99 protein-coding genes, 1 tRNA gene and 8 pseudogenes (2 of these 108 only partly in view) are annotated in these 113,966 nt (G+C 64.3%); 61 read left to right on the top strand and 47 right to left on the bottom strand.

All coding sequences use genetic code 11. The annotated features are described in order from the left end of the window. A protein-coding gene (locus FOM02_RS01945; RefSeq protein ID WP_027563290.1) for a nuclear transport factor 2 family protein crosses the window boundary here: on the top strand, positions 1–140 show its 3' end. 229 nt of this gene lie to the left of the window's left edge; the window shows 140 of its 369 coding nt (coding positions 230–369); the start codon falls outside the window, past its left edge; the stop codon is at positions 138–140. Positions 141–222: 82 nt separating this feature from the next. On the opposite strand, the gene FOM02_RS01940 is transcribed toward FOM02_RS01945, so the two are convergent. After that, a complete protein-coding gene (locus tag FOM02_RS01940; protein ID WP_027563291.1) occupies positions 223–753 on the bottom strand; it encodes a methylated-DNA--[protein]-cysteine S-methyltransferase in 531 nt (176 codons plus the stop codon). A 98-nt stretch (positions 754–851) separates the two neighbouring features. Here FOM02_RS01940 and FOM02_RS01935 point away from each other — a divergent pair, with 98 nt between their 5' ends. The 3 genes from FOM02_RS01935 to FOM02_RS01925 all read left to right on the top strand — a co-directional run bounded on the left by FOM02_RS01935 (position 852) and on the right by FOM02_RS01925 (position 4,060). Next, positions 852–1,208 (top strand): DUF1304 domain-containing protein, encoded by a 357-nt coding sequence (locus FOM02_RS01935; RefSeq protein WP_181411744.1) that lies wholly within the window; start codon positions 852–854, stop codon positions 1,206–1,208. 150 nt (positions 1,209–1,358) lie between these two features. Continuing rightward, a complete protein-coding gene (locus tag FOM02_RS01930; RefSeq protein WP_027563293.1) occupies positions 1,359–2,585 on the top strand; it encodes an ABC transporter substrate-binding protein in 1,227 nt (408 codons plus the stop codon). Positions 2,586–2,833: 248 nt separating this feature from the next. Continuing rightward, entirely contained in the window at positions 2,834–4,060 is a 1,227-nt protein-coding gene (locus tag FOM02_RS01925; RefSeq protein ID WP_027563294.1) for an ABC transporter substrate-binding protein, read from the top strand. Positions 4,061–4,221: 161 nt separating this feature from the next. Here the strand turns inward: FOM02_RS01925 and FOM02_RS01920 are convergent, their stop codons facing one another. Further along, positions 4,222–4,647, bottom strand: coding sequence for a DUF1330 domain-containing protein (locus FOM02_RS01920; protein WP_027563295.1), 426 nt, complete (start codon positions 4,645–4,647; stop codon positions 4,222–4,224). Between the two features lie 167 nt (positions 4,648–4,814). On the opposite strand from FOM02_RS01920, the pseudogene FOM02_RS01915 reads away from it, so the two are divergent. Next, positions 4,815–7,036, top strand: a pseudogene (locus FOM02_RS01915) (transglycosylase domain-containing protein). A gap of 479 nt (positions 7,037–7,515) precedes the next feature. Next, positions 7,516–8,175 carry a hypothetical protein gene (locus FOM02_RS01910; RefSeq protein ID WP_027563297.1) on the top strand — a complete coding sequence of 220 codons (660 nt, stop codon included), beginning with the start codon at positions 7,516–7,518 and terminating at the stop codon, positions 8,173–8,175. 157 nt (positions 8,176–8,332) lie between these two features. Here the strand turns inward: FOM02_RS01910 and FOM02_RS01905 are convergent, their stop codons facing one another. From FOM02_RS01905 to FOM02_RS01890, 4 genes are all read right to left on the bottom strand, one after another. After that, the gene (locus FOM02_RS01905; RefSeq protein WP_027563298.1) at positions 8,333–9,172 is read right to left on the bottom strand and encodes a M48 family metallopeptidase; all 840 of its coding nucleotides are present in this window, start codon (positions 9,170–9,172) and stop codon (positions 8,333–8,335) included. 311 nt (positions 9,173–9,483) lie between these two features. Next, a complete protein-coding gene (locus FOM02_RS01900) occupies positions 9,484–10,812 on the bottom strand; it encodes a polyhydroxyalkanoate depolymerase (protein ID WP_027563299.1) in 1,329 nt (442 codons plus the stop codon). 121 nt (positions 10,813–10,933) lie between these two features. Beyond that, positions 10,934–11,752: an ABC transporter permease gene (locus FOM02_RS01895; RefSeq protein WP_027563300.1), complete on the bottom strand. Its 819-nt coding sequence runs from the start codon at positions 11,750–11,752 to the stop codon at positions 10,934–10,936. A gap of 217 nt (positions 11,753–11,969) precedes the next feature. Continuing rightward, positions 11,970–12,770, bottom strand: coding sequence for an ABC transporter ATP-binding protein (locus tag FOM02_RS01890; protein WP_027563301.1), 801 nt, complete (start codon positions 12,768–12,770; stop codon positions 11,970–11,972). Between the two features lie 105 nt (positions 12,771–12,875). On the opposite strand from FOM02_RS01890, the pseudogene FOM02_RS01885 reads away from it, so the two are divergent. Together FOM02_RS01885 and FOM02_RS01880 are read left to right on the top strand one after the other, a co-directional pair. Next, positions 12,876–14,197 (top strand): annotated as a pseudogene (locus FOM02_RS01885) (ActS/PrrB/RegB family redox-sensitive histidine kinase). 103 nt (positions 14,198–14,300) lie between these two features. After that, positions 14,301–14,855 (top strand): ActR/PrrA/RegA family redox response regulator transcription factor, encoded by a 555-nt coding sequence (locus FOM02_RS01880; RefSeq protein WP_027563303.1) that lies wholly within the window; start codon positions 14,301–14,303, stop codon positions 14,853–14,855. 251 nt (positions 14,856–15,106) lie between these two features. On the opposite strand, the gene FOM02_RS01875 is transcribed toward FOM02_RS01880, so the two are convergent. Further along, positions 15,107–15,598 (bottom strand): MmcB family DNA repair protein, encoded by a 492-nt coding sequence (locus FOM02_RS01875; protein ID WP_027563304.1) that lies wholly within the window; start codon positions 15,596–15,598, stop codon positions 15,107–15,109. A 271-nt stretch (positions 15,599–15,869) separates the two neighbouring features. On the opposite strand from FOM02_RS01875, the gene FOM02_RS01870 reads away from it, so the two are divergent. Then, the gene (locus FOM02_RS01870; protein WP_265441422.1) at positions 15,870–17,570 is read left to right on the top strand and encodes an alpha-amylase family protein; all 1,701 of its coding nucleotides are present in this window, start codon (positions 15,870–15,872) and stop codon (positions 17,568–17,570) included. A 172-nt stretch (positions 17,571–17,742) separates the two neighbouring features. Here FOM02_RS01870 and FOM02_RS01865 read toward each other — a convergent pair whose 3' ends face one another. Beyond that, positions 17,743–19,341: an alpha-amylase family glycosyl hydrolase gene (locus FOM02_RS01865; protein WP_027563306.1), complete on the bottom strand. Its 1,599-nt coding sequence runs from the start codon at positions 19,339–19,341 to the stop codon at positions 17,743–17,745. A 172-nt stretch (positions 19,342–19,513) separates the two neighbouring features. Here FOM02_RS01865 and FOM02_RS01860 point away from each other — a divergent pair, with 172 nt between their 5' ends. Next, on the top strand, positions 19,514–20,194 hold the full coding sequence (locus tag FOM02_RS01860) for an MBL fold metallo-hydrolase (protein WP_027563307.1): 681 nt from the start codon (positions 19,514–19,516) through the stop codon (positions 20,192–20,194). A gap of 3 nt (positions 20,195–20,197) precedes the next feature. Here the strand turns inward: FOM02_RS01860 and FOM02_RS01855 are convergent, their stop codons facing one another. Then, a complete protein-coding gene (locus tag FOM02_RS01855; protein ID WP_027563308.1) occupies positions 20,198–20,566 on the bottom strand; it encodes a winged helix-turn-helix transcriptional regulator in 369 nt (122 codons plus the stop codon). Between the two features lie 138 nt (positions 20,567–20,704). Between FOM02_RS01855 and FOM02_RS01850 the strand changes: the two genes are divergently transcribed. Then, the gene (locus FOM02_RS01850) at positions 20,705–21,007 is read left to right on the top strand and encodes a hypothetical protein (protein WP_231164169.1); all 303 of its coding nucleotides are present in this window, start codon (positions 20,705–20,707) and stop codon (positions 21,005–21,007) included. 189 nt (positions 21,008–21,196) lie between these two features. Here the strand turns inward: FOM02_RS01850 and FOM02_RS01845 are convergent, their stop codons facing one another. Both FOM02_RS01845 and FOM02_RS01840 read right to left on the bottom strand, forming a co-directional pair. Then, entirely contained in the window at positions 21,197–22,369 is a 1,173-nt protein-coding gene (locus FOM02_RS01845) for a PHB depolymerase family esterase (RefSeq protein ID WP_027563310.1), read from the bottom strand. Positions 22,370–22,509: 140 nt separating this feature from the next. Continuing rightward, positions 22,510–23,922 carry an MFS transporter gene (locus tag FOM02_RS01840; protein WP_027563311.1) on the bottom strand — a complete coding sequence of 471 codons (1,413 nt, stop codon included), beginning with the start codon at positions 23,920–23,922 and terminating at the stop codon, positions 22,510–22,512. 160 nt (positions 23,923–24,082) lie between these two features. On the opposite strand from FOM02_RS01840, the gene sthA reads away from it, so the two are divergent. After that, entirely contained in the window at positions 24,083–25,474 is a 1,392-nt protein-coding gene (sthA, locus tag FOM02_RS01835) for a Si-specific NAD(P)(+) transhydrogenase (RefSeq protein WP_092211884.1), read from the top strand. Between the two features lie 152 nt (positions 25,475–25,626). On the opposite strand, the gene FOM02_RS01830 is transcribed toward sthA, so the two are convergent. Further along, complete coding sequence (locus FOM02_RS01830; protein WP_167336474.1) at positions 25,627–25,794, bottom strand: hypothetical protein; 168 nt, start codon at positions 25,792–25,794, stop codon at positions 25,627–25,629. On the opposite strand from FOM02_RS01830, the gene FOM02_RS01825 reads away from it, so the two are divergent. Together FOM02_RS01825 and FOM02_RS01820 are read left to right on the top strand one after the other, a co-directional pair. Then, positions 25,738–26,973 (top strand): LLM class flavin-dependent oxidoreductase, encoded by a 1,236-nt coding sequence (locus FOM02_RS01825; RefSeq protein WP_027563312.1) that lies wholly within the window; start codon positions 25,738–25,740, stop codon positions 26,971–26,973. The two genes, FOM02_RS01830 and FOM02_RS01825, sit on opposite strands and share 57 nt — an antisense overlap. 143 nt (positions 26,974–27,116) lie before the next feature. Then, entirely contained in the window at positions 27,117–28,493 is a 1,377-nt protein-coding gene (locus tag FOM02_RS01820) for a cytochrome P450 (RefSeq protein ID WP_027563313.1), read from the top strand. Between the two features lie 255 nt (positions 28,494–28,748). Here FOM02_RS01820 and FOM02_RS01815 read toward each other — a convergent pair whose 3' ends face one another. After that, a complete protein-coding gene (locus tag FOM02_RS01815) occupies positions 28,749–29,588 on the bottom strand; it encodes an SDR family NAD(P)-dependent oxidoreductase (protein ID WP_027563314.1) in 840 nt (279 codons plus the stop codon). 163 nt (positions 29,589–29,751) lie between these two features. Between FOM02_RS01815 and FOM02_RS01810 the strand changes: the two genes are divergently transcribed. From FOM02_RS01810 to FOM02_RS01750, 13 genes and pseudogenes are all read left to right on the top strand, one after another. After that, positions 29,752–30,717 carry a sensor histidine kinase gene (locus tag FOM02_RS01810; RefSeq protein ID WP_027563315.1) on the top strand — a complete coding sequence of 322 codons (966 nt, stop codon included), beginning with the start codon at positions 29,752–29,754 and terminating at the stop codon, positions 30,715–30,717. A 349-nt stretch (positions 30,718–31,066) separates the two neighbouring features. Continuing rightward, a pseudogene (locus tag FOM02_RS01805) lies at positions 31,067–32,802 on the top strand (putative bifunctional diguanylate cyclase/phosphodiesterase). A gap of 353 nt (positions 32,803–33,155) precedes the next feature. Then, positions 33,156–34,670, top strand: a complete 1,515-nt coding sequence (locus FOM02_RS01800; protein ID WP_265441421.1) for a sigma-54 interaction domain-containing protein — start codon at positions 33,156–33,158, stop codon at positions 34,668–34,670. A 120-nt stretch (positions 34,671–34,790) separates the two neighbouring features. After that, positions 34,791–36,101, top strand: a complete 1,311-nt coding sequence (locus tag FOM02_RS01795; RefSeq protein ID WP_027564002.1) for an MFS transporter — start codon at positions 34,791–34,793, stop codon at positions 36,099–36,101. 114 nt (positions 36,102–36,215) lie between these two features. Further along, complete coding sequence (locus FOM02_RS01790) at positions 36,216–38,261, top strand: acyl CoA:acetate/3-ketoacid CoA transferase (RefSeq protein ID WP_027564001.1); 2,046 nt, start codon at positions 36,216–36,218, stop codon at positions 38,259–38,261. A gap of 105 nt (positions 38,262–38,366) precedes the next feature. Continuing rightward, complete coding sequence (locus FOM02_RS01785; RefSeq protein WP_027564000.1) at positions 38,367–39,551, top strand: substrate-binding domain-containing protein; 1,185 nt, start codon at positions 38,367–38,369, stop codon at positions 39,549–39,551. Positions 39,552–39,717: 166 nt separating this feature from the next. Further along, positions 39,718–40,481: pseudogene (locus tag FOM02_RS01780) on the top strand (ABC transporter ATP-binding protein). After that, a complete protein-coding gene (locus FOM02_RS01775; RefSeq protein WP_027563998.1) occupies positions 40,478–41,200 on the top strand; it encodes an ABC transporter ATP-binding protein in 723 nt (240 codons plus the stop codon). Before FOM02_RS01780 ends, FOM02_RS01775 begins: the two are co-directional and overlap by 4 nt. Continuing rightward, positions 41,197–42,207 (top strand): branched-chain amino acid ABC transporter permease, encoded by a 1,011-nt coding sequence (locus tag FOM02_RS01770; protein ID WP_027563997.1) that lies wholly within the window; start codon positions 41,197–41,199, stop codon positions 42,205–42,207. Before FOM02_RS01775 ends, FOM02_RS01770 begins: the two co-directional genes overlap by 4 nt. Beyond that, on the top strand, positions 42,204–43,289 hold the full coding sequence (locus FOM02_RS01765; protein WP_027563996.1) for a branched-chain amino acid ABC transporter permease: 1,086 nt from the start codon (positions 42,204–42,206) through the stop codon (positions 43,287–43,289). Before FOM02_RS01770 ends, FOM02_RS01765 begins: the two co-directional genes overlap by 4 nt. A 174-nt stretch (positions 43,290–43,463) precedes the next feature. Further along, entirely contained in the window at positions 43,464–46,577 is a 3,114-nt protein-coding gene (locus FOM02_RS01760; protein ID WP_027563995.1) for an EAL domain-containing protein, read from the top strand. After that, positions 46,577–47,620, top strand: coding sequence for a diguanylate cyclase (locus FOM02_RS01755; protein WP_027563994.1), 1,044 nt, complete (start codon positions 46,577–46,579; stop codon positions 47,618–47,620). Before FOM02_RS01760 ends, FOM02_RS01755 begins: the two co-directional genes overlap by 1 nt. Before the next feature lie 61 nt (positions 47,621–47,681). After that, positions 47,682–47,758, top strand: a tRNA-Arg gene (locus tag FOM02_RS01750). Between the two features lie 152 nt (positions 47,759–47,910). Here the strand turns inward: FOM02_RS01750 and FOM02_RS01745 are convergent. Then, positions 47,911–48,480, bottom strand: a complete 570-nt coding sequence (locus FOM02_RS01745) for a hypothetical protein (protein WP_265441420.1) — start codon at positions 48,478–48,480, stop codon at positions 47,911–47,913. 204 nt (positions 48,481–48,684) lie between these two features. Here FOM02_RS01745 and FOM02_RS01740 point away from each other — a divergent pair, with 204 nt between their 5' ends. After that, positions 48,685–49,200: a Spy/CpxP family protein refolding chaperone gene (locus FOM02_RS01740; protein WP_027563992.1), complete on the top strand. Its 516-nt coding sequence runs from the start codon at positions 48,685–48,687 to the stop codon at positions 49,198–49,200. A gap of 140 nt (positions 49,201–49,340) precedes the next feature. Here the strand turns inward: FOM02_RS01740 and FOM02_RS01735 are convergent, their stop codons facing one another. Further along, the gene (locus tag FOM02_RS01735; RefSeq protein ID WP_265441419.1) at positions 49,341–50,240 is read right to left on the bottom strand and encodes a transglutaminase family protein; all 900 of its coding nucleotides are present in this window, start codon (positions 50,238–50,240) and stop codon (positions 49,341–49,343) included. A gap of 194 nt (positions 50,241–50,434) precedes the next feature. Further along, entirely contained in the window at positions 50,435–50,704 is a 270-nt protein-coding gene (locus tag FOM02_RS01730) for a hypothetical protein (protein WP_035731982.1), read from the bottom strand. A 286-nt stretch (positions 50,705–50,990) separates the two neighbouring features. On the opposite strand from FOM02_RS01730, the gene FOM02_RS01725 reads away from it, so the two are divergent. Beyond that, entirely contained in the window at positions 50,991–51,188 is a 198-nt protein-coding gene (locus FOM02_RS01725; protein WP_027563990.1) for a hypothetical protein, read from the top strand. Positions 51,189–52,853: 1,665 nt separating this feature from the next. Here the strand turns inward: FOM02_RS01725 and FOM02_RS01715 are convergent. The 3 genes from FOM02_RS01715 to FOM02_RS01705 all read right to left on the bottom strand — a co-directional run bounded on the left by FOM02_RS01715 (position 52,854) and on the right by FOM02_RS01705 (position 54,862). Beyond that, a complete protein-coding gene (locus tag FOM02_RS01715) occupies positions 52,854–53,264 on the bottom strand; it encodes a hypothetical protein (protein WP_027563989.1) in 411 nt (136 codons plus the stop codon). Between the two features lie 406 nt (positions 53,265–53,670). Then, positions 53,671–53,964 carry a hypothetical protein gene (locus FOM02_RS01710; protein WP_027563988.1) on the bottom strand — a complete coding sequence of 98 codons (294 nt, stop codon included), beginning with the start codon at positions 53,962–53,964 and terminating at the stop codon, positions 53,671–53,673. A gap of 211 nt (positions 53,965–54,175) precedes the next feature. Beyond that, positions 54,176–54,862 carry a DNA-3-methyladenine glycosylase I gene (locus FOM02_RS01705; RefSeq protein ID WP_027563987.1) on the bottom strand — a complete coding sequence of 229 codons (687 nt, stop codon included), beginning with the start codon at positions 54,860–54,862 and terminating at the stop codon, positions 54,176–54,178. A gap of 145 nt (positions 54,863–55,007) precedes the next feature. On the opposite strand from FOM02_RS01705, the gene FOM02_RS01700 reads away from it, so the two are divergent. Then, positions 55,008–55,835, top strand: a complete 828-nt coding sequence (locus tag FOM02_RS01700; protein WP_265441418.1) for a metallophosphoesterase family protein — start codon at positions 55,008–55,010, stop codon at positions 55,833–55,835. On the opposite strand, the gene FOM02_RS01695 is transcribed toward FOM02_RS01700, so the two are convergent. The 6 genes from FOM02_RS01695 to FOM02_RS01670 form a co-directional block, all read right to left on the bottom strand. Then, on the bottom strand, positions 55,774–56,259 hold the full coding sequence (locus tag FOM02_RS01695; RefSeq protein ID WP_027563985.1) for a Crp/Fnr family transcriptional regulator: 486 nt from the start codon (positions 56,257–56,259) through the stop codon (positions 55,774–55,776). The genes FOM02_RS01700 and FOM02_RS01695 overlap by 62 nt on opposite strands. Before the next feature lie 130 nt (positions 56,260–56,389). Continuing rightward, positions 56,390–56,926 (bottom strand): GNAT family N-acetyltransferase, encoded by a 537-nt coding sequence (locus FOM02_RS01690; protein ID WP_027563984.1) that lies wholly within the window; start codon positions 56,924–56,926, stop codon positions 56,390–56,392. A gap of 152 nt (positions 56,927–57,078) precedes the next feature. Further along, positions 57,079–58,605 carry a magnesium-protoporphyrin IX monomethyl ester anaerobic oxidative cyclase gene (bchE, locus tag FOM02_RS01685; RefSeq protein ID WP_027563983.1) on the bottom strand — a complete coding sequence of 509 codons (1,527 nt, stop codon included), beginning with the start codon at positions 58,603–58,605 and terminating at the stop codon, positions 57,079–57,081. Between the two features lie 133 nt (positions 58,606–58,738). Then, positions 58,739–59,467: a di-trans,poly-cis-decaprenylcistransferase gene (locus tag FOM02_RS01680; RefSeq protein ID WP_027563982.1), complete on the bottom strand. Its 729-nt coding sequence runs from the start codon at positions 59,465–59,467 to the stop codon at positions 58,739–58,741. 72 nt (positions 59,468–59,539) lie between these two features. Then, on the bottom strand, positions 59,540–59,914 hold the full coding sequence (locus FOM02_RS01675) for a winged helix-turn-helix domain-containing protein (protein WP_027563981.1): 375 nt from the start codon (positions 59,912–59,914) through the stop codon (positions 59,540–59,542). Further along, entirely contained in the window at positions 59,901–60,518 is a 618-nt protein-coding gene (locus FOM02_RS01670; protein ID WP_027563980.1) for a hypothetical protein, read from the bottom strand. The genes FOM02_RS01675 and FOM02_RS01670 overlap by 14 nt, the downstream gene beginning before the upstream one ends. A gap of 198 nt (positions 60,519–60,716) precedes the next feature. Here FOM02_RS01670 and FOM02_RS01665 point away from each other — a divergent pair, with 198 nt between their 5' ends. Next, positions 60,717–61,961, top strand: coding sequence for a S1C family serine protease (locus FOM02_RS01665; RefSeq protein ID WP_027563979.1), 1,245 nt, complete (start codon positions 60,717–60,719; stop codon positions 61,959–61,961). A gap of 176 nt (positions 61,962–62,137) precedes the next feature. Here the strand turns inward: FOM02_RS01665 and FOM02_RS01660 are convergent, their stop codons facing one another. The 6 genes and pseudogenes from FOM02_RS01660 to FOM02_RS01635 all read right to left on the bottom strand — a co-directional run bounded on the left by FOM02_RS01660 (position 62,138) and on the right by FOM02_RS01635 (position 65,579). Beyond that, positions 62,138–62,875, bottom strand: coding sequence for a DUF899 domain-containing protein (locus tag FOM02_RS01660; RefSeq protein ID WP_027563978.1), 738 nt, complete (start codon positions 62,873–62,875; stop codon positions 62,138–62,140). 22 nt (positions 62,876–62,897) lie between these two features. Beyond that, positions 62,898–63,230: pseudogene (locus FOM02_RS01655) on the bottom strand (SRPBCC family protein); the annotation flags it as partial. A gap of 11 nt (positions 63,231–63,241) precedes the next feature. Beyond that, positions 63,242–63,706 carry an ArsR/SmtB family transcription factor gene (locus FOM02_RS01650; protein WP_035730588.1) on the bottom strand — a complete coding sequence of 155 codons (465 nt, stop codon included), beginning with the start codon at positions 63,704–63,706 and terminating at the stop codon, positions 63,242–63,244. A 99-nt stretch (positions 63,707–63,805) separates the two neighbouring features. Beyond that, positions 63,806–64,060: a DUF3551 domain-containing protein gene (locus FOM02_RS01645; protein ID WP_027563975.1), complete on the bottom strand. Its 255-nt coding sequence runs from the start codon at positions 64,058–64,060 to the stop codon at positions 63,806–63,808. 129 nt (positions 64,061–64,189) lie between these two features. After that, positions 64,190–64,456, bottom strand: coding sequence for a DUF3551 domain-containing protein (locus tag FOM02_RS01640; RefSeq protein ID WP_027563974.1), 267 nt, complete (start codon positions 64,454–64,456; stop codon positions 64,190–64,192). A 148-nt stretch (positions 64,457–64,604) separates the two neighbouring features. Next, on the bottom strand, positions 64,605–65,579 hold the full coding sequence (locus FOM02_RS01635) for a Bug family tripartite tricarboxylate transporter substrate binding protein (protein WP_027563973.1): 975 nt from the start codon (positions 65,577–65,579) through the stop codon (positions 64,605–64,607). A gap of 159 nt (positions 65,580–65,738) precedes the next feature. Between FOM02_RS01635 and FOM02_RS01630 the strand changes: the two genes are divergently transcribed. Further along, positions 65,739–66,149, top strand: coding sequence for a VOC family protein (locus FOM02_RS01630; protein ID WP_027563972.1), 411 nt, complete (start codon positions 65,739–65,741; stop codon positions 66,147–66,149). Positions 66,150–66,236: 87 nt separating this feature from the next. Here FOM02_RS01630 and FOM02_RS01625 read toward each other — a convergent pair whose 3' ends face one another. Continuing rightward, positions 66,237–67,331, bottom strand: coding sequence for an HD-GYP domain-containing protein (locus FOM02_RS01625; protein ID WP_027563971.1), 1,095 nt, complete (start codon positions 67,329–67,331; stop codon positions 66,237–66,239). 281 nt (positions 67,332–67,612) lie between these two features. Here FOM02_RS01625 and FOM02_RS01620 point away from each other — a divergent pair, with 281 nt between their 5' ends. The 4 genes from FOM02_RS01620 (at position 67,613) to FOM02_RS01605 (ending at position 70,262) form a co-directional block, all read left to right on the top strand. Further along, positions 67,613–68,377 (top strand): alpha/beta fold hydrolase, encoded by a 765-nt coding sequence (locus tag FOM02_RS01620; protein WP_027563970.1) that lies wholly within the window; start codon positions 67,613–67,615, stop codon positions 68,375–68,377. A 24-nt stretch (positions 68,378–68,401) separates the two neighbouring features. Further along, the gene (locus FOM02_RS01615) at positions 68,402–68,731 is read left to right on the top strand and encodes a hypothetical protein (RefSeq protein WP_027563969.1); all 330 of its coding nucleotides are present in this window, start codon (positions 68,402–68,404) and stop codon (positions 68,729–68,731) included. Between the two features lie 159 nt (positions 68,732–68,890). After that, positions 68,891–69,565, top strand: coding sequence for a dienelactone hydrolase family protein (locus FOM02_RS01610; RefSeq protein ID WP_027563968.1), 675 nt, complete (start codon positions 68,891–68,893; stop codon positions 69,563–69,565). A 217-nt stretch (positions 69,566–69,782) separates the two neighbouring features. Then, complete coding sequence (locus FOM02_RS01605; protein WP_027563967.1) at positions 69,783–70,262, top strand: hypothetical protein; 480 nt, start codon at positions 69,783–69,785, stop codon at positions 70,260–70,262. 124 nt (positions 70,263–70,386) lie between these two features. Here FOM02_RS01605 and FOM02_RS01600 read toward each other — a convergent pair whose 3' ends face one another. The 3 genes from FOM02_RS01600 to FOM02_RS01590 form a co-directional block, all read right to left on the bottom strand. Then, positions 70,387–71,124, bottom strand: coding sequence for a polysaccharide biosynthesis/export family protein (locus FOM02_RS01600; protein ID WP_027563966.1), 738 nt, complete (start codon positions 71,122–71,124; stop codon positions 70,387–70,389). 204 nt (positions 71,125–71,328) lie between these two features. Further along, positions 71,329–71,985, bottom strand: coding sequence for a peptide-methionine (S)-S-oxide reductase MsrA (msrA, locus tag FOM02_RS01595; protein ID WP_027563965.1), 657 nt, complete (start codon positions 71,983–71,985; stop codon positions 71,329–71,331). A gap of 148 nt (positions 71,986–72,133) precedes the next feature. After that, the gene (locus tag FOM02_RS01590) at positions 72,134–72,451 is read right to left on the bottom strand and encodes a hypothetical protein (RefSeq protein WP_027563964.1); all 318 of its coding nucleotides are present in this window, start codon (positions 72,449–72,451) and stop codon (positions 72,134–72,136) included. 361 nt (positions 72,452–72,812) lie between these two features. Here FOM02_RS01590 and rpsT point away from each other — a divergent pair, with 361 nt between their 5' ends. The 8 genes and pseudogenes from rpsT (at position 72,813) to gyrB (ending at position 81,912) form a co-directional block, all read left to right on the top strand. Next, positions 72,813–73,079 carry a 30S ribosomal protein S20 gene (gene rpsT, locus FOM02_RS01585; protein ID WP_027563963.1) on the top strand — a complete coding sequence of 89 codons (267 nt, stop codon included), beginning with the start codon at positions 72,813–72,815 and terminating at the stop codon, positions 73,077–73,079. Positions 73,080–74,379: 1,300 nt separating this feature from the next. Next, positions 74,380–75,792, top strand: a complete 1,413-nt coding sequence (gene dnaA / locus FOM02_RS01580; RefSeq protein WP_027563962.1) for a chromosomal replication initiator protein DnaA — start codon at positions 74,380–74,382, stop codon at positions 75,790–75,792. Positions 75,793–75,867: 75 nt separating this feature from the next. Beyond that, a complete protein-coding gene (locus FOM02_RS01575; protein WP_265441417.1) occupies positions 75,868–76,065 on the top strand; it encodes a hypothetical protein in 198 nt (65 codons plus the stop codon). After that, positions 76,062–77,179 (top strand): annotated as a pseudogene (dnaN, locus tag FOM02_RS01570) (DNA polymerase III subunit beta). Before FOM02_RS01575 ends, dnaN begins: the two are co-directional and overlap by 4 nt. 54 nt (positions 77,180–77,233) lie before the next feature. Beyond that, positions 77,234–77,521, top strand: coding sequence for a GIY-YIG nuclease family protein (locus FOM02_RS01565; protein ID WP_027563960.1), 288 nt, complete (start codon positions 77,234–77,236; stop codon positions 77,519–77,521). Positions 77,522–77,567: 46 nt separating this feature from the next. After that, positions 77,568–78,300: pseudogene (locus FOM02_RS01560) on the top strand (AAA family ATPase). Between the two features lie 128 nt (positions 78,301–78,428). Then, positions 78,429–79,187, top strand: a complete 759-nt coding sequence (locus FOM02_RS01555) for a hypothetical protein (RefSeq protein ID WP_027563958.1) — start codon at positions 78,429–78,431, stop codon at positions 79,185–79,187. Between the two features lie 289 nt (positions 79,188–79,476). Further along, positions 79,477–81,912: a DNA topoisomerase (ATP-hydrolyzing) subunit B gene (gene gyrB, locus FOM02_RS01550; protein ID WP_027563957.1), complete on the top strand. Its 2,436-nt coding sequence runs from the start codon at positions 79,477–79,479 to the stop codon at positions 81,910–81,912. A 13-nt stretch (positions 81,913–81,925) separates the two neighbouring features. On the opposite strand, the gene FOM02_RS01545 is transcribed toward gyrB, so the two are convergent. Continuing rightward, positions 81,926–82,081 carry a hypothetical protein gene (locus tag FOM02_RS01545; protein WP_156950905.1) on the bottom strand — a complete coding sequence of 52 codons (156 nt, stop codon included), beginning with the start codon at positions 82,079–82,081 and terminating at the stop codon, positions 81,926–81,928. Positions 82,082–82,111: 30 nt separating this feature from the next. On the opposite strand from FOM02_RS01545, the gene FOM02_RS01540 reads away from it, so the two are divergent. The 6 genes from FOM02_RS01540 to FOM02_RS01515 all read left to right on the top strand — a co-directional run bounded on the left by FOM02_RS01540 (position 82,112) and on the right by FOM02_RS01515 (position 88,408). Beyond that, positions 82,112–82,579 carry a hypothetical protein gene (locus FOM02_RS01540; RefSeq protein WP_027563956.1) on the top strand — a complete coding sequence of 156 codons (468 nt, stop codon included), beginning with the start codon at positions 82,112–82,114 and terminating at the stop codon, positions 82,577–82,579. Between the two features lie 177 nt (positions 82,580–82,756). Continuing rightward, positions 82,757–84,052 carry a UDP-N-acetylglucosamine 1-carboxyvinyltransferase gene (gene murA, locus FOM02_RS01535; RefSeq protein ID WP_027563955.1) on the top strand — a complete coding sequence of 432 codons (1,296 nt, stop codon included), beginning with the start codon at positions 82,757–82,759 and terminating at the stop codon, positions 84,050–84,052. Between the two features lie 426 nt (positions 84,053–84,478). Then, positions 84,479–85,873, top strand: coding sequence for an MATE family efflux transporter (locus FOM02_RS01530; RefSeq protein ID WP_027563954.1), 1,395 nt, complete (start codon positions 84,479–84,481; stop codon positions 85,871–85,873). Then, positions 85,870–86,358 carry a DUF2867 domain-containing protein gene (locus FOM02_RS01525; protein ID WP_027563953.1) on the top strand — a complete coding sequence of 163 codons (489 nt, stop codon included), beginning with the start codon at positions 85,870–85,872 and terminating at the stop codon, positions 86,356–86,358. Before FOM02_RS01530 ends, FOM02_RS01525 begins: the two co-directional genes overlap by 4 nt. Then, entirely contained in the window at positions 86,355–87,011 is a 657-nt protein-coding gene (locus FOM02_RS01520) for a 2-hydroxychromene-2-carboxylate isomerase (RefSeq protein WP_027563952.1), read from the top strand. The genes FOM02_RS01525 and FOM02_RS01520 overlap by 4 nt, the downstream gene beginning before the upstream one ends. A gap of 74 nt (positions 87,012–87,085) precedes the next feature. Beyond that, positions 87,086–88,408 carry an SMI1/KNR4 family protein gene (locus FOM02_RS01515; RefSeq protein ID WP_027563951.1) on the top strand — a complete coding sequence of 441 codons (1,323 nt, stop codon included), beginning with the start codon at positions 87,086–87,088 and terminating at the stop codon, positions 88,406–88,408. Positions 88,409–88,619: 211 nt separating this feature from the next. Here FOM02_RS01515 and FOM02_RS01510 read toward each other — a convergent pair whose 3' ends face one another. Continuing rightward, positions 88,620–89,438, bottom strand: coding sequence for an FUSC family protein (locus tag FOM02_RS01510; RefSeq protein ID WP_265441416.1), 819 nt, complete (start codon positions 89,436–89,438; stop codon positions 88,620–88,622). Between the two features lie 119 nt (positions 89,439–89,557). Here FOM02_RS01510 and FOM02_RS01505 point away from each other — a divergent pair, with 119 nt between their 5' ends. Further along, positions 89,558–90,925, top strand: coding sequence for an MmgE/PrpD family protein (locus tag FOM02_RS01505; RefSeq protein ID WP_265441415.1), 1,368 nt, complete (start codon positions 89,558–89,560; stop codon positions 90,923–90,925). 96 nt (positions 90,926–91,021) lie between these two features. Here FOM02_RS01505 and FOM02_RS01500 read toward each other — a convergent pair whose 3' ends face one another. From FOM02_RS01500 to FOM02_RS01490, 3 genes are all read right to left on the bottom strand, one after another. Then, complete coding sequence (locus tag FOM02_RS01500) at positions 91,022–92,491, bottom strand: serine hydrolase domain-containing protein (RefSeq protein WP_035730584.1); 1,470 nt, start codon at positions 92,489–92,491, stop codon at positions 91,022–91,024. Between the two features lie 324 nt (positions 92,492–92,815). Then, a complete protein-coding gene (locus FOM02_RS01495; protein ID WP_265441414.1) occupies positions 92,816–93,871 on the bottom strand; it encodes a helix-turn-helix domain-containing protein in 1,056 nt (351 codons plus the stop codon). 53 nt (positions 93,872–93,924) lie between these two features. After that, complete coding sequence (locus FOM02_RS01490) at positions 93,925–94,494, bottom strand: GNAT family N-acetyltransferase (RefSeq protein ID WP_027563948.1); 570 nt, start codon at positions 94,492–94,494, stop codon at positions 93,925–93,927. A 64-nt stretch (positions 94,495–94,558) separates the two neighbouring features. Between FOM02_RS01490 and FOM02_RS01485 the strand changes: the two genes are divergently transcribed. The 3 genes from FOM02_RS01485 to FOM02_RS01475 all read left to right on the top strand — a co-directional run bounded on the left by FOM02_RS01485 (position 94,559) and on the right by FOM02_RS01475 (position 99,052). Continuing rightward, complete coding sequence (locus tag FOM02_RS01485) at positions 94,559–95,476, top strand: pirin family protein (RefSeq protein WP_027563947.1); 918 nt, start codon at positions 94,559–94,561, stop codon at positions 95,474–95,476. Positions 95,477–95,539: 63 nt separating this feature from the next. Further along, on the top strand, positions 95,540–96,454 hold the full coding sequence (locus FOM02_RS01480) for a phosphoribosylaminoimidazolesuccinocarboxamide synthase (protein ID WP_027563946.1): 915 nt from the start codon (positions 95,540–95,542) through the stop codon (positions 96,452–96,454). 381 nt (positions 96,455–96,835) lie between these two features. Then, on the top strand, positions 96,836–99,052 hold the full coding sequence (locus tag FOM02_RS01475; protein WP_265441413.1) for a SulP family inorganic anion transporter: 2,217 nt from the start codon (positions 96,836–96,838) through the stop codon (positions 99,050–99,052). Positions 99,053–99,276: 224 nt separating this feature from the next. Here FOM02_RS01475 and FOM02_RS01470 read toward each other — a convergent pair whose 3' ends face one another. After that, positions 99,277–100,197, bottom strand: coding sequence for an NAD(P)H-binding protein (locus FOM02_RS01470; RefSeq protein ID WP_035730580.1), 921 nt, complete (start codon positions 100,195–100,197; stop codon positions 99,277–99,279). Between the two features lie 39 nt (positions 100,198–100,236). On the opposite strand from FOM02_RS01470, the gene FOM02_RS01465 reads away from it, so the two are divergent. Then, entirely contained in the window at positions 100,237–101,136 is a 900-nt protein-coding gene (locus tag FOM02_RS01465) for a helix-turn-helix transcriptional regulator (protein ID WP_265441412.1), read from the top strand. 98 nt (positions 101,137–101,234) lie between these two features. Here FOM02_RS01465 and FOM02_RS01460 read toward each other — a convergent pair whose 3' ends face one another. After that, on the bottom strand, positions 101,235–102,113 hold the full coding sequence (locus FOM02_RS01460; RefSeq protein ID WP_035730578.1) for an MBL fold metallo-hydrolase: 879 nt from the start codon (positions 102,111–102,113) through the stop codon (positions 101,235–101,237). Between the two features lie 28 nt (positions 102,114–102,141). Further along, positions 102,142–103,131 (bottom strand): zinc-dependent alcohol dehydrogenase family protein, encoded by a 990-nt coding sequence (locus tag FOM02_RS01455; protein WP_027563942.1) that lies wholly within the window; start codon positions 103,129–103,131, stop codon positions 102,142–102,144. Between the two features lie 153 nt (positions 103,132–103,284). Here FOM02_RS01455 and FOM02_RS01450 point away from each other — a divergent pair, with 153 nt between their 5' ends. Then, positions 103,285–104,202, top strand: a complete 918-nt coding sequence (locus FOM02_RS01450; protein WP_027563941.1) for a LysR family transcriptional regulator — start codon at positions 103,285–103,287, stop codon at positions 104,200–104,202. A gap of 101 nt (positions 104,203–104,303) precedes the next feature. Here the strand turns inward: FOM02_RS01450 and FOM02_RS01445 are convergent, their stop codons facing one another. Next, entirely contained in the window at positions 104,304–105,797 is a 1,494-nt protein-coding gene (locus FOM02_RS01445; RefSeq protein WP_027563940.1) for an NAD-dependent succinate-semialdehyde dehydrogenase, read from the bottom strand. Positions 105,798–105,902: 105 nt separating this feature from the next. Continuing rightward, the gene (locus FOM02_RS01440; RefSeq protein ID WP_027563939.1) at positions 105,903–106,223 is read right to left on the bottom strand and encodes a hypothetical protein; all 321 of its coding nucleotides are present in this window, start codon (positions 106,221–106,223) and stop codon (positions 105,903–105,905) included. Between the two features lie 344 nt (positions 106,224–106,567). Here FOM02_RS01440 and FOM02_RS01435 point away from each other — a divergent pair, with 344 nt between their 5' ends. Continuing rightward, on the top strand, positions 106,568–107,761 hold the full coding sequence (locus FOM02_RS01435) for a serine hydrolase domain-containing protein (RefSeq protein WP_027563938.1): 1,194 nt from the start codon (positions 106,568–106,570) through the stop codon (positions 107,759–107,761). Between the two features lie 160 nt (positions 107,762–107,921). Here the strand turns inward: FOM02_RS01435 and FOM02_RS01430 are convergent, their stop codons facing one another. Next, on the bottom strand, positions 107,922–108,923 hold the full coding sequence (locus tag FOM02_RS01430) for an adenosine kinase (protein ID WP_027563937.1): 1,002 nt from the start codon (positions 108,921–108,923) through the stop codon (positions 107,922–107,924). A 124-nt stretch (positions 108,924–109,047) separates the two neighbouring features. Here FOM02_RS01430 and murJ point away from each other — a divergent pair. The 4 genes and pseudogenes from murJ to FOM02_RS01410 all read left to right on the top strand — a co-directional run bounded on the left by murJ (position 109,048) and on the right by FOM02_RS01410 (position 113,047). After that, positions 109,048–110,581: pseudogene (gene murJ / locus FOM02_RS01425) on the top strand (murein biosynthesis integral membrane protein MurJ). Between the two features lie 74 nt (positions 110,582–110,655). Continuing rightward, on the top strand, positions 110,656–111,708 hold the full coding sequence (gene trpS / locus FOM02_RS01420) for a tryptophan--tRNA ligase (RefSeq protein WP_027563935.1): 1,053 nt from the start codon (positions 110,656–110,658) through the stop codon (positions 111,706–111,708). A 107-nt stretch (positions 111,709–111,815) separates the two neighbouring features. Next, entirely contained in the window at positions 111,816–112,310 is a 495-nt protein-coding gene (locus tag FOM02_RS01415; RefSeq protein ID WP_027563934.1) for a universal stress protein, read from the top strand. A gap of 167 nt (positions 112,311–112,477) precedes the next feature. Further along, positions 112,478–113,047: a NifU family protein gene (locus tag FOM02_RS01410; RefSeq protein WP_027563933.1), complete on the top strand. Its 570-nt coding sequence runs from the start codon at positions 112,478–112,480 to the stop codon at positions 113,045–113,047. Between the two features lie 133 nt (positions 113,048–113,180). On the opposite strand, the gene FOM02_RS01405 is transcribed toward FOM02_RS01410, so the two are convergent. Next, a protein-coding gene (locus tag FOM02_RS01405; RefSeq protein ID WP_035730573.1) for a PAS domain-containing methyl-accepting chemotaxis protein crosses the window boundary here: on the bottom strand, positions 113,181–113,966 show its final stretch. Its footprint extends 861 nt past the window's final position; only the last 786 of its 1,647 coding nucleotides appear in the window; its start codon lies off the right edge, out of view; the stop codon is at positions 113,181–113,183.

The raw sequence follows: 113,966 nt of genomic DNA, 5'->3' as shown, positions 1-113,966 counted from the left end.
CAATAGACGTTGAAAGAGAGCTTGCGCTTTTGAAAATCAGATTGCGCATTCCGCCGCGTTCCTTCACGGACCTGTTGTCATGCTTGAAGGTGAACGGGACCTGGAAAATAGTGCAGAAAGTGATGACCTCAAAAGTCTGACGGATTCGGGTACGGCGGGCTGTGTCCACGATGCCGGTGCGGTCGTAGGCACGGTTCACTCAACACATTCTGAAACGGGCTCTCAGACCTCCACCCCTTCATGCCGCAGCAGCCACCTCTTCCGCTCCAGCCCGCCGCCATATTTCACCAGTGAACCATCCGCGCCGATCAGGCGGTGGCACGGCAGAACCACGCTGATCGGGTTGGAGCCGTTGGCGTGGCCGACAGCGCGAATGGCCTTCGGCATCTCGATCCTGGCGGCCATCGCGCCGTAGCTCATCGTCGTGCCGGCCGGGATCTTTGCCAGCGCGGTCCAGACCTTCTGCTGGAACGACGTGCCGGCGATCCGCCACGCGATGCCCAAGAGCTGGGCAAGATCGCCTTCGAAATAGCGCGACAGCGCTGTCCGAATCGGTGCGGGCGCAGGCTGATCGGTCAGATCCACCGCGCCGTAATGCAGGCGCAACAGCTCGCGCATGCGGTGCTCGTAATCCTCCCAATCGAGCGCACGAAGATTGCCCTCGGCATCGGTGACGAGTAGCGCGATCCCAATCGGTGTCGGCAGGCGATCGAGGCGGAAGCTTACAGACGGTCTGGTTGATCGAGCGGGCATTGCGGCACCATGGCGTCGAAACACAGCGTCGCGTTTGCCATGGCGGCCGTGCTAACGTCCACCCGAAAGCTGACGCTTTGGGGGAGCTCACCTTGATTCTGATCGCCAATGTCCTGGTGGCGCTGGTCGCCGCACTGCACGCTTATTTCCTGGTCCTGGAGATGTTCCTCTGGACCAAGCCGACGGGTCTGAAGGTGTTTCGCAATACGCCTGAGAAGGCCGAGATCACGAAGGTGCTCGCTGCCAACCAGGGGCTCTATAACGGTTTCCTCGTCGCCGGCCTGATCTGGGGTCTGGTCCACGGCAATCCCGCGTTCGCGTTCCAGATCAAGGTGTTCTTCCTGCTCTGCGTGGTCGTGGCGGGCGCCTATGGTGCGGCGACCGTCAGCACGCGCATCCTGATCGTGCAGGCGCTGCCGGCGGCGATCGCGCTGGCTGCATTGTTCCTGGCTTAATAGTCCTGACCTGAGACGCTACAACGCAGCGCCGCGATCCTTGCGCGGCACCTCGCGTTCCTCCACACTCTCCGGCAGCGATGGCGACCGTTGCAATCAACGGGAAAAAGACCGTCGGCCGGAAAATTCCGTCAGGAGGAACATCCCAACATGAAGACTCGCAGAGCCTATCTAGCTGCCACGGCGGCGCTCGCCTTCGCGTTCTCCGCCACCCAAGCTCTCGCCCAGAAGAAATATGACACCGGTGCGAGCGACACCGAGATCAAGATCGGCCAGACCGTGCCGTTCTCCGGCCCCTACTCCGTCTACGCCAACATCGGCAAGACGCAGGCCGCCTACTTCAAGATGATCAACGATCAGGGCGGCATCAACGGCCGCAAGATCAATCTCATCCAGTATGACGACGCCTATTCGCCGCCGAAGACCGTCGAGCAGGTGCGCAAGCTCGTCGAAGGCGACGAGGTGTTGTTCACCTTCCAGATCATCGGCACGGCCGCCAATGCCGCCGTGCAGAAATATCTCAACGGCAAGAAGATCCCGCAGCTGCTCGCCTCGACCGGCGCTGCCCGCTTCAACGACCCGCAGAACTATCCCTGGACCATCGCCTATAACCCCAACTACGTGTCCGAGGGACGCATCTACGCCAAGTACATTCTCAAGGAGCATCCCAACGCCAAGATCGGCGTGCTCTACCAGAACGACGACATGGGCCGCGATTATCTCGCGGGGCTCAAGAGCGGCCTCGGCGACAAGGCCGCCAGCATGATCGTCGGCGAGGTGTCCTACGAGGTCACCGATCCGACGGTGGACTCGCAGGTAGTGAAACTGAAGTCGATGGGCGCCGACCTTTTCTACGATGCCTCGACACCGAAGTTCGCGGCGCAAGCCATCAAGAAGGTGGCCGAGCTCGGCTGGAACCCCGTGCATATCCTCGACATCAATGCGAGCCCGATCTCAGCGACCCTCAAGCCGGCCGGCCTCGACATCTCCAAGGGCATCATCTCCACCCAGTATGGCAAGGAGCCCAGCGATCCCCAGTGGAAGGACGATCCGGGCGTGAAAGCGTTCTTCGCCTTCATGGACAAGTATTTCCCTGAGGGTGACAAGCTCAACACGGTCAACACCTATGCCTATTCGGTCGCCGAGCTACTGACCCAGGTGCTGAAGCAATGCGGCGACGACCTGTCGCGCGAGAACGTGATGAAGCAGGTCGCCAACATCAAGGACTTCACTCCGAGCTTCGCGCTGCCCGGCATCAAGATCAACACCGGGCCGAACGACTACCGCGTCAACAAGCAGATGCAGATGATGAAGTTCAACGGCGAACGCTGGGAGCTGTTCGGACCGATCATCGAGGACACCGGACCGTCGGGTTAGCGATGACGTAGGGTGGGTTAGCGAAGCGTAACCCACCCTATTTCGATCTGCGGAAGCAGAAGTGGTGGGTTACGCCCAGCGGACTGCGCTTCGCGCAGCCGCAAGGCTAACCCACCCTACGAACTGCGTGCCCTCCCCCACCTTGCGTCGCAACAACGCCTCCTCCACACTCGCCCTCAGCGGTGACGTCCGACGCGCGAGTGCACGCCGGTCAGATCACCTGCAATAACAAACTGAGGAAATTGCGAATGAGGAATGGAGTACTGCATCTGGCCACGGCAACGGCGCTGACCCTCGCGCTGTCGATCTCTGCGGCCAATGCCCAGAAGAAATATGATCCGGGCGCCAGCGACACCGAGATCAAGGTCGGGCAGACCATGCCGTTTTCGGGACCGGCGTCGGCCTATTCGTCGATCGGCAAGACCCAGGCCGCCTATTTCAAGATGATCAACGACCAGGGCGGCATCAACGGCCGCAAGATCAACCTGATTCAATACGACGACGCCTATTCGCCGCCGAAAGCCGTGGAGCAGATCCGCAAGCTGGTCGAGAGCGACGAGGTGCTGCTGACCTTCCAGATCATCGGCACGCCCGTGAACGCGGCGGTGCAGAAATATCTCAATGCCAAGAAGGTGCCGCAGTTGTTCGCGGCGACCGGCGCCTCCAGGTTCACCGATCCGAAGAACTTTCCGTGGACCATGGGCTTCAATCCGAACTACTTCGTCGAAGGCCGCATCTACGGCCAGTACATTCTCAAGGAGCATCCGAACGCCAAGATCGGTGTGCTCTATCAGAACGACGACCTCGGCAAGGATTATCTGAACGGCCTCAAGGCCGGCCTCGGCGACAAGGCCGCCAAGATGATCGTGACCGAAGCCTCCTACGAGGTCTCCGATCCGACCGTCGATTCGCAGATCCTCAAGATCAAGGACGCCGGCGCCGATCTGTTCTTCAGCGCGACCACGCCGAAGCAGGCCGCGCAGGCGATCAAGAAGATCGCCGAAATGGGCTGGCATCCAGTGCAGATCGTCGACATCAACGCGACCTCCGTCGGCGCGGTGCTGAAGCCGGCCGGCCTCGAGGCAGCCAAGGGCCTCATCAGCGTCAACTACGGCAAGGAACCGCTCGATCCGACCTGGAAGGATGATCCCGGCCTGAAGAGGTATTTCGACTTCATGGCGAAGTACTATCCCGACGGCGACAAGGACTCGAACTTCAACACCTACGGCTACAGCACGGCGCAGCTGCTGGTGCATGTGCTGAAGCAGTGTGGTGACGATCTGACGCGTGAGAACGTCATGAAGCAGGCGGCCTCGCTGAAGGACGTCACGAGCGACACCGCGCTGCCCGGCATCAAGGCCAACACCTCGCCGACCGACTACCGCGTCAACAAGCAGCTTCAGATGATGAAGTTCAGCGGCGAGCGCTGGGAGCTGTTCGGCCCGATCCTGGAGGATGCGGGTCCGGCGGGTTAGTTCTCTCGCTGTCATTCCGGGGCGATGCGACAGCATCGAACCCGGAATCTCGAGATTCCGGGTTCTGCTCTCCGAGCCGCCCCGGAATGATTGAACACGAAGGCGTGGATGGCCGGGTCAAGCCCGGCCATGACGGTGGAGAGAGATTCGCTCCACCGCAATCAAGTCGGTATCTCCCCAAAATTCTTCCCGACCGGCAGCACGGCGTGCCGGATCAGCCGCGAGTCCTCCACCGCCGCCTGCCTGTGCTTCACCGCCTCGCGATAGACGGGATCGCGGATCATCTCGACGAAGGCGGCGACGCTCGGATATTCCGCGATGAAGCAATGGTCCCAGCGTTCCTCCTGCGGGCCGATCAGCATCAGCTCGAACCGGCCCTGCCAGACGATGCGGCCGCCGAGGCGTTCGAACACCGGGCCGCTCTCGCGGCCATAGGCGGCATAGGCCTCCGCGCCGCTCGCCTTGCGGCCGTCGGGATAGGCGGCTTCTTTGCGCAGGCGCACCAGGTTGAGCATGTGGATCGGGCCCGAGCGGTCGTTGTCCCGGAACTGCGCAAAGATCTCCTTGGTCGGATCGATGTGGCCCATGCGAACTCCCTCTTCTTTATGCATTCGATCCTAACTCCCACGCCTCGGAAGCGGAACTGCGGCGGGCGAATGCCGCATCTCCTAATCGCGCGTTAACGCCGGGGTAACCGGGCCTTAAACAGCGACCGCTAGCGTGCGGCGGGGCGGTCTGACCGGGCGTTTTGCGTATGGCGTGGGGAAAGAAGAAGGGTGGGCGGAAGGAGCCGTTGTTCGGCTTGCCCGCGGCGCTCGCCGATCTGCGCCTGACCGCCGCGGACCGCATCCCCGGCGGCGACGACACGCCGAAGAAGTCCACGAAATCATCCGCCAAGCGCAAAGCCGACGAGCCCGACGAGGAGCCGCCGCGCGAGCGGAAGGCTCAGCCAAGCCGCAGCGGCGCCAAGCGAAGGTCGAAGTCGCGCGGCGGGTTCGGCCTCAGCCGTCTCATCTATTGGGGCGCGGTGCTGAGCCTGTGGGGCGTGATCGCCGTGATCGGCGTCGTGGTCTATGTCGGCGCCCATCTGCCGCCGATCCAGTCGCTGGAAATCCCCAAGCGCCCGCCGACGATCCAGATCGTCGGCATCGACGGCAGCATGCTGGCGCAGCGCGGCGAGATGGCCGGCGCCAATGTCGCGCTGAAGGATCTGCCGCCTTATCTGCCGAAGGCGTTCATCGCCATCGAGGACCGCCGCTTCTATTCGCATTTCGGCATCGACCCGATCGGCATCCTGCGCGCCCTCGTCACCAACGTGCTCCATCGCGGCGTGTCGCAGGGCGGCTCGACCCTGACGCAGCAGCTGGCGAAAAACCTGTTCCTGACCCAGGAGCGCACCATGCAGCGCAAGCTGCAGGAGGCGGAGCTGGCGATCTGGCTGGAGCGCAAGCACTCCAAGAACGAGATCCTGGAACTTTATCTGAACCGCGTCTATTTCGGCTCCGGCGCCTACGGCGTCGAAGCTGCCGCGCAGAAATATTTCGGCAAGTCGGCGAAGAACGTCACGGTCGCGGAAGCCGCGATGCTGGCCGGTCTCGTCAAATCGCCCTCGCGCCTCGCCCCGAACCGCAACCCCGAAGGGGCCGAAGCGCGCGCGCAAATCGTGCTCGCGGCGATGGCGGATGCGAAGTTCATCACCGACGCACAGGCGCAGGCCTCGATCGGCCACCCCTCCTACAATGTGAAGCCGGCCGGCGCCGGCACGGTCAATTACGTCGCCGACTGGATCGGCGAGGTGCTGGACGATCTGGTCGGGCAGATCGACGAGAGCATCAAGGTCGAGACCACGATCGATCCGAAGCTGCAGAGCGTTGCGGAAGCCGCCATCATCGACGAGCTTGCGGCCAAGAGCGTGAAGTTCAATGTCAGCCAGGGCGCGCTGGTGGCGATGACGCCCGATGGCGCGGTGCGCGCCATGGTCGGCGGGCGGAACTATTCCGAGAGCCAGTACAACCGCGCGGTCACGGCGAAGCGCCAGCCGGGCTCCTCGTTCAAGCCGTTCGTGTATCTGACCGCGCTCGAGCAGGGCCTGACGCCCGACACCGTCCGCCAGGACGCGCCGATCGAGGTCAAGGGCTGGAAGCCCGAGAACTACACCCATGAATATTTCGGCGCGGTGACGCTGACCCAGGCGCTGGCGATGTCGCTCAACACGGTCGCGATCCGCCTCGGCCTCGAGGTCGGGCCGAAGAACGTGGTGCGCACCGCGCACCGGCTCGGCATCTCCTCCAAGCTCGAGCCCAACGCCTCGATCGCCCTCGGCACGTCCGAAGTCTCGGTGGTCGAGCTGGTCGGCGCCTATGCGCCGTTCGCCAATGGCGGCTTGGCCGTCACCCCGCATGTGGTGACGCGGATCAGGACGCTGAGCGGCAAGCTGCTCTACATGCGCCAGCCGGACGAGCGCAATCAGGTGATCGATCCCCGCTATGTCGGCATGATGAACGCGATGATGCGGGAGACGCTGATATCAGGCACCGCCAAGAAGGCGGAGATCCCGGGCTGGCCGGCCGCCGGCAAGACCGGCACCAGCCAGGATTACCGCGACGCCTGGTTCATCGGTTACACCGCGAGCCTCGTCACCGGCGTCTGGCTCGGCAATGACGACAACTCGCCGACCAAGAAGGCGACCGGCGGCGGCCTGCCGGTGGAGGTCTGGTCGCGCTTCATGAAGACGGCGCATGAGGGCGTGCCGGTGGCGGCCTTGCCAAACTCGCAAGCTAGCTGGGGCCTCTCGAACCTTGCGCAAGCGGCCTCGCAGATCTCGCCGCCGACACCGGCCGCGCCTGGACCTGCACCGGCGCCAGTCAGCAATGGCGGCTATCGCCCGCCACGCCGACGCGCGCCAATGTGCGGCCGGAGGCCGCCGCGGGCCTGGATGGCTGGCTGATGGACCGGCTGTTCGGCGGGAATCGGTAGCTTCGGCCTGGGGTCATCGAGGCCTCGAAACCGAACTGCGAAAACAACCCCATGCACAGTAGGTGGTGATATCAGGCGCTGTGCGCGGTGGATGGTGCGAAGCGCTTGAAGCGACGGGGCAAATGACGCGTCTCGCGCAAGCGTCGCGGAGTGTGGCGAGAATCGAGCAAGGCGCGCGGACGTCACCTCGTCCTCTGCTGTCATTCCCCGCGCAGGCGGGGAATCCAGTACGCCGCGGCTCCTCGATTCAATCACTGCCGTCGCGGAATACTGGATCGCCCGCTTTCGCGGGCGATGACCTTGTTTGCTGGGCTGGCAGCCCGCGCCTCCCCGCTGCCGCTTCGGCAAGTCCTGCCTAGCGCGGCAAGATTCTCCGCGGGGCCGCAGCTCCCTAAAAGCAAAAACACCAATCTCTTCAAGCGCCCGTCAGCGGCCCGGGATTTGCTCTCACAGGTTGTGCGAGTACAGGAGAGCGTTCCATGATTTCAGGTGTATCCAACGGCGCGTTGCCTCAGCTGCGGCCTGCGTCAACGTCCACGTCGAGCGCGACATCGGGTCTCCAGCCGGTGGTACCGGATGCGAGTGACGCTGCGACCGGGGGCTTCCGGATCGACGTCTCGCAGGTCAAGCCGCTGACAGGTGCCAAGCCGATCTCGGCGGCGGATGATCCGTTCCTGCGCGACCTCATGGCAACGCACTGGCTGATCTCCCACGAGACCAGTGCGCCTGAATCGTCCGTCCCCGACAATGCACCGGAGAACGTTTATGCGCAGGTCAAGGTCGACGGCAAAGTGGTCGCCACGCTGTACAATGCCGGGTCTTCGGCGATGACAAACCAGGCGGCCGCCAAGATCGGCAAGCTCGAGGATCCTCCCGGTTTGAGCGGGCCGGATCTGGCGCAATGGAGGGCCGACCAATACGCCGAGCGGCTTGGCGGCACCGTCGAAAAGGCGCCCACCGCCATCACGCAATCGCAGTGGACGCCGCGTGAAAGCAAGTCCACGACCTATAGCCGCGAGCAACTCGACGCCGCGTTCCAGGCGATGCTGGCGGAGGGGCAGAAGGCGACAGCGCAGCAGCAATCGTCGTATGCGGCGTCACGCGCGCAGGCGGGGACGAGTGCGGATTTCAGTGCGTGAAGGTTGCTTGATGCCGCCGCACTCTTCGCTGTCATTCCCCGCGAAAGCGGGGAATCCAGTACGCTGCGGCGTCTGGGCTTAACAAGAACGGCCTCTGGAATACTGGATCGCCCGCTTTCGCGGGCGATGACACCTTCCAAGACGCTGGCGGCGAGCCCTAATCCTCGGCCCCGTACCGGTGCAGGTCGTTGCCGTGCGTATCGAGCCACTTCTTGGCGCGCTCCATTGACGGGCAGATCCTGCCGCAGACCCGCCAGAACCGCGCCGAGTGGTTCATCTCGACGAGATGGGCGACCTCGTGGGCGGCGAGATAGTCGAGCACGAAGGGCGGCGCGAGGATCAGGCGCCAGGAGAACGACAGCGAACCCGCCGAGGTGCAGGAGCCCCAACGGCTGGACTGATCGCGGATCGAAAGCCGCTTCACCCTGACGCCGAGTTCGTCGGCATAGGTTTCCGCCGAGCGCTGCAGATCGCGGCGCGCCTCGCGCTTGAGGAAGTCGCCGACGCGGCGATCGACATGGTCGAGCCCGCCGGCGACGCAGAGAATGCGTTCACCGCTGTCGCGCATCTCGGTCCACACCGTGCCGCGCTGACCGGCGCGATGAACGATGCGATGGGGCGTGCCGCGAAGCGGTATCACTGTGCCAGGTTGGAACGGCGCAGCCTTCGGCAGACGGCCGAGACGTGCCGCGATCCACGCGCCGTGACGCGACGCAAAGTCCTTCGCTTCAGCGAGTGTGCCGCGCGGCGGCATGGTGAGGATGGCTTCGCGGTCGCTCGGATGAATTCTGAGCGTGTAACGGCGCGCTCGGCGATGTCTGCGCAGGCGAATCGCAAAGAATTGCGATCCATGGGTGATGACGAGGGTCTTTGGTTCGTGGGGCCGCCGATAGAGGAGCGCGCGTGTGGCCATGTCTGTGAGTCCGGGGAGCAGGAGTTCGCCCGGATTCTGCCATAACCGCCGCCAGGGAAAGCGCTCGGCGCAAAAACAAATCATTTGCCCAATATACAGGGGTCTGACGTCCGGGAGACCCTACAGACTGGGGTTGGAACCCGTTTTTTTCGCCCCCTCTGGACGCATGCGGCACCCCCAAGGGGTGAGGCCGGACTCACTCCTACAGCGCTACCTAAATACCTCGAATCTGGCGGGAACCAAGCCCTCCCGAAGCCTCCGGGAGGACCTGAAATTTCGACGGGAAAGCCGAAATCGCGCCTAGAGCCGCCCCGATGTAATCGGAACGGCTCTAGATTCTTCTTTTGACGCGTTTTCTTTACGCGAACCGGTCGCCACTTCGCTCGAAAACGCTGTTACTCAGCCGCGAGAGCCTGCAACGAGGTCGGATTCGCCGCCGAGACCATGAAATCATGGATGCGCGGAACGATTTCCGACTTGAATCGCGATCCGTTGAACACGCCGTAATGTCCAACACCCTTCTGGACGTAATGAACACGGCGATGATCGGGGATCGAGCTGCACAAAGTGTGCGTCGCTTCGGTCTGACCGAGCCCGGAGATGTCGTCGTTCTCGCCTTCGACCGTCATCAACGCGACGCGGGTGACCTTGGAGGGATCGACGCGCGTTCCACGATGGGTCATCTCGCCCTTCGGCAGCGAGTGCTTCACGAACACGGTGTCGACGGTCTGGAGGTAATACTCGGCGGAGAGATCCATCACCGCGAGATATTCGTCGTAGAAGTCGCGGTGCTTGTCGACGAGGTCGCCGTCGCCCTTCACGAGGTTGGCGAACAGACGCTTGTGGGCGTCCATGTGCCGGTCGAGGTTCATGCTGATGAACCCGTTGAGCTGGAGGAAGCCCGGATAGACGTCGCGCATCATGCCCGGATGCGGGAACGGCACCTTGGTGATGACGGTGTTGCGGAACCAGTCGATGCCGCGCTCCTGCGCGAGCTTGTTCACCGAGGTCGGATTGCGGCGGGTGTCGATCGGGCCGCCCATCAGCGTCATCGAGGTCGGCACGAAGGGATCGCGCCGCGCTTCCATGATCGAGACGGCCGCGACAACAGGCACGGAGGGCTGGCACACCGCCATCACATGGGTGTTGCCGCCGAGGACGTGCAGCATCTCGATGACATAGTCGATGTAATCGTCGAGATCGAAGCGGCCTTCGCTGAGCGGCACCATGCGTGCATCGGCCCAATCGGTGATGTAGACTTCATGCGCCGGCAGGAAGGCCTCGACCGTGCCGCGAAGCAGGGTCGCATAGTGGCCGGACATCGGCGCGACGATCAGCACGCGCGGCTGCGGGCTGCGCAGCGGACGGGCGAACTTGCGATCGAAGTAGAGCAGCTTGCAGAACGGCTTTTCCCAGACCGAGCGGACCTCGACGGGGACGCGGATGCCGTTGACCTCGGTGTCGTCGAGGCCCCATTCCGGCTTGCCGTAGCGGCGCGTGGTGCGTTCGAACAATTCGCAGGCGGCGGCAACGGACTTGCCGACCTCGGTGCGCGCCCAGGGATTGAGGGGATTCTGAAACAGCAGCTTGGTCGCATCGGTGACCGCACGCGCCGGATTGAGAGAGGCCTGTGCCATCTCGTACATCCAGTACATCGGCGTCGTCAGGACCGGACTGCCTTCTGCAGCCAGGGGCGGCGCGCCGCCGAACTCACCAATAGGCATCGTCATATTCCTCTTCGCATCGCAGCATACTGCCGAATGCGTAATATTGCGTCAATGCATGCTTCCGTACATCTACGGAGCCGCCAGCGCTAAATCAGCCTGAATCCACGAGAAAGTGACGTTATTCACCGGCCGAGAGCAGCGAGCCGTGCTTTTTGGCGCTGCGCAAAAGGGCAAGGAATGCCCCAAAAGAAGCGACCAGAAGCACCGCGTTGATGAGCAACGCATCCAGCATCAGATCGCTCCTAAAGGTGTTCTCGATCAGCAGCGCGCGCATCCCTTCGAACACGTAGGTCGGCGGCAGCGCCCAGGCGACATATTGCAGCCAGACCGGCAGCACGCTGACGGGATAGTAGACGCAGGCCAGCGGCATGATCGCGAACATCAAGGTCCAGACGATGCTCTCCGCGCCGAGGCCGTTTCGTACGACCAGGCCGGAAACGAAGATGCCGACCGACCAGCTGGTGAAGATCAGATTGCAGAAGAAGGCGATCAGCGGCAGGCCGAGGGCGTAGACGTTGAAGTGAAATAGGAACAGCGCCAGCAGCGTCATCGGAATGACGCCGATGGCGAGCCGGATCAGGCTCATGATCATCAGCGACAGCAGAAACTCGATTGGTTTCAGCGGGCTCATCATGAGGTTGCCGAGATTGCGCGCCCACATCTCCTCCAGGAAGGAGATGGAGAAGCCGAGCTGGCCGCGGAACAGGATGTCCCAGAGGATCACGGCGCCGATCAGCGTGCCGCCGGCGCGGGCGAAGAAGCTGGCGTTTTCCGCGATGTAATACTGGATGAAGCCCCAGGTGATGACCTGGAGCGCCGGCCAGTACAGCAGCTCGAGCAGCCGCGGCCAGGACGACAGCAGCAGGTACCAGTAGCGCAGGATCATCGCGCCGATGCGGTGGGCGGAGATGCCGCGGTGGAGGGAGAGCTCGGTCATAACGGCACCGTGTAGCCCGGATGAAATCTGTCATCCCGGGGCGCGACGTAGTCGCGAACTATGATGCGCAATTGCGCATCTGAGGATCCATAACCACAGGATTGAATTTGGCGAAGACTCGGAGTTGCCAATCTCGCCCCACAACGATCGCCTGTGGTTATGGATTCCGGGCTCGCGCTCCGCGCGCCCCGGAATGACAAACGAATACGGCTACCCCTCACCTCGCTGCCTCCTTCGCGCCGTTCACGCGGCCGCGCGCGACGTCCAGAAACACCTCCTCCAGCGTGGTGCGGTTGTAGCGGGCCATGATGGCCTCCGGCGTGTCGTCGTCCTCGATGCGGCCGCGCTTCATGATGATGACGCGGTCGCAGAGTCGTTCGACCTCGAGCATGTTGTGCGAGGCCAAAAGGATGGTGGCGTTGTTTTCCTTGCGATAGCTCATAAGATGCGCCCGCACCCAGTCGGCGGTATCGGGATCGAGCGAGGCGGTCGGCTCGTCCAGCAGCAGCAATTCGGGCTGGTTGATCAGCGCCTTTGCCAGCGCGACGCGGGTCTTCTGCCCGGCGGAGAGTTTGCCGTTGGCGCGATCGATGAAATCGGTGAGGTCGAGATCGTCGGCGAGTTTTGCGATGCGATCCGAGAGATACTTGACTGCGTACAGCTTGCCGAAAACTGTCAGGTTCTGGCGTACCGTGAGCCGCATAGGCATGTCGACATAGGGGCTCTCGAAATTCATCCGCCCCAGCACGGCCGCGCTCTCCTCGGGCATCTCATGACCGAGCACCTGCACGCGGCCGGAGGTCGGCAGCACCAGGCCCATGATCATCGCGATGGTCGTGGTCTTGCCGGCGCCGTTGCCGCCGAGCAGCCCGGTGATGCTGCCGCGCGGCAGCGAAAAGGAGATGTCGTCGACGGCGCGGGTCTGCTTGTAGACCTTGACCAGATGATCGACCGCAATCGCCGGGGAGCTGTGCTCCGCGACAGTCGGCCGACTTGAAGCCTTGCCATTCTCGGTCATGCTGGCCGTTCTTCTGCTATTGCAGCGGATAGCGCAAGGCTTGTAATCCGGTGGTTCCGCCAGCCCTGCGCTTGTGATCGAGAAGGCACCGCCACATTGGCCGATATGACCGAAATCGCCGCTTCCGGCTTCCGCCCCGCGCAGCGCATATCCGGCTCGACACGATCCTGCGGCTGCGCTGGCTCGCCGTGCTCGGCCAGCTCGCCGCGATCTTTATCGTGGCGCAGGGGCTGGAGTTCAACGTCGAGATCGTCCCCTGCGTCAGCATCATCGCCCTGTCGGCGGCGCTCAATCTGGGACTCCAGACCGCGGCCAATCCGATGCAGCGGCTGGAGCCGATGCAGGCGGCCGGGCTGCTCGCGCTGAACATCGTGGAGCTGGCCGGGCTATTGTTCTTCACCGGCGGACTGCAGAACCCGTTCTCGTTCCTTTTCCTCGCGCCGGTGCTGATCTCGGCGACCGCGCTGCCGGCCCGCTTCACCTTCGGCCTCGGCCTCCTGGCCGTTGCCTGCGCATCGATCCTGTTCTTCTTCCATTTTCCGCTGCCCTGGGATTCCGACGATCCCCTGGTGCTGCCGCCGATCTATCTCGTCGGCGTCTGGCTCTCGATCGTGCTCGCGATCGGCGTCACCAGCCTCTATTCGTTCCAGGTGACCGAGGAGGCGCGCAAGCTTGCGGACGCGCTGGCCGCGACCGAGCTGGTGCTGACGCGCGAGCAGCATCTGACCCAGCTCGATGGCCTTGCCGCCGCCGCCGCGCACGAGCTCGGCACGCCGCTCGCGACCATCTTCCTGATCTCGCGCGAATTGGAAAAGACCGTGAAGGATCCGGTCTTTGCCGCCGATTTGAAGACGCTGCGCGAGCAGACCCAGCGCTGCCGCGACATATTGAGCAAGATCACCCAGCTCTCCTCCACCGGCGCGCCGTTCGACCGCATGAAGCTGTCCGAGCTGATCGAGGAGGTGGTGGCCCCGCACCGCGATTTCGGTGTCGAGATCAAGGTGCGGATCGCGGTGACGGCCGCCGCCGAGCCGGTCGGCTCGCGCAATCCGGCGATCCTCTACGGCGTCGGCAACATCGTCGAGAACGCGGTCGATTTCGCCCACACCACCGTCGAGGTCAATGCCTGGTGGAACAAGGACGCGATCGAGCTCGTGATCTCCGACGACGGCCCCGGCATTCCCCCCGATATCCTTAACAGGATCGGCGAGCCCTATCTGTCGCGGCGGCGCACCGTCGATGACGTCGGCGGCGAGCGGCGCGGCCTCGGGCTTGGCGTGTTCATCGCGCGCACGCTGCTGGAACGTACCGGCGCCAAGGTCTCGTTTACCAACCGGACCTTCCCGGAACACGGTGCAGTGGTGCAAGTCACGTGGCCGCGAGAGCGTTTTGAGGCTATCGAGACGCTCGAAGAAACAATAGGATAGACCGCGACCTAGGGTCGCACAGCAGGGCCGATCGACTATAGGCGGCCTTGGCACCGCCCGATTGCGACGCCATATGTAGACGCGCTGGAGAGAGGACAACACCTTGAACGCCATCGCCGAACTGAACGAACAGGCCGACCGCTCGCTGCTCATCGTGGAAGACGACAAGCCGTTCCTGGAGCGGTTGTCGCGCGCGATGGAGACCCGCGGCTTTGCTGTGACGTCGTGCGACACCGTCTCCGACGGTCTTGCGCAGATCGGCAAGGCGGCGCCGGCATTCGCCGTCGTCGACTTGCGGCTCGGTGACGGCAACGGCCTCGACGTGGTCTCGGCGCTGAAGAAGAAGCGTCCCGACGCGCGCGCGATCGTGCTGACCGGCTATGGCAACATCGCCACCGCCGTGACTGCGGTGAAGATGGGCGCGATCGATTATCTGTCCAAGCCCGCGGATGCCGACGACGTCGTCGCCGCGCTGCTTTCGACCAGCGCGGAGAAGTCCGAGCTGCCGACCAACCCGATGTCGGCTGACCGCGTCCGCTGGGAGCACATCCAGCGCATCTACGAGATGTGCAACCGCAACGTCTCGGAAACCGCGCGACGGCTCAACATGCACCGCCGCACGCTGCAGCGAATTCTCGCAAAGCGCGCGCCGCGGTAGTTTTCCGCAACTACCGATCGCTCACCGTCACCCTGAGGTGCTCGTCTTGCAACGCAAGGCGAGCCTCGAAGGGCGACGGCCCGGCTGCATCGGGGCCGAGCATCCTTCGAGGCTCGCTACGCTCGCACCTCAGGATGACGGATCGACAGGTATCGTAGGGTGGGCAAAGGCGCGAAGCGCCGTGCCCACCATCTCTAATTGGTGGGCACGCTTCGCTTTGCCACCCTACGGCACCTTTGTTCGCGGCGCCGCTATTCCCAGAAATCCGCGTGGCCTTGCGGATCGACCAGGCGGTTGATCCGTAACGCTGCCGCCATCGCGAAACGCACCGTCATCTGCTTGCGCGTCGGCGCGGGCAGCTTGTGCTCGGGCGCCTCGCACTGCATGTGCGCGCCATAGGCGTCCGCGACGATCAGGCCGGTATCTCCAGGAAAGATCTCGCACGGCAGATCCTGCGTGAAGGCGAAGAACAGCCGGTCGCAATGGGCGCGGTATTCGTGCCATTTCTGGTCGGCGCGCAGATCCTCGACTGACGATTTGATCTCGACGATCCAGATCTCGCCGCGCTCGTTCAGCGCGACGAGATCGGCGCGCCGGCCCGAGGGCAGCGGCAATTCGCTGATGCAGGAGAAGCCGAGCGAGCGCAGCAGCCGCGCGGTGCCGCGCGCGATGGCGAGCGCGGTCTCGGACTGGCGACGGTCCGGCGGCGGAACAAGGTCGATGTTGCGCGCGGTGTTGTCCATGGCGGGAGATTAGCCGATTCCGTTCTGCCCGTCATTCCGGGGCGCGACGAAGTCGCGAGCCCGGAATCCATAACCACAGGGAGGAGTTGTGGAGCGAAGTGGATCACTCCTGATCTTCGCAACACGACTTCCTGTGGTTATGGGTCCCGGGCTCGCGCTACGCGCGCCCCGGGACGACAGAGAGTGTGAGGCGACGCGCGGAACCTCCCCTCCCCCACGTACTTATCACGCAGCCGCCACACCTCGGCGGGGACATCGAGGCTGCCCGCGCATGATCGACGATCTCTGGTACAAGAACGGCGTGATCTATTGCCTGTCCGTCGGCACCTATATGGATGCGAACGGAGACGGCGTCGGCGATTTCAAGGGCCTGCTCCGCCGGCTCGACTATCTGCACGGGCTCGGCATCACCACGATCTGGCTGATGCCGTTCCAGACCTCGCCGGGCCGCGACGACGGCTACGACATCGCCGACTATTACAGCGTCGATTCCCGCTACGGCACGCTGGGCGATTTCGTCGAGTTCACCCATGGCTGCCAGCAGCGCGGCATCCGCGTCATCATCGACCTCGTCGTCAACCACACCTCCGACCAGCATCACTGGTTCAAGGAGGCGCGGCGCGACAAGAGCTCGCCCTATCGCGACTGGTATGTGTGGTCCGACAAGAAGCCGGCCGGCGCCAACAAGGGCATGGTGTTTCCCGGCGTGCAGAAATCGACCTGGACGCGCGACAAGGACTCCGGCGCCTACTACTTCCACCGCTTCTACGATTTCCAGCCCGATCTCAACACCTCGAACCCGCATGTGCAGGCCGAGATCCTGAAGATCATGGGCTTCTGGATCCAGCTCGGCGTCTCCGGCTTCCGCATGGATGCCGTGCCCTTCGTGATCTCCACCAAGGGCGCCAAGGTGAAGAAGCCGGTCGAGCAGTACGACATGCTGCGCGCGTTCCGCGAATTCCTGCAATGGCGCCAGGGCGACGCCATCATCCTTGCCGAAGCCAATGTGCTGCCGGAAACCGACCTCGACTATTTCGGCCGCGATGCCGACCGCATGCACATGATGTTCAACTTCCAGGTCAACCAGCACCTGTTCTATGCGCTGGCCTCCGCCGATTCCCGCCCGCTGGCCAAGGCGCTGAAAGCAACGAAACCGCGGCCGGCCTCGGCGCAATGGGGCCTGTTCCTGCGCAATCACGACGAGCTCCATCTCGGACGGCTGACGAAAACGCAGCGCGAGGTGGTGTTCAAAAGCTTTGGTCCCGACAAGGACATGCAGCTCTACGACCGCGGCATCCGCCGCCGCCTTGCTCCGATGCTGGGCGGCGATCGCAGGCGGCTCGAGCTCGCATACAGCCTGATGTGCACGCTGCCGGGAACGCCCGTGATCCGCTACGGCGACGAGATCGCGATGGGCGATGATCTCTCGCTGCCCGAGCGCAATTGCGCGCGCACGCCGATGCAATGGTCGACCGAGCCGCATGGCGGCTTCACCAAGAGCGACAAGCCGGCCTGCCCCGTGATCGACCAGGGGCCCTACGGCTACCCGCACGTCAATGTCGCCAAGCAGCGGCGCGATCCCAACTCGATGCTGAACTGGACCGAGCGCATCGTGCGCATGCGGAAAGAAGTGCCGGAGATCGGCTGGGGCGATTTCGCTGTCATCCCTCTACGCGATCCCGCCGTGTTCATCATCCGCTACGACTGGCGCAACAATTCGGTGCTGTTCGTGCATAATCTCGACGAGAAGCCGCGCGAGATCGCGTTCTCGGCGGGGCTGCCGGATGATGCCGGCGCGCACCTGATCAATCTGCTCGCGGAAGATCACAGCCACGCCGACAAGCGCGGCCAGCACCGCGTCGTGCTGGAGCCCTATGGCTATCGCTGGTATCGCGTCGGCGGGCTGGATTATCTGTTGAAGCGGGATGATATCGACGAGCATACGGTGCGAGGGAAGAAGCATCCGGGGTAGATGCGGCCGCCTGCGTCATTCCGGGGCGCGCCACTCGGCGCGAGCCCGGAATCCATAACCACGGGCAGGAGTGTGGCGCGAGCAGGTCACTCCGAGTCTTCGCCAAACTGCTCCCTGTGGTTATGGGTCCCGGATCGGCGCGCCGCTTCGCTGCGCTTGTCCGGGACGACGGCTAGCGCGGCGCGACGATCACCCCTTCATTCCCGCGCAAATCGAGCACGCCTTCGAGCCGCTCGCCCTCGCGATCCAGGAACGTCGACAGCACAATCTCGCTGCCGAACCGGATCGCGCTCGTCGTCACCGCGATCGGCTCGCGGCCGAGATTGAGCGCCACGATGATCGCCTTGCCCTCGGCGGCGCGGCGGTAGATCAGGAGATCGCCTTGCGCGGCGATCGGGTGATAGTCGCCCGACACCAATGGCTGACATGTCCGCCGGAAGGCGATCAGGCGCCGGTACAGGCTGAGGATCGAACGCGGATCGGCCTCGAGATCGACGACGTTCTCGCGGATGTGATCCTCGGGCAGCGGCAGCCATGGCCTTGCTTCCGAGAAGCCGGCGTAGTTCGACGAGTCCCATTGCATCGGCGTGCGGCAGCCGTCGCGCCCGACGCCCAGGCCAGGCACGTTCTTCTCGAAGGGATCCTGCACGTCCTCCGGCGCGATCGCGAGCTGATGCATGCCGATCTCGTCGCCGTAATAGAGCGTCGGCGTGCCGCGCAGGGTCAGGAGCAGCATGGCGGCGACGCGGGCCTGCTCAGGCCCGACGCGGCTTGCGACACGCGGACGGTCGTGATTGCCGAGCACCCAGTTCGGCCAGGCGCGCTTCGGCAGCGCCTTCTCGTAATCCTCGACGATCGTCTCGATCGAGCGCGCGCTCCAGAAGGTCGAGAGCAGCGCGAAATTGAACGGCATCTGCGCGCCGGTGAGGTCGTTGCCGTAATAGGCCATCAGGCGATGCAGCGGCAGGTAGATCTCGCCGATCAGCACGCGCGCCGCATACGCATCGGTGACGCGCCGCATCTGCGCGATCACCTCATGCACCTCGTCCTGGTCGGTGGAATATTGGGTGAGGATCTTCTCGTTCGGCGGCCGGCCCTCGACGTAATGCGGGTTCGGCGGATTGTCGCGGAACTCAGAATCCTTGATCAGGTGCCAGATCACGTCGACGCGAAAGCCGTCGACGCCCTTCTCCAGCCAGAACCGCATCACGTCGTAGATCGCGGTGCGCACCTCGGGATTGCGCCAGTTGAGGTCCGGCTGCTGGGCCAGGAAGGCGTGGTAGTAGTACTGACCTGTGGTCTCGTCGAGGGCCCACGCGCTGCCGCCGAACTCGGACAGCCAGTTGTTCGGCACGCCGCCGTCCGGCTTCGGGTCGCGCCAGATGTACCAGTCACGTTTGGGATTGTCGCGCGAGGACCGGCTCTCGATGAACCACGGATGCTGGTCCGAGGTATGGTTCGGTACGAGATCGAGGATCAGCTTCAAGCCGTTGTCATGCGCGGCCGCGAGCAACGTATCGAAATCCGCCATCGTGCCGAACAGCGGCTCGATGCCGGTATAGTCGGAGATGTCGTAGCCGAAATCGGCCATCGGCGAAGGAAAGATCGGCGACAGCCAGATCGCGTCGACGCCGAGCGATTTCACGTAAGGCAGCCGGCGCAGGATGCCGGCGAGGTCGCCGACGCCGTCGCCGTTGCTGTCCTGAAACGAGCGCGGGTAGATCTGATAGAAGATGCCGTCGCGCCACCAATTGTCGCCGCCCTGTGCCATGCCGGAGGTACCACCCGATATTCTGCCCTGCGCGAGAGAACGCGGCAGGAACGCCCCGGTTCAAACTGGCAAGGCAATTGGGACGGCCGTGTGACGTTTGGTGCGGCTGTTCCCCCGCCGCTCGCACGAATCTTTTGCTTGGCGGCATGGCAAAAATCGGCATTGTGGCGCCATGACCGAGCAAAATGACACCCAAGACTCCTCGCAAGCCAAGGCGGGCGCGATCATCGTTCCTGTGACGCTGTTCGAGCAGAACTGCACCATCATCTGGGACGAGCCCGGCAAGAAGGCCGTGGTGATCGATCCCGGCGGCGACGTGCCGAAGATCCTGGACGCGATCAAGCAGACCGGCGTCACCGTCGAGAAGATCTGGCTGACCCACGGCCATATCGACCATGTCGGCGGCGCGGCGGAGCTGCGCGATGCGCTGAAGGTGCCGATCGAGGGCCCGCATCAGGCCGACAAGTTCCTGCTCGACAATGTCGTCGAGAGCGGTGCACGCTTCGGCATGACCGGGGTCCGCAACTTCGCGCCGGACCGCTGGCTCGACGAGGGCGACACCGTCTCGATCGGCGGCCTCTCCTTCGACATCTTCCACTGCCCCGGCCATTCGCCCGGCAGCGTGGTGTTCTTCAACAAGGAATTGCGGTTCGCCCATGTCGGTGACGTCTTGTTCGCGGGCTCGGTCGGACGCACCGATCTGCCCGGCGGCAGTCACCCCACGCTGATCGATTCGATCAAGACCAAGCTGCTGCCGCTCGGCGACGATGTCGGCTTCATCTGCGGCCATGGCGCCGGCTCGAGCATCGGCCAGGAGCGGATGACCAATCCGTTCGTCACCGGCGAAATGTAGGTTTTACTCGGCGGCGTCCGCGAGCGCCGCCGTCTCACTCAGGTTACGCTCGCCCCATTCGCGAATGGCCGCCACGACGGGCACGAAACTCTTGCCCTTGCGCGTGAGGCGATACTCGACCTTGGGCGGCACCTCGCCAAAATCCTTGCGGTCAATGAGACCACTCTCGGTGAGCGCCTTCAATTCGCGGCTGAGCACGCGCGGGGTGATCTCGGCGCTGCCGCTGGCGCCGCGCAGCAGGCCGCTCCTGATCTCGCCATAGCGGCGCGGGCCGTCCTTGAGGTCCCAGACGATGCGCAGCTTGTACTTGCCGCTGATCATTTTTTGAAACGCCGCAACCGGACAGGTGCGCGCCGGATTGGCCTTTGCCATGTCGTCTCCTCCATGCCAGCCAGCTTGCGGCAGGATAGGAGCGACGGCGAAAAAGTCCATACTATCAATTTTGTCCATACTTGCGGGATCGCTCCCAGGGCGCAGATGATGACGCACAGGACGAACAGGGAGCGTCACATGAAGCACTTCATGATCAAGTACCAGTTCAGGAACGGCACGACGGAGGAATGGCACCGCGAGATCGGCCGCTTCATCAAGGCGATCGACGGCGATCCGGAGCTGAAAGGGCGGATCGGCTATCGCGTCCTCAAGAACCGCGACGACGGCCAGTATTTTCACCTCGCCAGCGTCACCGACGATGCCGCGCAAAAGACGCTGCAATCGCGGGAGTTCTTCAGGGCCTATCAGGAGATGACAAGGAAGGTCGCCGGCGGCGAGGTGACGGCGACGCCGATCGAGATGATCGACGCGACGAAGTAGCTTCGTCATTCCGGGGCGCGATAGCGTCGCCACAAATCCCGCTGTCGTCCCGGACAAGCGAAGCGCAGATCCGGGACCCATAACCACAAAGAGAGGTCTGGCGAAGGCTCGGTGTTCGGTACTTCGACCTGCCGCGATCGATAGATCACGCGGTATGGGTCCCTGCGTTCGCAGGGACGACGGTGGGGCTTACTTCATCAACCCCGCCGCCGTCAGCGCGCGGGTGATGATCTGGCCGAGATCGAAGCTGCGCGATTTCTCGCGCTTGGGCTCGGGTTGCTCGGCGACGGCGGCGCGGATCGAGCGGGCGAGATGCGGCGCGGGGGTCAGCGCCGGCTTTGGCGTTGCGGGCTTTGCCTCCGCTTTCTTCGCGGCGTCCGGAATCCAGCCGGTCAGGCCGAAGAATTTTGCGATGTGATAGGACGAGGAGATGCCGGCCTCGATCAGGAACGCACCTTCGATGCCGTAGCGCTGGTCGTTGTCGGCTAGCCCAAGCGGCGTGCCGTGCGCCATGTCGGTGATGGCGTAGGACTCGACCAGCGTCTCGCCGTCCTTGTTCCACCAGGCCTGGCGCGGATATCCGTCGACATTGGTCTCGGCCATCGGCACGGCGGGCAGGTCATGCAGATCGAGCCACTGCTTGACGATCTCGTTGGCATTGCCGGGATTGACGGTGCGGTCGGCGCTGCCGTGCCACACAGACATCTTTGGCCACGGCCCGCGATGATCCGAGGCATTGCGGACGAGATCGCCGAGCGCGCGCGCGGGGCGCACCGGCGAATGAAACATGCCGTCCAGCGCCTCGCGCAAATTCGAGGCGATGCCATATGGCAGGCCGGCAATGACAGCGCCGGCTGCGAAAACTTCCGGATAGGTTGCAAGCATCACCGAGGTCATGCCGCCGCCGGCAGAGAGACCCGTGATGAAGATGCGCCTGGCATCGATGCGATGCGTCGCGGCCATGTGCGCGATCATCTCGCGGATCGAACGCGCCTCGCCGCTGTCCCGCGCGGTGTCTTCCGGATTGAACCAGTTGAAGCAGGTGTTGCCGTTGTTGACGCGCTGCTGCTCGGGCATCAGCAGCGCGAAGCCATAGTGCTTCGCGAGCGTCGACCAGCCTGCGCCGAGATCATAGCCGGCCGCGGTCTGGCCGCAGCCATGCAGCACGACGACGAGCGCGCGCGGCTTCTGCAGCTGCGCCGGCACGAACGCGAACATGCGCAAGTTTCCGGGATTGGCGCCGAAGTCCGTGACTTCTTGCAGCGGGCTGGATGAATCAGCGCTGCGGCCGAACTCGGCAAAGCGCAGACCGTCCAGCTTCGGCAGACGTCTCAACAGATCGACATTTCTGGCTAACGACACGGCAACTTCCTGATGGGCGAATCTCAACGTTCACCCAAACCAAATAGTTGCTGCGGTGCAAAATAAAAAGGCCGTGCGCTGTCAATCACCCGAAATCACGCAAATACCCGCAGGAATCCGCACGTATTAACCGCACTGCCTCAACTTCGTGCAGATGCGCGGCGCATCCACGACAAGAATGCGGCGCAGATCATGATTAACGTCACAAACAACACAAGCGAGACGAGAAATCCTGCGCGCGCTGATTGCAGCGCTTCGATTGCGAAGAACACCGCACCGATTGCGGCCACTCCGGCCGCATTTCCGATCTGCGCCGTCGTGCCATACGCGCCGGAGGCGGAGCCTGCCGCGACAGGCTTGACGGTCGACAGCACCGCGCCTGACAGCGGCGCCATCACAAGTCCCTGACCGTAGCCGAAGACGATCATGGTGAGTGCGAGCGTGGTTGCCGTTGGCGATTCGACACAGGCAGCAACAAGCGCAAGCGCGGCGAGGCCCGCGATCTGAAGCGCGCAGCCTTCGATCAACACCTTGGTGCCCCGATGACGCGCTCGCACGCCGCTGTGGCGCGAGGCAACAACGAATGCGAGCGCGAGTGGAATGAAGGCCATGCCGGCTTCGAGCGGCGCGATCTTGAGCCCGCGCTGCATGAATAGCGTCATGACCAGATAGAAGGAGAGATTGGCGACGAAGAAAAAGAACGCGGCACCAAGCCCGCGCAAAAAGGCGGCATCCGCGAGCAGAGTGAGGTCAATCAGCGGCATGCCGCCGCTACGCGCGACGGCATGTTCGAGCTTCAGGAATGCAAAGAGGGTCACACCGCCGAGCACCATCACCGCCCACAGCCACGGCGCCCAGCCGACATCATGGCCGAACAGCAGCGGCCCGATCAGGCAGAGCAGCCCCGCGAACAGGACGACGCTGCCCTTGATGTCGAGCCTCGTGCCTGATCGCCGCGGCACCGTCGGCATGATGCGCCAGGCCGCAGCGGCGATGACGAGGCCGCAGGGCACGTTGACGAAGAACACCGAGCGCCAGCCGGTGTGCGCAAGGTCGATCGTGACGAGGAGACCGCCGAGCAGAAAACCCGCAGCACCGGCGAGCCCGAGCACGATGCCGTAGATGGCGAAGGCGCGGCTGCGCGTCTCGTCGGTGAAGAGCAGATGCAATGTCGCCAGCACCTGCGGCACCATCAGCGCCGCGGTCGCGCCCTGTGCCAGCCGCGCGATGATCAACTCGGCGCCGGACTGTGCCAGCCCGCACCAGAGCGAGGTCGCCGTGAAGCCGAGCACGCCTGCCAGGAAGACATTCTTCGTGCCATGGATGTCGCCGAGCCGGCCGCCGGTGACGACCAGCGTCGCATAGGCGATCAGGTAGATCGCGATCACGGATTCGATCTGCGCCGGCGTCGCGTGCAGATCGACCGCGATGGTCGGGATGGCGACGTTCACGATGAAGGCGTCGACGCCGAACATGAACTGGGCGGCGACGACGATCGCCAGCACCCACCAGCGGCGGGTCGAATCGATGGGCTTTGTGACGGTTTGATGCATCGGCGAAGCAGCTTTCGGGAATTTATTTGCGCGCGATGCTCGCAGATCGGCGTCATCCGCGCGATTACCTCGGAGGTAGGACTTGTTTTCCCCTTGCCGCACTGGCCCGATTGCTGCATGTCGGTTCCCGCTGATTTTGCAGGGGTTCGGAAGTCTCCCGATGTACGACTACGACATGGTGGTGATCGGCTCGGGCCCGTCCGGGCGCCGGGCCGCGGTGCAATGTGCCAAGCTCGGCAAGGCCGTACTGGTGGTGGAGAAGGGCCGGCGGGTCGGCGGCGTCTCCGTTCACACCGGCACGATCCCCTCCAAGACGCTGCGCGAGACCGTGCTGAACCTGTCCGGCTGGCGCGAGCGCGGCTTCTACGGCCGCTCCTACAAGGTGAAGCAGGACATCGCGGCAAGCGATCTGATGATCCGGCTCCAGAAGACGCTCGACCACGAGGTCGAGGTCTTGGAGCATCAGTTCAGCCGCAACCTCGTCCGCACCGCCAATGGCGAGGCGCGCTTCGTCTCGCCGCACGAGGTCGAGATCACGAGCGCAATCGGCGAAACCAAGACCGTGTCGGCCGCCTTCATCCTGATCGCCTGCGGCACGCGTCCGTTCCGGCCCGATTACGTGCCGTTCGACGGCACAAGCGTGCTCGACAGCGACGAGATCATCGAGCTGCCGAAGCTGCCGCGCAGCCTGGCCGTGATCGGCGCCGGCGTGATCGGCGTCGAATATGCCACCATCTTCAGCGCGCTCGACGTGCCCGTGACCCTGATCGAGCCGCGACCAACCTTCCTCGATTTCATCGACAAGGAACTGATCGAGGAGTTCATGCACGAATTACGCGACCGCAATGTCGCGCTGCGGCTCGGCTCCAAGGTGACGTCGATCGAGAAGACCGCGCAGGGCGGCATCGTCACCAACCTCTCCGACGGACGGCACGTCACCACGGAAATGCTGCTGTTCGCGGCCGGCCGCGTCGGCGCCACCGACCGCCTCAATCTCGAAGCCGCCGGCATCGCCGTCGACCACCGCGGCCGCATCACGGTCGATCCGGTCAGCTTGCAGACCAGCGTGCCGCATATCTACGCCGCCGGCGACGTGATCGGCTTTCCGAGCCTTGCCTCGACCTCGATGGAGCAGGGCCGCGTCGCTGCCTGCCACGCGCTCGGCATGGAGCCATTGGCGCCGCCGGAATTCTTCCCCTACGGCATCTATTCGGTGCCGGAGATCTCGACCGCGGGTCTGACGGAAGAAGAGGTGCGTACGCGCGGCATTCCCTACGAGGTCGGCATCGCGCGTTTCCGCGAGACCTCGCGCGGCCACATCATGGGGCTGAACAGCGGCATGATGAAGATGATCTTCTCGACCAAGACCCGCCGCCTGCTCGGCGTGCACATCCTCGGCGAAGGCGCCACCGAGCTGATCCATATCGGCCAGGCCGTGCTGAACCTCAAAGGCACAATCGACTATTTCATCCAGAACACGTTCAACTATCCGACGCTGGCCGAGGCGTACAAGATCGCTGGCCTCGATGCGTGGAACAGGATGACGCGGTAGCTCCGCCCTCTTCTCGTCATGCCCGGGCTTGTCCCGGGCATCCACGTTCTCCGTACAGCGGGGCAAGGCGTGGATGGCCGGGACAAGCCCGGCCATGACGGGTGTGGAAGCGTGTGCGCGCAAGCAGTGAATAGCGAAGAGAGCAGTCTACGCTACGCATGCCTGCATTCCGCTGCGCGGGACATCACGCGATTGCGTTCGTTGCCGCCACCACGTAGCCTCATCACTTCAACAAACAGAAAATCGAAGCCGGAGAGAACGCCATGGCGCGCCTGAAGTTCGGAGCCTTTCTTGCCCCGCATCACCCGATCGGGGAACATCCGATGCTCCAGTTCCGGCGCGATCTCGACCTCGTCGAGCAGCTCGACGCGCTCGGTTATGACGAGTTCTGGTGCGGCGAGCACCATTCCTCCGGCTGGGAGATGATCGCCTCGCCCGAGATGTTTCTGGCCGCGGCGGGCGAGCGCACCAAGCGAATCAAGCTCGGCACCGGCGTGGTGTCGCTGCCCTATCACCATCCCTTCAACGTCGCGCAGCGCATGGTGCAGCTCGACCACATGACCGGCGGCCGCGCCATCTTCGGCTCCGGCCCCGGCGCGCTTGCCTCCGACGCACACACGCTCGGCATCGACCCGATGACGCAGCGCGACCGCCAGGACGAGGCGATCGGCGTCATCCGCCGCCTGTTCAACGGCGAGCGCGTCACCGCCAGGAGCGACTGGTTCACCATGAACGACGCCGCGCTCCAGCTCCTGCCGCTACAGGAGGAGATGCCGTTCGTGGTGGCCTCGCAGATCTCGCCGTCAGGCATGACGCTCGCCGGCAAATTCGGCATCGGCATCATCTCGCTGGGCTCGATGACGACGCAAGGGCTGATGTCGCTGCAGCAGCAATGGCAGTTCGCCGAGGACGCCGCCAAGAAGCACGGCACCAAGGTGAACCGCGCCGACTGGCGCGTGCTGCTCACCTTCCACATCGCCGAGAGCCGCGAGCAGGCGCGCCGCGAGGCCGGCGCCGGGCTGATGCGCTGGCACAACGAATATAATGTCGGCACGCTGCAGCGGCCGGGGCTGACCGCGTTCTCCTCGCCGGATGAAGCCGTGGACAAGACCGCCTTCGTCGAGGGCGCGGCCTCCACCATCGGCACGCCCGACGACCTCGTCAAAACCATCAAGAACGTGATGCAGGTGTCCGGCGGCGTCGGCGCCATCATCGGCTTCGTGCACGACTGGGCCAATCCGGAAGCCACGCGCCGGAGCTGGGACATGGTCGCGCGCTATGTCGTGCCGGAGATCAACGGCTACATCGACGGCCTGCGCAAGTCGCAAAAATTCGTGATCGAGAACCGCGCGATCTTCGAGCGCGCCGGGCAAGCGGTGATGGCCAAGATCATGGAGAACGAGAAGGCCGCCGAGGCGCTGAAGGTGACCGGGCCGGGCCGCGTTGCGATTCCAGCCGTCAACGCGCCAGATCTGCAGAAGGAAGCGGCGAAGCGCTAGGCCTCATTGGCGTTACGCTCGTAACCACGTTCACGCGCAAGACATATCGGCCTGTGCTATTCTGACCTGGTCAGTTTGGCGCAGGCCGCAATATTGCCGTGGTCGCGCGATGTCTGTTCGGTCCGCCAACCGGAGCAATCGTCATGTCGATGCAGAATGTGGCCACGTCTGAACTCGGCTACACCCCGCCCAGGCGCAACGAGCTGACGCACATCCCGGGCGACGAAGGCTGGCCGATCATTGGCATGACCTTCAAGGTGCTGGCCGACCCCAAGGGACATATCGAGCGGAACGGCGCCAAATACGGGCCCGTCTATCGCACCCACATTTTCGGCGAGACCAACGTCGTGCTGCTCGGCCCCGAGGCCAACGAGCTGGTGCTGTTCGACCAACACAAGCTGTTCTCCTCGACTCACGGCTGGAACAAGGTGCTGGGCCTGTTGTTTCCACGCGGCTTGATGCTGCTCGATTTCGACGAGCACCGGCTGCATCGCAAGGCGTTGTCGGTCGCGTTCAAGTCGGGGCCGATGAAATCCTATCTGGCCGATCTCGACCGCGGCATCGAAGGCCGGGTCGCGCAGTGGAAGGCTAGACCCGGCGAGATGCAGCTCTACCCGGCGATGAAGCAGCTCACGCTCGATCTTGCCGCGGCGTCGTTCCTCGGCGCCAATATCGGGCCGGAGGTCGACGAGATCAACCGCGCCTTCGTCGACATGGTCGCGGCCGCCGTCGCGCCGATCCGCCGGCCCCTGCCCGGCACACAGATGGCGCGCGGGGTGAAGGGCCGCAAGCGCATCGTCGCCTATTTTCGCGAGCAGATTCCGCTGCGACGCGGCAATCACGGCGGCGACGATCTGTTCTCGCAGCTCTGCCGCGCCACCCATGAGGACGGCGCGCTGCTGTCCGAGCAGGACATCATCGACCACATGAGCTTCCTGATGATGGCGGCGCACGACACGCTGACCTCGTCGCTGACCTCCTTCGTCGGCGAGCTCGCCGCCAATCCGGACTGGCAGGAACGTCTGCGCGCGGAGGTTATGGCACTCGGGCTCGCGCCGGACGCGCCGAGCAGCTTCGACGATCTCGACAAGATGAAGCTGACGGAGATGGCGTTCAAGGAAGCGCTGCGGATCAAGCCGCCGGTGCCCTCGATGCCGCGCCGCGCGATGCGCGATTTCAGCTTCAAGGGATACAGGATTCCCGCCGGCACCGCGGTCGGCGTCAATCCGCTCTATACGCATCACATGAAGGATATCTGGCCGGAGCCCGACCGCTTCGATCCCATGCGCTTCACCGAAGAGGCCCAGCGCAACCGCCACCGCTTCGCCTTCGTGCCGTTCGGCGGCGGCGCGCATATGTGCCTCGGCCTGCACTTCGCCTACATGCAGGCAAAATGCTTCGCGCGGCACTTCCTGCAGAACATCGAGGTGTCGCTGGAGCCCGGCTACAAGCCGGACTGGCAGATGTGGCCGATCCCGAAGCCGAAGGATGGGTTGAGGGTCAGGGTGCGGGCGGTGTGACGTTTCTCATGTCCCGGACGCGCGGACCGCGAGCCGGGACCCAGAATCGTTAGCCGCGTTGAGTTCGGAGAGATGGGCCCCGGCTCTGCAGCGCACCGCTGAAGAAGCGCTGCGCTGCGTCCGTGGCACGAGATATCGTAGGGTGGGCAAAGGCGCGGAGCGCCGTGCCCACGATCTTTCGCATAGGGACATTTGGTGGGCACGGCGCGCGAAGGGCGCGCCTTTGCCCACCCTACGGCACCGTCGCCGGAGCGGTTACGCCCCGTCGTCAAATGCCTTGCGCAACGCGCTCAAGCCCTGCTGCTGCTGGCTCCAGTTGCGGCCGCCGGTCATGGCGCCGTCGATGACGAGGTCGTGGCCGTTGATGAAGCTGGATTCGTCACTGGCCAGGAACACCGCGGCGTGGGCGATGTCGTCGGGCAGGCCCGCACGCGGGATCGGCTGCGCGGTCTTGTAGACCTCGCGCATCACCGCCGGCGTCTTCTCGGCGGCGTCGGTCGATAGCCCAAGCGCCTTGCCGAAAATGCCGGTCGCGATCGCGCCGGGCGAGATCGAGTTGACGCGCACATTCGCTTCGCCGAGCTCCATCGCCACGCATTTGGTGAGATGGATCACCGCCGCCTTGGCCGCGCCATAGACGACCGACGAGGAGAAGCCGGCGAGGCGGCCCGCGATGCTGCCATTGTTGATGATGCTGCCGGAACCCTGCTTCTTCATGTAGGGCGCGGCGTGCTTCATGCCGAGCATGACGCTGCGGACCAGGGTCGCCATCGCCGCGTCGAAGCGCTCGACCTCGAGGCCCTCGATGCCCCCGGTCTGCGCCGGGCCGCCGGCATTGTTGAAGAGACAGTCGACCCGACCGAATTTCTCCACCGCCAGCGCGATCAGCGCCTGCATCTGCGCTTCGACCGTCACGTCGGTCTGGCGGAAGATGCAGTTGGACCCGAGCCGCGTGGCCAGCGCCTCGCCTTCCGGTAGTCGCCGCCCCGCGATCACAATTTTGGCACCTTCGGCAACGAAGACTTCCGCAGTCCGCAATCCGATGCCGCTCGTCGCGCCCGTGATCACCGCCACCTTGCCGTCCAGCCTGCCCATGGAATGTCCCTGTTTTTGAACTTTTTGATGCCAAATGGCGGACACCGAGCATGACGGCTCCGCGGTGCTCACTATTCCTGCCGACTTTCGACAAGGCAAGCTTTGCTTGCGCTGGCGACATGCGTAACATTCATGGCGAATGCAGATCGCGACCGGGCCGCGCATGGAGAAGCTGATCGACGAATTCCGCAAGGGCTGGCAGGGCATGGCGCCGCCATCACTCGGCCTGAGCCTCGCCTTTGCGACCACCTGCGTGCTGGTTGCGACGCTGGCGCGTTGGGGACTCGCGCAAGTGCGGCCCGACGTCTACTTCACCCCCTACTTTCCTGCCGTGTTCTTTGCTACCGCCTTCGGCGGCTTCCGGATCGGCATCTTGACGGCGATCGTCGGCGGCGTGCTCGGCGTCGTCCTGAATTTCGGCGATGCCTTTGCCGATCGCGCGCGATTTGCCCTGCTGGCGCTGTATTGGGCGGTCTGCGCGCTCACCATCTGGGGCGTCGAGCACTATCGCTCGCTCCTGGTCGAGCAACGCCGGATCTCCAGGCGGCTGATCGAGGAAGAGGAGTATCGCAAGCTCCTGGTCGAGGAGCTCCAGCACCGGCTGAAGAACAAGCTGTCGACTGTGCACGCCGTGATGCACCAGGTGCTGCATGACCAGCCGCAGGTGTGGGCCCGGATCGACCCGCGGCTGCGGTCGCTGGCCACGACCGACGATCTGATCTCGCGGGTCGACAAGGGTGGCTGCGACATCCGCGATCTGCTGATCGCGGAGCTCGGGCCTTACGGCCATGTCCGCTTTACGCTGAACGGCGACCGGCTGTTCCTGCCGCCGAAGCTCGCGGTCACGCTGTCATTGATGTTTCACGAGCTCGCCACCAACGCGGGCAAATATGGCGCGTTCTCCTCGCCCCGCGGCTTGTTGCAGGTCTCGTGGACCGTCAACGGCGATCGCCTCACCGTCACCTGGGATGAAACCGAAGGCCCGAGCGTCGGCGAGGTGTCGGCGCCGGGCTTCGGCACCAAATTGCTGAAGTCGGCCCTGTTCGCCTTCGAGGGCAAGACCGAGATCTCGTATCTTCAGACCGGCCTGCATTGCATCATGCAATGCCGCATCCCGAAGAGCGGCTAGGCGGATAGCGAACTCGATCGATCGGGTCACCGAAGCATCCACAGCGTCATGGCCGGGCATAGCCGTCCGAAGGACGGCGTCGCTTCGCTCGCCTATGTCCCGGGCATGACGACCTTTGATCACGCAACGAGAACGAAACAAGCGAAAGACAACCGCGCGCGCCGCCCGCGCTTTCGCAAGTGGCATTGACGCTCTGTTAATGACGATCGACAGCGCGTGTCGCATCGCCGCAAGTTTCCTCGAAAACACCCCCGTATTTCTGCGGACCCCTTAACCAAACTTAAGAGGGAACCACGCAAGATCGCAGCCATTGCAAAGGCGCGCTGAAACAACAAGATTCATGACTTCTATGAACGACAACAAATATTCCGGCGCGAGTGAAGCCGAGCTCGGATTTCTCAAGGAAATCGTTAGAATGCTGCCTGCCGGCCTGACCGTGCAGGACGCCGAAGGCAAGCTTCTGCTGGTTAACGATGCAGCGGCCGCCCAGCTCGGCATGGACGGCAGCCGTCCCTCCCCCGATCTTTCGCCGCGCCGCGAAGCCTGCCGCCAGGCGCTGAGCGCCGGCCAATCCGTCGTCACCGAGGAAGCACTGCACGAGGGCGCCGCGCGCCAGGTGCTGCTGACGACCCATCGTCCCGTGCGCCTCGCTGGACGCGAACTCCTGATCTCGGCCTCCTCCGACATCACCGAACAGAAGAATTTCGAGGACCAGCTGTTCCGCTCGGCCTATTTCGACGAGCTGACCGGCCTGCCCTCGCGGCGCGTGATCGAGCATCGTGCCAACAGCCTGCTGGCGCGCGAGCGCGGCGGCGATCGCTTTGCGCTGGCCTTTCTCGACGTCGACAATTTCAAGCACATCAACGACTATTACGGCCACGCCGTCGGCGATGCGCTGCTGGTCGAGCTGTCGAAGCGGCTCGGGCGGGACTTGCGCGATTCCGACATGCTGTCGCGCATCTCCGGCGACGAGTTCCTGCTGCTGCTCGCCCCGATCCAGAGCCAGGAGGAAGTCGCCGAATTCATGCAGTCGACGCTGGAGCGGCTGACCGCACCGTTCTTCATCGACAATTCGGAAGTCTTCGCCTCCACCTCGGTCGGCATCAGCCTCTATCCCGATCATGGACGCAATTTCGAGACGCTGCGCCAGAACGCCGACATCGCGATGTACCGCATCAAGAACGACGGCAAGGGATCGGCGGCCTTCTTCGATTCCAGCATGGAGCGGGAGGCGCTGGCGCGGACGAAGATCGAGCAGTCGCTGCGGCTCGCCATCCTCGAAAAGCGCTTCTGCTGCGCGTTCCAGTCCAAGGTCGACATCCGCACCCAGGCGGTGAAGGGCATCGAGGCATTGGTGCGCCTGCGCGACGACGAGGGCGTGATCCAGGCGCCGGGCTCGTTCATCAACCTCGCCAGCGAGCTCGGGCTGATCGACGAGCTGACCCATCTGGTGCTGGCCGAGATCGTCAAGTCGATCGACCTGATCAACGACACGTTCGGCCCGGAAGCGACCATCAGCATCAACGTCGCGGCCAAGCAGGCCGGCAATCCCGAATTCATGCGCAGCTTCGCGCAGGCGCTCGACGACACCGGCTTTCCCAAGCGGTTCATGATCGAGGTGACGGAAGACGCCTTCGTCGCCAAGAATCATTTCCAGGCCGAGATCCTGCCGATGTTCCGCAAGCTCGGCGTCGGCATCTCGATCGATGATTTCGGCACCGGCTATTCCTCGCTCTCGGCGCTGGCCGACATCACAGCGGACGAGATCAAGATCGACCGCTCCTTCATCACCGACATCCATAAGCGTCCGCGCAGCCAGGGCATCCTGCGCGCGATCGAATCCTTGAGCGAGGCGCTCGGCATGACCGTGATCGCCGAAGGCCTCGAATCCTACGAGGAGCTCGCCTATCTCCAGGCTGCGACCAAGATCCGCTACGCCCAGGGCTATTACTTCTCGCGGCCCATCTTCCTGGAGGAGCTGAAGCTCGCGACGCCTGCCTCGAGCGAGTCCCGCGCCAGCGTGGCGAGCGCCCGATGCAGCAGAACCGCCAGGGCTATTCGCGGGCGAGCGGGTATCGGCGGTAGGGCAACGGCGCGACGATCTCGCTGTCGTCCCGGGGCGCGCGAAGCGCGAGCCCGGGACCCATAACTACAGGAAGCGGTTAGGCGCGAGGCTCCCACTCCGAGTCTTCGCCAAACCTCTTCCTGTGGGTATGGGTCCCTGTGTCTTGGAAGTCTGTCAGGATGGGTTGGGCGGGAAGCCGTTGGATGATGCGTGACAGAAAGCCGTACCTGAAAGCCAACCCAACATAACAGTTGCCGGGTTCGCTTCGCGCCCCGGGACGACGGCAATTGCTGAGCTGGCTTGCGTGCCATTTCCCCCTTTGAAATTGCTGCCCTTTTGCTAATACACAGGCGGACCTCCCCTGGGGTATGTCATGTCCACCTCATCCTCCGTCAGCGATCCCGCCTATCTTCGCGCGCGCGCGATGGAGACGCTGTTCGAGCGGCTGGAGAAGCTCTGCGAGGGCGCGATCGCGATCGATCGCGGCGGGCGGGTGGTCTACGTCAACGAGAAATATCTTGCGGCGCTCGGCCTCAAGCACACATCCGAGGCGATGGGACGGCCGATCGAGGAGGTCATTCCGAACAGCCTGATGCGGAAGGTGGCCGAGACCGGCGAGCCGATCCTGCTCGACATCATGGAGCTCGGCGGCGAGCAGCTGGTCGTCACCCGCATGCCGATCGAGGACGAGAACGGCAAGGTGATCGGCGCGATCGGGTTCGTGCTCTACGACCATCTCGAAAGCCTCAAGCCCCTGCTCGCCCGCGTCGCCCAGCTCGAGAGCGATCTGCGGCTGGCGCGGCGGCAATTGTCCAACGCCCGCGCGGCGCGCTTCACCTTCGCCGACTTCGTCGGCACCACGCCGGCGATCGCGCAGGCCAAGCAGCTCGCAAGCCGCGCTGCGCGCCAGAGCGTGACCGTGCTGCTCACCGGCGAGACCGGAACCGGCAAGGAGATGCTGGCGCAGGCCATTCACAATGCCTCCTCGCGCGCCGAGAAGCCGTTCGTCAGCGTCAATGTCGCGGCCGTTCCCGACACGCTGATCGAATCGGAGTTCTTCGGCACCGCGCCGGGCGCCTATACCGGCGCCGACCGCAGGGGGCGCGAGGGAAAATTCCGCATCGCCGACGGCGGCACGCTGTTCCTCGACGAGATCGGCGAGATGCCGCTGCAATTGCAGGCCAAGCTCTTGCGCGTGCTGCAGGAGCGCGAGATCGAGCCGCTCGGCTCGGACAAGATCTCCAAGGTCGATGTCCGCGTCGTCGCCGCCACCAATGTCGATCTGCGCAAGCGCGTCAGCGACGGCGCGTTCCGGCCCGATCTCTATTACCGCCTCAACGTGCTCTCGATCGACTTGCCGCCGCTGCGGGACTGCCTGGACGATCTCCCCGATATCTGCGCCCGGCTGCTCGAGGACATCAGCGCGTCCGGCGATTACGTCAACGCCAGGATCACGCCGAGCGCGCTCGCAGCGCTAGCGCGCTACGACTGGCCCGGCAATGTCCGCGAGCTCCGCAATATCCTGGAGCGCGCGCTGATCCTGAGCGATTCCGGACGGCTGACCGGCGACGACGTCGCGCGCATCCTTCCCGTCGGCGCCGAGGTCAGGGTCGCGGCGCCTTCGCGCCCGGCCGGAGCAGTGGTGCCCTATGCCGAAGCCGAGGCCGAGTTCGAGAAGCACACGCTCGAACAGCGCTCGCCGCCAGCAACGGCCAGATCGCCGAGGCGCGCGGATGCTGCGGATCTCGCGCGCGACCTTCTACAAGAAGCTCGCCAAGTTCGGCCTCGCCTCGGGCCCCGCCTCCGTCTGAGTTTCGAGACTTGGAGTGTCCGGAGTCTCGGATTCCGGACACGGCGATTTGCACCTCCATTCCGGCGCGGACGCTGAATCTGCTGGATTTTCCGGCATTTTGCCCAGGTCCGCGGCATCTGGCGCGGCGCTTGCTCTTTGCTTTGCACAATGACGCATGCCGCACATGCGCATTCGCAAAACCAGGGAGGACGCAAGATGAGTGAAGCGATCTCAGTTCATCAGCTTCAGGCGAAACAGCCCTCGCACGTCACGGTCGCCACCGCGAGCCTGATCGGCACGGCCATCGAGTGGTACGACTTCTTCCTCTACGGCACCGCCGCCGCGCTGATCTTCAACAAGCTGTTCTTTCCGACCTTCGACCCGATGATGGGAACGCTGCTGGCGTTCGCGACCTACGCGCTTGGCTTCATCGCGCGCCCGCTCGGCGGCGTCGTGTTCGGGCATTACGGCGACAAGATCGGCCGCAAGACCATGCTCTATCTGACGCTGCTGATCATGGGCGCGGCGACCGCGGCGATCGGCTTCCTGCCGACCTATGAGACCGCGGGCATCTGGGCCGCGATCCTGCTGGTGACGTGCCGCCTGGTCCAGGGCTTTGGCTTAGGGGGCGAATGGGGCGGCGCGGTGCTGATGGCGGTCGAGCATGCGCCCGCGGACAAGAAGGGTTTTTACGGCAGCTGGCCGCAGCTCGGCGCACCACTCGGCCTCGTGCTCGGCACGCTGGTGTTCTCGGTGGTGTCCGCGATGCTGACCGACGCCCAGCTCTATGCCTGGGGCTGGCGCATCCCGTTCCTGTTCTCGATCGCGCTGGTGCTGGTCGGCCTGTGGATCCGTTTCACCATCGCGGAATCGCCGGAGTTCCAGAAGGTCAAGGACACCAAGCAGGAGGTGAAGATGCCGATCCTGGAGGCGATCCGGATGTACCCGAAGAACATCCTGCTCGCGATGGGCGCGCGCTTTGCCGAGAACGGCTTCTTCTACATCTACGCCACCTTCGTGCTCGCCTACGCGACGCAATCGCTCGGCATGAACAAGCAGGACATGCTCAACGGCGTCCTGATCGGCGCCGCGATCGAGACCTTCACCATCCCCGCCTTCGGCGCGCTCTCCGACCGCGTCGGGCGGCGGCCGGTCTATATCTTCGGCGCGGTGTTCTCGGCGCTGATGTCGTTCCCGCTGTTCATGCTGCTTGCGACCAAGAACCCGCAATATGCCTGGATCGCGATCGTGCTCGGCCTCGCCGTCGGCCATGCCGCGATGTATGGGCCGCAGGCGAGCTTCCTGTCGGAGCTGTTCGGCACCAAGGTGCGCTATAGCGGCGTCTCGCTCGGCTACAATCTCGCCTCGATCTTCGCCGGCGCATTGTCGCCGCTGATCGCGACGGGATTGATGACGGCCTACGCGCCGGCGACCTGGCCGATCTCGCTCTACATGATTGCGCTGGCGATCATTACCGTCGTGTCGGTCTATTTCGCCACCGAAACGCGCAAGACGCCTCAGTCCTGAATGGGCTGCCCCGCGACGCCGGAGCGGCTGGTCGCCAGCCGCTCCACGCGATACCAATAGAGCCAAGCGAGAAGAACGGGCATGCAGTCCGCAACAGACATGGGAGGGAATGCCATGAGCCAGCATCCTGCCTTGCCCTATTTGCGCAACGCCGAGAAGGGCAAGGTCGTCAGTGCAGCGGAAGCGGTCATGCTGATCCGCGACGGCGATACCGTGGCGACCGGCGGCTTCGTCGGCATCGGCTTTGCCGAGGAGATCGCAATCGCGCTGGAGGAGCTCTATCTCTCCAACGAGGGCGATGCGCCCTACACCCAAGGCAAGCCGCGCAATCTGACGCTGGTCTATGCCGCGGGCCAGGGCGACGGCCAGCATCGCGGCCTCAATCATTTCGCGCATGAGGGCCTGGTCCGCCGCGTGATCGGCGGCCATTGGGGGCTTGCGCCGAAATTGCAGCAGCTTGCGATCGCAAACCAGATCGAGGCCTATAACCTGCCGCAGGGCGTGATCACGCATCTGTTCCGCGACATCGCCGCCCACCGGCCCGGCCACATCACCCGCGTCGGCATGGGCACCTTCGTCGACCCCCGGCACGGCGGCGGCAAGCTCAATGCGCGCACCACCGAAGAGCTGGTCGAGCTGATCCGGATCGGCGGCGAGGACTGCCTGCTGTATAAGACATTTCCAATCGACGTCGGCATCATTCGCGCCACCACCGGCGATGCCGACGGCAACCTCACCATGGAGAAAGAGGCGCTGACGCTGGAAGCGCTCGCCATCGCCATGGCGGCGCATAATTCCGGCGGCATCGTCATCGCCCAGGTCGAGCGCGTCGCCGAGAGCGGCAGCCTCAATCCGCGCCAGGTCAAGATCCCCGGCATCCTCGTCGACTGCGTCGTCGTGGCGAAACCTGAGAATCATTGGCAGACGTTCGGCACGCCCTACAATCCGGCCTATTCGAGCGAGATCCGCGTCCGCGCCGCCTCGCTGCCGGTGATGCCGGTCAGCGAGCGCAAGGTTATCGCACGGCGCGCAGCGCTCGAGCTGAAGGCCAACAGCGTCGTCAATCTCGGCATCGGCATGCCGGAGGGAATCGCCTCGGTCGCCAATGAAGAGCGGATCATCGATCTGATCACGCTGACGGCGGAGCCCGGCGTGATCGGCGGCATCCCGGCGAGCGGCATCGATTTCGGCGCGGCGATCAACACCCAGGCGGTGATCGACCAGCCCTACCAGTTCGACTTCTACGACGGCGGCGGTCTCGATGCGGCCTTCCTCGGCCTTGCCCAGGTTGACCGCGCAGGCAATCTCAATGTCAGCAAGTTCGGCCCGAAGCTCGCGGGTGCCGGCGGCTTCATCAACATCAGCCAAAACGCCAAGGAGGTCGTCTTCGTCGGCACCTTCGGTGCGGGCCGGCAGCGCATTGCGGTGAACGACGGCAGGCTGTCGATCCTCGAGGAAGCCAGCTCGCGCAAATTCGTCGACCATGTCGAGCACGTGACCTTCAGCGGCGCCGTCTCGGCGGCACGCGGGCAGCGCGTGCTCTATGTCACCGAGCGCTGCGTCTTCGTGCTGCGCCCCGACGGGCTCGAGCTCACCGAGGTCGCGCCGGGCATCGACATCGAGCGCGACATCCTGCACCTGATGGATTTCAAGCCGCTGATCCCGCGCGATCCCATGCTGATGGACGAGCGCATCTTCCGCGACGGCCTGATGGAGCTGCGCGAGCGACTGCTCACCATCCCGCTCGACCAGCGCTTCTCGCTGGACGAGCAGCAGAACCTGTTCTTCGTTAATCTGGAACGCTATCCGCTGCGCAGCCGGGCCGAGATCGACACCATCGCCGCCATCGTCGAGGCGAGGCTCGCCCCGCTCGGCCGCCGGGTCTACGCCATCGTCAATTATGACAACTTTTCCATCCTGCCGGAGCTGATGGACGATTATTCGGCCATGGTCCGCAGCCTGGTCGATCGCTTCTATTCCGGCGTGTCGCGCTACACCACATCGGGGTTCCTGCGCATCAAGCTCGGCGAAGCGCTGGAGCGGCGCGGCGTTGCGCCGCATATTTTCGAAAGCGCGGACGAGGCGCAGTCGGACTGGCGTCAAGTCGAGGGAGCTGCCGCGGCCGGCGCATCCCACGCCCTGCGGCAGGCTCAAAAATGATGCAGGCCCGCATGTCGACGCGCTTCGCCGGAAGGTGCAATTGCAATGTTCGCAAGCTTGTGCAAATCGCTGTTGCCGAGAAACTTTGAATCAGGAGGGACCATCGTGCGTCGATCGCTCATCATAACAACAACCATTCTCGCCCTCGCCGCGAGTGCCTCCGCGCAGGCCGACGATCTCAAGGTCGCGCTGATCTACGGCAAGACCGGCCCGCTCGAAGCCTATGCCAAGCAGACCGAGACCGGCCTGCAAATGGGTTTTGAGTACGCCACCAAGGGCACCATGACGATCGACGGCCGCAAGATCGTCGTCATCACCAAGGACGACCAGGGCAAGCCGGACCTGTCCAAGGCCGCTCTCGCCGAAGCCTATCAGGACGACAAGGCCGACATCGCGATCGGCACGACCTCGTCGGCCGCCGCACTCGCGATTCTCCCCGTCGCCGAGGAGAACAAGAAGATCCTGATCGTCGAGCCCGCGGTCGCGGACCAGATTACCGGCGAGAAGTGGAATCGCTACATCTTCCGCACCGCCCGCAACTCCTCGCAGGACGCGATCTCGAACGCGGTCGCGATCGGCAAGCAGGGCGTCACCGTTGCGACGCTGGCGCAGGACTACGCCTTCGGCCGCGACGGCGTCGCCGCCTTCAAGGAAGCGCTGGCCAAGACCGGCGCGACGCTCGCCGCCGAAGAATATGCCCCGACCTCGACCACGGACTTCACCGCGGTCGGCCAGCGCCTGTTCGATGCGCTGAAGGACAAGCCGGGCCGCAAGGTGATCTGGGTGATCTGGGCCGGCGCCGGCAATCCGCTGGCCAAGCTCCAGGACATGGACCCGAAGCGCTACGGCATCGAGCTCTCCACCGGCGGCAACATCCTGCCGGCGCTCGCCGCCTATAAGGGCCTGCCCGGCATGGAAGGCGCCACCTATTACTACTACGACATCCCGAAGAACCCGGTGAACGACTGGTTCGTTGCCGAGCACCAGAAGCGCTTCAACGCGCCGCCGGACTTCTTCACCGCGGGCGGCTTTGCCGCGGCGATGTCCGTCGTCGCCGCCGTCACCAAGGCGAAGTCGACCGACACCGAGAAGCTGATCACCGCGATGGAAGGCATGGAGTTCGATACGCCGAAGGGCAAGATGGTGTTCCGGAAAGAGGACCATCAGGCGCTGCAGAGCATGTATCACTTCAAGGTCAAGGTCGATCCGAACGTCGCCTGGGCCGTGCTCGAGCCGGTGCGCGAATTGAAGATCGAGGACATGGACGTTCCGGTGAAGAACAAGCGGTAGGTGCTTCTTCACCTCTCCCGCTTGCGGGAGAGGCCGGGAGAGGGCTCTTTCCTCTCGGGGGCTCTCGATTGCTGAGACACCCTCTCCCCTGCCCTCCCCCGCATGCGGGGGAGGGGGCGCAGCGTAGCTGCGGATAGATCCCGCTTCATCAATTGCCAGACGGTCAATGTCTCTCACCCTCGAAACCCGCGACCTCACCATTCGCTTCGGCGGCCATGTCGCGGTCAACAACGTCACCTGCACGTTCCGCCCGGGCGAGCTGACCGCCATCGTCGGGCCGAACGGCGCCGGCAAGACCACCTATTTCAATCTGATCTCGGGCCAGCTTCGCGCCTCCAGCGGCAGCATCCTGTTTGGCGGCACCGACATCACCCAGCATTCTGCGCCCTTGCGCACGCGCGCGGGCCTCGGCCGTGCCTTCCAGCTGACCAACCTGTTCCCGAACCTGACGGTGGAAGAGAACGTCCGCCTCGCCGTGCAAGCCGCGAACGCACGCATTACGACATGCTGCGGCCCTGGATGGTCCGCCGTGACCTGATCGCACGCGCCGACGGCATCCTCGACCAGGTCGCGCTCGGCAATCGCCGCGGCGTCGCCGCGACCGCGCTATCGCATGGCGACCAGCGCAAGCTCGAGGTCGCCCTGATGATCGCGCTGGAGCCGAAAGTGTTCATGTTCGACGAGCCGACCGCGGGCATGAGCATCGACGAGGTGCCTGTCGTGCTGAACCTGATTGCGCAGCTGAAGCAGGACAAGAGCAAGATCATTCTCCTCGTCGAGCACAAGATGGACGTGGTGCGCTCGCTCGCCGACCGCATCATCGTGCTGCATAACGGGCAGCTCGTCGCCGATGGCCCGCCGGCCGAGGTGATCGCCTCGCCGATCGTGCAGGAAGCCTATCTCGGCGTCGCCCCGAAGAGTGCTGCATGACCGACCTCTTAAAACTCTCCGGCGTGCATACCCATATCGGGCGCTACCACATCCTCCAGGGCATCGATCTCGCCGTCCCGCAAGGACAGGTCACGATGCTGCTCGGCCGCAACGGCGCCGGTAAGACCACGACGCTGCGCACCATCATGGGCCTGTGGCAGGCCTCCTCCGGCGAGATCACCCTCGCCGGCGAGCGCATCGAAAGCCGCGCGACGCCCGACATCGCCCGGCTCGGCGTCGGCTACGTGCCCGAGAGCATGGCGGTGTTCTCCGACCTCACGGTGAAGGAAAATCTCGTCCTCGCAGCGCGTGACGCGCCGCTGGATGACAGGCAGCTGGAATGGATTTTTGGCTTCTTTCCGGCGCTGCGCCGCTTCTGGCTGTCGCGGGCGGGAAGTCTCTCGGGCGGACAAAAACAAATGTTGTCCATCGCACGCGCGATCATCGAGCCGCGCAAGCTGCTCTTGATCGACGAGCCGACCAAGGGCCTCGCGCCCGCCATCGTGATGGCGCTGATCGAGTGCCTGAAAGAGATCAAGCGCAAGGGCGCGACGATTCTTCTCGTCGAACAGAATTTCTTCGCCGCCCGCGAGCTGGGCGACAATGTGCTGGTGATGGACAACGGCACCATCGTCCACCGCGGCGAGATGGCGGCGCTCGCCGCCGACGTGCCGCTGCAGGAGCGGCTGCTCGGCCTGAGCCTGGAGGCGCATCAGTGACTGACCTTGCCGCAACCGACCCGTTGCCGAAGCCGAAGCGCGACCTCGCGCCGATCCTGCTGCCGATCGCGCTCGCGCTCCTGATGATCCCGCTGATCGGATCGACTTCGTCCTGGCTGACCTTGACCGCGGCGAGCCTCGCCATGGGCATGATGATCTTCATCATGGCCTCCGGGCTTACTCTCGTTTTCGGCCTGATGGACGTGCTCAATTTCGGCCATGGCGCCTTCATCGCCGTCGGCGCCTATGTCGCAACGCTGGTGCTGGCACCGTTCGCGGCTTCCATCCAGGCGGATTCGCTCTGGGTGAACCTTGCAGTGCTGGCCCCAGCCGCGCTGCTGTCCATGGCGGTCTCCGGCGCGCTCGGCCTGATCATCGAACGCGTGCTGATCCTGCCGGTCTACGGCCAGCATCTGAAGCAGATTCTGATGACGACCGGCGGCCTGATCGTCGCCGAGCAGACGCTTTATGCCCTTTGGGGGCCGCAGATCATCCCGATGCCGCTGCCGGCCTCGCTGCGCGGCTCCTTCATCCTCGGTGACGTCGCGATTGCCAAATACCGCGTGCTGGCAATGCTGATTGGCCTTGCCGTCTTCATCGCGATCCAGCTCGTGCTCAACCGCACCAAGCTCGGCCTCCTGATCCGCGCCGGCGTCGAGAACCGCGAGATGGTCGAGGCGCTCGGCTATCGCATCCGCCGCCTGTTCCTCGGCGTGTTCATGACGGGCTCGGCGCTCGCCGGCCTCGGCGGCGTGATGTGGGCGCTCTACCGCGAGCAGGTCCACGCCTCCATGAGCGACGACCTCACCGTCCTGATCTTCATCGTCGTCATCATCGGGGGTTTGGGGTCGATCGGCGGCTGCTTCATCGGCGCGATTTTGGTTGCGATGGTCGCCAATTACGGCGGCTTCCTGGTGCCGAAACTCGCCCTCGTCTCCAACATCCTGCTGATGGTCGCCATTCTGATGTGGCGGCCGCGCGGCCTCTATGCGGTGACCAGCCGATGATGATCCTTTCCGGCGATCCGCCGCGGAGCCGCGTGCTCACGCTCCTCCTCGTCGTCATCATCCTGGCGCTGGCGGCAACGCCTTTCCTGTTTCCGGGCGCCAAGGCGCTGAATGTCGCAGCAAAAATCTGCGTCTTCGCCGCGCTGGTCGCCTCGTACGATCTGCTGCTCGGCTATACCGGCTCGGTGTCGTTCGCCCACACCATGTTCTACGGCATCGGCAGTTACGCCATCGCGATCGCGCTGTACGGCATGGGCCCGAACTGGGCGGCGGTCGCAACCGGCATCGTCGTCGGCCTGCCGCTCGCCGCGCTGCTGGCGCTCGCGATCGGCCTGTTCTCGCTGCGGGTGGCCGCGATCTTCTTTGCCATGATCACGCTCGCGGTCGCCTCCGCCTTCCAGGTGCTGGCTTCGCAGCTGTCCTGGCTGACCGGCGGCGAGGACGGCCGCAGCTTCCAGCTGCCCGAGCTGCTACGCCCCGGCACGGTCCTGATCTCCAAGAACCTGCTCGGATTCGAGATCAACGGCCGCATCCTGACTTTCTACCTGGTGTTCGCGATCTCGGCGCTGATGATCCTTGCGCTGCTGCGGGTGGTGAACTCGCCGTTCGGGCGCGTGCTGCAGGCGATCCGCGAGAATCGTTTCCGCGCCGAGGCGCTCGGCTTCCGCACCGTCTTCCACCTCACCTACGCCAACTGCCTCGCGGCGCTCGTCGCCGCCGGCGCCGGCATCTTGAACGCGCTGTGGCTGCGCTATGCCGGCCCCGACACCTCGCTCAGCTTCTCGATCATGCTGGATATCCTGCTGATGGTCGTGATCGGCGGCATGGGCACGATCTACGGCGCGATCATCGGCGCCACCATCTTCATCCTTGCTCAGAACTATCTGCAATCGCTGATGGGCGTTGCCTCCAAGGCGGCGAGCGAAGCCGGCCTGCCGCTGCTGCCGGGGCTGTTGCACCCGGACCGCTGGCTGCTGTGGCTGGGGCTGCTGTTCATCGCCAGCGTCTATTTCTTCCCGACCGGCGTGGTCGGACGTCTCCGCAGTGGCGGCAGCGACAAGAGCACGGGCGCCTCGCATTAAGCTATGATTAATGATGCAGCGCAACGATTGCTGCGCGCGCCGCACAACCGCGGCGTGGTTCCCGTCCCGCTGCATGGGAGCGCATCCGCGCAACCGGATTAATGCTTAGGTAACTGGCTTTCCTAAGGTTTGCGCCATTTGTGCGGTGTAATTCTGTCCCTCCAGGGAGGGGGAATGCGCCAGGTCTTTACAGGGATGGCAACCGGAATGTCCCTAGCCGCCCGAGGCGGCTGGGAGGCAGCGCTTCGGCGCGGGCCGGTGCTTTGGCTGACCCTGTGCGGCGTGTTGCTGGTCGCGGGGATCTTCGCCGTGACCGCAATGGCCATCGGCGAATTCCGCGAGCGGACCCTCGTCAATCGCGAGCGCGAGCTGGAAAACACGGTGCAGCTGATCGCGCGCCACTTCGATCAGCAGTTCGAAGATTCCGACGTCGTCGCCGCCGATCTGATCGGGCAGATGAACCTGCCGGAGATCAATTCGGCCGCCATGTTCCGCGAGCGCATGACGGGACCGGCCGCGAACCAGATGCTGCGCAGCAAGATCAGCTCGGTCTCCTATCTCGGCGACATCGCGATCTACGATGCCGACGGCGAGTTGATCAACTGGTCGCGAAGCCAGCCGCTGCCCAAGATCAACGTCTCCTCGCGCGCCTATTTCCAGACCTTCAAGTCGGATCCGATGTCCGAGCCGGTCATCCTGGAATCGGTCCGCAGCTTCATCATCGGCAAGTGGACCACGATCGTGGCGCGGCGGCTGCACGGGACCGACGGCACTTTCTTCGGCGCGATGGTCCGCCGCATCGATCCGGACACCTACCAGAACTATTTCGCATCCGTGGCGCTGGCCGAAGGCACGGCGATTGCGCTGTTCGACCGCGAAGGCAAGATGCTGGCGCGCTATCCGCATGTCGAGGAGCTGATCGGCAGGAGCTTCAAGACGGCACCGCTGATGCAGAAGGTGCTGGCCAAGGGCGGCCAGCACACGCTTCGCGTCAGGAGCCCCGTTGACGGCGAGGAGCGGCTCGGCTCGGCCGCCTCGTTGAACCATTTTCCGCTGGTCATCGTCGCCACCAACACCATGAGCGCTGCGCTGGCCGACTGGCGGCAGCAGACCGGCTTCATGGTCACGACCGCGACGCTCTCGGCCGCCGTGATCGCGATGATCCTCTATCTGATCATCCGCCAGATCAACCGGCAGAATCGCGACGCCCAGGCGCGGATCGAAGCGGAGCGACAGCGGCTCGACACCGCCCTCAACAACATGTCGCAAGGGCTGATCCTGTACGACGCGAACGGCTACATCGTCATCTGCAATCGCCGCTATGCCGACATGTTCGGCCTGTCCCACGACGTCATCAAGCCCGGCTGTCACATCCTCGAGGCGATGCGTCACCGCAAGGAGCGCGGCGCGTTCGACGGCGACGTCGAGGCGTTCTGCGCCGACGTGATGCGGGTCGTGGCCGAAGGCACGGTCTCCACGCGAACCCATCATTTGCCGAACGGCCGCGCCTTCCAGGTCATCAACACCCCGCTCGCGCAAGGCGGATGGGTCGCCACCATCGAGGAGATCACCGAGCGGCGCAATCTGGAGCAAGAGCGCGACCGCAACTACACGTTCCTGCGCGAGATCATCGATCATATTCCATCACAGATCACGGTGAAGGACGCCCGGACGCGGCAATATCTGCTGGTCAACCGGACCGCCGAGGAGCAGTTCGGCCGATCGCGCGAAGCCATCGTCGGCAAGACTCCCCTCGACGTCTACCCGGAGGAGACGGCGAGGCGCGTCACCGAGGACGACAGCGAGGCGCTGCAAGGCGCCGACACCGGATTGTTCAAGGACGAGCATCCCTGGCCGAGCCAGACCAAGGGGATGCGCTATATCACCTCGACGCGGATCGGCATCCGCGACGAGTCCGGCGAACCGCGCTATCTCATCAGCGTCATCGAGGACGTCACCGAGCGGCGGCGCGCCCACGACAAGATCGCGCATATGGCGCATTACGATGCGCTGACCGACCTGCCGAACCGCACGCTGTTCCGCGAGCAGATCGAACGCGAGCTGGCCAAGGTCGCGGATGGCTGCCAGTTCGCGCTGCTCTATATCGACGTCGACGAATTCAAGGGCATCAACGATTCGCTCGGTCATCATGTCGGCGACGAGCTGCTCAAGGCGATCGCGACCCGCCTGCGCGGCTGCCTCAAGAAGGACGATCTGATCGCGCGGCTCGGCGGCGACGAATTCGCCGTGATCCAGACCGGGATCCAGTCCTCTGCGGACGTGCTGTCCTTCGTGACGCGGATCTACGAGGCGATCCGGCAGCCGTATCACTGCCTCGGCCACCAGCTCTCCACCGATGCCAGCATCGGGATCGCGCTGGCGCCGCAGGACGGGGCCGATCTCGACCAGCTCATCAAGAACGCCGACCTTGCGATGTACGGCGCCAAGGCCGAGGGACGCCGCACCCACCGCTTCTTCGAGCCGGAGATGGACGCGAGCGCCAAGGCGCGCCTCGCCATGGAGCAGGATCTGCGCTGGGCGCTGGTGAATGGCGGCTTCGAGATCCACTACCAGCCGCTGGTCGATCTGCGCTCGGGCGAGGTCTCGGGCTGCGAGGCGCTGCTGCGCTGGCGGCATCCCGAGCGCGGCATGGTCTCGCCGGCGGAGTTCATTCCGGTGGCCGAGGACACCGGCCTCATCAACGAGCTCGGCGACTGGGTGCTGCGCACCGCCTGCAACGAGGCCGCGACCTGGCCTGCGCATGTGCGCGTCGCGGTCAACGTCTCGCCGGTGCAGCTCAAATGCGACACGCTGGCGCTGCGGATCGCCGGCGCGCTCGCCGCGTCGGGGCTGGATCCGCGCCGGCTCGAGCTCGAGATCACCGAGGCCGTGCTGATCCGCGACGACGAGGCCGCGCTCTCGATCCTGCACCAGCTGCGCGCGATCGGCGTGCGCATCGCGCTCGACGATTTCGGCACGGGCTATTCCTCGCTGAGCTATCTGAAGCGCTTCCCGTTCGACAAGATCAAGATCGACCGCTGCTTCGTCGCCGACATCGCGGAGACCAGCGGCGCGCCCGTGATCGTGCAGGCGGTGGTGAACATCGCCGCCGCCAGCAACATGACCACGGTCGCCGAAGGCGTCGAGACCGAGGCGCAGCGCGAGATGCTGCGTAACCTCGGCTGCACGGAGATGCAGGGCTACCTGTTCAGCGCGCCGAAGCCGGCCGCTGACGTGCGCAAGCTGTTCGGCCCGGGCGATGCCGTGCGCGTGGCGGCGGTGGCCTAATGGCAAGATCGCGCAAGATCGTCGATGTCGCCGACTCCTATGCCGTGCGGCTGATGCAGCACCTGGTGGTGCCGACCTTCGTGATCGACCCCAAACGCCGCGTCGTGATCTGGAATCGCGCCTGCGAGCGCCTGACCGGCGTTGCCGCCTCCGAGGTGATCGGCACGACAAGACACTGGCAGGCGTTCTACGAGACCAGGCGGCCCTGCCTTGCCGACCTCGTCGCGCTCGACCGTCCCGAGCAGCTGCCGGAATACTATTCGGAATATGCCGCGCGCGGTCATAACGGGCTTGGCTTTTCCGCGGAGAACTGGTGCGTGATGCCCAAGCTCGGCAGCCAGCTCTATCTCGCCATCGACGCCGGCCCGATCCATGACGAGGCCGGCGACCTGATCGCGGTGGTGGAGACGCTGCGAGACCTCACCGACCAGAAGCGCGCCGAGACGGCGCTGAAGGAGCTCGCCACCAAGGACGGGCTGACCGGCCTGTCGAACCGCCGCGCCTTCGACCAGATGCTGATGAACGAATGGGCCCGCGCCCAGCGGACGCAGAAGCCGGTGGCGCTGCTGTTCGCCGACGTCGATCATTTCAAGCTGTTCAACGATCGCCACGGCCACCAGACCGGCGACGAATGCCTGCGCGCGGTCGCTGCGGTCGTCAGCCGGCATGCCGTGCGCCCGCTCGATCTCGCCAGCCGCTATGGCGGGGAAGAATTCGCGCTGATCCTGCCGGACATGGATGGCGAGGCCGCCTGCACTGTTGCGGAGGACATCCGCACCGCGGTGATGGCCTTGGCGATCGCCCATGGCGCCAATGGGGCCGGCGACCACGTCACCCTGAGCGTCGGCGTCGCCAGCCACATTCCGGGCGAAGCCGACGGCGGCCCGGACCGGCTGCTGGGTGCCGCCGACGAGGCGCTCTATGCGGCCAAACGGCTCGGCCGCAACCGCGTCATCGGCGCCGACCGCCTGCTCGCCGAATTCGCCGGGCTCCGCCGCGCGGGCGTGCCAGTTCCGACCCCGATCCGGCGCAAATCGGCCTGACATGATGTCGGCGAGAAGCGGTTGCCCGCCCCCCGCCAATCAGCTAAATGAGGCCCCACTAGCACCCGTAGCTCAGCTGGATAGAGCGTTGCCCTCCGAAGGCAAAGGTCACACGTTCGAATCGTGTCGGGTGCGCCAGTAAAATCAAGTACTTCCGACAATTTCCCATTTTTGGGGCAGTGCCGGGTAAGCACGCGCCCCGCTCATGGCGTTTGAGCTGCATCGAACGAGCCGAAGCCGCGGACTTCGGGAAAATGCTCGTTGTCATCTGCCATCGCCACGACACGCACCTAGTCGCAGCCGGTGATGCGCTTCACCGCCTTCGTGTACTTCAAATGAAGCGAGCCGTCAGGCTGGTCCGAAGGCGCATTGCGACTTAGGCGGCGATCCGAGTCCTGGCATGTTTGAAGGTCGAGCTGGATGTGCGAGCAGGATCCCAGGGCGTTGTTCTCGGCCTCCTCCTTCGACGCTCCGAATCCGACAAACGTCTGTACGCGCCCGGCCTCGGTGTCGGCCGCCGATACGAGAGTGATTTCCGAAATGTAATAGGACGAGCACGGCGCAGCGAGCACCTCGGCAGAAGCGAGCATTCCAATCCAGAGTGCGCCCAGCGAAGCTGCTTTCATGCTCCATCCTTTCAAGCGATGAACATCAGCGACCAACCAGATGCTACGGCGAAGCCCACAATGGCAAATAGTCGGATCATTGTGCCTCTCGCTGTGGTTCAGTACCAACCTGGAATTCAAGAGCCAAATGCGGGACAGGTTTTGAGCCAAATCAAGGTCCGCTCCGCGAACGCCGTCACGCCATGCGCCTGCACGATGACGAGCAAATTCCGCGGCAGCAAGCGCCAGCGCCAATTACCTCTTCGCGGCCCAGTTGCTTACGCACGCTTTGATGTAGACGTTCGTTCGTCCGAATGCCGGCGCGAGAACGGACATGTCGTCGCACTTGCCTGCGCGCCACGATTCTTTCCTCAAGTCCCTTGATTTGAATCAATGCGACATCGCACTGCCGACCATTGTTGGCGTGGTGCTGGAGGCCGCTTACCCAGGAGGTCGCCGATGATGAAAGTAGTAGTGATCGGAACAGCCGCGCTCCTTCTTACCGTACCGTCGATTGCCCGAGCGCAAACTCCCTCACCTGCGACGCCAGAGAAGCTCAACGCAGTGGACCGGAGTACATTGATGGACATGCGGATCGATTTGACCAAGGCCGCATTGCAACTGACACCTGACCAGGAAAAACTCTGGCCGCCTGTCGAGAGCGCCATTCGTGCCAGGGCGGAAGATAGGAAGGCCCGTGTTGCAAAAATCTCGGAAACAGTGGGTAGACGGGCCGACCAAAACGCCGTCGAAACCATGCGCAATCGCGATCCTATCGCCTTCCTGCAACGACGCTCGGAGGCCTTGGCTCAACGATCAGCCGATCTGGATAAACTCGCCGAGGCGTGGCAGCCACTCTACAAGACCCTCAATCCCGAACAGAGGCAGCGCATGGGGGCCCTCGCGGTCCTTGTGCTTCACGACATGAGCGATGTCGTGGAGCGACGTCGTGCGCAGGCCGAGGATGAAGATTGAGCAGGATGTTGACTGATACCCGCCGTGACGGCCTGAACCTTCCCGGCGAACCAACTCTAAGCCTGGGCGATGTCCCCTTTGGAAGGGCCGACATCCCCAGGCATTATGCCACGACTATCGAGGCGTCGCGTTCGGCCGAGCTATCCCTCGGACTGATCAGCAACGTCACCCAGTTTGTGGACCTCGACGCGCACTGACATAGCGAGATTGTCCTCGGAGCTTCCCAACCATGATCCCGCAAGAGGCACGGCCTGAGCGGGGTGCCGCGCGAGCGCGACGGGAATAAGATCGAATCCGGCGTTGATGTGATTGGTCGGATCGTAGTTCATCCAACCGGCACCGGGCAGGAACACCTGCAACCACGCATGGGTGGCGCCCGAACCCGCCATCCCGATCTCGCCCCCATCGAGCGCCGCATCATAGATGTAACCGCTGACAAAGCGAGCTGCGAAGCCAAGCCGGCGCAAGGCCTCGATCATGAGCCACGCATAGTCCCGGCACGTTCCCGACCTTGAGTGCAACGTTTGCGCGGGTGCAAGGGTCCCCTCCGCCTCCCGAGCCTGGTAGTTGAATCCGTCGCGGAAAGCGTCGAGCATCTGTTCCAAAGCACCGATCGTCTTGCCGTCGGCCACAAAGCTCCTGGCCCACTCTGCGAGGGCGAGGTCGGGATCCTCGGTGTGCGGGCGCATGAAGCCGGCGAGGTCGTTCCATTCGTCCGGCGTGTACTGCACGGGCATTCTCTCGGCGCGCCGCTCCAGCACGAACTGCTTCACGTCCTTGGCCCCGAAATGAATGCCCCGAAACTGAAACGTGAAGATCAACTCGCTGCCGGGCTCCTCGATCTCGATCTCCGCTATATTGTTTGAAAGGCTGTCGCTAATCCACCGGATCCGAGAGCGAAGATTGGTGCCTGCGGACCAGCTTAGCAAGCGTCCGCCCGCTCCGCGCCTCGGCAGGAACATTGCGCGATGCGTGCCAAACGTCACCGGCTTCGCATAATTGTAGGTGGTGGTGTGCTTGATCTCGAAGATAATGCCCATTGCGCCTCCGAGTATGATCGAATGATCCTCGGCCGAACGCGCCATCAGGCCGATACCGTCCTTTCGATCCGGCGGCGCAATGATGCCATGGCTCCGTGCTCCGCGCCGTGAATGCGCCTCTACAGTGGAATGAGCTGCGAGGCCTGAATGAAACGGCTGGGACCGCGGCATCGAAGCCGAAGCCCAGACGTTTCTCAGCGACACACGTAGGAACCATTCACGAGTACGCGCACACATGCCGTACCGGCAGCCGCTGCGCCGACCGCAGCTCCTCCTACGACCGCCCGTCGCGTCTGTCTGCGCGCCACGCCTGCGACGCTCATCGGTGTTGCCGGTCGACCGACCCTGGCTTCCGCGCTTTGCACGAGCGACAGGCCGTCGCTTTCCGTCCAATTGATCGCGCCAAATCCGCATGCCAGCCCGATTGCCACGAACGCGATCTGCATTCCGCGAGCCCTTTTCATCATGAGCCTCCTCGTCGTCGGTATTCCTTGCCTGCCGATACTTTCCCGATGGCGAATGCGCCGCTTGATCTACATCAACGGGGAGAAGCCATCCTGGACGAGGTTGCCCATTCGGAAGTTTGGCAAGCTGCCGTGGCGCATGAAACGGTATCGACCCTTGATGCACTTGCAGCCGGTTGCACTACGAAGCGCTGCCGACGCAGCGAAGCTCCTGCGCGGCAGGTGCATTCTCGGCAGAAGGCGAAGCAACTGCGTGCGCCGTCCGACATATTGAGGAAGGCCTGCCATGCTCGAAGGTCTGATTGATCTGGTCATCAACGTCGTCGTCATCGGCCTCGTGATTTGGCTGTTGCGCTTCCTGATCGAGTTGAACCCACTCGGCAAGCCGTTGCGGCGCGTCGCCAACGTCGCGGTCGTGGTGATGGGTGTGCTGATAATCGTCATGTTGCTCATGAACTTCCTGAGCAAGCATCTCATGGCATGATGCTCGCTTGGCATTCGGCTGAGTCGGCACGATCCATCGCCTCCTGCGTCCTCGTCAGCCAGCCAGGACTGAATGCGGGACGACGGGATCAGTTGCTTGGGAAAATGCGGATTGAGCGTGCCAGCCAGCAGCACCACGCCATCCTCAAGCCTTGTGCGAGCGAACACCTTGGCGTCCGCTTCTGTCGCAAACGTTCACGTTTCGTGAGGACTTCCCGGTTTCACGCGCACGCCATGTCTGCGAACTTCGGAGGTCACGCACCAAATTGCCATCACCCGTCAAGTCCGCTCGATGTTTTGACGAGTGAAACAACCTTGGCGCCACGCCGATCGTCCTTGGGCGGGCGCAAACTGCCCTTCATCCAACCCATGATGATTGGGGACGTCAGCGGATCAAGCGAACGCTCGTTTGACGCACGATGCTTGTGGCTCGCTGTGAGCCACGCGCGCACATTGATGCGCGAGCGCTCGCCCCGCAGGGACCATAATTCTCGCCATCCCCGGATAAGCATCATTGGCCTGTACTGCTTTGGAGCGCGCCGAGCCGACCTGCGGATGGACACCTCCTCGAGAGGTCGATGATTAATTTGGAGCTTGAAATTGCTGCTCGCGCCATTGTCCGAAAGGGAAGCTGCGGTAACAGGTGATGCCTGCGTGCCAATTTGCCTGATGATCTCGCCCGCATGAATCCTCCGCCCGCTGAATCAGAAGGGTTTGATCCGGAGGCGGCCGTTCCGGCCGCCTCCTCATTTCTGCGCGTGACCGGCGTGCCGATTTGCAACCAATTCCGCTGCTCTGCGCATCAGATCAGGGTGCCATGACGTCGCTGATATGCCGACGCGCCGAAGTCGATGCTCGCCTCACTGGCTTTCGTCTGTGCTTTACGGGCAGCGGAACGGCATGCCGTTGGCGCCTGTGACAAAAGCCCCCGATGTGCAGGCCATGCCGGCGGGAGTTATGTACCAGCCACTGCTGTCGCTGGCCGTGGACGCAGGATAGTAGGCATTAGCTCCCAGGGCCCCGCCATAGTAGGCATTAGCTCCCAAGCCTCCACCAGAGTAGGAAGGCCCACCTCTGTAAGGACTCACGCCCGTAACTCCATAATTGCCGGCGCCTGTGTAAGGGCCGCTTCCCCATCCCCAGTTGGGAGATGTGGCCGCCACAGCAGCAGCCGTGCCCACGGCGGCCGCGCCGGCAACGCCAGCGCCGACCACCCCGGCTCCATATCCGTACGCAGCCCGCCGGCCTTGCCGGCGAGCAACACCTGCAACGCTCACCGGGGTCAGCGGTCGTCCGACCCGCGCTTGGGCACTCTCCACTGACAAGGAGATGCCGCCTTGTTCAGTCCAACTGAACGAGAACAGTGCCGCGCATGCGACAGTTGAGCCCGCAATTGCAAGTTTTGCTGGATGCATGTGTCTCATGAACTTGCTCCATTACTGGCTTGCCCCATGCTGAAAGGATGCGGCCTCCCCGCTGGTCCGCATTGCGCTAGATCAAGATAGAGAAGGAGGCTTGCGAGCTCGGATGAGGCAGAGGCTTTGACGTTATCAACGCGTATTCTCGATGGCGCGCGTCAACCAACTGAGCCGATGGCGGCGAGAACGAACGACGCTTTCAAATTGAAAGAGGCGGCGATTGCGCCGCCTCTTTCTGGTCCGCGTGCTTACTGGCAGACATACATGATTCCGTCAGCACCCTTGATCAACGTGCCAGGCGTGCAGCCAATGCCGTTGAGCTTCGCATAGCTATCCCAGCCGTCGTAGCAGGTATAGGAAGCAGCTCCAAAGACTCCGCCGGACGTGCCGTATCCGTATCCGTATCCGTATCCGGTCGTGCCACCGACCCCACACCAGGGGCCGCCAGCGTAGTAGGCGCGCACCGCGTACCAGGGGAGACCGGTCTGATTGGGTATGTAGTGATTATAGGGATACGGGCTGACATAGAGTCGTCTCGCTTGGGCACGCTCAACTGAGAGCGAGATCCCGCGTTGCTCAGACCAGTCAACGGTGAACAGCGCCGCAAAGGCGATAGTCGAAGTTGCAATCGCAAAATTTCTGAACGCTGTCTGCTTCATCGTTTTGCTCCTATGCTGTCGCCCCCTTTGCATAAGAGGCCCGTCCGCTGGGGCCGAATTGACAGAGATCAAGCGCCTTGTGCACGCAATCGTGCGTAAGGCGCCAGCCGAAAGAGGTTGACGCGTCGCGCTCTCAGATGTGCTTGCCCGGTGCAACGATGTTGCCGGACGTCGCAAAGATCGAGAAAAGGCAATTAGGTGTGTGACGTCGGCTCCCGGTCCCATCAGACCGAAGCAGGACGCACGCGGCAACGCAGCGCTAATGCTTCATGGACGGGATCTCGACTATCTCGACAAAGACCCCGCTCACATCAGGCTCATTGTAGTTGTCGCTGTGATTGCACTTGCACAGCGAACTCATGGCGCGATCTTTCCAATCAACCACCCGCGTGCGATCTATTGTCGCTCAATGCTTCATCTGCTCGAACACCACGATCACCCCGGTCGGCTCGGGCTCGTGGGCCATCAGGCGCGTCAGGTCGGCATCGCCCCAATCGGCGAGGCTGACGACTTCGCCGCTCTCGCGTTCCGCGCCCAGCGACGGCGTGGGCTCGAGGACCTTGAGGCCCATCTCGTCGACGAAGAAGGTGTGCTCGCCGAACATGCTGTTGAGCTGGGGCATGGCGGGATGCTCGTCGGGCAGCACCTGAGCGCCGAGTTGGTTGACGGTCTGCTTAACCTGTTCGGATGTGAGCTTCATGAGCTGCTCCGTTTCTGTCACGTCGGGTTTCGCTGAACTGAGCCGAAGCGAGCGTTCCCTGCGCCGGTGTCGCCTGGCTCAAGTTTCCGAACGGGTGCTGCGCGCAAATGTTCCTGCGAAATGAATTTCGTGATTGCGCGTTCCATCCGCCGCGCTCGCGGCACGTGATCGCCACACGATGCACATGATTTGGCTGGCGCGTGCGAGAGCCCTACTCGCTGCGGTTCTCGCCGACCGACAGCGCGCAGATACGTGACAGATATGTGTAGGGCAGGCCGGTCTCCTCGGCCCAAGCGTTGAATTGTGCCTGCACCTTGGCGAGATCGCCTTTCGACTTCACCTCTTCGGCGATGTCGAGCCCGGCATCGCGCAAGGCCGCAACGACGTCCTTGGATGTCACAAAGCCGTCCCAGCCGACGAAGCGCAGCAGCAGCTGGCCGGTGTTGCCGCCAAGCCGGCTGCCGCGCTTGGTGAGGAGATCGAGCAGGCCGATCTCGTTCGATGGCGGCCACTTCGCCAGAAACTTGCCGAAGCTGCCGTGCTCCTTCGCGATCTCCTGCACGAAAGCAGCGTTCTCGCGCACCGACATGATTTTTGCGCCATTGCGCACGATGCGCGCATCGCGCAAGAGGCCTTCCCAATAGTCTTCAGGCTGGAAGCTGAGCTTGGCCGGCTGAAAATGCAGGAAGGCTTCCTCGAAGCCGTCCCATTTCGAATCGATCACGCTCCAGGCAAAGCCGGCGCAAAACACCCGCTTCGTCATTTCTGCGAGGATACGGTCGTCGCCGAGGTTGGCCAGGCCCTTCAGGTCGGGCTTGTCAGGCATCAGCTTGTCCAGCGCCTTGGCCCCGCCCTTGCGCTTCTCGGCGCGGGCACGAATGGTCTTGAAGGAGGTCATGCGGACGCCCGCGTTGAGGGTGCGCCACGACATCAGAATTCGACGATCCGGTCCAGTCCTGCGATTGAAAGGCGGCGCTGGTCCGCTTCTTGCTTCGCAAGCGACTTGGAATTCCCAGCCATTTTCAATCGCGAACGGATTTTCAATGCGCTGCCTAGTCGTGGCCGACCTGCACTATTCGCTGCCGCAGCTCGACTGGTTGGTCAGCGCGGCCCAAGAGTTCGACCTCGTGATCTTCGCCGGCGATGCGCTCGACATCGGATCGATGGTGGATTTTCGCGCGCAGATCGTGGTGGTGAAGAAATACCTCGCGCTGATGGCCGGACAGACCCGCGTCATCCTCTGCTCCGGCAATCACGATCTCGACGAGCGCAATGCGGAAGGCGAGAAGATCTCGCGCTGGATATCCGAAATGCGCGAGCTCGGGATTGCCTGCGACGGCGACAGCCTCGCCATCGGCGACACGCTGTTCACGGTGTGCCCGTGGTGGGACGGGCCGCTGGTCAGGCAAGGCATCGTCGAGCAGCTCCACGACGCGGCAGTCGATCGGCCGCGGCGCCGGATCTGGGCGCATCATGCGCCGCCGGCGAATTCACCGACGAGCTGGGGCGGCAAGCGCTTCTTCGGCGATGTCGAGCTGGTGCAATGGATCATGCAGTATCAGCCGTCGATGGTGATCTCGGGCCATGTGCACCAGTCGCCGTTCGTCACGGACGGCTCGTGGTTCGACCGGCTGGGCCAGACCTGGGTGTTCAATGCCGGCCTGCAACCGGGCCGGCCGCCAACGCATATCGTGCTCGATCTCGATGCGGACAAGGCGTTCTGGCTGGCGGCGGGCGAAGCGCAGTGGATCGACCTGAACGCGCCGCTGAAGCGGCCAGCCAACTCCATCGAGGAGCCGCCGGACTGGCTCACATTCTTGGATCGGATTGCCGATCCGAGCCTGGCGAGACCTCAAGCGGCGGCAGGTTGATCATGCTCTGGAGCACCTCGCCGACCATGGCGAGATGGGTGCCGTGGCCGGCATATTGCCGCTTGAGATCGGCGAGATAGGTGTTGGCGACGTTGAGCCGCTGCGCCAGCATTTTTGCGATCAGCAGCGCCACCTCGGGCGTCTGCTTCAGGAACGAGGCGGCATCCTCGAACTCGTAGACGACCGCGTCGGAGCACGCCCGTACCGTCGCGGTGTGCGGCAGGCCCAGCAGCACGGACATCTCGCCGAGCACTGCGCCGGGCTCGGTGACGGTGGCAACCACCATCTCGCCCTTGAGCACCTCGAGCTTGCCCTGCATCAGCACATAGAGGTGGCCGGAGGCGCCGCCCTCGGTCACAAGGTGCGTGCCGGCCGCGACCTGCCGCTCGGTCCCGCCGGTGCAATAATCCAGAACTGCGCGCATCCTGCAAAACTCCCGTCAGGGGAGGCAGTAGAGCACGATCCGCGCCGCAGGCTTGCTCAAATTTCCGGCATGGCTCGAGGTTATTGTTTGCGGATGGTCTTTTCCGAAACGCCGCGCTCCGGATCATGCGCTAGCGCGACAGGCGCTTGGCGAAGTGGATCGACTGCCAATCCCCGAGACCGGTGTCCGCGAAGCCCGCTTTCTTCGCGGGGCCGCGCATTTCGGCGTTGGCTCGCGCGGTCTCGGCTGCAATCATCTCGTGACCGAGATCGCTCGCGCGCGTTTCCATCGCCGTCATCATCTGAAGGCCGAGGCCTCTCCGCTGAAAGGCGTCGGCGACCGAGATGGCGAACTCGCCGTGCCGTGCAGCCGGATCATAGGCGTAGCGCGCTTCGCCGATGATCGTGCCCTGCCCGTCCGGCCTGAGCTCGGCGAGCAAGGTGAAATGATCAGGACGATCGGCCTTGGGCACGCATTCGGCCGCGACCACGGTGAGGTCGGCCCGCCCGCCCATGAACCGCTTGTTGCGCGATGTGGTGGAAAGACCGGTGAAATAGACCGACAGGCTCTCCACATCGGATGCGCTCGCGGTCCTGATGCAGACCATGCCCCTGGCTTCGGCCAATTCGACCGGCTCGATGACGGCTCCCGGAAACAGCTGTGACATGCGTGATGCTTTCGGCAGGTTGCTGGGACCTGCAGACCTAGCCGAGACCATGCACGCGCCGCTTGGACATGGCTGCCAAACTTGCGGCCGAAAACGAACCGCACATGTGTCCTGTGCCGTGCGTCACACACGGCGCATGGGCATGATCGTCGTCAGGCGGCTTCACGCCTCCCGACGCGCCGTTCGGGCCGGGTCGCAATCATCGATTGCTCCTCGCCGTCCTGCGGCGCGCCCCAGAACTCCCGCACCGATGGCCCCCATTTCAAGCGGCGCGCGCGGAAAAATTCCAGGATCTCGTGCGGCCAGACCCTGCGGCCCATCTGCGTGTACCAGCGCATGGCGTGGCGCAGGCCCGCATCGGGCTGGAACAGCACGCGCCAGATCGCCTTGGGCCGGCATTGCAGCACCATTTCCGTGAACTTGAACCAGACCAACACGCGCCATGGCGCCATGTAGCGCGTCGCGAGCACCTGATGCTTGTAGTCCCAGCGGCGGCGGTCGGGCTGGATCACGCGGCGGTCGGCGGCAAGCCGGAAATACGGTGTCCAGCGATGCGGCGTGACGTAGAGCAGCTGCACCTGGTCGGGATCATAGGCGAGCAGCTGCTTCAACCCGCGCCAGTGATCGCGATCGGTTTCTTCCTCGAACCCGACCACCCAGGTCGCCATCGACAGGATGCCGTGCTGCCGCATCAGGCGAATGGCCTCGCGGTCAGTTGCGGTGGTCGCGCCCTTGCGGATCAGCTCCAGCGTCTTCTCGTCGGTGTTCTCCAGCCCGAGCAAGAAGCGCTGCCAGCCCGCTTTCTTGTAGAGATGCAGGATGTCGGCATCGCGCACGATGTCGTCGGCGCGGGTCGAGCCGACCAGGATGAGATCGACATTCTCGGCGATCAGCGCTTCCAGGAAGGCGCGCCACACCTTCTTGGACACGGTCGGATTTTCGTCGGCGAAGTTGATCACCTTGACGCCGTGCTCGCGGTGCAGCCGCGCCAGCTCCCTGGCGAAGCGAACGGGATCGCGGTGACGCCAGCGCGTCCAGAAACCGCGCTGACCGCAATAATTGCACAGATGCGGGCAGCCGCGCGAGAACTGCACGACCACGGCACGCAAGCCACCCCAATAAGAGTAGCGTGCATGATCGATCAATTCCCAGCCGATGCGATAGGCATCGAGGTCGGCGATCACGGGCGCTGGCTGTGTCGCGCGCGGGCCGGTGGCGTCGCGGAACGCGATGCCGGCAATACCGCCGAGATCGTGGCCATATTCCAGCGCGCGCATCAGGCGCCGCGCGGTCTCCTCGCCTTCGCCGCGCACGATGGCGCTGACATAGGGCTCCTCGCGCAGGATCTCGCGCCAATGATAGGTCGGGAAGACGCCGCCATAGACGATCAGGACATCAGGCATGGTCCTGATCAAGGCCTGGGCAATCTCCGCGATCACCGGATGCCCTGAGGTGGAGCCGGAATGGCCGAACAGCACTGCGTCTGGCCTAAAGCGGCTCGCTTCGCTGATGATCGCCGCGACCGGCATCGGGCCGAACTCGGCATCGAGCAGCCGCACGGTGTGACCGTCGTCGATCAGCGGTCCGCCAATCGCGAGCAGACCTAGCGGCGGCAGATGATCGTCCGGAATCCGGCTGCCGATCGAGGGATGAGGCACGTTGACGAGAAGAACACGCATGGACTTTCGCTCCCGCTTTGGTTGGCGTGATCGTCCGTCCCGCTTTTATGAAGAAGCCCAATCCCCCGACTGAACTCGAAGATGTCGTGCGTGACTTGCTGCGGAGCCCCTTGCTGGCCCCCGCCTTGCAGCGTCACGCGCGAGAAAGTGACGGCACCTCCTCCGGCATGATGGCCTGGAGGCCGCCGAAGCGGCGCTCGCGGCCATGGAAGGAGGCCAGCGCCGCGGCGAGATCGCCGGCGTCGAATTCGGGCCACATCCGCTCGGTGAAGTGCAGCTCGGCATAGGCGCCTTCCCACAGCAGGAAGTCGGACAGCCGCTTCTCGCCGGAAGTGCGGATGATGAGATCGACGTCGCGAAGGCCGGCTTCGCCGGTGACGAGCTGCGAGAAGGCTTCGCGGGTGAGGCTGGTCAGCGCCGCCGCCTTCGCGGCAGCATTGAGGATGGCATCGCGCGCGGAATAGTCGACCGCGATTCGCAGGTGAAGTGTGGACCCATGGGCGGTTGCGTGCTCGGCGCGCGCGATCGCATTGGCGATGCCGTCAGGCAGGCGGTCGCGGCGACCGATCACGGAGAGACGCACGCCGTTCTTAGCGAGGCTCTGCACCTCGTTGGCGAGATAGAAGCGGAGCAAGGTCATCAGCGCGGCGACTTCCGTCTTGGGTCTTCGCCAATTGTCGGTGGAGAAGGCATAGAGCGTCAGCGTGCCGATGCCCTGCTTGGGCGCGGCCTCGACGATACGGCGGATGGTCTCGACGCCCGCCTCGTGGCCGCGTACGCGCGACAGTCCGCGCCGCGTCGCCCATCGGCCGTTGCCGTCCATGATGATGCCGACGTGAAGCTTCTCGTTGCGAGAGGTCATGTTGCTGGAGGTCTTGTTGCTGATGGTCTTGTCACTTTGCATTGCAAAGTCTCCGGTCAAAAAAGGGGAGGATCAGGTCGAGGCGATGCCGAGGCGGCCGAACGGCGGCGCCTCGCGGCCCGCGGCCTTGGCGGCGTCGCGCACCAGGCGTTCGAGCACGGCGAGATAGTCGAGGAAGCGGCGCCGGCCGGCCTTGGTCAGCCGGCAGGTGGTGTGCGGGCGATTGCCCTCATAGCCCTTGTGCACCTCGACGAGCCCGGCCTCCTGGAGCACGGCGAGATGCCGGCTGAGATTGCCGTCGGTGAGGCCGCAAAGCTGCTTGAGATCGGCAAACGCCAGCCCCTTGGGATGTGCCATCAGCGAGGTCAGAAGCCCGAGCCTCGCCTTCTCGTGGATTACGCGGTCGAGCCCTTCATAGGAGAAGGGCGCACTGTCAGTCTTCGACATCATGGTCTCCGGACGCGAAATACAGAATGGCTGCCATCACCGACTGCCCGATCACGAAGGGCAGGCCCATGGTCCATGGCGACAGCGTGTGGGTCCGGCTCGCGAGCACCACGACCGCAAAGCCGGAGATGAAATACCAGGCGCCGGCGAGCGCGACGGTGCGCGGCAGCGAACGGACGGAAGCGAAGATGCCGAGCGACACCAGGATCTGCCACAGGCCCGGCAGCAGCCACAGCGTCTCGCTCGCGAACTTCCACATCACGACCGCAAGCAGGATGCCGGCGACGCCCGCTGGCAGGAACTGCTCGACCGCCTGATGGATCATGGCGTCGGCGAAACCCGAATGATGACGGCGCGAGCGCGCCCTCATCTCGATGCCGATGATCAGGACGGAGAGCGCAGCGGCGATGAACCAGCCGAAGAAGAAACCGATCGGCTCACTCGTGGCATCTCGGAGCAGCCAGAATTGCAGGATTGCTGTGATCAGTGCGACGGCGCCGGTCGCCGCCATCGTCGCCGGGCCATAGCCGCGGAACGCCGTGCCCGCCGCAATCTGGCTGCGGATCGCCACGATGTCGGCCAGTGCCTTGTCGAGATCGCGCATCGGCAACGCCAAAACCTCGCTCCACCCATGCTGGCGGGATTGCTGCCCCGTTACTTTGTATTGCAAAGTATATAGCAGTGCGAAGTAAAGGCAAGGCGAAATCATTTGAATGAGACCTGACCCGCGGCAGACAACTGCGGGTTGCGCGCCCCTGATCCGGCAGCTAAGATGTTCCCATAATGTTCCTGGGGGAAAGGTATGTGGCTTAAGTCATTTATCGTCGCGTCTTGCTTGCAACTCAGTGTCATCGGCGTGGCGCAGGCGGCGGGGCCGTTCGGCTCCGTCAATGTGGGTAACTGGATCGGCGGCGCCTTCAGCAATGACGAGACCGGCGCCTTCTCCCATTGCGCGGCTACCGCGCCCTACGCCAATGGGGTGAGTCTCGTCGTCGCGCAGAATGCGGCCGGCTCCTGGCTTCTGAGCTTTGCCAGCCCCGGCTTTCGCTTCAACAAGGGCGATACCGCGCCCGTCGATGTCATCTTCGACGGCCAGGAGCAGGCCAGGTTGTTCGCGACCGCCAACGCCCCCAACATGGTGACGACCATCCTGCCCCTCAATGTCGCTCGCACCTTCCAGAAGGCAAGCCTGATGGTGGTGACGACCAACGGCAGCAAGCCGCTCCAGTTCGTGTTGACGTCGACAGCGCCCATGGTCGCGGCGCTGGCAAATTGCGTCACACGGGTGAAGGCAGACGGGCTCAGCAAGGCCGGGGATTTCACCAAGGGTACCGCGAAGCCAGCGGTCACGGCGGATAAGCAGGCATCACCGCCGGCCGGCAAGTCCGCCAAGTCCAAGAGCGGCACCGGCTTCGTGGTCAGCGCCAATGGGCACATCGTCACGAACAACCATGTGATCGACGGCTGCAGCGACCTCAAGGGCAATCTCACGGGCGAGGCCGCGATGGCGTTGCGCGTCGTATCGAGCGATGCAAACAACGATCTCGCCCTTTTGCAGGCGCCGTCAACAGCGACGTTCAAGGAGTTTGCCCGGATCCGCGACCGCTCGATCCGCTCCGGCGATTCCGTCGTCGCGATCGGCTTTCCCTATCACGGGCTGCTGAGCTCGGACTTCACCGTGACCACCGGTATCGTGAGCTCGCTCAGCGGCATGCGCAACGATTCGCGTTTCCTGCAGATCAGTGCGCCCGTGCAGCCCGGCAACAGCGGAGGCCCGCTGTTCGACACCACCGGGCAGATCGTGGGCGTGGTCACGGGAAAGCTCGACAATCTGCGGATCGCGGTCGCAACCGGCAACATTCCCGAGAACATCAACTTCGCCATCAAGACCGGCGCGCTGCGCGACTTCCTCGATAATTCCGTGGTGCCGTACCAGACGGCAGAGCCCAAGGGCGAGCTCAAGACCACCGACATCGCCGGCAACGCGCGGCCCTATACGATGCTGATCTCGTGCAACGCCACGGAACAGGCCGACGCGAAGCGGTGAGCCTGCCAAGACAACCAGCCCCGAGGTGCAAGCGGCGCGATGCCATGCATCGCGCCGGGAGCCTCGAAGGATGAACGGCCCGGATGCAGCGCGGCCGTCGCCCTTCGAGGCCTCCGCTGCGCTCCGGCACCTCAGGGTGACGGTGATAGATCAGAGGCCACGGCAGCAGCCCCCTCTCACCCGTGACAACACGCCCCCTTCGCCGCCTGCGGCTCGTACTGGTCGCGGAGACGGACCCAGTCCATCGGATAAGGCAGGCCGTCCTCGTGGCGGCCGAGCGGGGTGAGGTCGAGGTACTGATAGGCGGCGTTCATCATGTCGAGGCCGCGGGCGAAGCAGGAATAGGTGTGGAAGATCTCACCGGCCTCGTTACGGAAGAACACGCTGATGCCGGGGAGCTCGGGGCCGTAGAACGGCGTGGTGCCGAAATTGTACTTTGGGATACCCCTGTCGATCTCTTCGCGCGTGAACGAGACCTCGTAATCGCGGTTGAAGTCGTTGCCGCCTGACGAGACCCAATCGAACGTCCAGCCCATCCGCCTCTTGAAGGCTTCGAGCTTTGCGACCGGCGCCAGCGAGATCGCCGCCATTGCGGTGTCGCGCGCGGCAAGGTGCGGCGCCATGCGATCGAGCCCGTCGGCCCAGAACGAGCAGCTCTTGCAGGCGACGTCCCAGTCGGGCGCGAACATCACGTGCTGGACCACGAGTTGCGGACGGCCCTTGAAGAGATCGCCGAGCGTCACGCTGCCGGTCGGCGCCTCGAACACATAGTCCTTGTCGACCCGGACCCAGGGCAATGCACGGCGCTCTTCGGCGAGGCGTTCGCGGGCCTGGCTGAGCTCCTTCTCATGCGCGAGATGAGCCTTGCGCGCTGCGATCCATTGCTCGCGCGAGACGATCTGATGGGACTGCATGGCATTCTCCTCTGACGGGACTTCAGGCAACGAAGGCATCGAGCTTGTCGAACGACGCGATCCAGCCATGCTGGTGGTTGTCGCGTGCGGTCTCGTCGAAGAACTGGCCGTGATGGAACACCATCAAGGTCCCGGCACTGTCCGGCTTGAACGTGATCGTCACCAGCGATTCGCGTTCCGGGGTCGAATGCCAGGCCCAGGTGAAGACGAGACGTTCGTTCGGCACCACTTCGCGATAGGTGCCGCCGGCCTCGAAATATTCGCCGTCTGCACCGGTGAAGCTGATCCTAAAGCGGCCGCCGGCGCAGACGTCGAGCTCGGCTTCAAGCGTCGCAGGCTTCATATTCGGCGGCCCGAACCATTGCGCTAGCTGCGCGGCTTGCGTCCAGGCGGCGTAGACTTTTTCCGGCCGCGCGCGGAGCCGACGCGTGAGCGTGAGGCTTGGACGTTCGGTTGGGGGAGTGGCTGTGCGGGAATTGGTGTCGATGGCTGCATTGGCCATGTGTCTTCCTCCACGAAAGCGGCAAGGCGGTCGAACTTCTCGGACCAGAACTGTGCGTAGCGATTGAGCCAGTTCATCGCCTGCTCCATCGGCTGCGCCGCGAGCCGGCAGGACACCGTGCGCCCGGTCTTCTCCCGCACGATCAGGCCCGCATCCGAGAGCACGTCGAGATGCTTCATGATCGCCGGCAGCGAGACCGGAAACGGTGCGGCGAGCTCGCTCACCGACAGGCCGTCCTGCTCGCCGAGGCGCGCCAGCAATGCGCGCCGCGTCGGGTCGGAGAGCGCGGCAAAGGTCCGGTCCAGCGCGTCGTCCTGATACTTAACCATTTGGTTTAGTATAGCCGCGAGCGAAGATGCGTCAAGCAGGAACCCGCGTGCGCAGGTCCGCACGACTGCGTGATCAGGCAGAAGCCAATTAAATGGCGACTAGTATGGCGGAACGTGCCGACCGCGCAGCGCCGGTGGAGGCAGCGGTCGCGTGGCTATCGCAGGATTCGGTCCGCAAAAACCCTTGCGGCCGGATGCGCTCAGCAGACATTGCTCGCGGGTTTGATAGGAGCAGTCGCCGGGATAGCCATATTCCGAATCCTGGATGCACCACGCGTAGTCCGCGCGCGCCGGGCTGCCGCCGACCAGCCACATCAGGGCTATGGCGCCCAGCACGACCTGCACCTTGCGCATGACCGATCTCCCGTGTTCGCCGCGCGACATGCGACCTCACAGAGAAAAAGGCTTGGCGAGCCGATTTATTCCGGAGCGATCAGGCGAAAATGCATCGCGCAGGATGGGCGCCGGCTTCGCAGGTTGCGATCAGTAGGGCGCCACAGGCCGCGCGCGCCGCTGCGGCCGCGGTTGCTGGCCGTAGGCGAAGCGAGGGTTGCGGTCGCAATACAGCAGCCGGCCCGACACACTGGCCAGGCATTGCTCATAGGTGCTGTAGGCGCATTCGCCGGGATAATCATACTCGCCGCCCTGCGCGCACCAGGGATAGTCGCGAGCAGCGGCCGGCGTCACGGTGACGAAGCCGGCAAGAACGGTCGCGCCCAGCGTCAGCAGCGCCAATTGCGTCTTGCGCATGATCCCAACTCCTCTGCTCACGGCGCGAGATACGCGCCTTCTCTCACCAGGTTTCGCTGCGCCGTTTTATTCCGCCGTGGCAGAACAAGATACGCAAGAAAAAAGCCCTGCCGACCGGCAGGGCTCCATTCCCGTCATCACAAGATCGCTACTCGACCTTGAGGCCGGCGAACTCGACGACCTTCTTCCACTTCTCGGTCTCGGCCTTGATCTCCTCGCCGAACGCCTCCGGCGTCTGGACCCGCGGCTCGCCGCCGAGCTCGACCAGGCGCTTGGTCATGTCAGGCTCCTTCATCAGCGTGTTGATCTCGCTGTTGAGCTTGGCGATGATCTCCTTCGGCGTGTTCTTCGGCGCGCCCATGCCGAACAGCGCGCTGGCCTCGTAGTCCTTCACGGTCTCGGCGATCGCCTGCACGTCGGGCAGCTGCGGCGAGCGCTCTGCCGTGGTGACGCCGATCGCACGCAGCGAACCGGAGCGGATGTGCTGGATGATCGAGGGCATGTTGTCGAAGATCACCTGCACCTGGCCGCCGAGCATGTCGGTGATCGCGGGCGCCGCGCCACGATACGGCACGTGCTGCATCTTGCAGCCGGTCATCGCCATGAACATCTCGCCCGACAGATGCACCGAGGTGCCGTTGCCGGACGAGGCCATGTTCACCTTGCCGGGATTGGCCTTCACGTATTCGATGAACTCGGCGACGTTCTTGGCGGGCACGTCCTTGTTGACGGTCATCACGTTCGGCACGCGCTGGAACGAGGCGACGGGCGCGATGTCGCGCACGAAGTTGAACTTCAGATTGGCGTAGAGCGAGGCGTTGATGAAGTTGGCCGGATTGACCAGCTGCAGCGTGTAACCGTCGGGCTCGGCGTTGACGACCGATTCGGTGCCGATGTTGTTGCCGGCGCCCGGCTTGTTCTCGATCACGAATTGCTGGCCGAGCTTTTCCGACAGACGCTGGCCGATCAGCCGCGCCAGGATGTCGGTGGCCCCGCCCGGCGGATAGCCGACGACCCATTTCACGGGCCGGGACGGATAATCCGCGGCAAAGGCCTTCGACAGCGGGCTGGCTGCAAGAGGCGTGGCGGCAAGCAGGCCCAGCGCGGTACGGCGAGTGATCATCTCAAGGGTTCTCCCAGGTGGTATTCTTCAAAGAGTGTTGTTCTTCAAAGAGCGTTGTTCTTGAAGGCCGGATATCTTGAAAGTGTCGTCGACGCGGTTGTAACAAAGCTTACCGCAGGCGGAAAGTGCACCTGGCGCATCACGACGAAAGGATAAGGCATGACGGTCAAGGTCGAAGCCCTCGATCATCTCGTGATCAACGTCGCCGACGTCGCGGTGACCGCCGAGTGGTACCGCAAGATTCTCGGCATGGAAGTCAAGGTGTTCGACCCCGGCGGCGGCAAAGCGCCGCGGACATCGTTGCAATTCGGTAACCAGAAGATCAACGTCCGGCCGCGCGATGCCGACAAGGTGGAGTGGTTCACCGCCGACCACCAGACCGCCGGCAGCGACGATCTGTGCTTCCTCACCTCCGCTGCGCCCGACGAGGTCGTGGCGCATTTGCAGGCACATGGCGTCGCGATCGAGGAAGGCCCGGGCCCGAGGCAAGGCGCCCGCGGCACGCTGCGCTCGGTCTATTGCCGCGATCCAGACGGGAACCTGATCGAGATCTCATCGTACGAAGACTAGACTCGTTCATTCGGGGGCGGTGCGCAGCACCGAACTATGGTGCGCAGTTGCGCAATCGCAGCTGCCGTAGGGTGGCGAGCGACGCGCCTAGAACGCCCCCAGCGCCACCGGGCGGAACGCCTGCAGCAGCTGCTGGTCGAGCTTGCCGCCCATGCCTTCCATCATCGCAAACGCGCGCGAATGGGTGAACGGCATGCGGTAGGCGCGCTTCTCGACGAGCGCCGCATAGATGTCGACGATGGTCGTGAGACGCACGATGTCGCTGATCTGGTTCGACGACAGGCCGTTGGGATAGCCGCTGCCGTCGAGGAATTCGTGGTGATGCAGGATCACGTCGAGCATCTCCGGCGGGAAGCCGCCTTGGGCTGCGAGCGCGTCATAGCCGCGGCGCGGATGCTGGCGGACCTCGGCCATCTCCTCGTCGGTGAGCTTGCCGGGCTTGTCGAGCAGGTTGGAGGGCACGAAGGCCTTGCCGACGTCGTGCAGCAGCGCGGCGCGGGTCAGGCGGCGCTGGTCGTCCTCGCGCATGCCGAGATGCTGCGCGAAGGCAACCGCAAAGCCGGTGACGAACAGGCAGTGGCGATAGCTGCCGACATGGTGGCAGCCGACGGTGGTGAGCCATTCGCGCAGCGACGAGTGCTTGATCGCCTTCAGGATCTTGCTCTCGGCGGCGATGACGTCGTCGAAGGTCAGGGGCACGCCGAGCGGTAGCTTCTCGAACATCTTTGCGAGCACCGCATGCGCCGCCTCGACGCCGCGGTTGAGCGTCTTGCCGCGATCGGTCGCGTCATAGACGGCGGTGTCGGGGAAAGCGGCGCGGATGCGCTGGAGGATGGCTTCCGGCTGCAGCGGACGCGAGATCGTATCGGTCGCGCCAAGCGCCCAGGCCTGCATGGTGCCGTGATGCAGGGCATCGGCGAGCACGAACAGCCGCGGCATCGAACGGTAGGCATCGCCGCGCAGCTTGTTGCGCACCCGCTGCACGCTCTCGGGCGAGCGCAGGTTGATGTCGACGACGAGACCGGAGAGATCACGCGAGGGCTGCTCGGGAATGCTCTCCGTCGTCACCGTCGAGACCTCGCCGACCGCCTTCAAAATGCTGGCGAGCTCGGTGCTCTCGTCGCTCCGGTCGGAGGCGAGCAGAAGCCGGCGTTTGGCTGCAGGTTTGGCTGAGGCGGTCATGGCTTCCCCAAAAGCGCGGGACTGGATTTGGGCTCAGCCTAAGCCGGATCAGGTTCTCCGGCCCTTAAGAGGCGTGCTCAATGGAACCCTGCGGGATTGCACGCAATTTTAGGGATTTCGACTTCCGCCGCCGGAACCGCAGGACAGCGAAAACAACCCCATGCACAGTAGCCGGGGCCATTGCAAAGACTGGTTTTTTTGAACCGGCGAATCCGCCGCGGTTTCCTCCGCGCAGCCCTGCGGGCTAGGATGGGGTGGGGAAACAAGAAGAGGCGGAAGACATGCCGAAGATCGATCGGGACGGCGTCGGGATCTATTACGAGGTTCACGGCAACGGCCCGCCGCTGCTGCTGACTCACGGCTACTCCTCGACCTCGGCGATGTGGCATGGGCAAGTCGATGCGCTCGCAAAAAACCACAAGCTGATCCTGTGGGACATGCGCGGCCACGGCCAATGCGATTATCCCGATGACCCCAACGCCTATAGCGAAGCGCTGACCGTCGGCGACATCGCGGCGATCCTCGATGCCGTCGGCACAGAGCGCGCCATCATCGGCGGCCTCTCGCTCGGCGGCTACATGTCGCTCGCGTTCTATCGCGCTTATCCGCAGCGCGCGCGGGCGCTGCTGATCATCGACACCGGCCCCGGTTTTAGGAAGGACGACGCGCGCGAGGCCTGGAATGCGCGGGCGCTCGCTACCGCGGACAAGCTCGATCAGGAAGGGCTCGCGATGCTGAGATCGGCGACGCGCGAGCGCGCTACCGCGAGCCATCGCGATGCCAAGGGCCTGGCGCTTGCGGCGCGGGGCATGCTGACCCAGCGCGATGCGCGCGTGATCGAGCTGTTGCCCGACATCAAGGTACCCTCCCTGATCGTGGTCGGCGCAGACGACACGCCGTTCCTGGCGGCGTCGGACTACATGGCGGCAAAAATCCCTGGCGCACAAAAGGTCGTGATCCCCGCGGCCGGACACGCCGTCAACATCGATCAGCCCAAGGCTTTTGTTGACGCGGTGATGCCTTTCCTGAAGAACTTGCCGGCATAGGACGATCGGACAGGAACACAAGCGATGAAGCGAGCGATGTTGGCAGCCAGCGCGATGTTGCTCTCGATGTCGGCGCAAGCCGAGCCGTTCGGCGGCGTGCGCCAGCCTTTCGTCACGACCTTGTCGAACAACATCCCGCTCGCCTTCGGCATGGACGCCGGGCAGACTGCGCGCGCCCTCGGGCAACCGCTGCAATATGTGCGCGGACGTCCCGGCAACGAGATCTACCTCGCGCTTCGCAACCTCGGCGGCAGCGGCCTGATCCCCTACCGCCACCGCCTGTTCCTGCAATTCCGTCATGGACGGCTGGCAGGATGGAAGGAGGATTACGGCGAGAACTGGATGTGGGAGTGAGGTGTCTCCCCTCATCCTGAGGAACTTGCGCAGCAAGCGTCTCGAAGGATGAAGGCCCCGCTGCTGCATCTCGGCCATTCAACCTTAGAGACGTGCTGACGCGCTCCTCAGGATGAGGGGAGAGAGCACAGTTCGTAACAACCAAGAAGGACAACCCGCGTGGGACAGGACATCAAACTGACGGCTTCCGACAATTTCCTGCTTGGTGCCTATCGCGCTGATCCCGCAGGCAGGGCGAAGGGCGCGGTGGTGGTGATCCAGGAGATCTTCGGCGTCAACCACCACATCCGCTCGGTCTGCGACCGGCTCGCCAAGGAGGGTTACGTCGCGATCGCGCCGTCGATCTTCGACCGGACTTCGCCGGGCTTCCAGTCCGGCTATACGCCCGACGAGATCGCCGAAGCGCGCAAGTTCGTCGCAAATCCCGATTGGGAGGCAATGCTGCGCGACACGCAGGCCGCGATCGACGCGGTGAAAAGCGTCGGCCCGGTCGGCATCATCGGCTTTTGTCTGGGCGGCAGCATCGCCTTTGTCGCGGCAACGCGATTGTCCGGCCTCAAGGCCGCCATCGGCTATTACGGCGGCGTCGTCGTGCGCTTTGCCGACGAGAAGCCGAAGGTGCCGACGCAGCTGCATTTCGGCGAGAAGGACGCCGGCATTCCCCTGACCGATGTCGAGACCGTCAAGGCGAAGCGGCCGGATGTGGAAGTCTTCATCTATCCCGGCGCCCAGCACGGCTTCCATTGCGACGAGCGGCCGAGCTACGACAAGGCGAGCTCGGAGATCGCCTGGCCGCGCAGCATGGACTTTTTCGCGAAGCATTTGACAAAGTAGCGACCGCGGCTCTCTCCACCGTCATTCCGGGGCGCGCGCAGCGCGAACCCGGAATCCATCGTTCCACCAGTTCAGCGGCCTGATGGATTCCGGGCCTGCACCGCTTCGCGGTGCATCCCGGAATGACAGAAGAGGGGAGAGCAGGAATCGGGTGGCTGCATCCTGCCGCCCGGCGATAGAGCTGGCCGATCGCGCCAACCGACGCCGGGAACTCATCATGCAGCAGGCCAACACGAACATCATCATCCGCAATCCGTTCGGCACCATGGACGTGCCCGCGCCTGATGATCGCGAGGTCATGGATTATGCCGCGACCACATCGCTTGCCGGCGATGCGGCCGACGTCAATGCGGCGGCATGGGCGTCCATTGCCGCGCCGTCCGATCCGCTCGAAGGCACTTGGGCCAGTCGCTGGAACGGCGGCGCCGATCCGACCATTGCGGGCGACACGCCGGACAAGTGGAAAGAGGGGCGCGCGGAGGTCCGGGTCATGGGCGAGCGCATCTATCTGCGCTTCGACTGGGACCATGGCCGCCGGCACGGGCTGATCGATGCTGCGCGCGAGGGTACGCGGCTGGTCGGGAAGTACATCAATCTCACCAACCCGGCGATCATGCGGCCATGGGTGGGGCGCGTGATCGATGATGCGCGGATCGACGGATGCTTTCCGAACGGGCGGCTGGATTTTCGGAGATAACTGTCCGTCATTCCGGGACGCGCCGACAGGCGCGGGCCCGGAATCCATCGTGCGTCAGTGACGGTGGAGCAATGGATTCCGGGCTCGCGCTGCGCGCGCCCCGGAATGACGGGCGGAGAGAGTCTTAGAACCAGCGCTCGCCGACGAACACGGTGTCGCCCGGCGCGAGCGGCGTGCCGAGCGGGACGACGGCGCGCATGGCGCCACCGGCTTCGGTGTGCGTGACGGTGACCATGTCGCGCTTGGCGCGCGGCGAGAAGCCGCCGGCGATGGCAACGGCGCTTTCGACCGTCATGTTCGGCACATACGGATATTGGCCGGGCGCTGAGACTTCGCCGAGGATGAAGAACGGGCGATAGGTGTCGATCTCGACGGCGACCGAGGGCTCGCGGATGTAGCCGTTGCGCAGGCGCCCGCCGATCTCGCCGGCAAGGCCCGCGGTTGTGCGGCCACGCGCCGGCACGGCGCCGATCAGAGGCATGGTGATGGAGCCGCCGGCATCGATGGCGTAGCTGTTGGTGAGACCTTCCTGGCCGTAGACCACGACGCGCAGCTTGTCGCCGGCGTCGAGATGATAGGAGGCGTCGTAGCGGACGGGCGCGGCCATCGGCGCGGCATAGCCGACGGGCATCGGCGCAGGCGCGGAGGCAAAGGAATTGCTGAGCGCGGCGATGGCGCCGCCGCCGTTGTTGGCAACGACGACGGGTTGCGGAGCGCCATAGGCCATGGCGTCGAGATCGGGGCGCGGCTGAACATATGCGACAGGGCCGGCAGTCTGCATGCAGCCGCCAAGGGGCAGCGCGGCGGACGCTGCCAAGCAGGCTGTCAGGATCGACCATCGAAACGCGCGTGCAACCGGCACCGGACCTATCCCTCGAAACGAGACGGCTCCAGTGATGCACCGGTTATGGTTAATAAAGCGTTGAGCGGGGCGGCTATGGCGGTGGTGGCGCTTTTGGCGGTCATTCCGGGGCGTCGCGATCGCGACGAACCCGGAATCCAGAAGTTGTGGCACGAGATTCCGGGTTCGCGCTGACGCGCGCCCCGGAATGACGGGCCAAAATAACTACGCGCTCACACCAAGCCCGATCGGGCAGGACACGCCGGTGCCCCCTAAGCCGCAATAGCCGGCGGGATTCTTCGCCAGATATTGCTGGTGGTAGTCCTCGGCGAAGTAGAATTCGCCGGCGGGCGCGATCTCGGTGGTGATTGCACCGAGACCTTTTGCGGCGAGCGCCTTCTGATACAGCGCCCTCGACTCGTCGGCCGCCTTCTTCTGCGCATCGGAATAGGTGTAGATCGCGCTTCGATACTGCGTGCCGATGTCGTTGCCCTGGCGCATGCCCTGCGTCGGGTTGTGGTTCTCCCAGAACGTCTTCAAGAGCTTCGCATAGGAGACCTTGCTCGGGTCGAACACGACCAGCACCACTTCGGTGTGGCCGGTGCGTCCCGAGCAGGTCTCTTCATAAGTCGGGTTCGGGGTGTGGCCGCCGGCATAGCCGACGGCGGTGGTGTAGATGCCCTCGCCCAGTTCCCAGAATTTGCGCTCGGCGCCCCAGAAACAGCCGAGACCGAACACGGCCTGCTCGAGTCCTGCAGGATAAGGCGGCTTGAGCCTGCTGCCGTTGACGAAATGGGTGGTCGCAGTCGGGATGGCTTGCGCACGACCAGGCAGCGCCTCAGCTGCGCTCGGCAATGCGGTCCTCTTTCGCATGAACAGCATGATGGGTCTCCGGAACGAGACGTCCGTCGCGCGAGCCAGATGCTCGGGCGGCGTGCTCGCGATCAGGTGGGATATAGATGTCTACGTCAGCGAGGGCAGCGTTGTTACGCCGCGCCTTCGCGGGGTTCAGTCCCGCGGGGATTGAAGATCAATCCCGGGAATATCCGATCAGCGGCTTGCGCGGCCGGAACAGGATCATCAGCAAGATGCCCAAAATGCCGAGCACGGCGAAGACCGGCTGGTCCAGCACCAGGCGGATCACCGAGGTCCAGAGCCAGGGCGCCTTGGCCTCGACCCAGGTCCGGAACGCCGATTGGCTGGCCTGGTTGATGTCGTTCCAGAACTGGCCGAAACGGGTGAAGCGCAGGGTCTGGTCGGCCACCCAGCGGGCACCGTCATAGACCATGAAGATGAACCCGCCGGCGAGCAGCAACAGCCCAATCAGTCGGAAAAAGCCGCGGATCATGCCTCACCCCAGATGGTCGTCCGATCGATCGATCCGTATAACGCCCGCCAGCCAATAGCCAAGCGACGGCAGAAATTCAACCACTTCAGGGCGTTACACCCTTCCTTGAACGCCCTTGAGGGCGGTTTTCCGGCCCCGGAAAGCGTTGACGGTGCCGCAGACCCCCTCTATAAGGGCGCCAACTGGCGGCGGGCGCAATCCTGCCGCCGCTGTTCTTTGAGCAGTTGCAGGCTCTTTGAGGCCTCATGTTCCGGGAACGGCCCAGCAACCGAACACCCTAAATCCGAGCGTCGATTCCGCGGTCAAGCAGCCGGCGCTACCCGACCAAGACGCGACCGGTACCGCAAAGGACATTGAGACCATGGCCAATACCACTTCCGCCAAGAAAGCGACGCGCAAGATCGCCCGCCGCACTGCCGTCAACAAGTCGCGCCGCACCCAGATGCGCGGCGCGGTGCGCACCGTCGAAGAAGCCATCGCGACCGGCGACCGCGCCGCCGCCGTGAAGGCGCTGGCGAATGCCGAGCCCGCCTTGATGCGCGCCGCGCAGCGCAACATCATTCACAAGAACAACGCCAGCCGCAAAGTCTCGCGCCTCACCGCGCAGATCGCCAAGCTCGCCAAGTAAGCCGATCCAAGTAAGCCGATCCACGTCGGCCGATGCGATCGAGTCATTCGATCGGTTGAAGCAACATCGCGCGCGTTACATCAGCCCGGCCTCGTGCCGGGCTTTTCGTTGTCTGTCACAATTCGCCTGTCACAATTCACGCAAGCGGTCGTTCGACCGACGATGGACATTGGAAGATTCACTTCGACCGCATGATACCGCACGATAATGCGTCCCGTAGTTTTACCGCGGACGATTTTGCAACAGCGGAAACTTTCACTGCGCTGCGAAAAACCCCTGCGGGACGGGCCTAAGTTGAATTCGCACGCGCGCGAGTTCTGCACACCGTAGATTCACAGGAGCGGATCTCCCGGTGGAGTTACCCTGTGAAATGAGACTCAAAAAACGATGTTTCGCGAACAACTTATCAACATAGTGACAGCAAGCATTTGGAAAACGACCGGGCGAAGTCGGCGCGTGAAGGTTTTTTGAATTTTTTTTGGCCGCTGTTCGCGAATTGTCACACAACGCGTCTCGTCTTCGATTCTCTACGCGGATTCAAACTCTTGGTCTCAGACCTGTGAACAACTCGTGCGCCGCGTTAACGCTGGTCAAGATTTTTGATGCCTCAAGTGTGAATCAATTCCGTTGCGAGTCTTTCCGCTTAGTGTATTCCTTAAGTCGTCAGCGGCGCCCACGATCTTGAGACCAGCGCGGTATCGGAAACGGGGCGAGCGTGCAAATCGGCGGCGGTGGGCACGTTGGCAACGCATCAACAAGCGATAGTCGGTTCAAACCCACAGCACTGTGGGAACGGTAGCTCTTTGTCTGAATGTCTCCAAGCAGGATTTCATCCTGCTCGCGCCAAGCGCAAATGAGAGACGTCGTAAAGCTACCCCGACCCGCATGAGGCGAAGTCGAGCGGACGACTAGTACACGGGCAGGCATCCGCGACACGACTATTCCGCGGTTGTCTATTGGACACGTAGGACCTTGCCGTGAGCAATCACGGCAGGACGGGGAGGTATCATGTCTAACGGACGCAACGCGGTATTGAAGCACGTTTCCTATTCCAACGATGCCGGTTTAGATCAGTCCGACCTCCAGCCCCCCGCCTGCGATGGGGCGCCGAGTACGCGCTGACCTCGCGAACCCTCCATCTCTGACATCGCTGACCTGACGCGGCGTTCACGCCGAACGGTCGAGCCATGTCCGACGCTGGACTCGCTCTGAGGTCGCGCCCTGTCAGAAACCCTGATGGCAGGAACTCTGCATGGCGCTCACCCACGCAACTAAATCTCTCAAGAGAAGTTTTTTGACGATGAACACATCGGAACAGGATCGCTGGTCGCGCGTGAAGAACCGGCTGCGCACGAACGTTGGCGAAGACGTCTATACGAGCTGGTTTGCGCGCATGGATTTGGAAGGCGTGCAGGAGGAGAGCGTGCGGCTGTCGGTTCCGACCCGCTTCCTGAAGAGCTGGATCCAGGCCCATTATGCCGAGCGCGTGCTGTCGTGCTGGCAGGCCGAGATGCCCGAAGTGCATCGCATCGATCTCACCGTCCGCTCCGCGGTACGCCCGGTCGTGGCGCCGAAGGAAGCGCCCGCGCCGGTCGAAACGCGCCGCGCGCCTGCGCCGGAACTGCGCTCGACTGCGACCGCGCCGGTCTCGGCCAATCATGATGCGCTCGGCGGCTCGCCGCTCGATCCGCGCCTGACCTTTGCGAGCTTCGTCGTCGGCCGCTCCAACACGCTGGCGCATGCCGCCGCGCGTCAGGTCGCCGAAGGTCGCCGTGGCGACCCCGTGATGTTCAACCCGCTCTACATCCATGCCGGCGTCGGCCTCGGCAAGACGCATCTGTTGCAGGCCGTGACCTGGGCCGGCAATTCCGGCAACGAGCGCAAGGTGCTGTATCTCACCGCGGAAAAATTCATGTACGGCTTCGTCGCTGCGCTGAAGACGCAGACGGCGCTGGCCTTCAAGGAAGCGCTGCGCGGCATCGACGTGCTCGTCATCGACGACCTCCAGTTCCTGCAGGGCAAGTCGACGCAGGCCGAGTTCTGTCACACGCTGAACGCGCTGATCGATGCCGGCCGCCAGGTCGTGATCGCAGCGGATCGTCCGCCGTCCGATCTGGAAAGCCTGGATGATCGCGTCCGCTCGCGTCTTGCCGGCGGTCTCGTGGTCGAGATGGGCTCGCTCGGCGAGGAGCTGCGCCACGGCATCCTCAAGTCGCGCGTCGCCGCGGCCCGCGCCCATCATGCGACATTCGACGTGCCGGAAGAGGTGCTGCATTATCTCGCGCGCACCATCACCCATAACGGCCGCGACCTCGAAGGCGCGATCAACCGCCTCCTGGCTCACTCCAAGCTCAACAACCAGCCGGTGACGCTGGAAATGGCCGAGCGTGAGGTGCGCGACCTGGTCCGGCCGCAGGAGCCGAAGCGGATCAAGATCGAGGACATCCAGCGCGTGGTGGCGCGGCAGTATAATGTCAGCCGCTCCGACCTCCTGTCCTCGCGCCGCACCGCCAACGTGGTGCGTCCGCGCCAGGTGGCGATGTATCTCGCCAAGACGTTGACCTTGCGCTCGCTGCCCGAGATCGGCCGCCGCTTCGGCGGGCGCGATCACACCACGGTGCTGCACGCCGTGCGCAAGATCGAGGCCCTGGTCTCCAAGGACACCGCGCTGTCGGAGGAAGTGGAGTCGCTGAAGCGCCAGCTTCAGGAATAAACGCCTAGGCCTCCTGCCATTCTCCCGCCGCCCCGGCCATGCCTGGGCGGCGGTTTTCGTTTGGGGCGGTAAATCGTGGGAATCGTGCGGAACTGGCTCCCCAATCCCTTGAATCCGGGGGCCATCCGCGCCACCTTGCGCGACCCTGACGGCTTTGGTCATATCGGCTGGATGATCCGGCTTTCCGGGGTCTTCGGTGCCGTGGCGCGCGTCCTGCCGCCCGGCTTTCCAACGTTGGTGTTTTCCTTGGGGATCGGGCGAGTAGTGCAATGAAGGTTACGGTCGAACGCGCGCAACTCCTGAAATCGCTGGGCCATGTCCACCGCGTGGTCGAACGCCGCAACACGATCCCGATCCTCGGCAACGTGCTGGTCCGGGCCGAGAATGCGAAATTGTCGCTGAAGGCCACCGACCTCGACCTCGAGGTGACGGAGACGCTGGCGGCGGAAACCGCAACCGCCGGGGCCACCACGGTGCCGGCGCACATGTTCTACGACATCGTGCGCAAGCTGCCCGACGGGTCCCAGATCGTGCTGGAGGCCGACGGCGACCGCGCCGTGCTGGCGATCCGCGCCGGCCGCTCGCGGTTCACGCTGCAAACCCTGCCGGAGAATGATTTCCCGGATCTCGCCGCCGGCGACATGTCGCATTCGTTCTCGCTGGCCGCCAAGGACGTCAAGCGGCTGATCGACCGCACCCAGTTCGCGATCTCGACCGAAGAGACGCGCTACTACCTCAACGGCATCTACCTGCACGCCGCAGGCACCGCGAAGGCTGCGACCTTGCGCGGCGTCGCCACCGACGGCCACCGCCTCGCCCAGCTCGACCTGGTGCAGCCCAAGGGCGCCGAGGGCATGCCCGGCGTGATCGTGCCGCGCAAGACGGTCGGCGAGGTGCAGCGCCTGATCGAGGACACCGAAGCCGAGATGACGATCGAGCTGTCGCAGGCCAAGATCCGCTTCACCATCGGCAACGTCGTGCTGACCTCGAAGCTGATCGACGGCACCTTCCCCGACTACGGCCGCGTGATCCCGCAGGGCAACGACAAGGAGCTCGTCGTCGACAAGAAGGATTTCGAGAACGCGGTCGACCGCGTCTCGACGATTTCCAGCGAGCGCGGCCGCGCGGTCAAGCTGTCGCTGTCTGCGGGCAAGCTGGTGCTGTCGGTGACCAATCCTGACTCGGGCAGTGCGACCGAAGAGCTCGAGGTCGAATACGCCTCCGACGCCCTCGATATCGGCTTCAACTCCCGCTATCTGCTCGACATCGCCGCCCAGATCGAAGGCGACGTCGCAACGCTGAAGTCGCCGATCCCGGCTCGCCGACCCTGGTGCAAGACAAGGACGACAAGAGCGCGCTCTACGTGCTGATGCCGATGCGGGTGTGAGGATATTTCCTCTCTCGTCATGGCCGGGCTTGACCCGGCCATCCATCAAACAAGATGACCTATTGGGTGTACATCCCCGCTAGCAAGCCCGGTGGAACACTCTATATCGGCGTCACCAACAATCTGGTCAGACGCGTCTACGAACACTGTGAAGGCTTGGCAGACGGCTTCACCAAGCGCTATGGGGTGAAGACCCTGGTCTATTTTGAGGCACACGACACGATCGCCGCTGCACTTCAGCGCGAAAAGAACATGAAACATTGGTCGCGCGAGTGGAAGATCGATTTGATTGTGAAGAGCAATCCCGCGTGGCAAGACCTATATGATGAAATTGCCCGCTGACGCGGGCGATGGATTGCCGGGTCAAGCCCGGCAATGACGAGCTAAGATGACCCCCTCCCGCATTCATCGCCTGACGCTGACGCATTTTCGCAATTATCGGGCGGCGGGGCTCGAGACGGCGGCTGACATGGTGGCGCTGGTCGGGCCGAACGGGGCGGGCAAGACCAATTGCATCGAGGCGATCTCGTTCCTGTCGCCGGGGCGGGGCCTGCGGCGCGCCACGCTGGAGGATGTCGCCGACAACCAGGGCGACGGCTCCTGGGCGGTGTCGGCGCAGGTCGAGGGCGCCCTGGGCCTGGCGACGCTCGTTTCCAAGAGGGAACCTCCGGACGTGGAACTAGGGCGTCACAAAGAAAGTTCGAGCCGCGACGTCGGTCGAAGACCGCTACCGCCAGATCCTGCGCGACAACCGGCCGCGCGATGCCATCGCCGGCCGCACCACCGACGGCCCGCACCTGACCGATCTCCAGGTGGTCTATGCGCCCAAGAGCATGCCGGCGCGCGATGCATCCACCGGCGAGCAGAAGGCGCTGCTGATCGGCCTCGTGCTGGCGCATGCGAGCCTGGTCGCCGAGATGACCGGCATCGTGCCGCTGCTGCTGCTCGACGAGGTCGTCGCCCATCTCGATCCTGGCAGGCGCGCGGCGCTGTTCGACGAGCTGCGCAAGCTCGGCGCGCAGGTGTGGCTGACCGGCGCCGATCCCGCCGCCTTCGCCGAGATCGGCGCGGGCGGCGAGGTCTTTGACGTCGAGAGCGGACGAGTCTCGGCCCGGCGATAGGCCCTGGTATTGAACCCGGCCGTTTTCCGCGGCGACTAGCTCTGTGAGGCCGCGCCGACGGTGTCGCAGCCGCTGCAAATCGCGCGATGACGTCAAGCGCGATATCCTTGATATCCTTGGAGAGCAAGATGCGGACGGTAAGGCTCGGGACGAAAATCCCGGCACGATGGCGGGCGTTCGTGTGCGGCCTCGCTTTCCTCGCAAGCTGCGTGCTGGCGGCTACCGCCAGCGCGTGGGTGCCGCATCTGCCGCAGCTGTTCTCCACTGCGCTCACGCCGGACCCCGATGCCGTTCTGCCGGCGCCGACCCGCTACAGCTATCGCGAGATCCTCACCACCACGATGCTCGACGTCGACGCCCCGCTGCGCACCAGGCTGATCACCCGCATCCCCGCGAATCTCGGCGACGTGCTCGCCTTCTACCGCATCGAGCTCGGCAAGCGCGGCTGGCAGGAGCAGCACGATGGCGCGGTGGTCACCGCCGATCGCGTGCACCTCGCCTTCGCCTCCCCGCTCGGCCCGGCCATGCTGGAGCTTGACCGCACGGACACCGGCACCTCGATCCGTCTCGTGCAGCGGAACCGGGACGCCGCAACGAAGGCGCGCGTCATGCCCGAGGCGGGCCGTGCGGCGCTGATGTTCACCAATCTCGGCAGCAAGGACGTCGTCTTCGTTCTCGACAACCGGGCCATCACCCTCCCCGCCCGCGCCGGCAAGGAACGCCCTCAGGCGCCGCTGTTCAATCTGCCGCCCGGCAAATACCCCTACGCGTTGAAGATCGAGGGCCGTCCCGATCGCGACACGACGATCGATCTGGTGGCCGGTGATGCCTGGGACGTCACGGTCGGGCCCGATGGCGAGCTGTGGTCGCCGCTCCAGCTGTATTAGGGCATCTTTCGCCACTCCGAAGCGTTAGCCGGAAGGACCTCCGGACAGCCTCACCGATCCCGTGAAAACACCGCCTTCGAAGGGCTCGGAACAGGCCCTCGATTCGCGCTTTTTGCAGCGCCCAGAATCGACCCTCGTAGGCCTTGAAAATCGGCCAAAAACACCCATCTTCCCAAAGGGTTGCCGGAAGATACTTTGCGCTAGGCGCAGGCCCTCTTTCATGGCACAAATAACCACCAAATCAGCGCCTTTTGCGCAGCTGATTCGGGCGACATCTCGAAGGCCTCTCATGACAGAACCTGCTCGGCAGCCCGCTGCCGAAAACGAGCCCTCCAACGCGAGCGATTACGGCGCGGAATCGATCCGCGTGCTCAAGGGTCTCGATGCCGTCCGCAAGCGTCCGGGCATGTATATCGGCGACACCGACGACGGCTCGGGCCTGCACCACATGGTCTATGAGGTCGTCGACAACGCGATCGACGAAGCGCTCGCGGGCCATGCCACGCGCGTCGACGTCGTCCTCAATGCGGACAATTCCGTCACCGTGCGCGACGATGGCCGCGGCATTCCCGTCGACATCCACAAGGGCGAAGGCATCTCGGCGGCCGAGGTCATCATGACCCAGCTGCACGCCGGCGGTAAGTTCGACCAGAACTCCTACAAGGTTTCCGGCGGCCTGCACGGCGTCGGCGTCTCAGTCGTCAACGCGCTGTCGAGCAAGCTCGGCCTGCGGATCTGGCGCGACGACAAGGAGCACTACATCGAGTTCGCCCATGGCGATGCCGTCGCACCGCTGAAGGTGGTCGGCGACGCACCGGGCCGGCGCGGCACCGAGGTGACGTTTCTCGCCTCGACCGAGACGTTCAAGAACGTCGAATATGATTTCGCCACGCTCGAGCATCGTTTGCGCGAGCTCGCCTTCCTCAATTCCGGCGTCAACATCATCCTCTCCGACATGCGTCACGCGGTCGAGAAGCGCGAGGAGATGCATTATTCCGGCGGCGTCGAGGAATTCGTCAAATATCTCGATCGCAACAAGAAGGCCTTGGTGCCGGCGCCGATCATGGTGCGCTCCGAAGCCAACGGCATCGGCGTCGAGGCCGCCTTGTGGTGGAACGACAGCTACCACGAGAACGTGCTGTGCTTCACCAACAACATCCCGCAGCGTGACGGCGGCACCCATCTCGCCGGCTTCCGCGGCGCGCTGACGCGCCAGGTCAACGGCTATGCCGAGGCCAATGCGAAAAAGGAAAAGATCGCGCTGACCGGCGACGATTGCCGCGAAGGCCTCACGGCCGTGCTGTCGGTGAAGGTGCCCGATCCGAAATTCTCGTCGCAGACCAAGGACAAGCTGGTGTCCTCGGAAGTGCGCCCCGTGGTCGAGAACGTCCTCAACGAGGCGCTCCAGGCCTGGTTCGAGGAGCACCCGTCCGAGGCCAAGATGATCGTCGGCAAGGTGATCCAGGCCGCCGCCGCGCGCGAGGCTGCGCGAAAAGCGCGCGAGCTGACGCGCAAGAGCCCGCTCTCGGTCTCCTCGCTGCCCGGCAAGCTCGCCGACTGCCAGGAAAAGGATCCGGCCAAGTCCGAACTGTTCATCGTCGAGGGTGACTCGGCAGGCGGCAGCGCCAAGCAGGGCCGCAACCGCGAATTCCAGGCCGTCTTGCCGCTCCGCGGCAAGATCTTGAACGTCGAACGCGTCCGCCCCGACAAGATGCTGTCGAGCGAACAGATCGGCACGCTGATCACAGCGCTCGGCACCGGCATCAGCGACGAGTTCTCGGTCGAGAAGCTGCGCTATCACAAGATCATCGTGATGACGGACGCCGACGTCGACGGCGCCCATATCCGCACGCTGCTGCTCACCTTCTTCTACCGGCAGATGCGCGACATCATCGACGGCGGCTATCTCTATATCGCCCAGCCGCCGCTCTATAAGGTCTCGCGCGGCAAGTCCGAGCAGTATCTGAAGGACGAGCGGGCGCTGGAAGACTATCTGATCGACGCCGGTCTCGATGATTGCGTGTACATCCCCGGCACCGGCGGCGACCGCTCGGGGCGCGATTTGCGCGCGCTGGTCGACGACGCCCGTGTGGTCCGCAGCATCCTGCGCAACCTGCACAGCCGCTATAACCGCAAGGTGGTCGAGCAGGCCGCCATCACCGGCGTGCTGAACAAGTCGGTCTACGGCAACCCCGAGAACGCCACGGCCGCGGCGCAGTACATCGCGACCCGGCTGGACAGCCAGGCCGAGGAGGTCGAGCGCGGCTGGGTCGGGCAATTCGTCGAGGGCCAGGGCTTCCTGTTCGAGCGCACCGTGCGCGGCGTCAAGGAAGCGGCCGTCATCGACGACGCGCTGCTCGGCTCGGTCGAGGCGCGCAAGCTGGACGAGTACACGACCAAGCTCCAGGACGTCTACGCCCGCTCCGGCAAGCTGCGGCGCAAGGACAGCGAGCACGTGGTCCACGGCCCGGTCGATCTGTTCGAAGCAGTCACCGACGCAGGCCGCAAGGGCATCACGCTGCAGCGCTACAAAGGTCTCGGTGAGATGAACCCGGAGCAGCTCTGGGAGACCACGCTGGACACCGAGGTGCGCTCGCTGCTGCAAGTGAAGGTCAAGGAGGTCGACGAGGCCGACGACATCTTCACCAAGCTGATGGGCGACGTGGTCGAGCCCCGCCGCGACTTCATCCAGGAACATTCGCTCAGCGCGACGATCGATATCTAGCGCGCCGCGGCATTCACGAAAAGTCGTCATGCCCGGGCTTGTCCCGGGCATCCACGTTCTTCGTGCTCTGGGCAAAGGCGTGGATGGCCGGGTCAAGCCCGGCCATGACGTCGTGGACACCCCCCTGAACCTCACCAGCTGCCATCGCGACGAAGGGGCGTAGATCCATTGGCCCATCCCGGCCGGGAAGCGTCGTGCCATGACCGCCTCTGCACCCACCAGTTCCGCCACACCCTCCCGCCGGCTCGGCATCATCGGCAGCATTGTCGGCGTGCTGGCGCTGATGGCGGCGGTGTTGCCACATTGGGTGGTGCCGATGGTGTTTCCACCGCCGCCGGCGGACCAGGTCATCGTCGACACCGGACATCGCATCAAGAACCGCCTGATCGCGCGCGTGAAGGGCGTGGAATATCAGGCGCCCAGAATCGAACAATCCGCTGGACGGAGCTGGAGCGAAACTGCTTCGGCCACCGCGATCTCGCTCGGCCTGCTCGCCATCCTGCTCTCGGTGCTCGCGTTGATCTTCCGCGAGGAACGGCTCCTTGCCGGCGTCGCCGCCGTCCTCGGCACCGGCGCCATTGCGATCGAAATCTCCTTTGTCATGATCGGCGCGCTGATCCTGATCGCGATCCTCTATGTGGTTGGGAATATCATCGGCTTGTTCTGAGGCCCGCCCGCCACAACCTCCGACCCTCATCCTGAGGAGCCCGCGACAGCGGGCGTCTCGAAGGATGGCCGCGAGCGACACCGGGGCTGGCAACACCGCCCGCCACAATTGCTCCCGCGCTCAATTCTCTGTAGTTTCCGCCCGAAACAGCCCGCCCACCCAACAGGACAGAACCAAGTGGCGCCCATCCAGTACATCGTCGAGGGCGGTCACCGGCTCTCGGGCTCGATCGAGCCGTCCGGCAACAAGAACTCGGCGCTGCCGATCATCGCGGCCGCCCTGCTCACCGAGCATCCGGTGACGCTTCAGAACGTGCCGCGGATCCGCGACACCGAGACGCTGGTCGAGCTGATCCGCTCGGTCGGCGCGTCGGCGGAGTGGACCGAACGCAACACACTTCACATCCACGCCAAGAGCATCCGCGCCGCCGATCTCGACCCTGAGCTCTGCGTCCGCATTCGCGCCTCGATCCTGCTCGCCGGTCCCCTGCTGGCGCGCTGCGGCGAATTGATGCTGCCGCCCCCCGGCGGCGACGTCATCGGCCGGCGCCGGCTGGACACGCATGTGCTGGCGCTGGAGCAGCTCGGCGCAAAGGTCACCGCGACCGACCGGCTGGAATTCCGCGCGCCGAAGCTCACCGGTGCGGACGTGTTCCTGGACGAGCCCAGCGTCACCGCGACCGAGAACGCGCTGGTCGCGGCGGTCGCCGCCGACGGCATCACCTATTTGCGCAACGCGGCGTCCGAGCCGCATGTGCAGGACCTCGCCAATTTCCTCGTCGCGCTCGGCGCCAAGATCGAGGGCATCGGCACCAACACCATGACCATCCATGGTCCGGCGACGCTGGGCGGGACGACCTACCGGATCCAGCCGGATCATATCGAGGTCGGCTCGCTGATCGGGCTGGCCGCCGTGACGCGCTCGCCCTTGCGCATCACCCGCGCCGGCGTCGAGCATCTGCGCTCGATCCGCATGGGCTTCGAGCGGCTCGGCATCGTCTGCCGCGTCGAGGGCGACGATCTGATCGTGCCCTCCAACCAGACCATGAAGATCCAGGACGATTTCGGCGGCCACGTGCCGAAGCTCGAAGACCAGCCCTGGCCCGCCTTCCCGGCCGATCTGATGTCGATCGCGATCGTCACCGCCACGCAATGCGAGGGCGTGATCCTGATGTTCGAGAAGATGTTCGAATCGAGGATGTTCTTCGTCGACAAGCTGATCGGGATGGGCGCGCGTATCGTGCTCTGCGATCCGCATCGCGCCATCATTGCAGGCCCGAGCCGCCTGCACGGCGCGACGCTGAGCTCGCCCGACATCCGCGCCGGCATGGCGATGCTGCTTGCGGCGGTCTGCGCCGAGGGCACCTCCACCATCAACAACGCCGACCAGATCGAGCGCGGCTACGAGCGCATCGAGGAACGGCTGAACGCGCTGGGTGCCAAGATCAAGCGCGTGCCGGAGCGGAAGGGCTGAGGCTTCTTTCTTCTCCCTTGTGAGAGAACTCTCCGCGACCACAGTATCGTAGGGTGGGCAAAGCGCAGCGTGCCCACGCTTCTGTTGCAATATTGGAGAGGTCGTGGGCACGGCGCAATGCGCCTTTGCCCACCCTACGATTCCTGAGCTAGCGGATAGAGACCCGTCACCCGTCTCGCCGCTCTGCGGCGAGCCACCCTCTCCCACAAGGGGAGAGGGAAAAGAAGCACGCAACCCGCACACAAGTCTCGTGCCCCGGATGCAGCGCAGCACGTCAGTGATGCGCTGCTGAGCCGGGGCCCATGCGGCTAAGAGCTGCACTCGTGACTCCTGGGTCCCGGCTCTGCGGAGCAGCGCTGCGCGCTGCACCGCGTCCGGGACACGAGAGCCATGTTTTCGACGCCTGGCTGTGCTATTGCAGCCGCCATGCTCGACACCGTGCAACATCATTCGCAGCCGCAAGCCGGCGTGCCGCAGAACCATCTCGCGCAGGAATTCGTCGAGACGCTGCGGCTGGCCGTGCCGCTGATGCTGACACAGCTCGGGCAGATCGCGATGATCACGACCGATCTCGCGATGATCGGCCATCTGGGTGAGAATGCGGTCGCAGCAGCCGCGCTGGCGCACACGGTCTATTTCGTCAGCTTCACCTTCGGGCTCGGCCTGATGTCCGCGGTGTCGCCGCTCGCCGCGCAGGCCTTTGGCGCCGGCGATGTCAGGCGCATCCGCCGCTCCTTGCGCGTCGGGCTGTGGGTCGCGCTGCTGATCTCGCTGCCGATGATGGCCTCGCCACTCTATGGCGAGCAGATCCTGCTCGCGCTCGGCCAGGCGCCGCAATCGGCCGCGCTCGCCCAGCGCTATCTCAACGGCCTTGCCTGGGGCATCGCGCCAGCGCTCGGCTTCATCGCGCTGCGCAGCATGATGAGCGCGGTGAACCGGCCGCAGGCGCCGCTGTGGATCACCATTGCGGCCATCCCGGTCAATGCCGCGCTGGTCTATTGCCTGATCCACGGCCTGTTCGGCCTGCCCGAGCTCGGCCTGTTCGGTGCGGGGCTTGCGACCACGCTGGTCAATCTCGGCACCTTCATCGCCGCGCTCGCCATCGCCGGCCTGCGCAGGCCGTTCGCGGACTATCATCCGCTCGCCCATCTCTGGCGGATCGACTGGCCCTTGATGCGCCAGCTCATCGTCATCGGCGCGCCGATCTCGTTCTCGCTGCTGCTGGAATATGGCCTGTTCTCATCGGCGGCATTGCTGATGGGCTTGATCTCGACCGCCGCGATCGCCGCGCACCAGATCGCGCTCCAGGTCACCGCCGTGCTGTTCATGGTGCCGCTCGGCATCGGCATGGCCGCGACGGTGCGGGTCGGCCACGCCTTCGGCCGCAACGAGCCGCTCGCGGTCAAGCGCGCGGGCTTCGTCGCAGCCGTGCTCGGGACCGTCCTGGTCTCCGCCCTGACGGTCGCCATCATCATCGGCCGGTATCAGGTGGGACGGCTGTTCTTCGGCAACAGCGAGGCCAGCGCGCCGACCATCGAGCTGACGGCAACGCTGCTGGTGGTCGGCGCGACCTTCTTCATCGCCGACGGTCTCCAGACCATCATGGGCGGCGCGCTACGCGGCATCAATGACACCAGGATGACGCTGGTGTTCGCGGCAATCGGCTATTGGTGTATCGCCTTTCCCGTCGGCTGGGTGCTGGCCTTCAACGCCGGCCTCGGCGCGATCGGCGTCTGGGTCGGGTTCTCGGTCGGAACGTTCGTCTATGCCGGACTCTTGATCTTGCGATTCCGGATGCTGACGCGCAGACTGCTGGGATGACAGGATCGGTTCGCGAAGTCACCCCGAGTGTCGACGCCGGCGCGGTGCTATCAGGCGCGCAGTTCATCGACGCCTTTCGTGTCGAGGTCGGCGCGACGCAATTGAGCGCCCGCGAGGCCTGCACTCGAATGGTGCTGCATGGGCCGCGCTGGATCGATGCGCTGACGCGCTTGCGCAACATCCTGGTGAAACCCCTCGGACTGAAGACATCGGGCGAGGGCGCTCCGGCTCCGCACGGGATGATCGGCCTGTTTCCAGTGCTGAGCGAAACGCCGGAGCGGCTGATCGCAGGGTTTGACGACTACCATCTCGATTTCCGCGTCGTGGTTGACGTCGCCGGCGACGCGGCGGACCGACGGGTGACATTGACCACGTTGGTGCGGACCAACAATCTGCTCGGGCGTACCTACCTCACGCTGATCGTACCGTTCCACAAGCTCGTGGCCCGCAGCATGATGGGAGACATCGCGGAGCCGGCGCGATGACGCTCTCCGTCGACCTCTTCTACTCCTACCGCAGTCCGTTCAGCTATCTGGCGCTGCCGAAGACGCTAAAGCTGGTCGCGGACTATGATCTCGCGGTCAACCTGCGGCCGGTTTATCCGCTCGCGGTGCGCGTGCCCGGCTTCTTCAAGAAGGCCAGCCCGAACTTCATTCGCTATGTGGTGCTCGACAGCACGCGCGTGGCGCAGCACGAGGGCATTCCGTTCCGCTTTCCGAGGCCAGATCCGATCGTGCAGGACAAGGTGACGTTCGATGTGGCGGCCGAGCAGCCCTACATCCACCGGCTGACCCGGCTGGGCGCGATGGCGCAGCTCGAGGGCCGCTCGCTCGCCTTCACCGATGCGATCGCGCGCGTGCTGTGGGACGGCTCGGTGGCGGGATGGAACGAAGGCGACCACCTCGCGCGCGCGGCCGAAAAGGCCGGCTTCGACCTCGCCGCGATGGATCAAGCGATCACGACCGATCCGGATCGCTACGAGCACGTGATCGCGGAGAACGAGAAGGACCATGCGGCGTCAGGCCATTGGGGCGTGCCGACCTTCGTGTTCGAGAACGAGCCGTTCTTCGGCCAGGACCGCATCGATCTGCTGCTCTGGCGCATGCAGAGCAAAGGCCTGACCAGGCGCCAGCCGTGATGGCGTGAACCGGTTTCCCTGAGATCGCGACTGAGACATGGCGCCCCGATGCCGGCGGCGCCTTCGGAGGTCGCATGCATCTGGCAAAGTTCTTCCACCGTCCACCCGGCGACGACGATCGCGAGCTGATGCTGATTCCGGGCGGCGATCCCATGGTGATCGGCGTTCGCATGAACCGGCAGGACGATCCGGAATCGGATCAGTATCTGCGCGAGGAATTTTCCGACATTGACGACGCCGTCTCAGCTTTCCGCCGCCATGTCGCCGAACTCGTCGCGTCCGGCTATGTCGAGACCAGCCATACCAACTACACGCTACGCGACCTCGGACCTGATCCGCAGGCCAAGCCGGATTGGCAGAAGGGGCTCGATGAGCTGATGATCCTCGCGCTCAGCGCGCCGCTGGCCGAGCAGGCGAAGCAGATCGAAGTGCTCAGGGGCACGCCGGCCGAGCACGAGCCGCTCTATCTCTGGCTCGCCGCCGATCACGGCAAGGCCGCAGGCGAGGACTTCGCGCAGACCCTGCGCTATGCCGAGCAGGCGCGCGATGCGATCAACGCGCGGCGGGCATCTCGGCAGGCCCATTATGCATGGTCCATCTCCGAGCAGGACCTCGAAGGAGAAATCCTGGAGTTGCTGAGCAGTCTCTATCTTCTCGCCAGCAATCCAGCCGCCTCGCTGGCGATCATCGAGCATTTGTGCCGGACCGCTCCGAGCCATGATCGCATTCGCCAGCGTGCCGAGCTTCTCTGCGGCTTCTTTCCCGAACGGAGGGAGGAGGCCTTCGACGATGCCTATCAATGGTCGCGCTTCGGCGGCTACGACGTCATCTTGCTGTTTCCCGAATATGCGGAATATGCAGCACGGCGCAGGGAAGGGACATCTGCCAAGGGCTGGCGCTTGCGACCCGCTACGCCGGTCAGCGCCGCAGATATCAGCGCCGCCGAGCAGGCGCTTGGCGTCCGGCTCCCCGAGGACTATCGCAATTTCCTGCTGACCCGCGGCGAGACCGAGCTGCTGGTTCGCCTGCCTGAATCCTCCTCCGAGCTGCGGTTCTATGCGCCGGGCGAACTCGCCACGCAGCTGCGCAATGTCCTCGACTTCATCGCCTATTCCGAGGATGAGCTCGAGGAGGCCTGCGCCTATTTCCGCAAGGAGTACGGTGTTTCATTGAAGCACCTGATTCCGATTGCCGAACCCTCGCAACTCAGCCGCTGCCTGCTGCTCCATCTCGAGCCTGGGGAGCGCTATGGCTGGTGCTTCCAATGGGATCATGACGGCGGGTGGGAATTGGAACAGCCGCAACCGAGTTTCGACGTTGCATTGAAGGCGCTGACAGACGGCATCGAGAGGCGTGATGCAACGCAGCTCGCGTTTTTCGATCTCTCTAGCGGGTGAGCTCGAGCAATCGCGTCAATGGAAGTACGTTCCCTCCCGCAAGGTGCGGGGCGCATTTGTACGGCCTGAGCGGGCGTCTCGAAGGATGGCCGCAGGAAGCCGCTTCCATATGCGATTGCCCTACTCCGCCACACGCGCCGACTTGTCACTTGCCTCCGACCATTCGCCGACGACACGATCGAGGTCACACAGGTTCTGGGCGAGACCTCCGTCAAGGCGCAGCTAACCGCATCTGCACCTCGACCGGCAACGGCACCACCGTGGCGCGGCCGATCATCACGACGTCGTGGCGCAGCCGCAGCACGGTTCGCAGCAAGGGACCCGTGTCGGGCCCGCTCGACAGCCGCGCGGCGCGCTCGCGCTCGGCCTCGGCGCCAATGGCATTCATGCCGACCATGGCGGTGCCGATGCCGTCCTGGATCCGGTGCAGCGCATCGTTGTCGCGGCCGCGGGTCAGGCCGGCGAGCAGTTCGGTGAAGGCATCGGCGATCAGCTCGAGCAATTGTGCGGCCACGGCACGGATCTGCCGCACCGCGCGCGAAGGCAGCACCACGAACGAGACGAGCAATCCGGTGACTGCACCGACGCCAACCTCGCTGACACGGTCGATCGCCGAGGTCATGGGATCGGAGTGATGCATGGTCGGGACCAGCAGCACAATCACGGCCGTCACCGTCGCGGCGCTCAGACTCGGATTGATCGCGGCGATGAAGGCGAGCGGAGCGACCGAGAGCACCAGCAGGCCAAGCAGGCCCACTTCGCTCGAATAGGGGATCAGGATCGCGATGGCGCCGCCATAGATCGCGCCGCCGATGGTGCCGAGCACATAGTCACGCGTCGCCTTCAGCGAACGGCCGACGCTCATCTGGGTCACGATCAGCGAGGTCAGGACAGCCCAGAGCGGCAGCAAGAGATGCAACGCGGTGGCGATCGCATAGGCCGCGGTCGCGGCCACGGTGACCCGGATCGCCAGTCCCAGCTGCGTCCGCCGCGACCGGATCCGCTCGAACACCTTGCCTGAGAATGCCATTGTCGAATGTCCCGGTCCGATCCCCGTAGGGCCAAAGCATAGCTGATGCCCGCGGCCGCAAGGCCGCTTGAAAGGCCAAATCAGCCCGCCTAACTTGCGCGCCAAAACGAGGAAACACGATGGCCCACGAAACCGCAACGCTCGCCGCCTATGTCGTCAATCTGAAATACCAGGATATTCCGGCGGAGGTGCTGGATCGCGCCAAGGTGCTGACGCTGGACTTCCTCGGCAGCGCCATCCGGGCTAGGTCCGAAGCGGAATCCACCCCCTCGATCCTGAAGATGCTGGAAGCGCTCGCGCTCGACACCAAGGGCGAGTCCACCGTGTTCGGCGACACCAAGACCTGGACACCGGCGGTGGCGGCTCTCCTCAACGGCGCGCTCGGCCATTCCCTCGACTTCGACGACACCCATGCCGATTCCTCGCTGCATCCGAGCGCGCCGGTGGTTCCCGCCGCCTTCGCCGTCGGCGAGATGGTCGGCGCCTCGGGCCGCGACGTGCTGACCGCGATCGTGGCGGGCTATGAAGTCTGCTGCCGGCTCGGCAACGCGCTCGATCCGACCTCGCATTATGCGCGCGGCTTCCACCCGACCGCGACCGCCGGCACCTATGGCGCGGCCGCGGCGGCCGGCAAGCTGTTTGGTCTCTCCGAGCAGCAGATCATCTCCGCCTTCGGCGTCTCCGGCAGCCAGGCCGCGGGCTCGCTGCAATTCCTGGTCAACGGCGCCTGGAACAAGCGCTACCAGGTCGGCGCCGCCGCGATGAACGGCGTGATTGCCGCAACATTGGCGCGCAACGATTTCGTCGGATCGACGGAATCGGTCGAAGGCAAGCATGGCCTGCTCGCCGGCTACACCAACGATGCGCATCCGGACAAGGCGGTGGCCGAGCTCGGCAAGAGCTACGAGACGATGAAGATCGGCGTGAAGCCGTATCCGAGCTGCCGCTACACCCACGCCGCGATCGACGCGCTGATCGCGATGCGGCGCGAGCACAATCTGACCCCCGACCAGGTCAAGCGCGTCGAGATCGGCCTGCACCGCAACGGCATTACGCTCACCGGCGATGCCGCGACCAAGCGCCACCCGCGCTCGATCGTCGGCGGCCAGTTCTCGATGTTCTTCACCGGCGCGCTCGCACTCGACCAGGGCTCATTCGGCTGGGACGACTATAACCGCCTTGGCGATGCCGCCATCGACGCGCTCGCCGACAAGTTCGACGTGGTGCAGGACGACCGCCTCGAGGTCGGCCGCACCCACCCGTTCGGCGCACGCGTCAGCATCACGACGGACGATGGCGTGCATGAGCGGCTCTATGCCGATCCCTCGGGCGAGCCGAATTCCTTCCCGGACACGCAGGCCATGCAGCAGAAGTTTCTGACCTTGGCGCGCCCGGTGCTGAATGCGCGGGCGGAGAAGTTCGCCGATGCGATCATGACGCTGGAGCGGTTCGATCGCGTGGCCAAGGCGACGGAGCTTGGGAGGTAGGAGCCGTCTCTTCGCCTCTCCCCGCTTGCGGGGAGAGGCCGAAATGCGCGCGAAGCGCGGATTCCGGGTGAGGGGGACTCTCCACCAATCCGACTCTCACCTCCCTTGCGGAGACTCCCCCTCACCCCAACCCTCTCCCCGCAATCGGGGAGAGGGGGAAGAGGTGGTGCGCGTCGCGGTCACCACGTCGCGCACAAGATCGAACACGCCGTCCGCTTCCGGCGGCCAGTTCGGCGAGCGGCCCATCCGCACGATCACCAGCTTCTCCGACGGGATCACGATGGTGTACTGCCCGATCGTGCCCTTGGCGAAGAACGCATCGCGCGGCCAGCCATGCTCCACGCGGAAGTTGGCGCCAAAGCTCTCGCCCTGGTTGGTCCAGAAGCCCGCGCCGATGCCGACCCATCCGCCCGGTGTCGCCGTGGCCGAATAGTTCACCCAGCCCTCCGGCAAGATGCGCTTGCCGCCGGCGACGCCGTCATTGAGATAGAGCTGGCCGAAGCGCGCCCAGTCGCGCGCCGACGCCAGCATCTCGCTCGAGCCCTCGATGGTGCCGACGCCATCGAGCTGAAGCGTGACGTGGCGCATGCCGAGCGGCGCGAACAATTCGCGGCGCGCGAAGCGCAGCGCATCTGCGGGATTGCCGCCGGCGGCATTGCGGATCAGATGCGAGAGGACGAGCATGTTGCCGTCGTGATAATTCCACGCCGTGCCCGGCGCGGTCGCAAGCGGCATGCTCGCGGCGTAAGTGGCCATGTCGTTCTCGACGAACTTCATGCGGTTGACAGGCTCGAAGGCGGAGCCGAGCGAAGCCTGCAACGAGCTGCCGAGCGCGAGGCCCGCCGTGTGGCGCAGCAGCTGATCGACGGTGATGGCATGGCGCGGATCATTGGGATTTTTCCAGGCGGCAACCGGTGCGGGTCCATCGAGCTTCAGCTTGCCCTGGCGCACGAGAATGCCTGTCAGCGCCGAGATCACCGATTTGGTCATGGAGAACCCAAGCAGCGGCGTCTCCGGCCCGATGCCGTCGGCATAGCGCTCGGCGATGATGCGGCCCGACTTCATCACGACGACCGCGCGGGTGCGGCGGTAGGGCGGCTGCGCAGGCTCGGTGAAGGCACGGTCGAGTGCGACGGCCAAGCCCTCGCTCTGCGGCGGCACGAGAGCGGGGCCGGCGATCTCCGGCAATAGCGCTGGCTGCCTCTCGTCCGGCGGTGGCGCCACGTCGGTGAGGCCAGTGCCATGCTCGAGCGTGCAGCCGAGCCCCTCGCGATAGACGGCATGGCTGCGGCCGATGCCGAACAGCGTCACCGTGACGTCCTTGCGCGCGCGGTCGACCTGATAGTCCATGGCCCAGGTGATCAGGCCGGTCCCGGGCATCGCGTCGTTGGTCTCGGTGAAGTTGCGGCGGGGGTCGAGGCCGGAGACGAACATCTCCGAGCACAGGATGTCGGCGACGAAGCCGGTCGCGACCTTCGGCACGTCGCGGGCCCGGGCGGCGCCGAGCGCGAGGCCGGCACAGGCGATGGTGGTGGCGAGGAGGACGATCTTGCGGCGGCGGGGCACGGGCTTTCTCTCCGGCTAAAGGGACGTGGCGGGAGGAAGCCGAAGCGGGCGGAGAAGCGCTCGCCGGATTTGGAAATGGGCTGGTTGAATATGGGCGGGGCTGGTCGATTTTGGAATTGCGGCGCGATTTCATGTATTTACAGGAGATTGAGCGGAGAGCGACGGTCTCTCGCTCCCTCTCCCCGTTCTTACGGGGAGAGGGTTGGGGTGAGGAGCCTCCCTCCCCGGCCGAGATCATCGTGAGACCTGTACCCCCTCACCCGGATTGCATCTTCGATGCAATCCGACCTCTCCCCGCAAGCGGGGAGAGGTGAAAAAAAGGCCTCAAGCCGTGCTCGTATTCAGCCGCCGGTATTCCGTCGGCGTCACGCCGGTGACCGCCTTGAAGGCGCGGTTGAAGGGGCCGAGCGACTGGAAGCCGGCGTCCATGGCGATGGTGATGACGGGAACCTCGGCCTGGGTGGGATCGGCGAGCGCGGCCTTGGCTTCCTCGATGCGGTGGTTGTTGAGGAACACATTGAAATTGCGGTAGCCGAGGCGCTGGTTGATCAGCCGGCGCAGCCGGTATTCGGGGATTTTCAGCCGGCCCGCCAGCGCGCCGATTGTGATGTTCTCCTGGCGATAGATCCGCTCGTCCGCCATCAGGCGCATCAGGGCTTCGATGAGCTTTTGGTCGGCGGATTCGTCGATGGCCGCGGGCTGAGCCAGAATTGGCGGCGTGGCCACCGACGCCGGAAACAGATCGGCGCCGTCGACGCGCATCACTGTATAGGCGATGGCCGCAACGATGCTGACGAGCACACCGGCATTGATCGTGTTGGCGACATCGCCCGCGCTGCCGGCAACGAGGATCTGAAGCACCGCATTCACCCCGCCATAGAGCGCGGCGGCGCAAACGATGAAGACACGAACATTGCGGCGGCGTTCGACCAGATCGGCCGGCCACGACTTGATCATCTGCGCGACTGCCAGCGCGATGAAGCCGAGCACCATCAGGTTCACTGCAGTCACGGGGAACCGCACGTTTCCGCTCGGCGCGATCCAGAGACATCCGACAAAGCTGAACGCAGTCACCGCCGCCCAGATCACCCCGTGCCACCAGCGCAGCCGAAACTCGTCGTCGAACAGCGCGCGCGTGAACAGCCAGAACACCACAATGTTGCCAGTCGACAGCGCGATCAGCGGGGCGTGCCAGCCCGCGGCCAGCGAAGAGAAACCGACCGAATAGCTCGCCGCATGCGCGGCCGAGCCGAGTGCGAAAGCCGCGCCGAGCCGCCCCGCCAGCACATTGCGGAAATCGGAGAGCAACGACGCCGCCAGCACCAGCAGTAGCGCGACGCTGGCGGCGCGAAAGGCGAGTTCAAGGTTGGTCAGCAGCATCCGGTCGGTCCGCTTCGTCAGCGCCGCGAACTTAGGTCAGATCGGAGATCGATTCAATTTCGCCGCCATGAAGCCCGCGACGTGATCCAGGCGTCGGCGGGCTTGCCGAACAGATCGATCTGCCGATCCTTCCGTGCACCCAGGCTGCGGGCCACAGCTTGCGATGGTGCATTTTCACTGTCGATACAGTGCATGATCTCGTCGATCTCAAAACTGTCGAACGACCAGTCGATCGATGCGCGGGCCGCTTCCACCGCGTAACCCTTGCCGCGAAATTCCCGGGCAATGCCCCAGCCGACCTCGAAGGCAGGCCAGCCCGGCGGGCACCAGGGACCAACGCGCCCGACATATTTGCCGCTCGACTTCTCCTCGACCGCGAACATGCCAAAGCCGTAAAGCGCCCAATGCCCTGACATCACGGCGGCGTTGCGCCAACCGCCGATCTCGGTGGTCACAGGCTTGCCGTCCGGCGCGATGAAGCGCGCCGTGCCGGGATCGGTCAGCATCATCGCGTTCGGCGCGATATCGCTGGCGCGCCACGGCCGCAGGATCAGGCGTTCCGTCTCTATTCTGGGGCCTGTGGCCTGAAGCAGAACGGCACCAGGCTTGAGCGGCGGAATCATCTGTCTCCTCCCGTTCCCATCATTGTTCTGCTACGATCATACCAGCAAAGAACAGGAGTCCACCATGAGCTGGCAACCCTCGAACGATCCCGTGCTCGGCGATCCCATGTCCTGCGACGCGCTCGATCTTGTCATCGTACCGCGCACGCGCGATCTCGGCGACGGATTTGAAGTGCGGCGCGCGCTGCCGCACGGCAAGCGGCAGATGGTCGGGCCCTTCATCTTCTTCGATCATTTCGGCCCGGTGCAGTTCGTCTCCGGCAAGGGCATGGACGTGCGGCCGCATCCGCATATCGGGCTTGCCACCGTCACCTATCTGTTCGACGGCGCCATCATGCACCGCGACAGCGAGGGCAACGTCCAGGAGATTTCGCCGGGGGCGATGAATTTGATGACGGCTGGGCGCGGCATCGCCCATTCGGAGCGTACGCCAGATGCACAGCGCGCCTCGGGCCAGAAGATGCTGGGCCTGCAAAGCTGGATCGCGCTGCCGGCCGGATCGGAGGAGATCGAACCCTCGTTCCAGCATTACGCCGCCGGCGATCTGCCGATGATCTCCGAGCGCGATTTCACCGCGCGGGTGATCGCAGGCTCCGCCTTCGGCATCACCTCGCCTGTTACGATGGTGTCGCCCTGGTTCTACACCGAGGTTACGGCGGTGGCGGGCGCGACCGTGCCACTCGACCCCGATCATGAAGAGCGCGCGATCTATATCGTCGACGGCGAGGTCGAGATCGCCAACGAGCGCTATGAGGGGCCGCGGCTGCTGATCTTCCGCCCGGGCGACCGCATCACCGTGAAGGCGCTCAAGGCGACGCGGATGATGTTTCTCGGCGGCGATGCATTGGAGGGCCCGCGCCACATCTGGTGGAATTTCGTCTCCTCCAGCAAGGAGCGGATCGAGCAGGCCAAGCAGGACTGGAAAACCGGCCGCTTCGCCGGGGTTCCGCAGGAACATGAGTTCATTCCGCTGCCGGAATAGGCTAATCCGGTTTCCGGCCGCGCCATCAGGCGCGGCCGGATGTCCCGTGCGAAAGCTTTGCCGATGACCACCATGCTCTCCAGCAACCTGCCGCTGCCCAAGATCGGCCGCGGCAAGGTGCGCGATATCTACGCCGTCGACGACGACCGCCTGCTGCTCGTCACCACCGACCGCATCAGCGCCTTCGACGTCGTGATGGGCGAGACCATCCCGATGAAGGGCGCGGTGCTGACGCAAATCAGCGCATTCTGGTTCGGCAAGCTCGAAGGCGTGGTGCCGCATCACATGATCAGCGCCGACACCGACGAGATCATCGCCGCCGTGCCGGCGCTGAAACCGCATCGCGCCGAGATCCTCGGCCGCGCCATGCTGTCGCGCCGCACCACCGTGTTTCCGATTGAATGCGTGATCCGCGGCTATCTCTCCGGCTCAGCCTGGAAGGAATATGCGGCCAGCGGCACGCTCGCCGGCGAGAAGCTGAAGGCCGCTCTCGTCGAGAGCGAGAAGCTGGAGCCTTCGATCTTCAGCCCGGCGACCAAGGCCGAAAGCGGCCATGACGAGAACATCACCATCGCGAAGATGCGCGCGGTCGTCGGCGACGAGGTCGCCTACACGCTCGAGAGCATGACGCGCGCGATCTACACGCTCGGCGAGGAGCTCGCGCGCGAGCAGGGCATCATCATTGCGGACACCAAATTCGAGTTCGGCCGCGACAAGGACGGCCGCATCATCTTGATCGACGAGGTGATGACGCCGGATTCCTCGCGGTTCTGGGCGGTCGATGCCTACAAGCCCGGCCAGCCGCAGGCGAGCTTCGACAAGCAGCCCTTGCGCGACTATCTCGATGTTGAGCGCCGCGCCGGCCGCTGGAACGGCGACGCCCCGCCACCGCCGCTGCCGGCAAGCGTCGTGGATGCGACCAGCAAGCGGTATCTGGAAGCGTATCGGCGGGTGACGGGGAAAGAGCTGAAGATTTAGGCCGGGCTGCTGCTTTCTCCGCTGTCGTCCCTGCGAAAGCAGGGACCCATACCGCGTGATCCTTCGATTGCAGTCGGTCGCGGTATCACCAAGAGTCTTCGTCGCACTGCTTCCTGGGGGTATGGGTCCCGGATCGGCGCTCCGCTCCAGACAACGCTACGCGTTATCGGAAGCTGTGCTTGTCCGGGACGACACTGAGTTTGTGGCGCGGGCTTCGTCTCCATCCTGATGCGTGACCTGCCATTCACATGCAGTGGACCCACATCCGCATCGAGCCGTCCCAAACTGTCGGATACTTCATAGTTACAAGAATCCTGTTGCGCTAAGCCCGTACTCGTCTACGTCTCAAAACGGAATTCCTTCAGGGGCGAGCGGCAGGGCGTGACCGATCCAGCAATTACCTTCACTCCGGCTCCGCGGCTCGAGCCGGCTCTCAAGCGTGCGCTGAATGATATATTGGGTGGCAGTGCCGCCAGCGTCCTGACTGTCACCTTCGGGCTGTCCTATTCGCTGCTGATCTTCGCCGGCCCGCTCTCGCCCTATCTGTCCTACGGCATCGCGGCGACCTTCATCAGCTCCGCCGTGCTCGCCGCCATCGTCGCGCTCGGCAGCTCCCTGCCCTTCGCGATTGCCGCCCCCGACAGCTCGACTGCCGCCGTGACCGGCATCCTGGCGGCCTCGCTGGTCGAACGGGTGGTGGCGGCCAATCCGGCCGCGCCGCTGCTCTCGCCGGTCCTGATCACGCTCGGCCTGTCGACGGTGCTGACCGGCGTCGTGCTGTGCGGACTGGGCCTGACCCGGATGGGCCGCGCCATCCGCTACGTGCCATATCCGGTGGTCGGCGGCTTTCTCGGCGCGACCGGCCTGCTCATCGTGATGGGCGCGATCCGGGTCATCACCGATCACCCCGTGCAGTTCGCGACCTTGACGCGCCTTGCCAACGGCATCGCGCTGTCGGAACTCGGTGCCGCCTGCGCCATGGCGCTGGTGCTGTACCTGACCTGGCATCGCTCGCGCAGCCCGTTCGGACTGCCGATCATCCTGGTCGGCGGCGTGCTCACCGCGCATCTGGCGTTCTGGATCACGGGCGTCTCGCTCAATGAGGCCCGCGCGCTGGGCTGGACCTTCCAGCCGCCGCCGCAGGCGGCCTTCATGGTGCCCTGGCACGTCGATGGCCTGATCCACTATCCCTGGTTCGCCGTGCCGGACCTGCTCGGCAATCTCGTCGCCGTGATCTTCGTGACCGCGTCGAGCACGCTGTTCAACACGACGGGAATCGAGGTGGCCGTGCATCGCGAGGCCAATCTCGAGCGCGAGCTCAACGTCACCGGCACCGCCAACATGCTGACCGGCGTGCTCGGCGGCTATGCCGGCTGCATCTCGGTCAGCCGCTCGGTGCTCAACTTCTCGAGCGGCGGCCGCGGGCGGCTGTCCGGCCTCACGGTCGCGGCGATGTCGCTGCTGATGCTCGCGATCGCGCCCGATCTGCTCGGCTTCATCCCGAAATTCGTGCTCGGCGGCTTGCTGCTCTATCTCGGCGCCGACCAGCTGCACAAATGGATCATCGAATCGCGCAAACGGCTGTCGAAGCTGGAATATCTCTCGCTGATCGCCATCATCGCGATCATCGTGGTCTGGGGTTTCGTCCCCGGTATTTTGATCGGCATCATCATCGGCTGCGCGACCTTTGCGTTCAGCGCCGCAAGGGTGGAATCGATCAAGTACAGTTTCGACGGCTCGGAGTATCGCTCCTCGCTCGACCGCTCGCGCGACGACCAGGAGGTGCTGCAGGCCCATGGCGGCAAGATCCAGGGCCTGAACCTGCAGAGCTATCTCTTCTTCGGCTCGGCCAACCGGCTCTACCAGCACGTCAAGCGGCTGCTCCAGGAGCGCCCGGAGTGCCGCTATCTGCTGTTCGACTTCAAACTCGTCACCGGCGTCGACTCCTCCGCCGCCTACAGCTTTGCCCAGATCAAGCGCAGCGCCGCCGAGCTCGGCGTCGAGCTGATCCTGGTGCACCTGTCGGCCGCTGCCGAGAAAGTACTGCGCTCCAGTGATTTCATCGGCGAAGGCGTCACCATCATTCCCGAGCTCGATCACGCGCTGGAATGGTGCGAGAACGAGATCATCTCGCAGCATCAGGGGCTGGCGCAGGAAGAGGCCAGCCTGCGCGACTGGTTCGCTGGGATTCTCGACAGCGAGAGCGATGCCGACGCGCTGATCCACCGCTGCCAGCGCATCGAGGTCAGCGCGGGCGAGGTCATCGTGCAGGCCGGCGATCCCGCCGATTCCATGCATTTCATCCTCGACGGCCGCGTCGGCATCATGGTGCCTGCCGAGGACGACCGCACCACGCGTGTGCGCAGCCTGGGGCGCTACACCACGATCGGTGAAATGGGCCTCGTGTCGCACGCCCCGCGCAGCGCGACGATCCAGGCCGAAGTTGACAGCGTGCTCTACGTGCTGAACACGCACCAGTTCGACGCGATCAAGGAGGAGGATCCCGCGCTCAGCCACAAGCTGCTGACCTATTTCGTGTCGGTGATGGCGGAGCGATTGACGTTTGCGAACCGGACGATCGCGGTGCTGCGGCGGTGAGGGCCTGCGCTGGCAAGCCCCCTGTAACGGCGCAAACGCACGAGCAGGAGGCGGCTTTCGAGCCGCCTCCTGCCGGTTAGGCCCCTGCCATCATCGCGTATTTCGATCTCGACATATAAACATGCGCCTCGCTGAAGCCCCCCTCGATCAGCATCCGGCGCGTTGCCGCATCTCGCTCGTTCCAGATCGCGATGTCGTTCTGGACGGGATGGTCACCAGTTCACTCATTTCGCTTCCTTCCTCTTTGCACCCATGCCCACCAGTTGCGACAAGGTGTCGTGGACCATCGTGTCCAGACTGCTTGCAGTGACCCCCAGCAATTTCTCGGTGTCGCCGGCATCGAGCAGGAGCGGCTTCTCGAACAGATAGGACATCTCGATCCCCTCGTCGAAGCCGATGCTTTCCAGGTCGGCCGAGGTGAGCCGTGACAGATTCGGGACGTCAATCTTCAGCGCGGCCGCGAATCGGTGCACCAGTTCGCGCACCGACGCGGATTGCGAAGGCACGTGAAAGGCGCGCCCCCATTGTCCGGTGAAGCGCGACGCGGCAACCAGCGTCTTCGCGGTGTCCTTGGTGAAGGACCAGGCATGCGCCGCATCCGGATCGCCGAGGAAGGCCACAGGCCCGTTCTTGAGGAGAGACGGCAACGCCAGCAGCGAAAAATACGCGACCGCACCGTCGCCGAGATAGTCGCTGGCGCGAATCTCGAGCGCAGGAACGCTCGATCGCAGGGCGCGCTGCCACATGATGTGCCGGGTCGTGCCCTTTCGACTGGTCGGGTCCGGATCCAGGTCCGGCGTGAGAGGGCTCGCGGCCCGCGCGCCATAGCCATAGACATTTCCGACCACGAGCAGCCGGGAGCCAACCTGCTCGGCTGCCTTGACCGTTCCATCCATGATCGGAAAGAAGTCGGTCGGCCATCGATGATAGGCCGCCATGGCGCACATGAAGATCGCGTCGGCGCCCTTGCTCAGGGCCGCCAGCTGCGCGGCGTCAGTGGCATCCGACGAAACCGTTCGTACAGCTCCGGCACTGAGCGATCCGGCATTCCTGCTGGTCAGGATGACGCTGTGCCCTTCCTCCGCCAGAAGGCGCGCGGTTTCGCGCCCGACCGGGCCAGCTCCGACAATCACGTAATGACTCACTTTGCTTCCTCATGTGTCACGAAACGACAGATGAGTTCTTTGACGCTCCTGCCGTTGAAAATCGCGCACGATGCGCCAAATACCGGACACGTTCTGCCAAGACCTTGGGGCCCGAAGAGCCGGCCATGCGTGCGAGATCGAGTTCTGCGCCAACATCGACCGGCAGCACCGCCGCGGCCACGCGCACCGAGCCGAATTCCGTGGCGCTGGAGCCGATCGGCGATCACCGGATCATCATCCACCTCAGCCCTGCGACGCGCTCACTTTGCCTCGAGACCGGAGACAGGTTCTTCGCGTCAGGCCGGCGATATCGATGTGATTCCGTCCGGCGCCATCGGCGGCTTCGTCGCGGAAACGCCCTACAAATCGCTTCAGATCCGGCTCGCGCCGCGCATGCTCGATCATGCGGCATCCCGGAGCGGACAATTGGCGTCCGCCCGACTCGCACATCATCATATGCTGCGGAATGACCGCATCATTCTGCTCGGACAGGCGCTCGAAAGCGACGTGAAAGCGGGCTCGCCGAGCGGTCCGCTGTTTGCCGAAAATGTTGGGATGGCCCTGGCGGTGGAGCTGCTCAGCCTGACGAATGATCCGCCGGCGCAGGCGGCGCGCCTGTCGAACGAGCAGCTCCAGAGGGTTTTGGCCTATATCGATGCCAATCTCGACCGGCCGCTCACGATCGACATTCTCTGCCGCGAGGCCGGCGTCAGCAGCTCACATCTGCGGACCTGGTTCAAGGCGGCCATGGACGTCACGATCCATCGCTACATCCTGAGACGGCGGGTGGAGCATGCACGCCTGCTCCTCCTCCAGGGCGATCGCAAGCTCAGCGACATCGCCCTGGAGGCGGGCTTTTCCCATCAATCTCATCTGGCCAAATGGATGCGCCGCGAACTCGGATACAGTCCGAGTCAACTGCGTCGAAGCCGGAATTGATCGAGCGAGGGCTTTAGACCCCCGCCATCATCACATATTTGAACTCGACATATTCTTCCATGCCGTGACGCGAGCCTTTGCGCGCATACCCTCTCGGCTCAGATGAGCTCCGCGGACCAGGGTTCATGACGGATTTCGAACGACTGTCCCTTCTTCGACAGCCGCGCGAACCCGGGGAAATTGAGGTGCATTCCGGCGACGAGCTCTCCGGTCGCGGAGACTCTTTCCAGCATTTTCTTTCGGGTTTCTGCGGCCGCCTGCGGATCGGCGTCGAACGCGATCGTCACGTCGGGCCTGGGCACCTGAATATCCGGATAGTGAACGATGTCGCCCCAGATCAGCAGGGACGCATCGCCGCCATCGATCCGGTAGCCGCTATGTCCGGGGGTGTGGCCGGGGAGATGTTCGATCACGATGCCGGGCGCGACTTGCCCTGCACTGACCGTCCGACGCCGCGCGCCATAGGCCTCGAATACACTTCGGGCGGCCTGAAAGAACGGCTTCATCGCGTCCGGGGCCTGATTGAGATTCGCATCATCCGACCAGAAGGCGAATTCGGCGTCGTGCATCACGATCTCGGCGTTTGGAAACTGGGGCGCCGACGGCAAGGCCCCGACGAGACCTCCGACATGATCCGGATGGGCATGGGTCAACAGGATCTGGTCGATCGCGAGCGGGTTCACATTGGCCGCGGCAAGCGAGGCATGCAAACGCCCTCCCCAACCGTGGATGCCGCCGCCGCCGCCATCGACCAATATGGTCCGGCCTTTTCCCTCGATCAGATAGGCGCTGACGGTCATCGCGGATGACGGATGACGTCCCGTCGCCACCGTCATGCTCATCGCCTCGTCAGGTCCTATTCCGGACAAGAGATCGAACGGCACGCTGACGACGCCGTCGACGATCGCAGTGACGATGTAGTCGCCGATTTTCCGTCGGTTCAGGCCGGCGGCCTGCCAGTTGTTCGTGTTCGTCATTCCATCATCCCTAACTGTGTTGCGGGTCTCAGACCGTGACGACGATCTTTCCGATCTGCTCATTCGACTCCAGGAAGCGCGTTGCCTCCTGGATCTGATCGAACTCGAAACTTCGGGAGATCACCGGCTTCAGCGTCCCGGATGAAAGGCCTTCCGAGATGTATCTCTTCGCGCGCGCCAGCACGTCGTCGTCATCGACGACCTCGTTGTAGAGATAGCCCTTGATTGTGAGGCTCTTTCCGAGCACGGCAAATTGGGGGAACGCGCCCATATCCGGGCTCAAGGCGCCGTACTCGATCAAGATCCCACGATGAGACATCGCATGCGCCAACTGCTCGATGGCGGGACCACCGATCGGATCGAATACGACGCGCGCTCCCTTGCCGCTCGTGATCTCCATCACCCGCGAGACGAGATCCTCTTCGGCGGTTGCGATGACGTGATGGGCACCTGCATCCAGCAGCGCCTTACGCTTCGCGCTGCTCCGCGTCGTCGCGATGATCGTCGCTCCCACCGCGCGCGCGATCTGAAACGCCGCAGTCCCGACGCTGCTGGATGCCGCCGTGACGATGACGTAGTCGTCCGCCTTCAGATTCGCTTGCTCGATCAGCGCACCCCAGGCGGTGACATATTTCATCCACGATGCGGCGGCCTGCGCAAAGGTGAGGTTTTTCGGATGCACCACCAGATTGCGGGCCGGAATATTGATGACTTCGCCGTACGTGCCCCATCGCGCCATGTCTTCGGTCGGAATGACGCTCACCGACTGGCCCGGACGGAAATCACTCACCGACGCGCCGACCGCTTTGACGATACCCGCCGCCTCATAGCCCAGCCGGCTGGGAAACTGCGCCTGCTGCACGTAAGCGTTGCGCCGGAACATGACCTCGGCCCGATTGAGCCCGATCGCGCGCACCACGATCTGGACTTCATCGACTTCGGGAGCCGCGACCTCGATGTCCTCGATCTTGAGAACGTCGGCGTCACCATATTCGTGAAAGCGAACAACGCGGGCCATCTCCTGCCTTTCCGGATTTCGTCTCGGCCAATTGCCGGACCCGGAGATAGCTCCGCCCTTTGTTCGTCGGAAGCGGTGAAATTTGAACTTTATTGTTATGATATTTTATAACAATCTGGGTGCGGCTGAGATCGCGCCCGATGGAGAAGACGCATGGACTTTCTGCAGCAATTGAAAGTCTTCGTGGCCGTTGCGGAGAACAGGAGTTTTACGCGGGCGGCCGAGGCCCTTCGCGCGACCCGTCCCACCGTGACGAACGCCGTGAGCGAACTGGAAAAGTCGATCGGCGCAAGACTGCTGCATCGAACGACGCGCCAGACCTCCCTGACGAGTGAAGGGCGATTGTTCTATGATCGCTCGGTCGCAATCCTCAACGAGGTCGGGGAAGCGCGTAACCTGTTTGGCGGCGCCGGCGACGCGCCAAAGGGACGCCTGCGGGTCGATATCCCCGTTGCGATCGCCAAACCACTGATCATCCCAAATCTTCCGGACTTCCAGGCAAAATACCCTGACATCGATCTCATCCTCGGTGTCAGCGATCAGCCGGTCGATCTGATCGCAGAAGGTATCGATTGCGTGCTGAGGATCGGCGACCTGCCGGTCAGCAGCCTCGTCGGGCGCGTTCTCGCCAAGATGGCCATGTTGATCTGCGCGTCACCTGTTTACCTCGACAGGTTCGGCACTCCGGAAAGTGTCGCGGACCTCAGGGGTCATCGCGCAGTCAATTATTTTTCGGGCCGGGGCCATGTCGCCATCCCCTGGCGTCTTCCGCGGGGGACCGGCGAGCGCGAGCTTCGCCTGGAAACCGGCATCCTCGTGAACGACACGGAGGCTTTCCTTGCGTGCGCTCTCGCCGGCATGGGGCTGATCCAGGTGCCCGGCTGCGTCGTCAAGGAATATCTGAACAACGGAATGCTCGTGCGGGTCCTGCCGAAGTTGCGGCCCGTCCATCGCCCGCTATCGATCATGTTTCCGGCACGCGAGCATTTGGCGCCACAAGTGCGGGTGTTCATCGATTGGGCGAAGAGCCTCGTCGCAGACGTGGACAGTCCCTGGATCAGCTCGCCCTGAGCTGCAACGCTGATGACGCTCGTGATGCCCGGGCCTGTCCCGATAAGTCGTGGATGGCCGGGTCAAGCCCGGCCATGACGGTTGTGGAGACAGCTACGCCCTCACACCCCGGCCATCATCACGTATTTGATCTCGACATATTCTTCCATGCCGTGACGCGAGCCTTCGCGGCCAAGGCCGCTTTCCTTGACGCCGCCGAAGGGCGCGACTTCCGTGGTGATCAGACCGGTGTTGACGCCGACCATGCCTGACTCCAGCGCTTCGGCGACGCGCCAGACGCGGCCGAGATCGCGGGAGTAGAAGTAGGAGGCGAGGCCGAACGGCGAGGCGTTGCACATCGCAATGACGTCCGCCTCGTCCTTGAAGCGGATCACCGGCGCAAGCGGGCCGAACGTCTCTTCCTGCGACACCAGCGAGTCCGGCTTGACGTCGGCGAGCACCGTCGGCTCGAAGAACGAACGACCGAGCTCGCTGCGCTTGCCACCGGTGACGACCTTGGCACCGCGCTTCACCGCGTCCGCGATGTGGCGCTCGACCTTGTCGATAGCCTTCATGTTGATCAGGGGCCCTTGCGTGACGCCGCTCTCGGTGCCGTCGCCGATCTTCATCGCCGCAACCTTCTTCGAAAGCTTTTGCACGAACTCGTCGTAGATCTTGTCCTGGGCGTAGATGCGATTGGCGCAGACGCAGGTCTGGCCCATGTTGCGGTATTTCGAGACGATGGCGCCTTCGACCGCAGCATCGATGTCGGCATCGTCGAACACGATGAACGGCGCATTGCCGCCGAGCTCGAGGCCGAGCCGCTTCACGCCGACGGAGGCCTGCTGGTAGAGGATCTTGCCGACCGCGGTCGAGCCGGTGAAGCCGACGAAGCGCACCGCCGGATGCTCGCACAGCACCTTGCCGATCGGCGGCGCGTCACCGGTGATGATGTTGAGCACGCCCTTGGGGATGCCGGCTTTCTCGGCAAGCACGGCCAGCGCCAGCGCCGACAGCGGCGTCTCGTTGGCGGGCTTGAGCACCACGGTGCAGCCCGCGGCCAGCGCCGGCGACACCTTTCGCGTGATCATGGAGTTCGGGAAATTCCACGGCGTGATGGCGCCGCAGACGCCGATCGGCTGCTTGATCGCAAGCAGTCGCGCATCCGGCCGCTGCGTCGGGATGGTCTCGCCATAGACGCGGCGCGCCTCTTCGGCGAAGAACTCGATATAGGCGGCGCCGATATCGACCTCGCCGAGCGCTTCCGACAGCGGCTTGCCCTGCTCGGAGGTGAGGATCAGCGCAAGGTCCTCGCGATTGGCGATGATCAGCTCGAACCATTTGCGCAAAATGTTGGAGCGCTGTTTTGCGGTGTGCTTGGCCCAGGCCGGGAACGCACGCTCGGCGGCTTCGACCGCCTTGGTCGTATCGTCCGCACCGAGCTGCGGGACCTTGGCGATCTCGACCCCGGTCGCAGGATTGTTGACGGCGAACACCGGCGTGCCGACCCAAGCGCCGTCGATGTAGCAGGCTTCCTTCAGCAGCGAGGGGTCCTTCAACCGGTCGCGCAGAGTGGCGGTAGATTGTTGAGCGCGTGCGGCGGCGGTCGGGGTCATGGCGTTGCTCCTCGGGACATCGATTGGCCCGGAATATAAGGAGAGACGGCGCGCAATGCACCGTCCCGCAACGCACATCTGATGGGAGCTAAGCTGGGGGCGGCCTTAGGCCGCGCCGCTCATATAGGTCTCGCGCCGGCCGATCATGCGCTCGGCGGCGGCCTTGGCATCGGCCTTCGATGAGGTCGCACACGTCCGGTATTCGAGATCGGGAACGTCGGAGGTGTCGCGGCGGCCGAACCACGACTTCGAGCCGACCGGCAGCAGCGCCAGCGACTGCGCGAGATTGTCGACCGCGTCGAACGAGTAGAGTGCGCCGGTGCCGGCGATCCGGACCTCGTAAATGCCCGGCGAGATCGGCGCCTCCAGATTGTCTCCTCGTCCAGGACGGGGATAGCGCTTCCATTCGCTCCAGGTCGAAATCATTTGAGGTCCCCCTCGCGGTCTTGAACGACCGCAAATTGCATCAAGTTCTAACGTCAGGCGCCGATCGGGCCATGTGCTGAACGCCGCAACGCACAAAATGTTTCAAGTGCTTCAAACACTGAAAACATATCGCCTGCGTCCATCCAAGGTCACGGCGAGTTGCGGCCATCCACCGCAGATTGTGACGGAGTGTTGCACCTCAGCCCGTGTTGTCGTCCTGCGGCGACAGCGCACCGTCAAGTCACGACATCGCGACCGGCGCGCAAGTTGAGAGACTTGCCGCACGCGACCTCAGGGAGGACAATCGATCACTTCCAACAATAATCAAACCGGAGGAAACGCGTATGCATAGCCAAGCCGAGATCGACGAGATCCTGCGTAAGACAAGCGACGCCAAGGAAATCCCCGGCGTGGTCGCCATCGCCGCGAGCGGCAGCGACGTGCTGTATCATGGCGCGTTCGGCAAACGCGATTTGTCGAAGCCCGACGCGATGACCGAGGACAGCGTGTTCTGGATCGCCTCGATGACGAAGGCGGTGACATCGGCGGGCGCGATGCAACTGGTCGAGCAAGGCAAGCTGTCGCTCGATAAGCCGATCGGCGAGGTGCTGCCCGACCTCGCCAAGCCGCAGGTGCTCGAAGGCTTCGACGCCGCGGGCGAGCCGAAGCTGCGGCCGGCGAAGGGGCCGATCACGCTGCGCCAGCTCATGACCCACACCGCCGGTTTTGCCTACAATGTTTGGAATGGCGATCTCGCACTCTATTTGGAGAAGACCGGAACCCCGAACATCTTCTCCTGCCAGGACATCGCGCTGAAGACGCCGATCATGTCTGATCCCGGCACGCGCTGGGAATATGGCATCAACATCGACTTCGTCGGCAAGGCCGTGGAAGCCGTCAGCGGCAAGCGGCTCGATGCCTATCTGCGCGACAATCTCTTCACCCCGCTCGGCATGAGCGACACCGGCTTCAAGATCACCGACAACATGCGCAAGCGGCTGGTCACCACCCATGCTCGCGGCGAGGATGGATCGCTGGCGCCGATCCCGTTCGAGATCGAGCAGAATCCGGAATTTTGCATGGGTGGTGGCGGCCTTTACGGCACTGCCGGCGACTACATCAAGTTCACCCAGATGATCCTCAGCAAGGGCCGCGGCAACGGAAACCAGGTGTTGAAGCCCGAAACGGTCGCGCTGATGGGCCAGAACCACATCGGCGACCTCACCATTGGCAAGATGACGACGGTTGCGCCCATGTACACCAACGATGTCGATCTCTTCCCTGACATCGTGAAGAAGTGGGGACTGTCCTTCCTGATCAACACAGCCAAAACGCCGGAGGGCCGCAGTGCCGGCAGCCTCGCCTGGGCTGGTCTCGCCAACACCTATTTCTGGATCGACCCGGCGCGCGATGTTTCCGGCGTGATCCTCATGCAGGTGTTGCCGTTCATCGACGCCAAGTGCATCGAGGCCTTCACAGGATTCGAACGTGGAATCTATGCCGGGCTCGATGCGGGGAGCGGACAGAAGGCGGCGTGAGGCGACTTGGCGTACGGCCCTGCCCCCACGACGATTGTCATCCCCCGCGAAAGCGGGGGATCCAGTACGCCGCGGCTCCTCGATGATCCACTGATGTCTCGGAATACTGGATCGCCCGGTCAAGCCGGGCGATGACAGCAGAGGTTGAGGCGCGACTTTCCTAAACCGTCAGCCCGCGCTGTTTCGCCAATTCCTTCAGCGACACTTGCGGGCGGGCGCCGATGTGCTGGATCACTTCGGCGGCGGCAAGCGCGCCGAGCTCGCCGCACTGCTTGTGGGACAGATCGCGCGCGAGGCCGTAGAGGAAGCCCGCCGCGAACAGATCGCCGGCGCCGGTGGTGTCGACCAACTGCTTGATCGGCGAAGCCGGAGCGGCGACCGCGTCCGTCGGCGTCACCACCACGCAGCCCTTCTCGCTGCGGGTGACGACGCCGAGCTTGACGTCGTTGCGCAGCTGCTTGAGCGCGGTGTCGAAATCCGAGGTCATGTAGAGCGAGTGCAGCTCGGACTCGTTGGCGAACACGATGTCGACGGTGCCGTTGCGCATCAGGCCAAGGAATTCGTCGCGATAGCGGTCGACGCAGAAGGAATCCGACAGCGTCAGCGCCACCTTGCGCTTGGCCTCGTGTGCGATGCCGGCCGCCTTGACGAAGGCGTCCTTGGCGTTCTTGGGGTCCCAGAGATAGCCCTCGAGATAGACGATGCCGGCAGACGCGATCTCGGCCGGATCGATGTCGGCGGGCGAGAGGTCCTGCGCGGCGCCGAGATAGGTGTTCATGGTGCGCTCGCCGTCGCCGGTCACCAGGATGTAGGAGCAGCCGGTGGCGGGACCGTCCTTGGCGGCGGGCGTGTTGAAGGCGACGCCGGCCGCGCGGATGTCGTGGACATAGAGCTTGCCGATCTGGTCGTCCTTGACCTTGCCGACATAGGCCGCGCGGGCCCCCAGGCTGCCGACGCCGACGATAGTGTTGGCGGCAGATCCGCCCGAGACTTCCGTCGCCGGACCCATGTCTGCGTAGATCGTGGCGGCACGCGCCTCGTCGATCAGGGACATGCTGCCCTTGGTCATCGCATGCTTGGCCAGAAAGGCCTCATCGGTCCGGACCAGCACGTCGAACAGCGCGTTGCCGATGCCGAGAACGTCATATTTCACGTCAGCCATTCACCTTGATCCTGTTTGGCGGATTGCGATTACCGGCAAAATCCGCTTCCTGTCGGCCTGAAATCCGGCTCGCGGCCTATCACGACCGGGCCTGCACGGGCAAGCAACGGTATTATAACAGCCGATGATCCGCTCCTTCCTGACCGTTTCGACGGGAACACTGGCCTCGCGGCTGCTGGGCTTTGCCCGCGATTCCCTGATCGCGGCGCTGCTCGGCACCGGGGCGGTGGCGGACGCGTTCCTGGCCGCGTTCCAGCTCGTCAACGTTGTGCGGCGCCTGCTCAGCGAGGGCGTGCTGAATGCGGCCCTGATCCCGGCCTGGCTGCGCGTCCGCGAGCGCGGCCGCCTTCGCAGGACGCGTGCTCGGCACGGTCAGCGTGGCGCTGATCGCGGTCTCGGTCGTCATCGCGCTGGTGATGCCGCTGATCATCACGGTCATCGCGCCGGGCTTTCTCGGCAGCGCGACGCTCGATCTCGCAGTCCAGAACGCGCGGCTGATGCTGCCCTATCTCGCCTTCGCCGGCCCCGTCACGGTGCTGATGGGGCTCTTGAATGCGCAGGGGCGGTTTGCGCTGACGGCGTTCTCGCCGCTGCTGTTCAACGTCGCGCTGATCGCCGCGATCGCGATACTGCTCATCTGGCATGCCGATGCACTTCTCGCCGCGTGGATGCTGGCGGCCACGGTCGGCATCGCCGGCCTGCTGCAATTGCTGATGTTGTTGTCACAGCGAAGTGCAAACCTCGCGACACCGCTGCGCGTCAGCTTCGACACGGAGATGCGCGGCTTTTTCGCCAAGGCGATCCCCGGCATGATCGCAAGCTCGGGCCCGCAATGGCTGATGGTGGCCGGCGCGATCATCGCGTCCGCGACGCCCTCCGCCGTATCCTGGCTCTATTTCGCCAACCGCCTGATCGAGCTGCCGCTCGGCATCGTCGGCGTCGCCATGGGCACCGTGCTGGTGCCGGAGCTGACGCGCGCGGTGGGGAGCGGCGACCGCGACGCGGTGGCGCATGCGGAATCGCGCGCGCTGGAGCTTGCCACGGGGCTGGCGCTGCCGGCGACGCTCGGCCTGATCGTGCTGGCCGAGCCGATCGTGCGGCTGCTGTTCGAGCATGGCGCCTTCGGCGCCGAGGACAGCGTCGCCACCGCGCATGCGCTGATGTGGCTGGCGCTGGGCCTGCCGGCCCACGTGCTGATCAAGGCGCTGTCGCCGGCCTTCTTCGCCCGCAGCGACACGATGACGCCGCTCATTGCCACGGCCAAAGGCTTTGTGGTGGCAATCGCCCTCGCCGTCCTGCTCGACCATTTCTTCGGCGCGAGCGGGATCGCCGCGAGCATCGCGGCCGGCGCCTGGAGCAGCGCGCTTTCGCTGCTCCGGAAAGGCGCCAGCGAATTCGGCTTCTCGGTCGATACAGCCGCGCGAAAGCGGCTGCCGCGGATCGTGCTCGCCGCTTCCGCCATGGGCGCCCTGCTCTGGCTGACCGCGGATCTCATCCCGGCCGAAGCGCACGGCCTGATCCGCTTCATCGTGCTGGGCGCGCAGATCGGCGCCGGGATCGCCGTCTACGGCCTGCTGCTGCAAATCCTCGGCGCGGCCTCCTGGCGCGAGGCGGCCAGTGCCTTGAAGCGGCCCGCCCCGCAGGACCAGCGCGCTTGAGGGGCGCGAATTACCCTTGACGGGGCAGCGCCGCTGTTGGAAACGACGGCCGAATACCTATGGGAAGGCTTACCATGCCATTCGTTGAACGGGTCTTTTCGGGCGTCCAGCCGACCGGCAATCTGCATCTCGGCAATTACCTCGGCGCGATCGTCAACTTCGTGAAGATGCAGGAAACCCACAACTGCATCTATTGCGTCGTCGACATGCACGCGATCACGCAAGGCGTGGACGTCTGGGGCGGCCCGGCCGAGCTCGCGCGCAACACCCGCGAAGTCACCGCGGCCTTCATCGCCAGCGGCATCGATCCGAAGAAGCACATCGTGTTCAACCAGAGCCAGGTCTCCGGACACGCCGAGCTCGCCTGGATCTTCAACTGCGTCGCGCGCATGGGCTGGCTCGGCCGCATGACCCAGTTCAAGGAGAAGGCCGGCAAGGACCGCGAGAACGCCTCGGTCGGTCTGTTCGACTATCCCGTGCTGATGGCCGCCGACATCCTGCTCTACCGCGCCACCCACGTTCCGGTCGGCGAGGACCAGAAGCAGCATCTCGAGCTCTCGCGCGACATCGCGCAGAAGTTCAACAACGATTTCGGCGATTCCATCCGCGCGCAGGGCACCAATGACGGCCTGTTCTTCCCGTTGCCGGAACCCTTGATCACGGGCCCGGCGACGCGCGTGATGAGCTTGCGCGACGGCACCAAGAAGATGTCGAAGTCGGATGCATCCGACAATTCGCGCATCAATCTGACCGACGATGCCGACACCATCGCGCAGAAGATCCGCAAGGCCAAGACCGATCCGGAGCCGCTGCCGACCGAGGAGAAGGGCCTGGAAGCACGCCCCGAGGCGGACAATCTGGTCGGCATCTTCGCGGCGCTCTCCGGCCGCCCCAAGGCCGACGTGCTCAGGGATTTCGGCGGCGGCCAGTTCTCCAGCTTCAAGAATGCGCTGGCGGAGCTCTGTGTGACCAAGCTCGCGCCGATCGCCGGCGAGATGAAGCGCCTCGTCGCCGACCCCGGCCATATCGACACCATCCTGAACGATGGTTCCGACCGCGCCCGCGCTATCGCCGAAGAGACCATGAACCTCTCGAAGGACATCGTCGGCTTCATCCGCCGGCGCTGATGATGGCTTAGCGAAACCCGGCCTGCGCCACCGCGCCGGCCGCTTCTCCCCTCCCCAATTTTGCGGGAGTGTGGCAGCATGCCGTCCCTGCACATTCCGGGACATGCATGACCACCAAGCGACTTTGCTTCGAGCCGGGTCACAAGCCCAAATGCCTCGTCATCGTCGACGACACCGCCGAATGGGATCGGGCGGTCTACTATGCCAGCCGCTGGGCGATCCGCGCCGACGGCGGCGTGGTGATGCTGCGCATCATCGAGCCCGAGCAGCAGAGCCAGGAATGGCTTGGGGTGGCCGAGATCATGCGCGCCGAGGCGCATGAGGCGGCGGAAGCCGCGCTCGACCGTGCCGCAGGCAGAGCCAACGGCATCGCCGCGATCACGCCGGAGCGGGTGATCCGCGAAGGCGCGGCGATGGAACAGCTGCTCGCGGTGATCGACGAGGATCCCGACATCGCCATGCTGGTGCTCGCCGCCAATCCCGGCGCCGAAGGCCCCGGGCCGCTGGTCGCGCTGCTCGCGCATGAGCTCGGCACGTTCCCGGTGCCGGTGACGATCATCTCGGGCGCGCTGAGCGACCAGAGCGTGGATTCGCTGTCGTAGCGGCGCTGCCTCTTACCCTCCCCTGGAGGGGGAGGGTAGGAAGGCACCTAACCCGCTGATATAACAGCAAAACGCCCTTCCCGCCCCTTGATCGTGCGTTCGCCGTCGCCATCTGCTACTGGATGGAGCACGCGCCGGCCTTGAACCGGCGACGTCTGGAGAAAGCCATGTTCATTCAAACCGAAGCCACCCCCAATCCCGCCACGCTGAAATTCATTCCCGGCCGCGTCGTCGTCGACGGCAGCCCAATGGAATTTTCGAGCCGCGAATCGGCCGCGCGCTCGCCGCTGGCCGAAAAGCTGTTCGACGTGCCCGGCGTCACCGGCGTGTTCTACGGATCGGATTTCATCACCGTGACCAAGGCGAGCGGTGAGTGGCAGCAGCTCAAGCCCGCGATCCTCGGTGCCATCATGGAGCACTACATGTCCGGCGCGCCGCTGCTCGCCGACGGCACCGTGACCAGCGATGCCGATCTCGACGACGAGGACGAGTTCTTCGACGAGGCCGATGCCGAGACGGTCGACATGATCAAGGATCTGATCGAGACCCGCGTGCGACCGGCGGTCGCCAATGACGGCGGCGACATCACCTTCCGCGGCTTCAAGGACGGCATCGTCTATCTCAACATGAAGGGCGCCTGCTCCGGCTGCCCGTCATCGACCGCGACGCTTCAGCACGGCATTCAGAATTTGCTCAAGCACTTCGTGCCCGACGTGGTCGAAGTCCGACCGATGTGAGCTCCGCATCCTGGGTGCCGTAGGGTGGGCAAAGCGAAGCGTGCCCACCTTCTCTGCCATAAGATAAAGGTGGTGGGCACGGCGCAAGAGCGCCTTTGCCCACCCTACGGGATCTCTTCGTAAGAGACCTCGCTTACGCCGCCTGGCCGATGCTTGCGGCCTCTTCCGCCGCCCTGCGCATGTTTGCCGACATCTCGCTGGTGACCGTGCTCTGCTCCTCGACGGCCGCGGCCGTTGACGACACGTACTCGCTGACGCCCTGGATCGCGCTCTTGATGGATTCCAGCGCGCCGACCACGTCGACCGAGATGCCATTGAGATTGCCGATCTCCTGCTCGATCCGGTCGGCGGCCTGCTTGGCCTGATTGGCGAGGTTCTTCACTTCCGATGCGACCACCGCAAAGCCGCGACCGGCCTCGCCGGCGCGGGCGGATTCGATGGTGGCATTCAGCGCCAGCAGATTGATCTGGCCGGTGATGTTGCCGATGAGCTGCACGATCGTGCTCATCGATTCCGCCGCCTGCGTCAGCCGATGCGCCTGCTGGTCCGCTGCCTCGACCCGATCGACAGCGGTCGATGCGGTCTCGCGCGAGCGCGTCATCGCTTCGGCGATCTCGCGCACCGATGCGTTGAGCTCCTCGGCACCGGCGGCGACCGATTCCATCATGTCGCGCACCTTCTCGCTGCGCTTGCGCGCGATCACCTGCGCGGTGGTGTCGGAGGCGTATTTCACAACCTTGAACGGATTGCCGTTGAGGTCGCGGATCGGATTGTAGGACGCCTGGATGAAGACCTGGCGACCGCCCTTGCCGACGCGCTGATATTCGCCGGACTGGAATTCGCCGGCGTTCAGCCTGGCCCAGAAGCCGCGATAGGCTTCGCTGTCGCGCTCGTCGGCGTCGACGAACATGCTGTGATG

Origin of the sequence: Bradyrhizobium sp. SEMIA (assembly GCF_014844175.1) — a bacterium.
GTDB classification, from domain to species: Bacteria; Pseudomonadota; Alphaproteobacteria; order Rhizobiales; family Xanthobacteraceae; genus Bradyrhizobium; species Bradyrhizobium arachidis.
This window is presented reverse-complemented; position numbering and strand designations above follow the sequence as displayed.

Excerpts from the sequence above, each read along its gene's own strand:
- FOM02_RS01455 (WP_027563942.1), bottom strand. The coding sequence starts at position 103,131 with ATGGCCCGCGTTGTTCGCTTTCACGAATATGGTGACGCCGACGTTCTC.
- FOM02_RS01840 (WP_027563311.1), bottom strand. The coding sequence starts at position 23,922 with ATGCATCAAACCGTCACAAAGCCCATCGATTCGACCCGCCGCTGGTGG.
- FOM02_RS01590 (WP_027563964.1), bottom strand. The coding sequence starts at position 72,451 with ATGATCCGCGGCTTTTTCCGACTGATTGGGCTGTTGCTGCTCGCCGGC.
- FOM02_RS01650 (WP_035730588.1), bottom strand. The coding sequence starts at position 63,706 with ATGGTTAAGTATCAGGACGACGCGCTGGACCGGACCTTTGCCGCGCTC.
- FOM02_RS01695 (WP_027563985.1), bottom strand. The coding sequence starts at position 56,259 with ATGCGCGCAGTTCTGGATTATTGCACCGGCGGGACCGAGCGGCAGGTC.
- FOM02_RS01775 (WP_027563998.1), top strand. The coding sequence starts at position 40,478 with ATGACCGACCTCTTAAAACTCTCCGGCGTGCATACCCATATCGGGCGC.
- FOM02_RS01635 (WP_027563973.1), bottom strand. The coding sequence starts at position 65,579 with ATGATCACTCGCCGTACCGCGCTGGGCCTGCTTGCCGCCACGCCTCTT.
- FOM02_RS01760 (WP_027563995.1), top strand. The coding sequence starts at position 43,464 with ATGCGCCAGGTCTTTACAGGGATGGCAACCGGAATGTCCCTAGCCGCC.
- trpS (WP_027563935.1), top strand. The coding sequence starts at position 110,656 with ATGCCATTCGTTGAACGGGTCTTTTCGGGCGTCCAGCCGACCGGCAAT.
- FOM02_RS01540 (WP_027563956.1), top strand. The coding sequence starts at position 82,112 with ATGACCGCCTCTGCACCCACCAGTTCCGCCACACCCTCCCGCCGGCTC.
- FOM02_RS01875 (WP_027563304.1), bottom strand. The coding sequence starts at position 15,598 with ATGGACAACACCGCGCGCAACATCGACCTTGTTCCGCCGCCGGACCGT.
- FOM02_RS01660 (WP_027563978.1), bottom strand. The coding sequence starts at position 62,875 with ATGCAGTCCCATCAGATCGTCTCGCGCGAGCAATGGATCGCAGCGCGC.
- FOM02_RS01440 (WP_027563939.1), bottom strand. The coding sequence starts at position 106,223 with ATGATTTCGACCTGGAGCGAATGGAAGCGCTATCCCCGTCCTGGACGA.
- FOM02_RS01870 (WP_265441422.1), top strand. The coding sequence starts at position 15,870 with ATGATCGACGATCTCTGGTACAAGAACGGCGTGATCTATTGCCTGTCC.
- FOM02_RS01515 (WP_027563951.1), top strand. The coding sequence starts at position 87,086 with ATGCATCTGGCAAAGTTCTTCCACCGTCCACCCGGCGACGACGATCGC.
- FOM02_RS01825 (WP_027563312.1), top strand. The coding sequence starts at position 25,738 with ATGGCGCGCCTGAAGTTCGGAGCCTTTCTTGCCCCGCATCACCCGATC.
- FOM02_RS01510 (WP_265441416.1), bottom strand. The coding sequence starts at position 89,438 with ATGGCATTCTCAGGCAAGGTGTTCGAGCGGATCCGGTCGCGGCGGACG.
- FOM02_RS01795 (WP_027564002.1), top strand. The coding sequence starts at position 34,791 with ATGAGTGAAGCGATCTCAGTTCATCAGCTTCAGGCGAAACAGCCCTCG.
- FOM02_RS01545 (WP_156950905.1), bottom strand. The coding sequence starts at position 82,081 with ATGGATCTACGCCCCTTCGTCGCGATGGCAGCTGGTGAGGTTCAGGGG.
- FOM02_RS01740 (WP_027563992.1), top strand. The coding sequence starts at position 48,685 with ATGATGAAAGTAGTAGTGATCGGAACAGCCGCGCTCCTTCTTACCGTA.
- FOM02_RS01640 (WP_027563974.1), bottom strand. The coding sequence starts at position 64,456 with ATGCGCAAGACGCAATTGGCGCTGCTGACGCTGGGCGCGACCGTTCTT.
- FOM02_RS01920 (WP_027563295.1), bottom strand. The coding sequence starts at position 4,647 with ATGGGCCACATCGATCCGACCAAGGAGATCTTTGCGCAGTTCCGGGAC.
- FOM02_RS01445 (WP_027563940.1), bottom strand. The coding sequence starts at position 105,797 with ATGACCCCGACCGCCGCCGCACGCGCTCAACAATCTACCGCCACTCTG.
- FOM02_RS01715 (WP_027563989.1), bottom strand. The coding sequence starts at position 53,264 with ATGAAGCAGACAGCGTTCAGAAATTTTGCGATTGCAACTTCGACTATC.
- FOM02_RS01630 (WP_027563972.1), top strand. The coding sequence starts at position 65,739 with ATGACGGTCAAGGTCGAAGCCCTCGATCATCTCGTGATCAACGTCGCC.
- dnaA (WP_027563962.1), top strand. The coding sequence starts at position 74,380 with ATGAACACATCGGAACAGGATCGCTGGTCGCGCGTGAAGAACCGGCTG.
- FOM02_RS01665 (WP_027563979.1), top strand. The coding sequence starts at position 60,717 with ATGTGGCTTAAGTCATTTATCGTCGCGTCTTGCTTGCAACTCAGTGTC.
- FOM02_RS01815 (WP_027563314.1), bottom strand. The coding sequence starts at position 29,588 with ATGGGCAGGCTGGACGGCAAGGTGGCGGTGATCACGGGCGCGACGAGC.
- FOM02_RS01605 (WP_027563967.1), top strand. The coding sequence starts at position 69,783 with ATGCAGCAGGCCAACACGAACATCATCATCCGCAATCCGTTCGGCACC.
- FOM02_RS01890 (WP_027563301.1), bottom strand. The coding sequence starts at position 12,770 with ATGACCGAGAATGGCAAGGCTTCAAGTCGGCCGACTGTCGCGGAGCAC.
- FOM02_RS01485 (WP_027563947.1), top strand. The coding sequence starts at position 94,559 with ATGAGCTGGCAACCCTCGAACGATCCCGTGCTCGGCGATCCCATGTCC.
- FOM02_RS01755 (WP_027563994.1), top strand. The coding sequence starts at position 46,577 with ATGGCAAGATCGCGCAAGATCGTCGATGTCGCCGACTCCTATGCCGTG.
- sthA (WP_092211884.1), top strand. The coding sequence starts at position 24,083 with ATGTACGACTACGACATGGTGGTGATCGGCTCGGGCCCGTCCGGGCGC.
- FOM02_RS01525 (WP_027563953.1), top strand. The coding sequence starts at position 85,870 with ATGACAGGATCGGTTCGCGAAGTCACCCCGAGTGTCGACGCCGGCGCG.
- FOM02_RS01865 (WP_027563306.1), bottom strand. The coding sequence starts at position 19,341 with ATGGCACAGGGCGGCGACAATTGGTGGCGCGACGGCATCTTCTATCAG.
- FOM02_RS01790 (WP_027564001.1), top strand. The coding sequence starts at position 36,216 with ATGAGCCAGCATCCTGCCTTGCCCTATTTGCGCAACGCCGAGAAGGGC.
- FOM02_RS01430 (WP_027563937.1), bottom strand. The coding sequence starts at position 108,923 with ATGGCTGACGTGAAATATGACGTTCTCGGCATCGGCAACGCGCTGTTC.
- FOM02_RS01855 (WP_027563308.1), bottom strand. The coding sequence starts at position 20,566 with ATGGCAAAGGCCAATCCGGCGCGCACCTGTCCGGTTGCGGCGTTTCAA.
- FOM02_RS01620 (WP_027563970.1), top strand. The coding sequence starts at position 67,613 with ATGCCGAAGATCGATCGGGACGGCGTCGGGATCTATTACGAGGTTCAC.
- gyrB (WP_027563957.1), top strand. The coding sequence starts at position 79,477 with ATGACAGAACCTGCTCGGCAGCCCGCTGCCGAAAACGAGCCCTCCAAC.
- FOM02_RS01520 (WP_027563952.1), top strand. The coding sequence starts at position 86,355 with ATGACGCTCTCCGTCGACCTCTTCTACTCCTACCGCAGTCCGTTCAGC.
- FOM02_RS01810 (WP_027563315.1), top strand. The coding sequence starts at position 29,752 with ATGGAGAAGCTGATCGACGAATTCCGCAAGGGCTGGCAGGGCATGGCG.
- msrA (WP_027563965.1), bottom strand. The coding sequence starts at position 71,985 with ATGCTGTTCATGCGAAAGAGGACCGCATTGCCGAGCGCAGCTGAGGCG.
- FOM02_RS01530 (WP_027563954.1), top strand. The coding sequence starts at position 84,479 with ATGCTCGACACCGTGCAACATCATTCGCAGCCGCAAGCCGGCGTGCCG.
- FOM02_RS01910 (WP_027563297.1), top strand. The coding sequence starts at position 7,516 with ATGATTTCAGGTGTATCCAACGGCGCGTTGCCTCAGCTGCGGCCTGCG.
- FOM02_RS01710 (WP_027563988.1), bottom strand. The coding sequence starts at position 53,964 with ATGAAGCTCACATCCGAACAGGTTAAGCAGACCGTCAACCAACTCGGC.
- FOM02_RS01435 (WP_027563938.1), top strand. The coding sequence starts at position 106,568 with ATGCATAGCCAAGCCGAGATCGACGAGATCCTGCGTAAGACAAGCGAC.
- FOM02_RS01940 (WP_027563291.1), bottom strand. The coding sequence starts at position 753 with ATGCCCGCTCGATCAACCAGACCGTCTGTAAGCTTCCGCCTCGATCGC.
- FOM02_RS01705 (WP_027563987.1), bottom strand. The coding sequence starts at position 54,862 with ATGACCTCCTTCAAGACCATTCGTGCCCGCGCCGAGAAGCGCAAGGGC.
- FOM02_RS01645 (WP_027563975.1), bottom strand. The coding sequence starts at position 64,060 with ATGCGCAAGGTGCAGGTCGTGCTGGGCGCCATAGCCCTGATGTGGCTG.
- FOM02_RS01830 (WP_167336474.1), bottom strand. The coding sequence starts at position 25,794 with ATGTTCCCCGATCGGGTGATGCGGGGCAAGAAAGGCTCCGAACTTCAG.
- FOM02_RS01725 (WP_027563990.1), top strand. The coding sequence starts at position 50,991 with ATGCTCGAAGGTCTGATTGATCTGGTCATCAACGTCGTCGTCATCGGC.
- FOM02_RS01615 (WP_027563969.1), top strand. The coding sequence starts at position 68,402 with ATGAAGCGAGCGATGTTGGCAGCCAGCGCGATGTTGCTCTCGATGTCG.
- FOM02_RS01700 (WP_265441418.1), top strand. The coding sequence starts at position 55,008 with ATGCGCTGCCTAGTCGTGGCCGACCTGCACTATTCGCTGCCGCAGCTC.
- FOM02_RS01900 (WP_027563299.1), bottom strand. The coding sequence starts at position 10,812 with ATGCCTATTGGTGAGTTCGGCGGCGCGCCGCCCCTGGCTGCAGAAGGC.
- FOM02_RS01450 (WP_027563941.1), top strand. The coding sequence starts at position 103,285 with ATGGACTTTCTGCAGCAATTGAAAGTCTTCGTGGCCGTTGCGGAGAAC.
- FOM02_RS01555 (WP_027563958.1), top strand. The coding sequence starts at position 78,429 with ATGCGGACGGTAAGGCTCGGGACGAAAATCCCGGCACGATGGCGGGCG.
- FOM02_RS01480 (WP_027563946.1), top strand. The coding sequence starts at position 95,540 with ATGACCACCATGCTCTCCAGCAACCTGCCGCTGCCCAAGATCGGCCGC.
- rpsT (WP_027563963.1), top strand. The coding sequence starts at position 72,813 with ATGGCCAATACCACTTCCGCCAAGAAAGCGACGCGCAAGATCGCCCGC.
- FOM02_RS01895 (WP_027563300.1), bottom strand. The coding sequence starts at position 11,752 with ATGACCGAGCTCTCCCTCCACCGCGGCATCTCCGCCCACCGCATCGGC.
- bchE (WP_027563983.1), bottom strand. The coding sequence starts at position 58,605 with ATGCGTGTTCTTCTCGTCAACGTGCCTCATCCCTCGATCGGCAGCCGG.
- FOM02_RS01860 (WP_027563307.1), top strand. The coding sequence starts at position 19,514 with ATGACCGAGCAAAATGACACCCAAGACTCCTCGCAAGCCAAGGCGGGC.
- FOM02_RS01680 (WP_027563982.1), bottom strand. The coding sequence starts at position 59,467 with ATGACCTCTCGCAACGAGAAGCTTCACGTCGGCATCATCATGGACGGC.
- FOM02_RS01625 (WP_027563971.1), bottom strand. The coding sequence starts at position 67,331 with ATGACCGCCTCAGCCAAACCTGCAGCCAAACGCCGGCTTCTGCTCGCC.
- FOM02_RS01800 (WP_265441421.1), top strand. The coding sequence starts at position 33,156 with ATGTCCACCTCATCCTCCGTCAGCGATCCCGCCTATCTTCGCGCGCGC.
- FOM02_RS01505 (WP_265441415.1), top strand. The coding sequence starts at position 89,558 with ATGGCCCACGAAACCGCAACGCTCGCCGCCTATGTCGTCAATCTGAAA.
- FOM02_RS01905 (WP_027563298.1), bottom strand. The coding sequence starts at position 9,172 with ATGATTTGTTTTTGCGCCGAGCGCTTTCCCTGGCGGCGGTTATGGCAG.
- FOM02_RS01765 (WP_027563996.1), top strand. The coding sequence starts at position 42,204 with ATGATGATCCTTTCCGGCGATCCGCCGCGGAGCCGCGTGCTCACGCTC.
- FOM02_RS01690 (WP_027563984.1), bottom strand. The coding sequence starts at position 56,926 with ATGTCACAGCTGTTTCCGGGAGCCGTCATCGAGCCGGTCGAATTGGCC.
- FOM02_RS01670 (WP_027563980.1), bottom strand. The coding sequence starts at position 60,518 with ATGCGCGATCTCGACAAGGCACTGGCCGACATCGTGGCGATCCGCAGC.
- FOM02_RS01735 (WP_265441419.1), bottom strand. The coding sequence starts at position 50,240 with ATGGGCATTATCTTCGAGATCAAGCACACCACCACCTACAATTATGCG.
- FOM02_RS01565 (WP_027563960.1), top strand. The coding sequence starts at position 77,234 with ATGACCTATTGGGTGTACATCCCCGCTAGCAAGCCCGGTGGAACACTC.
- FOM02_RS01410 (WP_027563933.1), top strand. The coding sequence starts at position 112,478 with ATGTTCATTCAAACCGAAGCCACCCCCAATCCCGCCACGCTGAAATTC.
- FOM02_RS01930 (WP_027563293.1), top strand. The coding sequence starts at position 1,359 with ATGAAGACTCGCAGAGCCTATCTAGCTGCCACGGCGGCGCTCGCCTTC.
- FOM02_RS01490 (WP_027563948.1), bottom strand. The coding sequence starts at position 94,494 with ATGATTCCGCCGCTCAAGCCTGGTGCCGTTCTGCTTCAGGCCACAGGC.
- FOM02_RS01730 (WP_035731982.1), bottom strand. The coding sequence starts at position 50,704 with ATGAAAAGGGCTCGCGGAATGCAGATCGCGTTCGTGGCAATCGGGCTG.
- FOM02_RS01415 (WP_027563934.1), top strand. The coding sequence starts at position 111,816 with ATGACCACCAAGCGACTTTGCTTCGAGCCGGGTCACAAGCCCAAATGC.
- FOM02_RS01675 (WP_027563981.1), bottom strand. The coding sequence starts at position 59,914 with ATGTCGAAGACTGACAGTGCGCCCTTCTCCTATGAAGGGCTCGACCGC.
- FOM02_RS01820 (WP_027563313.1), top strand. The coding sequence starts at position 27,117 with ATGTCGATGCAGAATGTGGCCACGTCTGAACTCGGCTACACCCCGCCC.
- FOM02_RS01925 (WP_027563294.1), top strand. The coding sequence starts at position 2,834 with ATGAGGAATGGAGTACTGCATCTGGCCACGGCAACGGCGCTGACCCTC.
- FOM02_RS01850 (WP_231164169.1), top strand. The coding sequence starts at position 20,705 with ATGAAGCACTTCATGATCAAGTACCAGTTCAGGAACGGCACGACGGAG.
- FOM02_RS01460 (WP_035730578.1), bottom strand. The coding sequence starts at position 102,113 with ATGACGAACACGAACAACTGGCAGGCCGCCGGCCTGAACCGACGGAAA.
- FOM02_RS01495 (WP_265441414.1), bottom strand. The coding sequence starts at position 93,871 with ATGCTGCTGACCAACCTTGAACTCGCCTTTCGCGCCGCCAGCGTCGCG.